Origin of the sequence: Variovorax sp. J2P1-31 (assembly GCF_030317215.1) — a bacterium.
In the GTDB taxonomy this organism is placed as follows: Bacteria; Pseudomonadota; Gammaproteobacteria; order Burkholderiales; family Burkholderiaceae_C; genus Variovorax.
In genome coordinates, this window is record NZ_JASZYA010000001.1 from 1,569,303 (window position 1) to 1,680,467 (window position 111,165).

The window sequence follows — 111,165 nt, forward strand, 5'->3', positions numbered from 1 at the left end:
GCGGGACCGTGACCGCAAAGGGTTCCGTGGAGCGTGTCCTGTTGATAGAGGAGCATGAAACCAAGGGCCGTGTGAAACTGTATTGCACGCTGCAGGGCTCAGTCACGTCGCCACTTCTGAAACTGCTTCGTCCGGATCTCCCTGCATCGGCGCACCGTTTAAAGTGAATGAAGTGTGCTCTGGCGCATTCAAGTCACGACGAACACAGACCGTCGCACCGTCGAGGTGCTTGACCGAGCGAATGGATCAGGCTCGGCAGTTCACGTGTGCACTGTCTCCGCAACCTCTAGAGCTTCCGCATCGCCGAGGCCCAGCTGCGCCTGGCGGTAGGCCCGCGGGGTGGTGCCGAATTCGGCGCGGAAGCTGCGACTGAAGTGGGCCGGGTCGCTGAAGCCCCAGCGGAAGCAGATGTCGGAGATCGACAGGTGGCGGTGCAGCGTGCTTTGCAGGTCGGAGCGGCAGCGCTCGAGCCGGCGCTGGCGCAGGTAGTGGCCGAAGCTGTGGCCGGCGGCTTCGAACAGCTTCTGCACGTAGCGCAGCGAGGCATGCTGCTCGGCGGCGATCTTGCCGACCGTGAGCTCGGGGTCGCCCAGCTGGTTCTCGATCGACTGGCAGATGCGCTGGTAGTGCACCAGCCGCGCCGCGCTGCCGAAGGTCTGCAGCGCGGTGCTGCCGGCCAGGCTCACCACCACGAATTCGGTCAGCGCCAGCTCGATCGGTCGCAGCTCGGCGGCGTCGAGCGCCTCCATGTTGTCGGCCACCGAGGTCAGCATGCCCGCGAAGATGCGGTTGATGGCCTTGTGCCCCGACAAGGTGCCGGTGCGCAGCGAGCCCAGGTTGACCAGCCGCGGGTGCAGCATCAGCTGCGGGATCTTCACGTAGAGCATGCGGAAGTCGCTCTTGAGCGTGAGCGTGGAATCGACCCCGGTCGGGCCGTAGATGATGTCGCCAGGCATCAGGTCGATGACCGGCTCGCCCCGGCTGCCGCCGAAGGCGAAGCGGCCTTCCATCAGGATCGACAGCCAGACCGAGAAGGGCTGGTCGGCCGAGCGGCCCGAGATGGTCTGGGGCGAGGCGCTCATGCGCGCGAACTCGATGCCCTGCGGCGACACCAGGCTGGCCACGTCGCCATGGAAGGCCGAGTGGGTGCCGAGCGGGTCGACGGCGGGCAGGTGCAGGCGGGTCAGCGCCTGTTGCCAGATGCGCGAGCGTTCGCCCTGCGTGTAGGTATGGGTGGAAACATTCCATGCATTCACGGTGGACCTCCGGTGGCTGGTTCTGAACGGTGCGGATGCCGCCGTTCTTCGACTTGCGTCGAGGTCCTGAGCAAGTTTCCGGCCAGCCGGCGCGGCGCGGCGCGGCGCGGCGCGGATCGTCAAGTCGCCGTGCGTTTTCCGGCGGGTGGGCCGCGGCCTCAGAAGCCCTTGGGCGGAAAGATGTTGCGCGGGATGCGCACGTGCGCGCCCTGGGTCGCGTCGACCACCTGGGTCACGCCGAAGTCGGCCGCCACGCTCATCAGCGAATAGCTGTCGTTGCGCGACAGGCCGTGGTGCTCGTTGAGCAGCCTGAGCATGTCGAGCGCGGCATTGCGCGTCGCCACGTTGAGGTCCGGGTCGAAGCCGTGGACGATGAAGCAGTCCTCGGTCTCGAGCAGCGGCGAGGGGAAGAAGAAGTCCTTGCGCAGGATGATCTGCATCGTCACGTTGAGCGAGCTCTCGATGGCCGTGCCGCTGATCTCGCCGTCGCCCTGCGACACGTGCGGGTCGCCGATGGAGAACAGCGCGCCGTCGACCTGCACCGGGTAGTACATCGTGGCGCCCGCGCCGATGCGCCAGTTGTCGATGTTGCCGCCGTGCAGCCCGGGCGGGATGGTGCTCACGCGGCCATGCACGTCGGGCGCCACACCGGCCGTGCCCAGATGGGGGCGCACCGGCACCCGCACGCCCTTGAGCGCCTCCTGCCGGTCGCACACCGGGCATTCGGTGACCGTGCCGGGCACCAGGTACTTGCCGGGGAAGTCGTAGGCGTACATCGCGCGCGCGTTGTTCGAGTTCGGGTCGAGCTCGTAGATGGTCACGCGCTCCTTCTCGTCGAATTCCTTGTAGAGGTAGCCCCAGTTGGCCGCCAGGTTGGACCCATAGTTGTTGCGCGGCGTCATGCGGTGGTAGCGCACCTCCAGCATGTCGCCTGGTTTCGCGCCTTCGACGTGAATCGGGCCGGTCATGATGTGCACGCCGGGGTTGCGGTCCTCCTCGGGGATCTCCTTGAAGATCTTCCAGATGGCGTCGTCCATCATCAGTTCGGGCGCATCGCCGGCATGGTGCGTGATGGCCTCGGCATGCACCAGGTCGCCGCTCCGGACCTTCAGCGAGGGCGCCTTCGCAGGATCGAAGTAGCCCCAGTGCACGTTCTGGGGCGTGGCACGCAGGATGTGCAGCGCGCCGGGTTCGACGGGGGTGCGGCGTTGGTTGTGTTCGCAGATCAGGGCCATCGGGGTGCTCTTGGCGGTGGTGGAGGAAAACGGGGTGGGGGAGGGCGGGCGCTCAGAGGTCCAGGACCAGCAAGGGCGTCTTCGAGCGCGAGCAGCAGGGCGTGAACTCGGTGTTGGCGGCCTGCTCCTCGGCGCTCAGCAGCAGGTCGCGGTGCTCGGGCACGCCCGCCAGCACGCGCGTGCGGCAGCTGCCGCAGACACCGACCTCGCAGGACATGGAAATCTGCACGCCGGCCGCGGCCAGGGCCTGCGCCACGCTCTGGTCGGCCGCGACGGGGATGCGGCGGCCGGTGGAGGCGATCTCGACCTCGAAGGCCTCGCATCCGCCCTCGGCCGGCGCCGGCGCAGGCGCACCGAAGCGCTCGAAGTGGATGTGGTCGCCGGCCCAGCCCTGTTCGCGCGCGATGCGCTCGGCCGCATCGATCATGCCGCCGGGCCCGCACACGTAGAGATGGCGGCCGGGCCGCCCGCGGCCCAGCAGGGTCGGCAGGTCCACGGGGGCCACGCCCTTGCCATCGTCGGCATACAGGTGCACGCGGTGGCCGAACAGGCCCGAGCGCAGCAGGGGCAGGAAGGCCATGTGTTCGAGCGAACGCCCGCTGAAGTGCAGCTCGAAATCGGTACCAGCCGCCGTCAGTGCCAGCGCCATGCTCAGCACCGGCGTCACGCCGATGCCGCCGGCCAGCAGCAGCGGCGGCTGTTCGATGGGCTCGTGCAGGGCGAAGTGATTGAAGGGGCCGCGCACCGCCAGCATGTCGCCCGCCGCGGCGGTGTCGCACAGCTGCACCGAGCCGCCGCGACCGCCGGGTTCGCGCTGCACCGCGATCCGGTAGTGCGCGCGATCGTCCGGCGCGCCGCACAGCGAGTAGTGCCGGATCAGCCCCGCGATCTTCACTTCGAGGTGGGCGCCGGCGGTGAAGGGTGGCAGCGGGGCGCCGTCGGCGCGCGCCAGGTCGAACACCATGATGTCACGTGTCTCGTGGCGCCGGGCCACGACCTGCAGCGCGAGCCAGGGGTTCGGATCGAGAGGGGACGCGGGGGGCGCGAAGGACATGCGGTGGAGGGGCTGGAAGGTCGCTGGGATCACGGTGAACCGATGCTAGGGACGCCGCTTCGGGGTGTCTTGCGCGTGGGTGCACGGGGGCTTGTTGCGATGCTTCGGTGGTCGATACCGTGCCGCGGCTGACCGGCCTCGAGAGCCTTGGCGCGGACCGGTGCGCCAGCAGGGGCGGACGGCGTCAGGACCTGTGGCGGCAGCGGACATGTGGCCCCGCGCTATGGCACGATCGCCCGATGCCAGAACCCTCTAGACGCGTCCCCTACCGCACCTGGCCGGGCGCGCTTCTCGTCCTGCTCGCCATCGGCCTCTATGTCGGCGGCCTCGGCTACTGGGACCGTCACACACCCGGTGCTCAGCCCCTGCCCGACGGCGAGACCGTCGAGGTCGGCCAAGCCCGCTTCGTGCCGGCCGAAGGATGGGAGATGGACGTCGCCCGTTCCCGGGCCGGCCGTTCGCTGATGCTGTTCAAGGGGGGCCACCGCTTCCAGGTGACGACACTGCCCTGGGCCGGCGGGCCCGAGGGGCCGATGGCGCGCCAGCAGCGGCTCATGGAACTGGGGCAGGGCCTGCGGCTGGAAGGCGACGTGGCCGACTTCGTCACCTCCTGGGGCCTGCAGGGCGTGACCTTCGCCTATGACGGGCCCAACCTGTCGGGCCGCTTCTGGCAGGTGGTCGACCTCGACCGGCGCTCGCTGGTGCAGGTCAATTTCTACGGCAGCAACGACGGCCTCCACGAGGCCCTGGCCGAGGCGCGCCGCATGCTCGACTCGATGGACCTGGAGGCCTCGATTTGAGCGCGCCGCTGTTCGACCCGGACGCCAACCCCTGGCCCGTGGGCACCGATTCCTTCTTCCAGCCGCGCCGCGCGGCCTTCTGGCTGCTGGCCGCGCTGATCGTCAACGGGCTGTTCTACACCTGCCAGATGTTCGCGATGGGCTTTCGCGTGGTGCCGGTCACGGCCCTGCTCGGCGCCTTCGTCTGGGGCCTCTACACGCTCGCCTTCCTCCTCGTGTTCCGCACGCTGGACCTGCTCGAGCAGCACCCGCCCGAGGCCTACCTGCTGGCCTTCGCCTGGGGCGGACTGGGCGCGGTGTACTTCGCGGCGCCGGCCAACATCGCGATCCAGAGCCTGTGCGCGAAGCTGGTCTCGCCGGAGTTCGCGGCCGTCTGGGGCGCGGCGGTCGCGGGGCCGATCACCGAGGAGTTCCTCAAGCTTGCGGGCGTGGTCCTGCTGATCCTCGTGGCGCGCAACCAGTTCCAGACCTACCTGTCGGTGCTGATCGTCGGGGCGATGGCGGGCCTGGGTTTCCAGGTGGTGGAGAACCTGAGCTACACCGTCAACGCCTCCATCTCCTTCCCGCTCGAGAACCAGGTGTCGCCGGTGCTGCTCAACCTGCTCACGCGCGGCCTGCTGAGCGGGCTCTGGAGCCATGCGGCCTACACCACCATCGCGTCCTTCGGCGTCGCCTGGTACCTGCTGCATCCCGCGCGGCCGATGGCGGCGCGGCTCGGCGTCGTGCTGCTGTGCTTCGCGCTCGCCTGGGGCATGCACTTCGCCTGGAACTCGCCGCTGCTGGAGAACGTGCTGAATGACGGCTACGGCGAGCTGGCGCTGCTGCTCGCGATCAAGGGCATTCCGGCCATGGTGGCGGCGGCCCTGTTCTGGCGCGTCGCGGCGCAGGAGAACGGCGCCTACCTGCATGCGCTCGCGAGCTGGTTCGTGCCCGAGCGCGAACTGATCCGCGACGACGAATGGGTGCGGCTGGGCGCGCCGCTGCAGCGCTACCGGATCCGCCGCGAGACGGGCCGCGACTTCGGCCTGCGCGCCCGGCTCGTGCGGGCCCGCCTGCAGCGCGAGCAGCTGCGCTTGATCCGCAAGGCGGCGGTTTACGGGCGCGGCGCGCAGACGCGGCGGCACGAGGTGGCGATCCGGCGGCTGCGCATGCGGCTGGCCTTGCTGACGCAGCCGCAGGCAGCGGCCATCGGTTGAGTTCCTGCGTCGCCTCTGCCGGCCGCCGCACGGCGCTCAGACCTTGATGCCGTTCTTCCGGATCAACTGCCCGAAGTATTCGTGGTCCCGTTGCATGGCGCGCTCGAAATCGGGCGCGTCGAGGTAGGCCAGGCCCAGGTTGAGCTTGGCCAGGCTGTCCTTGAAACCCTGGTCCTCGACCGCCTGGCGCGCGGTGGCGCGCAGCATGTCGATCACGGGCCTGGGTGTGCCCCTGGGCGCGGCCAGCCCGCGCCAGGTGCCCAGCGCCAGGTCGATCTTGCGTTCCTTGAAGGTCGGCACGCTGCCGAAGGCCGGGATGCGCTCGTCGGCCATGATGCCCAGCATCTTGAGCTTGCCGCCCTGCACATGGGTGCCGACCTCGGCCGGGCTCACGTCGAGGGCGTCGATGTGGCCGCCCAGCAGCGCGATCACGGCCGGCGCGGCGCCGGAGTAGGGCACGTGGTTGAACTTCACGCCGGCCTGGTCCTCGAGCCCGATGGCCGACAGGTGGTAGACCGAGCCGGTGCCCGCATTGCCCAGCTTGACGTCGCCGGGCTGCTTGCGCGCCGCGGCCAGGAATTCCTCCAGCGTGTTCCACGGCGCGTCGGCGCGTACGGTGATCGCCGCCGGGTCGGCGTTGAGGCGCGCGATGGGCTCGAACTTCGTGTAGTCGAACTTGGCCAGGCCCAGGTTGGGCAGCGTCGTGACCTCGGCGATCACCATGCACAGCTTGTAGCCGTCGGCGCGGCCGGCCAGCACGTCGTTCATGCCGATCGCGCCGCTGGCGCCGGGGCGGTTGTTGACCACGATGGGCTGCGGGAAGAGCTTGCGGGTCGCTTCGGCGAAGGCGCGCGCCAGTGCATCGGTGCCGCCGCCGGCCGAAGCCGGCACCACGAGTTCGACCGGCTTGCCCGGGTAGGTCTCGGCCAGCGCCGGCCAGGAAAGGGGCAGGGCGGCGGCCGCGCCCAGGCATTGCATCAACCGACGGCGGCGCCGGTCGTGCGTTGGCGGTTCGGCGATCGATGCCGTGGCATGCGGGGTCTGGTTCCTGGCGCTCATCTTGTCTCGTCCTGTTTGTTTTGAATGGAAGGGGCGGGGGGAAAGGATGGCCGTGCGCGCGCGGCCTTCAGGCGAAGTTGCGCTGGTAGGTGTCCTCGAGCAGCTTCGTGGCGGCCCGGGCCGCGGCCTCGGGCTTGCGTTGCTCGATCGCGCGCAGGATCGCGGCATGCATCGCCATCGAGTGGCCCATGCCGCCGAATTCCTCGAAGGTCTTGGGCACGCTGACCTCCAGCGCCGCGCGGATCACCGAGGCCACCGGCATCAGGAAGCGGTTGTGGGCCGCGGCGATCACCTGCAGGTGGAAGTCGATGTCGGCTTCCATGGCGCGCTCCGCGCCCTGGCGCTCGTCGCCCATGGCCTGCAGCGCCGTGCGGATGCGCGCCAGGTCATCGGGCGTCGCGCGCTCTGCCGCGAGCCGCGCGGCCATGGGCTCGATCGCGAGCCGGATCTCGAACAGCTCCTGCGCCAGCGCGCCCGGTGCACCGGTCTCGGCGTGCCAGCCCATGACCGTCGGGTCGAGCGTGTTCCAGTGCGCCCGCGCGCGCACCCGCGTGCCGATGCGCTGCTTCGCTTCGATGAAGCCGTTGCTGGCCAGCACCGCCAGGGCCTCGCGCAGCGTGGTGCGGCTGACCTGCAGTTCGGCCAGCAGTTCGAGTTCCTTGGGCAGGGTGTCGCCGGGCTGGAGGTCGCCCTGCAGGATGCGGCGGCCGATCCGGCCCGCGATCTGTGCCGGCAGGCCGCGCTCCAGCTCGCGTGTGCCGTCCTCGCCCGGGAGCTTCATGCCGCCTCCGATCGGCGATCGCGCAGCGGGCCGAGCGCCGCGGCGAAGCGCGCGACCATGGCCTCGCCCGCCGGCACGGGCCGTTGCGCGGGGGCGCGGTCATGCACCGCGAGGCCCGCACGCGCGCCGAACAGTCGCTTGCCGTAGCAGAGGAAATTCTCGATGCCCTGCATCACGAACACCGCGGCCGGCAGCATGGCCTGGTAGGCGCGTTCGGCGGCAGGCTCGTCGCCGCGGCGAAAGGCTTCATAGGCCGCCACCGCGTGGTCGATGCCATCGGGCGCGAGGATCATGCCGCGGCAGCCCGCGCGCAGGTTGTCGACCAGTTCCAGCCCGCCGCGGCCGTTGAAGACGGGGACTCGCCCCTCGGTTCGTTCCAGCAGTCCGGCGATCTCGACCACCGAGCCTTCGCCCTTGATCAGCCGGATGTTCGGATGCTGCGTGACCAGCTCCCGGATCTCGTCGGCGCTGAGCCCGCGCCCGAAGAAGGCCGGCGCGTTCTGGATGGCCACGGGGAGGCTCGTGCCCTCGGCGACGCGGCCGAAGAAGCGGATGTATTCGGAGGCGGCGAAGGCACCGGCCGCGGGCGGCTGCAGGATCACCCAATCCGCGCCCACCGACTCGGCATGGCGCACCTGCGCGAGCTGCTCCGCCACCGACGAACCGAAGATGGTGAGCGCCAGCGGCACGGCGCCGGCGGTGTCTTCCGCGACCCAGTCCATCACCGTGCGGCGCTCGCCCTCGGTCAACTTCGCCACCTCGGTCGCGAGCCCCAGCGCCGCCATGCCATGCACGCCGCAGGCCAGGCAGGCCTGGACCTGGCGGCGCATCGCCGCCCGGTCGAGCTGCTCGTCGGCGTCGTAGAGCGCATAGAGGATGGCGTGGATGCCGTGGAAGCTTTCGGGGGTGAATGTCGGCATGAGGGGCCCGGTTCGGATCGTCGTTCTGTGTTCGGATAAATAATATTATCGGAGTTATTGGTCAAAAGGAAGAGGACGGGGTGTGCAGCTCACCGTGCGCCGGCCACATGCAGGCCCCGGTGGGTCCTGCTTTCTCGCGCGTGCCCGACATGCCGCCGGGCGTGGCCGCTACCTCGCCACCGGCCCCCAGCCGATCTCCTGGTCGATCAGCCGCGCGACCTGGCGGGCCGACATCTCGAGCCGCTTGAGCGCCGTCGGGTGCAGCGAGGGCTTCGGCTCGAAACTCAGGCAGCACAGCGTTCCGTACAGCTGGCCGGTCTTGAGCAGCACCGGCACCGCCATGTAGGCGCCGATCGGAACCGGCGACACGGGCAGGTCGTGCGTCTGCGCGAGCGCCGGCATCGACGGGATCAGCGCGGGCAGGCGGCCGTCGAGCACCCGCTGGCAGAAGCTCTCGAGCGGGGTCTGGATGCGCCCCTGAATCTGGTCGAAGGGTGCGTCGGCATCGACCCATTGGAAGTGAATCTGGTCGTCCAGGTATTGCGTGACGAAGGCGATGTCCATCGCCAGCTCGGCCCGCATGAGGCGCAGGATCTCCGCGATGCTGGCATGGAGGAAGTCGCTTCCACCGGCCGCCAGCCCGGCCAGGCGCTTGCGATGGGCGTGGGTCATGTGCGTTGGCGGCGACGCTTCAGCGCGGCAGGGTCCATTGCACGAGCAGGCGCGGGATCTGGTCGAGCATGGCCACGCAGTCGGGATGGTCGGCCTCCACCGCGTGCGAAGGCGCGCGCGATTCCACCGCATCGACCGGGCTTTGCACGATGCCCATGCCGCCATGGCGTTCGATGGCTTTCAGGCCTTCGGTGCCGTCGGTGTTGTCGCCGCTGAGCACCACACCGATCACCCGCGGCCCGAAGGCCGTGGCAGCGGAGGAGAGCAGCGCATCCACGCGGCCGGCCAGTCCCTTGGCGTCGATCGTGCTCAGCGTGATCGAGCCGTCCGGGGCGATCCAGCCATGGGCATCGGGCGGCAACAGCAGGACCGTCCCGACGGTCAGCTTCGTGCCGTCGCTTGCAAAGTGCCAGGGCAGACGCGTCTGCAGCCCGGCCAGCTTCTGCGGCCGCGACGCCTCATTGACCGCCAAGGGCGCATCGACGCACGCGACGACGGCCGCGGGAAAGTTTTCGGGCAAGGCCGAAAGAATGCGTGCCAACGCCTGCGCACTTCCCGCGGACCCACCCAACACGACGATGTCCCTCACCGAGGCGCTCTTCTTGTTCATTCCCCATCAGGCGCGTGCGCGACGCGCCGGTTCAAGGCCGAGGCGCCGACTGCACGTCATCCAATGCGCCGGTGGCTGTCGTCGCCGGTCGGCACGCTTTCCAGCGTCATGGACTACAGCCGCCCGTCAACGGCGATGACGCCTCGGGTCCCGGCGCAGCGCGATGGTTCGGTCATGCGCTTTCGAAAAAGCGCTTCCCTTCAACAACCCCGCCTCCGGGCGCAAAGGAAAATCTATGGCTGAAAACAATGCAGTGGTGAGCGTTCTCAACGACCTGCTGGAAAATGCCCGCGACGGCGAGTATGGCTTCAAGACCTGTGCCGAACAGGTCGAGACCTCCAACATCAAGACCCTGTTCGCCAGCCGCTCGGCCGGCTGCGCCGAGGCGGCGCGCGAGCTCGAAGGCCTGATCATCCAGTACGGCGGCGAGCCCGCATCGGGTGGCACGGCGGCCGGTGCGCTGCACCGCGGCTGGGTGCAGGTCAAGGGCGCGGTCGGCGCCGACAGCGAGCTGTCGATCCTCGAATCCTGCGAGAAGGGCGAAGACGCCGCGATCGCACGCTACCGCAAGGCGCTCAAGGAAGAGCTGCCGGCCGACGTGCGCGCGGTGGTGGAACGCCAGGCCGCCGGTGCCCAGAAGAACCACGACCAGATCCGCGACCTGCGCAACGTGGCACGCGCGCAGAACTGATCTGTCGCGGCTTCGAGAGAAAGGCCCTTCGGGGCCTTTTTTTCGGACCGGCCGGCGCTGGCGCATGGATTCGTCGCTTCGGACGATGCCCGCCCACAGCCCGCGTCCCTAAACTTTTTCCCAGGGCCGGCGTGTCGCCGGCCATGAGGAGATTCTCTTGTTCCAAGGCGAAAGCATCAGCGTCCTGCCGCTGACCGAAGGGGGGCTGGTCGAGCTGCGTTTCGACCGCCGCGGCGAGGCGATCAACAAGCTGGACGCACGCACCGTCGACGAGTTCCGCCAGGCCACCGCGGTGATCGCGGCGGCGCCCGAGGTGCGCGGCGTGCTGGTCACGAGCGCCAAGGACGTGTTCATCGTGGGCGCCGACATCACCGAGTTCGGCGCCACCTTCCAGCAGGCCGAGGCCGACATCGCCGCCGGCGTGCGCGCCAGCAACGAACTGTTCAACGCCTTCGAGGACCTGTCGGTGCCCAGCGTGGTCGCGATCAACGGCTTTGCCCTGGGCGGCGGACTCGAGCTCGCGCTGCTGGCGCCGCTGCGCGTGATGTCCGACACGGCCCAGGTCGGCGTGCCCGAGGTCAAGCTGGGCCTGTTCCCCGGCTTCGGCGGCACGGTGCGGCTGTCGCGCGTGGCCGGCCTGGCCACGGCCATCGACTGGGTCGCGAGCGGCAAGCCCGCCAAGGCCGCCGCCGCGCTGGCCGCGGGCGTGGTCGACGCGCTGGCCAGCCCCGACGCGCTGCGCGCCGAGGCCCTGGCGCTGCTGCAGCGCGCGGTGCGCGGCGAGATCGACTGGCAGGCCGCGCAGCAGCGCAAGCGCGTGAAGCTCGCGATGCGCTCGCAGGAGGCCGAGGGGCTGGTCGAGACCGCGCGCACCGCGCTGCTGGCGCGCGGCCCCAAGCATCAGCCCGCGGCCGTGATCGCGCTGGAGATGATGGCCCAGGCCGCGGGCCAGGACCGCTCGGGCGCGCTCGACCTGGAAGCCGCAGCCTTCGGCCGCGTCGCCAAGACCCAGGCCGCGTCCTCGCTGGTGCAGGCCTTCCTCAACGACCAGGCTTTGAAGAAGCGCTACAAGGCCCATGCGCGCGAAGGCCGCCAGGTCGCGCAGGCGGCGGTGCTGGGCGCGGGCATCATGGGCGGCGGCATCGCCTACACCAGCGCACTGCGCGGCACGCCGGTGCGCATGAAGGACATCGCGCAGCCGCAACTCGACCTGGGCATCGCCGAGGCGAGCAAGCAGCTGGCCAAACAGGTCAAGAGCGGCCGGCTCGCGCAGGCGCGCGCCGACGCGGTGCTGGCATCGATCCGGCCGCAGCTCGACGAGGCCGGTTTCGACGCGGTCGATTGCGTGATCGAGGCCGTGGTCGAGAACCTCGCCGTCAAGCGCCAGGTGCTGGCCGCGCTCGAAGCGGCGGTCCGGCCCGGCACGGTGATCGCGTCGAACACCTCGAGCCTGCGCATCGACGACATCGCGCAGCCGCTCGCGCGGCCCGAGGACTTCGTCGGCATGCATTTCTTCAACCCGGTGCCGGTGATGCAGTTGGTCGAGGTGATCCAGGGTTCGCGCACGCGGGCGTCGGCGGTGTCCACGGCCGTGGGCTATGCGGTGGCCATGGGCAAGACGCCGATCGTGGTCAAGGACTGCCCGGGCTTCCTGGTCAACCGCATCCTCACGCCCTACATCACGGCCTTCACCCAGCTGGTGGCCGACGGCGCCGACTTCGAGCACATCGACCGCGTGATGGAAGCCTTCGGCTGGCCCATGGGCCCGGCCTACCTGCAGGACGTGGTGGGCATGGACGTGGGCGCGCACGTGGGCGACGTGATCTCGGCCGGCTATCCGCAGCGCATGCGCCCCACGCGGCGCGACGCGGTCAAGCTCATGGTGGCGAACCAGCGCTTCGGCCAGAAGAACGGCGCCGGTTTCTACCGCTACGAGAACGATCCCACCGGCCGGCCGCGCAAGTTCTCCGCGCCCGAGGCGCATGCGCTGGTGGCCACGCTGCAGCCCGAGGGGCGGCGCGACTTCTCCGATGCCGACATCGTCGAACGCATGATGCTGCCGCTGATCGTCGAGGCCGCCCATGCGCTCGAGGAGGGCGTGGTCGCGACGCCGGCCGAACTCGACATGGCCCTGCTGCTGGGCATCGGCTTCCCGGCCTATGCGGGCGGCGCGCTCAAGTACGCCGACTGGCTGGGCCTGGACCGCGTGGTCGCGCTGAGCGAACGCCATGCGGCGCTGGGCCCGCAGTACGCCGCCACGCCGCGCATGCGCGAGATGGCCGCCAGCGGCGCGCGCTACTACCCGGTCTGAGCTCTTCTTCCTTCTTCCTTCTTTCTTCCCCAGATCCATCCCTCAAGGACTCTCGATGCAACTCGATTCCAGCATTGCCGCCGTCGTCACCGGCGGCGCCTCGGGCCTCGGCGCGGCCACCGCGCGGCGCCTGGCCAGCCACGGCGTGAAGGTCGCGCTGTTCGACCTCAACGAAGCGCAGGGCGAAGCCCTGGCGGCCGAGCTCGGCGGCGTGTTCTGCAAGGTCGACGTGACCTCCGACGAACAGGTCGACGCGGCCTTCGCCAAGGCGCGCGCGGCCCACGGCCAGGAACGCGTGCTGGTCAACTGCGCCGGCACCGGCAACGCGGTCAAGACCGCGAGCCGCGACAAGGCCTCGGGCGAGGTCAAGCACTTCCCGCTGGCCAACTTCGACCGCATCATCCAGATCAACCTGGTGGGCACCTTCCGCTGCATCGCCAAGTCGGCCGCCGGCATGCTCTCGCTGGCGCCGGGCGTGGACGGCGAGCGCGGCGCCATCGTCAACACCGCTTCGGTGGCGGCGCAGGACGGCCAGATGGGCCAGGCCGCCTACACCGCGTCGAAGGCCGGCATCGTCGGCATGACCCTGCCCATCGCGCGCGACCTGATGGGCGAGGGCATCCGCGTCAACACCATCCTGCCGGGCATCTTCAACACGCCCCTGCTGCAGGGCGCGCCCGACAACGTGAAGGAAGCGCTGGCCGCCTCGGTGCCTTTCCCCAAGCGCCTGGGCGACCCGGCCGAGTACGCGACGCTGGCCGAGCTGATGATCACCAACGGCTACTTCAACGGCGAGAGCGTGCGCCTGGACGGCGCGATCCGCATGGCGCCGCGCTGAGTCCTCAGCCGGCCTGCTGCCGCCCGCGCGCGCTCACGGACGCGCGGCGGGCCTCCAGCGCCTCGGGCTTCAGCTGCTCGGCCCAGCGCGCGCTGGCCTGCTGCTCCAGCCGCATGGCATCGTCGAAGGGCAGGCCGTAGCCCTCGTCGATCAGCCGCTTGTAGGGCGCGACGATCTCGGGCAGCGCGCCCGCGATGTCGGCCGCCAGGGCCAGCGCCTGCGCCATCAGGTCTTCCGGTGCCACGACCCGGTTGACCAGGCCCCAGCGCTCGGCCTGCTCGGCGCCGATGAAGTTGCCGCTGAAGGACAGCTCCTTGGCGCGGCCGATGCCGATCAGCCGGCTGAGCTTCTGCGACAGGCCCCAGCCCGGGATCACGCCCACGCGGCCGTGCGTGTCGGCGAAGCGGGCCGCGCTCGAGGCGATCAGCATGTCGCAGGCCAGGGCCAGCTCGAAACCGCCGGTGATGGCCGCGCCGTTGATCGCACCGATCACCGGGCGCGGAAAACGCGCCAGCGCCGTGACCGGGTCGTTGGCCGGCGAGGCGATGTCCAGCGCCTGCTGGCCCAGTTCGCGCAGGTCGAGCCCCGCGCAGAAGGCCTTGCCGGCGCCGGTGAGCACCAGCACGCGCACGCTCTCGTCCCGTGCCAGTTCGTCGAGCGTTCGCACCAGCGCCAGGCGCAGCGGGGTCGACAGCGCGTTCATCGCCTCGGGCCGGTTCAGCACGAGGCAGGCGCAGCCGGGTTGCGGCCGCGTGAGTTGCAGCAGCGCGCTCATGTGCCGTCGCCGATCGGTTCGCCCACCGGCACCCACTTGGCGCCGTCGAACTTCTGCAGCTGCATGCGACGGAAGCCGGTGTAGTCGTCGGGCTTGAAGCTCAGCGTCACGCCGGGCACCAGCATCGGCGCGGCGTAGTCGCGAAGGTTGGTCAGGCGCTTGAGCACTTCCTCGCGCGTGGGGTTCGGGCCGGCGGCGCGCAGCACGTGGACCATGGTGCTGTTGGCCACGTAGGCGTAGACGTTGCTCATGTTGCTGAGGTCGCCCTTGGGGTAGTACTTCTTCATCCAGGCCAGCCACTCGAGGTAGTCGGCGTCCTGGTGCCAGCGCGTGTCGGTCGGGTCCTTGATCACGGTGGCGGTCAGGATGCCCACCGACTTCTCGAGCCCGGCGTTGACCAGCGTGGGCGAGACGGCCGCCGAGATGTAGCTCAGGTAGATGGTGGGCTTCCAGCCCAGGTCGTGGATCTTGCGGATCGCCTGGCTGGTCTGCTTCGACAGCGAGCCCATCACCAGCGTGTCGACGCCCGCGGCGCGCAGCGCGACGATCTGCGAGTCGACCGTCGGGTCGGTGAGCTCGTAGCTCTGCTCCGCCACCATCAGTTTGGTGGCCTGCGCGCCCAGGCCGGCCTTGATGCCGCGCAGGTAGTCCTTGCCGAAGTCGTCGTTCTGGAACAGCACGCCGACCTTGGCGTTGGGCGTGTTGCGCAGGATGTGCGTGGCGTAGGCGCGCGACTCGGCGTAGTACGAGAGCAGGCCGGGCACGGTCCAGGGCGTCTTGTCGGGCGTCTGGAAAACGTGCGAGCCCGACATCACGAACAGCTGCGGCACCTTCTTGGCGTTGAGGTACTTCTGCACCGAGGCATTGGCCGCCGTGCCCTGCGAGGCGAACATCAGGAAGACCTGGTCCTGCTCGACCAGCTTGCGCGTCTGCTCGACGGTCTTCGAGGGCGTGAAGGCGTCGTCGAGCGCCATCAGCTTGAGCTTGCGGCCATGGATGCCGCCCTCGTCGTTGACCTTGGCGAAGTAGCCTTCGGTCGCGAAGCCCACGCTGCCGTAGGCCGAGGCCGGGCCGCTGAAGGGTTGGGTCGAGCCGATCAGGATCTCGGTCGCGGTGATGCCGGGCTCGGCCGCGTGCAGCGACGAACAGGCGAAGGCCGTGCCCGCCAGGGCAGCGATGAAATGGCGTCTGAAGTGCATGGGATCTGTCTCCGTCGTCCCGTCGAATGCGGGGCGTCGGCCAGTGTTCGCGCCGCGCGCCCGGGCGCGCATCGTCCAAAGCGACGAAATCAGCGCGGCTTGCGCGGGCGTGCCGGCGCCTTCGCGGCCGGGGTTCCCAGGGCCGCGCGCGTGGCGGCCGAGGCCGGTTCGCGCAGCAGGCCCTCGATGCTGTCGATGAAGTTCTCCTCGCTCGCCGGATGCGCCCAGAGCCGGTACCAGGTGCTGCCTTCGCCGGTCTGCTCGCGCGCCGACACGGCCGTGAACAGGTACAGCATCATCAGCCGCAGCCGCTGGTTGAACAGCTCGGTGGGCATGTCGGGCAGCAGCGCGCGCAGGTGGGCGATGCAGCGCCTGAAGCCCACATCGTGGCCGTCCACGCCTTCGAGGAAGACCGCGTGGTGCCGCACCAGCAGCGAGTTCATGAAGGGGATGTAGCCGGCGTCGTCGTCGGCGTCGGCCGGCGCATCGCCGCGCGGCCCCATGGGTTCGGCCAGCAGCTTCACGATGTCGCGCAGCGTGGGCGGCGTCGCCAGCGCCTCCAGCGCGTCGAGGCGCTGCAGCCGCCAGGCGTCGATGCGTTGCGCGCCGTCGGCCACCAGCTCCTGCACCAGCGCTTCCTTGCTGCCGAAGTGGTAGTGCAGCGAACCGCCGTTCTTCTGTCCGGCCGCGACCAGGATGTCGCGGACCGAGACGTTGTCGATGCCCTGGGCTGCGAACAGCTGCAGGGCGATCTGCTTGATGTGGGTGCGTGTGTCGATGCCGCGCATGGTGTGGATGGGATGAGTGTCGCCTGTCGCCCAGGTGGCAGCCGGCGCGCACACCCCGCATTGTCCGCGTTGACCGGGCCGGGCCGCGACGCTACATTGAAGCAATTAGGCCAGTGTTTTAATTTCACCGGAGACACCGACATGACGGAACAAGCAGCGCCCGCACCGGCGCCCCTGCGCTATGCGAGCGCGCTCGACTTCGGCGGCAAGACCGTGCTGGTGGTCGGCGGCTCGAGCGGCATCGGCAACGGCATCGCGCAGGCCTTCCGCGCGCTCGGTGCGCAGGTCCATGCCTGGGGCACGCGCGCGTCGGCCGCCGACTACGCGGACGAGGAGGGCAGCGATCTGGAAGGCCTGCACTACACGCCGCTCGACCTGGCCGACCAGGCCGCGATCGACGCCCACGTGCCGGCCTTCGAGCGGCTCGACGTGCTGGTGCTCGCGCAGGGCATCGTGGCCTACCGGCGCGCCGAGTTCGAGATGCCGGGCTTCGACCGCGTGCTGCGTGTGAACCTCGGCAGCCTCATGGGCTGCGCGCTCAAGTTCCACCCGATGCTGCGCGCGGCCGGCGGCGCGCTGATCACCGTGAGCTCGACCGCGGGCTTCCGATCGACGCGCGGCAACCCCGCGTACGCGGCCTCCAAGGCCGGCGCGGTGGGGCTCACGCGCACGCTGGGCGAGGCCTGGGCGGGCGAGGGCATCCGGGTCAACGGCATCGCGCCGGGACTGGTCGACACCAAGCTCACCAAGGTCACGACGGCCGTGCCCGCGCGGCGCGACGCGATGCTCTCGCGCATCCCGGCCGGCCGCTTCGGCCTGCCGCAGGACATGGCCGGCGCGGCGCTGTTCCTCGCCTCGCCGCTCGCGGCCTACATGACCGGCCAGACCCTCATCGTCGACGGCGGCCTCACGCTCGCCTGATACCGCACACACCCCACAGGAGACAAGAACATGGCATGGGATTTCGAGACCGACCCCGACTTCCAGCAGCAGCTGGACTGGATGAACGAATTCGTGCGCGCGCGCGTCGAGCCGCTGGCCGAGGTGCTGGGCAGCCCCTACGACGTGACCAACCCGCGCAATGTGCGGCTGGTGCGGCCGCTGCAGGCGGAGGTCAGGGCGCGCGGCCTCTGGGCCTGCCACCTCGGGCCCGAGCTGGGCGGCCAGGGCTTCGGCCAGGTCAAGCTGGGGCTGATGAACGAGATCCTGGGCCGCTCGATCTTCGCGCCCACGGTGTTCGGCACCCAGGCGCCCGACACCGGCAACGGCGAGATCCTCGCGCACTTCGGCACGCCCGAACAGAAGAAGCGCTGGCTCGAGCCGCTGCTGGCCAACGAGATCGTCTCCTGCTTCGCCATGACCGAGCCGCAGGGCGGCGCCGACCCGATGGTCTTCACCACGCGCGGCGTGCGCGACGCCGAAGGCTGGGTGCTCAACGGCGAGAAGTGGTTCGCCTCCAACGCGCGCTACGCGAGCTTCTTCATCGTGATGGCCGTCACCGATCCGGACGCGCCGCTGATCTCGCGCCAGTCGATGTTCATCGTGCCGGCCGGCACGCCCGGCGTGGAGATCGTGCGCGACGCGGGCATCGCCTCGGAAAAGATCCCCACCCACGCCTACCTGCGCTTCACCGATGTGCGGGTGCCGGCCGACCATGTGCTGGGCGGCGTCGGCCAGGCCTTCGTGGTGGCGCAGACCCGGCTGGGCGGCGGCCGCATCCACCATGCGATGCGTACCCTGGGCGAGGCCCGCATGCTGTTCGAGATGGCCTGCGAGCGCGTGGTGTCGCGCCAGACCAAGGGCGAGCCGCTGGCGAACAAGCAGATGGTGCAGGAGAAGATCGCCGACTGCTGGATCGAGCTCGAGCAGTTCCGCCTGCTGGTGCTGCGCACGGCCTGGCTGATCGACAAGCACAAGGACTACAAGCGCGTGCAGAAGGACATCGCGGCGGTCAAGGCCGCCATGCCCCGGCTGCTGCACGACATCGCCTCGCGGGCGCTGCACCTGCACGGCTCCATCGGCGTCTCCAGCGAGATGCCCTTCGTCAACAGCGTGGTCAATTCCTACTTCCTCGGCCTGGCCGACGGGCCGACCGAGGTGCACAAGGTGACGGTGGCGCGCCAGGTGCTGCGCGAGTTCACGCCCACGGACCAGCTGTTTCCGCACTACCACCTGCCGCGCGCCCACGAACGCGCATTGGCGCTGTACGGCGACGCGCTCGAAGACCTGCAGGGTGTGGTGTGAGCGAGACCTGGGAAGCGCTGGTGGACCTGCCGCGGCTCGCGCGGTGGATGGACGCGCAGGGCCTGGGCGAGGGCGCCATCGAGGCGCCGACGGTGCTGGCCGGCGGCACGCAGAACCTGCTGCTGCGCTTCGGCCGTGGCGGCCGCGACTACGTGCTGCGTCGGCCGCCGCTGCATCCGCGCGTCGACGGCAACGCCACCATGCGGCGCGAGATCCGCGTGCTGGGCGCGCTGGCCGGCAGCGAGGTGCCGCATCCGCCGCTGATCGCGGGCTGCACCGACACCGGGGTACTGGGCGCGGCCTTCTACCTGATGGAACCGGTCGCGGGCTTCAACGCCTGCGCCGGCCTGCCCGCGCCGCATGCGGGCGATCCCGCGCTGCGCCATGCGATGGGCCTGGCGATCGCCGACGGCGCGGCCGCGCTGGGCCGCGTCGTGCCCGCGGCCATCGGCCTGTCGGACCTGGGCCGGCTCGACGGCTTCCTCGAGCGCCAGGTGCCGCGCTGGCGGGCGCAGCTCACGGGCTATGCCGAGTTCGAGGGCTGGTCCGGCGCCGCGTCGCTGGGCGATGTCGATGCCGTGGGCCGCTGGCTCGAGGCGCACCGGCCCGCGTCCTTCGTGCCCGGCCTGATGCACGGCGACTACCACCTCGCGAACGTGATGTACCGCCACGACGGCCCGCAGCTGGCCGCCATCGTCGACTGGGAGCTGGCGGTGCAGGGCGATCCGCTGCTGGACCTGGGCTGGCTGCTCGCCACCTGGCCCGGTGCCGATGGCGGAGCCGTCGGGCCCGACGTGCCCCGGCCCTGGGCGGGTTTCCCGAAGGCCGACGAGCTGATCGAACGCTACGCGCAAGGCTCGCAACGCGACCTGTCGCAGCTGCACTGGTATGCGGTGCTGGCCTGCTACAAGCTCGCGATCCTGCTCGAAGGCAGCCATGCGCGCGCCTGCGCGGGCAAGGCCGACCGCGCGACCGGCGACCGGCTGCATGCGATGGCCCGCAAGCTCTTCGAGCGCGCGGCCGGATGGATCGATGCGCGCGCGCCGCGCTGAAGGAACAGAAGATGACAGACACACACAACGACCCGCGCAGCGTGCGCGATCGCGCCGTGCTCGTGACCGGCGCGGCCGGCGGCATGGGCGAGGCGGCGGCGCGCCTGTTCGCGCAGCAGGGCGCGCGCGTGGCGCTGGCCGACATCCGCGGCGAGGCGGTGGAGGCCGTGGCCGCATCGATCCGCGACCAGGGCGGACAGGCCCGGGCCTTCGTGCTCGATGTGGCCGACGGCGCGGCGGTCGCGCGCGTGGTCGAAGCTGCGGCACAACACTGGGGCGCGCTCGACATCCTGGTGAGCAACGCCGGCATCTCGGTGCAGTGCGCGCTCGACGACCCCGGCTACGACCTGCGCTGGCTGCGCGGATTGGACGTGCTGCTGACCTCGCAGCAGCGCATCGTGCGCGCCGCGCTGCCCTGGCTGCGCCGTTCCGACGCGCCGCGCATCGTGACCGTGGCCTCGACCGAGGCGCTGGGCGCGAGCGCGGGCCACAGCGCCTACGCGGCCGCCAAGTCCGGCGTGGCCGGCTTCACGCGCGCGCTGGCGGTGGAGTTGGGCCGCGAGGGCATCACGGTCAACTGCATCTGCCCGGGCCCGATCGAGACCGGCATGACGGCCGGCATCGCCGACGCGCACAAGCGCACCTTCGCGCGCCGCCGCACCGCGCTGGGTCGCTATGGCCGGCCCGAAGAGGTGGCGCACATGATGCTGAGCCTGTGCCTGCCCGCGGCGTCGTACCTCACGGGGGCGGTGATTCCGGTCGACGGCGGCCTGATGGCGCGCAACGCATGACGAAAGTGCAGTTCCGGTCGCGTTGGTGACCGGAATTGCGAGGCGCATGCCGACAATCGGATGCACTCTGGTGGCCCTTCGGGCCGCCCCCTCTGATCGAACACACGACAACGAAAACGAAGACCGAATGGATTTCAGCCTGTCTCCCGCGCAGTTGGATCTGCAGCAGCGCACCCGCCGCTTCATCGCCGATGAAGTGATCCCCCTGGAGTCGGACCCGCGCCAGGGTTCGCACGGCCCCAGCGAAGAATTGCGCAACGAACTCGTCGCGCGCGCCCGCCGCCACGGCCTGCTCACGCCGCACGCCTCGAAGGCGCACGGCGGGCTCGGCCTGTCGCACGTCGACAAGGCCATCGTGTTCGAGGAAGCCGGCTACTCGCCGCTGGGCCCGGTCGCGCTCAACATCCACGCGCCCGACGAGGGCAACGTGCACCTGATGGAGGAGGTCGCGACCGCCGCGCAGAAGGCGCGCTGGCTGCAGCCGCTGATCGACGGCCATGTGCGCTCCTGCTTCTGCATGACCGAGCCGCCGCCGGGCGCGGGTTCCGACCCGTCGATGATGCAGACGCTGGCCGTGCGCGATGGCGAGCACTACGTCATCACCGGCCGCAAGTGGTTCATCACCGGCGCCACCGGCGCGGGCTTCGCGATCATCATGGCGCGCATGGAGGATGGCTCGTCGACCATGTTCCTGGCCGACATGGACCAGCCCGAGATCGTGATCGAGCGCCAGATCGACGCGCTCGACAGCTGCTTCACCGGCGGCCATGGCGTGGTGCGCTTCGACGGCCTGCGCGTGCCGGCCGAGGACGTGCTGGGCACGATCGGCGAGGGCTTCCGCTACGCGCAGGTGCGGCTCGCGCCCGCGCGCCTCACCCACTGCATGCGCTGGCTGGGCCAGGCGCGCCGCGCGCACGAGGTGGCCAGCGACTACGCGCGCAAGCGCCAGGCCTTCGGCCAGCCGCTGATCGAGCACGAGGGCGTGGGCTTCATGCTGGCCGACAACGAGATGGACCTGCACAGTGCGCGCCTGGCCATCTGGCATTGCGCCTGGGTGCTCGACCAGGGCCAGAAGGGCCGCCACGAATCCAGCCTCACCAAGGTGCTGTGCTCCGAGGCCGAATGGCGCGTGGTCGACCGCTCGGTGCAGATCCTGGGCGCCAGCGGCGTGTCCGACGAGACCATCGTGGCGCGCATCTTCAAGGACATCCGCGCCTTCCGGATCTACGACGGCCCGTCGGAAGTGCACCGCTGGAGCATGGCGAAGCGGATCTCGCGGCTCTGAGCGGCCGGGGGGCTTGGGCCTGTGCGGAGGCGGCACACCACGCGGGAGGCCGCCTGACCAGGCAGGGCTCGGCGAACCCACAAGCCTCTTCACGCTCCCGCTTCGCCAGCCACATGCAGGTTCCTGCCCGCCAGCATGCCGATGAAGGCGGCGGCCAGGGCCAAGCCGGCGCAGAGCAGCAGCGGCACGCGCCAGCCGCCCAGCACGTCGTGCAGAAAGCCCATCGCCATCGGCCCCGTCGCGGCCAGCACATAGCCCACGCTCTGCGCCATGCCCGAGAGGGACGCCGTCTCCTGGGGGTGCCGGGTGCGCAAGCCGATGAACGCGAGGCCCAGGATGAAATGGGCGCCGGCGCCGAGCCCGAAGAGCATGGCCCAGACGAAGGCGTAGTCGGGCGCGGCCTGGATGCCGATCAGCGCGATGCCGGAAAGCGCGGCCACCGAGGCCGCGGCGAGTCGCTGATCGCGCATGCGACGCAGCACCGGCGCGAGCAGCACTCCGGGCACGGCGCTGGCCAGTTGCATCACGCCATGCAGCGAGCCGGCCTGCGCGGGCGACAACCCAGCATCGGCGAGGATGGTCGGAAGCCAGCCGATGACCACGTAGTAGATGGTCGAGTTCAGGCCCAGGTAGAGGGTCACCTGCCAGGCCAATGCGGAGTGCCACACCGCACCGCCATGGGGAGGTGTCGCGGTGCCGGCCGCAGGCCGGGTGCGCGCCGCGAGCTGCGGCAGCCAGACCGCCAGCGCGGCCAGGGGCAGCACCAGGAAGGCCAGCAGCGCGGATTTCCAGCCCCAGGCCGCTGCGAGCGGCGCGACCACGGCGGATGCCAGCGCCGCCACGATGCCCATCGCCAGGGCGAAGGCCCCGGTGACCGTGGCGATGCCGTGCGGGAAGTCGCGCTTCACCAGGCTGGGCAGCAGCACATTGCCCACGGCAATGCCCATGCCGATGACCCACGTACCGACATAGAGCGCCCACGCGGTGCCGCTCGACCGGAGGGCGATGCCGATGGCAACGATGGCCATGGCGCCGAAAAGGGCGCGCTCCAGCCCGTACTCCCGGGCGAAGCCGGCGCTGAACGGGGAGAGCAACGCGAAGGCCAGCAGCGGCAGGGTGGTCAGCGCGCCAGCGGCCGTGGTGCCCAGGCCCAGGTCGGCGCGAATGAAGCCCAGGATGGGGGGCAGGCCGGTCACCGGCGCGCGCAGGTTGGCAGCGATCAAAAGGATGCCGATGAAGAGCGCTGTGCGCGTCATCGTCCGGCGGTCGGTCAGTGTCGTCATGTCTTTCCTCAGGTTGAGCGACAAATTTAGGAGGGAGTCGTTCGGACCTGATAGAGAAGGAAAGACAATGTGTCGCTAAAACATGCCACACCTTGGTCCGCTCTCCCTTGCCCTGCGCGGCCGCGATCCCGATACGGACGCGCGGCCGGTGGCGGCGCTGCACCTGGCGCTCGACGAGCGCGACGTGGAGCAGCCGGTGCATTTCCACCGCAAGGGGCAACTGGTGCTGGCCCTGCACGGCGGCGTGACGTGCGAGGTGCCGAAGGCCATGTGGATGGTGCCGCCGCACCACGCGGTGTGGATTCCGGGCGGTGTGCCGCACAGCAACCGGGCCACCAGCAACGCCGAGATCTATTTCCTCTTCGTCGAGCCCGGCGCGGCGGACATGCCGACGGCGTGCTGCACGCTGGCGATCAGCCCGCTGGTACGGGAGCTCATCAAGCACCTGGCCATGCTGGGGCCGGACTACCCTGACGACGGACCCACCGCGCGCCTGGTGGCGGTCCTGCTGGAGCACCTGGTGCTCGCTCCCGTCGAGCAGCTCCATCTGCCCGTCTCGGGGCATCCGAAACTGCGTCGTATCGCAGATGCCTTGGCGCAGGACCCTGCCGACAGAAGGACCTTGGCCGACTGGGCAGGCCGGCTGGCGGTGAGCGAAAGGACACTGGCCCGCCTGGTGCTTCGCGAGACGGGACTGAGCTTCGGGCGATGGCGCCAGCAGTTCCACCTGATCGTGGCCCTGCGGCAGCTCTCCGAGGGCGCCAGCGTGCAACAGGTCGCGGGCAGCCTCGGCTACGAGTCGGTGACCGCCTTCATCACGATGTTCAGGAAAGCGCTGGGCGAGCCGCCGGCTCGGTACTTCTCGAAGCTTCGCTGAGACGCCACCCGGCGGCGCATCACGCCGCCGCTTCTTCCGCGCCGCCCTGCGCGTTGTCCACCCGCTGCATGTTCTCCAGGATCTTCAGCAGGTAGTGCAGGGTATGGGTGACGTCGTTCACCGAAAACCCCTCGAGCACCTCGTCGTAGTAGGCGTAGATCTTCGGCTGCGCCTCGACCACCCACACATGCTGTCCCGACGCGGTCATCGTGACCAGGCGTGAGCGCCGGTCGCGGCTGTCGGGGGCGGTCTTCACATGGCCGTCGCGCTCCATGCGGCTGACCAGGCCCGACAGGTTCTGGCGGCTGACCTTCAGGTAGCGCGCCAGGTCCCCCACGCTCATTCCCCCCTCGGCCTCGTCCCTCGACAGGGCGCCGAGCACCGCCCATTGCTGTGTCGTCAGGCCCTCGGCTTCGACCGCGCGGCTGCCGGTTTTGTGCAACATGTTTGCGCATTGATACAGACGGAAGAACACCCGGTTGGCCAGCGCCATGCGCGCTGCATCGGTGTTTTCACTAGGTTTGACCATTATTTCTCTTTCGGAAAGGCTTGCGCGGTGCTTCGTTGGATCAGCATAATGCGTCAATGTATTGACATAAATATCCAGGGCGAGACGCCGAGTCGCCCAACGATATCGCAAGCCCCGTATCCAAGGAGAACCTGATGCAACGATTCCAAGACAAGACAGTCCTCGTCACCGGCGGTGGCGGCGGCATCGGCGGTGCCACCTGCCGCCGCTTCGCCCGCGAAGGCGCCCGCGTGGCGGTGTTCGACATGAACCTCGAGGCCGCCGAGACCGTGGCCGCGCAGGTCCGCGCCGACGGCGGCCAGGCGCAGGCCTTCCGCTGCGACATCACCGACCGCGTCGCCGTGGATGCGGCCGTGGCGGATGTGCAGTCGCGCTTCGGCCCCATCGACGTGCTGGTCAACAACGCCGGCTGGGACGTGTTCAAGCCCTTCACCAAGACCGAGCCCGCGCAATGGGACAAGCTCATCGCGATCAACCTGACAGGCGCGCTGCACATGCACCACGCGGTGCTGCCCGGCATGGCCGCGCGCAAGGCCGGGCGCATCGTGAACATCGCATCGGACGCGGCGCGCGTCGGCTCTTCCGGCGAAGCGGTGTATGCGGCCTGCAAGGGCGGGCTGGTGGCGTTCTCCAAGACCATCGCGCGCGAGCATGCGCGCCACGGCATCACCGTGAACGTGGTGTGCCCGGGGCCGACCGACACCGCGCTGTTCGCGGACTACAAGCAGGGCGCGGGCAACCCCGAGAAGCTGATGGAAGCCTTCACGCGTTCCATCCCGCTGGGCCGCATCGGCCAGCCCGACGACCTGCCGGGCGCCATTCTTTTCTTCGCCAGCGACGACGCGGCCTTCGTGACCGGGCAGGTGCTCAGCGTCTCGGGCGGCCTGACGATGAACGGCTGACATCCCTTCGACACACCCCAGGAGACACCCATGGCATCCACCGAATTCGAAGACATCCTCTACGACGTGCGCAACGGCGTGGCCTGGATCACCATCAACCGCCCCGAGAAGATGAACGCCTTCCGAGGCCAGACTTGCGACGAGCTCATCCGCGCGCTGAACCGCGCGGGCTACGACCGCGCGGTGGGCGCCATCGTTCTGGCCGGCGCGGGCGAGAAGGCTTTCTGCACCGGCGGCGACCAGTCCGCGCACGACGGCAACTACGACGGCCGCGGCACCATCGGCCTGCCGATGGAGGAACTGCACGACGCCATCCGCAACGTGCCCAAGCCGGTCATCGCACGGGTGCAGGGCTTCGCCATCGGCGGCGGCAACGTGCTGTGCACCATCTGCGACCTGACCATCGCGTCCGAGAAGGCCATCTTCGGCCAGGTCGGCCCGAAGATGGGCTCGGTCGATCCGGGCTACGGCACGGCCTTCCTGGCGCGCGTGGTGGGCGAGAAGAAGGCGCGCGAGATCTGGTACCTCAACCGCCGCTACAGCGGCGCCGAGGCCGTGGCCATGGGCCTGGCCAACGCGGTGGTGCCGCACGAGCAGCTCGACGCCGAGGTGCAGAAGTGGGCCGAGGAGATCTGCGAGCGCAGCCCGACGGCCATCGCCATCGCCAAGCGCAGCTTCAACGCCGACACCGCGCACCAGGCCGGCATCGCGGGCCTGGGCATGTACGCGCTCAAGCTGTACTACGACACCGAGGAATCGCGCGAAGGCGTGAAGGCCTTGCAGGAACGGCGCAAGCCCGAGTTCCGCAAGTACGCCAAGTAGCCGCGCGCGAAGGAGCAACGCGATGAACCCCTACATCGACGACGACCTCGCCACGTTGGCCGAGCATGCGCGCCGCTTCGCCACCGGCCGTGTGGCGCCCGGTTTCCTGGAGCGCGACGACACCCGCGTGCTCGACCGCACGCTGATGCGCGAGATGGGCGAGATGGGTTTCATCGCGCCGGAGCTGGCGGAAGCACACGGCGGGCAGGGCATGGGCTGCCTCGCGGCGGGCGTGATCCACGAGGAAATCGCGCGGGCCGACCTGAGCCTGAGCTACATCAATTTGCTGGCCTCGCTCAACGGGCAGATCCTGGCAGCGCACGGAAGACCCGAGGTCGTCGCGCCATGGCTGAAGAAGCTCACGCGCGGCGAGGCGCTGCTCGCCATCGCGCTGACCGAACCGCGCGGCGGCTCGGACGCGGCCAACCTGCGGCTGCGCGTCGAGCGCATCGGCGACGCGTACGTCATCAACGGCGAGAAGACCTCCATCTCCGCGGCCGACCAGGCCGATGCGGTGGTGGTCTTCGGCCGCACCGGCTCGGTGGAGTCGCAGGCGCACGGCGTGACCGCGCTGCTGGTGCCCACCGATGTGCCCGGCCTCACGCGCAACCGCTTCGACTGCCATGGCCAGCGCGCCATCGGCCGGGGCTCGCTGTTCTTCGAGAACGTGCGCGTGCCCGTCGACCACCGCCTGGGTGACGAAAACAAGGGCTTCGTGCAGGTGATGCAGGGCTTCGACTTCTCGCGCGCGCTCATCGGCCTGCAGGTGCTGGCGGTGGCAGGCGTGGCACTGGAGGAAGCCTGGGACTACGTGGCGCAGCGCGAGGCCTTCGGCAAGCCGCTGTCGGCCTTCCAGGGCGTGTCGCATCCGCTCGCGGAGTTCGCCACCCAGATCGAGGCCGCGCGACTGCTGTGCCTGCAGACCCTGTGGCTCAAGGACCGCGGCGCACCGCACACGGCCGAGGCCGCCATGTGCAAGTGGTGGGCGCCCAAGCTGGCCTACGACGCCATCCACCAGTGCCTGCTGATGTTCGGCCATGGCGGCTACGACCGCGGGCCGATGGAGCAGCGCCTGCGCGACGTGCTGGGCTTCCAGATCGGCGACGGCACGGCCCAGATCATGAAGACCATCGTCGCGCGCACACGGGCCGGGCGCGAGGCGGTGCCTGCCTGAGTTTTGCTGTCGGCCGGTTCACACAACAAGAGGAGACAAGACATCATGGAATTCGACGCTGTACTGCTGCCCCCGCGCCGCGCGCGCATGGTGGCCCAGGGGCTGTGGCACGACCGCACCATCAACGATGCGCTGGACGCGTGCATCGCGTGCAGCCCCGACAAGCTGGCGCTCACGGCCTTGCGGCTGGAGGAGGGCAGCACCACGCGCTTCACCTACCGCGAACTGGGCCGCATGGCGGATCGCATCGCCGTCGGCCTCGCACGCCTGGGTGTCGGCCGCAACGACGTGGTGGCCTGCCAGCTGCCCAACTGGTGGCAGTTCACGTTGACCTACCTGGCGTGCTCGCGCATCGGCGCGGTGATGAACCCGCTGATGCACATCTTCCGCGAGCGCGAGCTGTCCTTCATGCTCAGGCATGGTGCGGCCAAGGTGCTGATCGTGCCGTCACGCTTTCGCGGCTTCGACTTCGAGCAGATGGCCAATGGCCTGAAGGCCGACCTGCCCGAGCTGGCGCAGGTGGTGGTGGTCGGTGGCGGCGGCGCCAACAGTTTCGATGCGCTGCTGAGCGGTCCCGAATGGGAACGCGAAGCCGACGCGGCGTCGATCCTGCATCGCAGCCGCCCCGGCCCGGACGATGTCACCCAGCTGATCTACACCTCCGGCACCACCGGCGAGCCCAAGGGCGTGATGCACTCGGCCAACACCACCCTGGCCAACATCGTGCCGTATGCTCAGCGGCTCGGCCTGGGCGCCGACGCCGTGGTGCTCATGGCCTCGCCCATGGCGCACCAGACCGGCTTCATGTACGGCCTGATGATGCCCATCATCCTCGGCGCGTCGACCGTGCTGCAGGACATCTGGGAGCCGCGGCAGGCCATTGCCGCCATCAACGCCGAGGGCGTGAGCTTCACCATGGCGTCCACGCCCTTCCTCTCCGACCTGGCGAAGACCGTGGCCGAGTCGGGCGCTGCCGTGCCCACGCTGCGCGTGTTCCTCTGCGCGGGCGCGCCCATTCCCGGCCCGCTGGTCGAGCAGGCCCGCCAGGCGCTGGGCGCCAAGATCGTCTCGGCCTGGGGCATGAGCGAGAACGGCGCGGTCACGCTCACGCAACTCGGCGACGACGACGAGCGCTCCATCCAGACCGACGGCTGCCCGCTGCCCGGCGTGGAGATCCGGGTGGTCGATGTCGACGGCCACACGCTGCCCGCGGGCGAGGTCGGCAAGCTGATGCTGCGCGCCTGCTCCAATTTCGGCGGCTACCTGAAGCGCCCGCATCTGAACGCCACCGACGCGGACGACTGGTTCGACACCGGCGACCTCGCGCGCATCGACGCGCGCGGCTACGTGCGCATCGCGGGCCGCACCAAGGACGTGATCATCCGCGGCGGCGAGAACATTCCGGTGGTCGAGATCGAGTCGCTGCTGTACCGCCACCCCGACATCGCCATGGCGGCCATCGTGGCCTACCCCGACGAGCGGCTGGGCGAGCGCGCCTGCGCGGTGGTCGTGCCCAAGCCGGGGCGCAGTGTCGACCTGCCGTCGATCTTCGACTTCCTCAAGGCGCAGAAGGTGGCCGTGCAGTACATCCCGGAGCGCCTGATCGTGCGCGAGTCGATGCCCTCGACGCCCTCCGGAAAGATCCAGAAATTCAAGCTGCGCGACCTGCTGCGCGCGGATGAATCGGGCGGCGCGGGCTCGGCCTGAAGTCGCCTGGGTGTTTCGACGAACAACGACAACGGAGACAGAGACATGCCTTTGAAGACTTCATTCGTGCGCCTGCGCACGCTGGCCCTCGCAGGTGGCGCAGCCTTGGCTGTGGCGGCCGGCGCGCAGACCGCCGCACCGGCACCATCGGTTTCGGCCGGCGCGTGGCCCGCCAAGCCCATCCGCGTGGTGGTCGGCTTCGCGCCCGGTGGCAGCACCGACGTGATGGCGCGCATCCTCGCGCAGTCGCTCTCGGAGTCGCTGGGCCAGACGGTGCTGATCGACAACAAGCCCGGCGCCAGCGGGAACATCTCGGCCGCCGAGGTGGCGCGGGCAGTGCCCGACGGCCACACCTTCCTGATCGCGCCGACCTCGGTGGAAACCGCCAATCCCTCGCTCTTCAAGTCGACGCTGCTGCCCTCGCGCGACCTCACGCCGGTGGCCACCGTCGGTCGCACCCAGATGTACCTGGTCGCCAAGCCGCAGTTGCCCGCCAGGGACGTGCGCGAACTGGTCGCGTTGACCCAGGGCAAGCCCGGTTCCTTCTCCTATGCCTCGGCCGGCACGGGCACGCCGCCGCACCTGGCCTGCGAACTGTTCAAGCAGGCCACGGGCGCCGATGTGCAACACGTGCCGTACCGCGGTGCCGCGCCCGCGCTGCAGGACGTGCTCTCGGGCCAGGCCGACTTCGTGTGCGACCCCGGCATCGCCTTTCCGCACATCCGCACCGGCAAGGCCAGGCTGCTGGGCATCGTGAGCGCCAAGCGCTCGCCCTTCTTCCCGGACGTGCCCACCGTGGCGGAGCAGGGCTTTCCCGGCGCCAACCTCGACATCTGGTTCGGCCTGTGGGCGCCCAACGGAACGCCGCCCGAAGTGCTGGCGCGCATGAACGGCGAGCTGGCCAAGGCGCTGGCGCTGCCGTCGGTGAAGTCGCGCTACGCCGACCTGGGCGCGGAGCCGGTGGCGATGAGCACGCCCGAATTCCGCAAGCTGCTGGCCGAAGAAGGGGCGGTGCTGTCGGCGCTGATCGCGAAGCAGAAGATCGTGGTCGATTGAGCGTGCGCGGGGAGGGCGCCCCCCGGGCCCGGTGGCCGAAAATCGTCCGTTCCGACGACGCTCCGTATCGGCGTGGCGCCAACAATTCTCCGAACCCCTGACACCACCGGAGAACCCCTCATGCCCGAAGCCTATATCGTCGCCGCCGCCCGCACCGCCGGTGGCCGCCGCAACGGCCGCCTTGCCGGCTGGCATCCCGCCGACCTGGCCGCCCAGGTGCTCGATGCGCTGATCGCGCGCGCCGACGCCGATCCGGCGCTGATCGAGGACGTGATCATGGGCTGCGTCGGCCAGGCCGGCGAGCAGTCCAACAACATCGCGCGCAACGCGGTCATGGCGTCGCGCCTGCCCGAGTCGGTGCCGGCCACCTCGGTCGACCGCCAGTGCGGCTCCTCCCAGCAGGCGCTGCACTTCGCGGCCCAGGCCGTGATGTCGGGCGCGATGGACATCGTGATCGCGGCCGGCGTGGAAAGCATGACCCGCGTGCCCATGGGCACGCCCAGCATCCTGCCCTACAAGAACGGCCTCGGCAGCTATGTGAGCCCTGGCATGGCGGCGCGCTACCCCGGCGTGGAATTCAGCCAGTTCACCGGCGCCGAGCAGATCGCCGTCAAGTACGGCCTGTCGAAGGAGCAGCTCGACGCCTACGCGCTGCACAGCCACCGGAACGCCATCGCCGCCACCCGCGGCGGGCATTTCACCGACGAGATCGTGCCGGTCGCGGTGCGCCTGGCCGACGGCAGCGAGACCGGCGAGATGCACACCACCGACGAAGGCATCCGCTACGAAGCGACGCTGGAGAGCATCGCGGGCGTCAAGCTGATCGCCGAGGGCGGCCGCTGCACCGCGGCCACCGCCAGCCAGATCTGCGACGGCGCGGCCGGCCTGCTGGTGGTCAACGAGCGCGGCCTGAAGACGCTGGGCGTCAAGCCGCTGGCGCGCGTGCACCACATGACCGTGATCGGCCACGACCCGGTGATCATGCTCGAGGCGCCGATCCCCGCCACGCAGCGCGCGCTGCAGAAGGCCGGCATGAAGATCGACGACATCGACCTCTACGAGGTCAACGAGGCCTTCGCCCCGGTGCCGCTGGCCTGGCTGCAGACGCTGGGCGCCGACCCGGCCCGCCTCAACGTGCACGGCGGCGCGATCGCGCTGGGCCACCCGCTGGGCGGCTCGGGCGCCAAGCTCATGACCACGCTGGTCCATGCGCTGGGCCAGCGCGGCAAGCGCTACGGGCTGCAGACGATGTGCGAGGGCGGCGGGCTGGCGAACGTCACGATTCTCGAGCGGCTCTAATCCGCGGCGCCCGCCAGGCGGGCGGCTTCTGGCGACCGCGTGGGCGGCGCCTTTCATCCCATAAAAAAGAGATCGAAGCATGACCCATGACAACGATCGCGGAGACAAGGCCCTGCTGCACATCGACGGCGTCTCGGTGCGCTTCGGCGGCATCGTGGCGCTCGACGGCGTGTCCTTCGACGTGCAGCGCGGGCAGATCTGCGGACTGATCGGCCCCAACGGCGCCGGCAAGAGCACGCTGTTCAACTGCCTGTCGCGTCTCTACGAATGCAACACCGGCCGCATCACCTTCGACGGCCATCCGCTGTCGACGATGCCGCGCCACCGCATGGCGGGCATCGGCATCGGCCGCACCTTCCAGAACCTGGCGCTGTTCCGCACCATGACCGTGCGCGAGAACGCGCTGGTGGGCTGCCACAGCCAGCACCACGCGGGTTTCCTGCGCAACGCCTTCCGGCTGCCGGGCGCGGCGCGCATCGAGGCCGAGGCGCGTGCGCGCGCCCAGGCGCTGATCGATTTCCTCGACCTGGGCAGCGTGGCCGAGCGCACCGTGGCCGACCTGCCTTTCGGCACGCAGAAGCGCGTCGAACTGGCCCGCGCGCTCGCGGCCCAGCCGAAGCTGCTGCTGCTGGACGAGCCCGCGGCCGGCCTCAACCACGAGGAGCTCGAGAGCCTGGGCGCGCTGATCCGCGACATCCGCGACCGCCTGCAGGTCACGGTGCTGCTGGTCGAGCACCACATGGGGCTGGTGATGGGCGTCTCCGACAAGGTGGTGGCGCTCAACTTCGGCAAGAAGATCGCCGAGGGCACGCCGGCCGAAGTGCGTGCGCATCCGGAAGTGATCCGCGCCTACCTGGGCGCGGACGAGGAGGTCGCGGCATGAGTTCCATCCTTGAAGTGCGCGGCCTGCGCGCGGCCTACGGTGCCACGCGCGTGCTGCAGGGCATCGACCTCGACATCGCCGACGGCGAGATCGTCGCGCTGCTGGGCGCCAACGGCGCGGGCAAGACCACCACGCTGCGCGCGCTGTGCCAGGCCATGGTCTCGACCGAAGGCAGCATCACCCTGGTGGGCCAGCGCATCGACGGCCGCTCGACCGAGCAGATCGCGAAGCTGGGCGTGGGCCATGTGCCCGACGGCCGCGGCACCTTCCTGGGCCTGACGGCCGAGGAGAACCTGCGGCTGGGTGCCTACGCGCGGCCCAGCCGGGCCGGCGCCGAGGCCGACATGCAGCGCATCTACGGCTACTTCCCGCGCCTGAAGGAGCGCCGCGCCCAGCAGGCCGGCACCCTGTCGGGCGGCGAGCAGCAGATGCTGGCCATCGGCCGCGCGCTCATGGGCAAGCCCAAGCTGCTGCTGCTCGACGAGCCCTCGTTCGGCCTCGCGCCGCTGATCGTCAAGGACATCTTCGCGATCATGCGGCGCATCAACCAGGAGGAGCGCGTGTCGATCCTGCTGGTGGAGCAGAACGCCAAGCTCGCGCTCGACCTGGCCGACCGCGCCTACCTGCTGGAGACCGGGCGCATCGTGCTGTCCGGCCCCTCGAACGACATCCGTCGCGACGACGCAGTCCGTCGCGCCTATCTGGGCGAATAACGCATGAACGCTTTCCTGCACCAACTGCTCGCCGGGCTCGCGTCCGGCGGCATCTACGCCAGCGTCGCGCTGGCCCTGGTGATGATCTACCAGGCCACGCACCACATCAACTTCGCCCAGGGCGAGATGGCGATGTTCTCGACCTTCATCGCCTGGATGCTGATCCAGGCCGGGCTGCCGTACTGGCTGGCCTTCGTCGCGACCGTGGTGCTGTCCTTCGTGCTGGCGGCGGTGGTGGAGTTCACCGTGATCCGGCCGATGCACGACAAGCCCGCGCTCTCGGTGGTGGTGGTGTTCATCGGCCTGCTGGTGATCTTCCACAGCCTTGCGGGCTGGCTGTTCGGCTACACGATCAAGCAGTTCCCGAGCCCGTTCCCGTCCGATGCCTGGTACGGCAGCGCCATGATGTCGGCCCACGAGGTGGGCGCGATCGTGGTCACGCTGGTGGTGGTGGTCGCGCTGTTCTCCTTCTTCCGCTTCACGCCGCTGGGCCTGGCGATGCGCGCCGCGGCGCAGAACGCGGCCTCGTCGCGGCTGGTCGGCATCAACGTCGGCCGCATGCTGATGCTGGGCTGGGGCCTGGCCGGCGCGATCGGCGCGGTGGCCGGGATGATGGTCGCGCCGGTGGTCTTCCTCGACCCCCACATGATGACCGGCGTGCTGCTCTACGCCTTCGCCGGCGCGCTGATCGGCGGCATCGACAGCCCCATCGGCGCGGTGCTCGGCGGCTTCCTCGTGGGCGTGCTGGAGAACCTGATCGGCACCTACGTCGTGGGCACCGAACTCAAGCTGTCCGTCGCGCTGGTGCTCATCGTCGGCGTGCTCATCGTGCGCCCGGCGGGCCTGCTCGGCCGCACCGTCGTCACCCGCGTCTGACCAAGGATTCCTCGACATGAACTCTCTCGACGCCACGTCCCGCGCGCCCATCGTTGCCGCTGCGCCATCGACGCCCAAGCCCGTACGCCGAGGCGGCTTCGCCCCCGGCTGGATCGGCACGCTGGCGGTGCTGGCCCTGCTCGCCATCGGCCTGGCCTTCGTGGCCAAGGGCTTCCAGCTGTTCCAGGCCACGATGGTGCTGTCGTACGCGATCGCGCTGCTGGGGCTGAACATCCTGACCGGCTACAACGGCCAGATCTCGCTGGGCCACGGCGCCTTCTACGCCATCGGCGCGTACACCACGGCCATCCTCATGGAGCATGCCGGTACGCCGTACTGGGCCACGGTGCCGGCCGCTGCCGTGGTCTGCCTGGTGGTGGGCTATGCCTTCGGCCGGCCTGCGCTCAAGCTCGAGGGGCTGTACCTCGCGCTCGCCACCTTCGCGCTGGGCGTGGCCATGCCGCAGCTGCTGAAATACAAGCACCTCGAGGCCTGGACCGGCGGCGTGCAGGGCATCGTGCTGATGAAGCCCGACGCGCCCTTCGGCCTGCCGCTCACGCCCGACCAGTGGCTCTATCTGTTCGCGCTCTTCGTCACGGTCGTCATGTTCGTGATCGCGCACAACCTGCTGCAGAGCGGCACCGGCCGCGCGATGCGCGCCATCCGCGACCATGCGATGGCGGCCGAGGCCATGGGCGTGGACAACAGCCACTACAAGTCGATGACCTTCGGCGTGTCGGCCGCCTACACCGGCGTGGGCGGGGCGCTGTCGGCCATCGCGGTGCAGTTCGTGGCGCCCGATTCGTTCACGCTCTTCCTGTCGATCTCGCTGCTGGTGGGCATCGTGATCGGCGGCGTGGGCACGCTGTGGGGCGCGATCTTCGGCGCCATCTTCATCATGTTCGTGCCCTCGTTGGCGGAGAAGGTGTCGAAGGCCGCACCCTGGGCCATCTACGGCGTGGTGCTGATCGCGATCATGTTCGCGATGCCCGGCGGCGTGGTGGGCCTGCTGCGCAAGATCCAGGCGCGCTTCAAAGCCCATGGATGAACCCGAGGCGATCGCCGCCGCGTTGCAGGCGATCGCCGCGCGCCTGGCCCCCGGCGGGCGCACGGTCGACGGGCTGCGCCGGCTCTCGGGCGGTGCCAGCCAGCAGACCTGGGCCTTCGAGCTGGGCACCGCGGAGGAGGGCGCGCTGCCGCTGATCCTGCGGCGTGCCCCCGGTGTGCAGGGCCCGCGCGACCACGGCTCGGCCGGCCTCGCGACCGAAGCCGCGCTGATCGATGCGGCCCGCGCACTGGGCGTGCCGGCGCCCGCCGTGTGCCATGTGCTGCAACCCTCCGACGGTCTGGGCGAAGGCTTCGTGATGGCGCGCATCGAGGGCGAGACGCTGGGCCGCCGCATCGTGCGCGATGCGCGCTTCGCGCCGGCCCGTCGCGTGCTCGCGCGGCAATGCGGCCAGGCGCTCGCGAAGATCCACCGCGTGCCGCTCGCCGGCCTGCCGCCGCTGCGCCGTTCGGGCGCGCGCGCCGAGCTCGACTTCCAGCTCGCGCTGCACCGCGGCCACGGCACGGCAAGGCCGGTGTTCGAGGCCGCCTTCCAGTGGCTGCGCCGGTATTCGCCAGCCACCGAGGCCGCGCCGGTGCTGGTGCACGGCGACTTCCGCAACGGCAACCTGATCGTCGGAGAGGAGGGGTTGCGCGCCGTGCTCGACTGGGAGCTGGCCCACATCGGCGACCCGATGGAAGACCTGGGCTGGCTCTGCGTCAACGCGTGGCGCTTCGGCCATGACGATTTGCCCGTGGGCGGCTTCGGCACGCTGGCCGAGCTGATCGAGGGCTACACCGCCGAGGGCGGCACGGTGGATACCGAGCGCCTGCGTTACTGGCAGGTGCTGGGCACGCTCAAGTGGGGCATCGTCTGCGAGGCCATGGCGCATGCCTGGCTCAGCGGCAGCGAACGCGAGCTCGAGAAGGCCGTGATCGGCCGCCGCGCCTCCGAGGCGGAGATCGACCTGTTGGCGCTGATCGCGCCCCAAGGAGGCGCCTGATGCAGGACCGTCCCACGCCCACCGAACTGCTCGAAGCCGTGGCCGCCTTCCTGCGCGAGCAGGTGGTGCCGGCCGTGGACGGCACCCTGGCCTTCCATGCGCGCGTGGCCGCCAATGCACTCGACATCGCGCGCCGCGAGCTGCTGGCCGATGCCGATGCGCAGCAGGCGGACGGCGAACGTGCCGCGCTGCAGGCCCTGCTCGACAGCACCGAGCCCGACCTCGACGCGCTGCAGCGCACGCTGTGCCGGCGCATCGCCGACGGCGCCCTCGACCTGGCCACGCCCGGTCTGGCCGATCACCTGTGGCGCAGCACGCGCGCCAAGCTGGCCGTGGACCAGCCCGGCTATGGCAGCTACCGGCGCAGCCTCGACCCCACATCCGCCGGAACACCGACGCCATGAACTTCGATCTCCCGCCCGAACTGGTCGCCTACCTGGGCGAACTCGACGCCTTCATCGAACGCGAGATCGTGCCGCTGCAGGCGCAGGACGACAACGAGCGTTTCTTCGACCACCGGCGCGAATGGGCGCGCACCGATTTCGACAACGGCGGCCTGCCGCGCCCCGAGTGGGAGGCGCTGCTGGGCGAGGCGCGCCGGCGAGCCGACAAAGCCGGCCACCTGCGCTTCGCGCTGCCGAGCGAATTCGGCGGCCGCGACGGCGGCAACCTCTGGATGGCCGTGATCCGCGAACATTTCGCGGCGCGCGGGCTGGGCCTGCACAACGATCTGCAGAACGAGCACTCGATCGTTGCCAACAACCCCTTCGTGCTCGCGATCCGCGACTTCGGCACGCCCGCGCAGCGCCAGGAATTCATCGCCGGCATGCTCGACGAAAGCCTGCACCTGGCCTTCGGCCTGACCGAGCCCCAGCACGGCTCGGACGCCACCCACATGGAGACCCGCGCCGTGCCCGAGGCCCGCGGCGGCCGCGCCGGCTGGCGCATCGACGGCGAGAAGATGTGGACCACCGGCATGCATGTGGCGACGCACTGCGTGGTGTTCGCGCGCACCAGCGGCGAGGACGGCGCCGCGCGCGGCATCAGCGCGCTGCTGGTGCCGGCGCAGGCCGAGGGCGTGAAGATCGAGGAGTACCTCTGGACCTTCAACATGCCCACCGACCATCCGCGCGTGAGCTTCACCAACGTGTGGGTGCCCGAGGACGCGCTGCTGGGCCCGCTCGATGGCGGCCTCGCGGTGGCGCAGCATTTCGTGCACGAGAACCGGATCCGCCAGGCCGCCTCGAGCCTGGGCGCGGCCGACTACTGCGTGCGCGAGAGCGTCCGGTACGCCCGCGAGCGCAAGCCCTTCGGCGAGGAACTGGCGCGCAACCAGGGCATCCAGTTCCCGCTGGTCGAGCTGGCCACGCAGGTCGAGATGCTGCGCCTGCTGATCCGCAAGACCGCCTGGGAGATGGACCGCATGCCCAAGCCCGAGGTCGAGCGGCGCCTCTCGGACAAGGTCTCGATGTGCAACTTCTGGGCCAACCGGCTGTGCTGTGAGGCGGCCGACCGCGCGATGCAGGTGCACGGCGGCATCGGCTATTCGCGCCACAAGCCCTTCGAGCACATCTACCGCCACCACCGGCGCTACCGCATCACCGAGGGCTCCGAAGAGATCCAGATGCGCAAGGTCGCGGGCTACCTGTTCGGCTACATGGGCCCGAAGAAAAACCAAGGAGACAAGGCATGAACTCAGGCTTTCCACCGGCGCGCCGGCGCACGCTCGCGGCCCTGGCCGCAGTCACCCTGGCGGTGGCACTGCCCGCCGCGGCCCAGAAGAAGTACGACCCCGGCGTGTCCGACACCGAGATCAAGCTGGGCATGCCGATGCCGCTGTCGGGCCCGGTCTCGGGATACTCGGTGGTGGGCAAGGTCGCGCAGGCCTATTTCAGGAAGCTCAACGAGGCCGGCGGCATCGGCGGGCGCAAGGTCAGCCTGCTGATCTACGACGACCAGTACTCGCCGCCCAAGACGGTCGAGGTGGTGCGGCGCATGGTCGAGGAAGACCAGGTGCTGGCCGTCTTCGGCAACCTGGGCACCGCGCCCAACACCGCGATCCAGCGCTACATGAACGCGAAGAAGGTGCCGCAGCTGTTCATCCAGAGCGGCGCGGCCCAGTTCGACGATGCCGCGAAGTCACCCTGGACCGTGCCCTTCCTCGGCAGCTATCAGGGCGAGGGCAGGGCCTTCGCGCGCCACATCCTGGCCAACCGGCCCGAGGCCAAGGTGGCGGTGCTGATGCAGAACGACGACCTGGGCCGCGAAGTGCTCAAGGGCCTGCAGCAGGGCCTGGCCGGGCAGGCCAAGGCGAAGGTCGTGGGGCAGGCCACCTTCGAGGTCACCGACCCGACGGTCGATTCGCAGGTCGTGCAGCTCAAGAACTCCGGCGCCGACGTGCTGGTGATGGCGGCCACCGCCCGCACCGCCGCCCAGGCCATCCGCAAGACCGCCGACCTGGGCTGGCAGCCCGACCGCTACCTCAACTTCGCCGCGGCCTCGGTCAAGATGGCCTTCGAGCCCGCGGGCGCCGAGAAGTCGAAGGGCGTGGTCTCGCTGGCCGTCTACAAGGAGCCGATGAGCCAGCGCTGGGGCCGCGACCCGGAGGTGCTGGCCTACCTCGACCTGCTCAAGACCCATGCGCCCGATGTCGACGCGAGCAACGGCAGCGGCGTCTCGGGCTACCTGGTGGCCGCGCTGATGGCGCACGTGCTGCAGGCCGCGGGCGACGACCTCTCGCGCGACAACCTGCGCCGCGTGGCCAGCAACCTCAAGGACGTGCGCCTGCCGATGCTGCTGCCCGGCGTGCTGATGGCCAACTCGGCCAGCGACCTGCATGCCTATGCCACCATGCAGCCGGTGCGCTTCAACGGCGTCGAACTCGATCCGCTCGGGCCGGTGCTGCAGATGAAGTGAGGGCGACCGGTGTCGGCTGTCTCGCATCGGTCTGTGTTTCGGTACGTTCCACAGCAGAATCCGCATGGATCGACTCGTCCAGGCCGATGCGCTGCGCACCTGACGTGATCGAGTCCGATGAAGGCCGCCGGGCCGTCCCCGTGTTCCCAACCATCAGAGAGGCAGACATGAGCGAAAACACAACCGATTCATCCCTTTTGTATGAGCGCGAGGGCGACGTCGCGATCCTGAGCCTGCATGTGCCGACCCGGCTCAACCCGCTGACGCTCGATATCCAGCGCGGCCTGCGCGACCGCCTGGCGCGGCTGTGCGACGAGGGCACGACGCGCGCGCTGGTGATCACCGGCGCGGGCAAGGCCTTCTGCGTGGGCGCCGACCTGTCGAGCATGGGGCCGAACGAAGGCGGCGGCAGCCTGGGCCAGCGCACGGCCGACACCATGGCCGAGCTGTCGAACCGGCTGATCGCCGACATCCGCGCCTTGCCCTTTCCGGTGGTGAGCGCGGTCAACGGCCCGGCCGCGGGTGCGGGCGTGGGCCTGGCGCTGGCGGCCGACGTGGTGCTGGCGGCGCGCTCGGCCTATTTCTACCTGCCCTTCATGCCCCGGCTGGGCATCGTGCCCGACCTGGGCACCACCTGGTTCCTCGAGCGCTCGATCGGCCGCGCGCGCGCGGTCGCGCTGACCTTGCTGGGCGACCGGCTGAGCGCCGAGCAGGCCGCGCAGTGGGGCCTGATCTGGTCCTGCGTCGACGACGCGGCGCTGCGCCAGGAGGCGCTGGCCACCGCGCAGCGGCTGGCGCGCCTGCCCGCGCATGCGGCGCGCGAGATCCGCAACGCCTACGAATCGGCGGGCAGCGTGCCGCTGGAGGCGCAGATGCACTACGAGGCCGAGCGCCAGCGCGAACTCATCGACCGGCCCGAGTTCGCCGAGGGCGTGAAGGCCTTCGGCGAGAAGCGCGATCCGGTCTTCGGGCGCAACTGAGCCATGGCGAGCGAGAACCACACCGCGGCCACCGTGCCTGAATTCGACGCCGAACGCCTGGCCAGCCACCTGCGCGCCCAGATCCCGGGCCTGAGCGGCCCCATGCGCCTGGCACGCATCGGCGGCGGCCAGTCGAACCCGACCTTCTTCGTCGATTTCGACAACCGCGCGCTGGTGCTGCGCAAGCAGCCGCCGGGCGAACTGCTGCCCTCGGCCCACGCGGTCGACCGCGAGTACCGCGTGCTGCGCGCGCTGGCTGGCACCGACGTGCCGGTGCCGAACGCGGTGCTGTACTGCGAGGACCGCAGCGTGGTCGGCACGCCCTTCTACGTGATGGACAAGCTCGAAGGCCGCGTGTTCCCGCACTACACGCTGCCCGAGCTTCGGCCGGCCGAGCGCCGCGCGTATTACTTCGCCATGGCCGAGACGCTGGCGCGCCTGCATGCGGTCGACTGGGCCGCCGCGGGCCTGGGCGACTACGGCCGGCCCGGCAACTTCTTCCAGCGCCAGGTCACGCGCTGGACGCGGCAATGGGAAGCCTCGCGCACCCGCGAAGACGCGAACATCGACCGGCTCATCGCCTGGCTGCCGGCGAACATCCCGGCCGGCGACCACACCACCATCGCGCACGGCGACTTCCGCTTCGGCAACCTGATGTTCCACCCGACCGAGCCGCGCGTGATCGCGGTGCTCGACTGGGAGCTGTCGACCCTGGGCCATCCGCTGGCCGACGTGGCCTACAGCTGCATGGCCTGGCACACGGGCGCCGACGAGTTCGAAGGCATCCGCGACGTCGACCTGGCGGCCGAGGGCATCCCGACCCAGGCCGAGTACGCCGCGCACTACCGCCAGGCCGGGGGCCATGCGGAGCCGGTGACGAACTTCCACCTGGCCTTCTCGCTGTTCCGCTTCGCGGTCATTCTCGAAGGCATCGCTGCGCGCGCGCGCAGCGGCATCGCGGCCGCCAGCGATGCGCAGCAGGTGGGCGCCCAGGCCGCGGGCTTCGCGCGACGGGCCGCGGCGCTGATCGACTGAAGGGGCGCGCGGGGAGAGGTGGGAAAATCCCGCTTCTCCATGACCGACGCTCTGCTCCTCGATTCCCCCACGCCGCTGCTCGACCGCCTGCAGACCCTGGCCGACTGCCCGCGCGCCGAGGGCTATGCCTGCATCACGGCGCGGCGCGAGCATGGCGCGAGCTCGGTCACCATCGACGGGCCGACGCTGGCCATCGTGCTGTCGGGTCAGAAGTGGCTGCGCGGCGCGGGCATCGACCTCACGATCGAACCCGGCCAGCTGTTTCTGGTCACGCGCAGCTGCCGCATCGACGTGATGAACCGGCCCGATGCGCGCAACGGCCTCTACCTCACGCTGACCATCCCGCTGTGCGCCGAGGTGCTCGACGCGGCGCGGCTGCTGTGGTCGGTGCCGGTGGTGCAGGGCGGCGACAGCATCGTCGTCATGCCCGCGGCCCGGCTCGAGGCCGACCTCATGGCCTGGAGCGGCGCGCTGCAGGCCGCGCGCTACGGCGAGGCGCGGCTGGCGCTCGCGGCCATGCTGGTACGCCTGTGCGGCTGGGGCCATACCGCCATGCTGGCACCGCCACCGCCCAGCCTGGCGGCGCAGGTGCAGGCCCTGGTGGCCGCGCAGCCCGAGCGCGACTGGCGCTCGGTGGATTTCGAGGCCGCGCTGGGCATGAGCGGCGCCACCTTGCGCCGGCGCCTGGCGGCCGAGCACACCTCGCTGAGCGACGCGATCACCGAGGCCCGCTTGTCGCGGGCGATGACGCTGCTGTACACCACGCGCTGGCCGGTGAAGACGGTGGCCGGCCGGGTGGGCTACCGCTCGAGCGCGAGCTTCGTGCGGCGCTTCGTCGAGCGCTACGGCCTGCAGCCCGGCGACATCGGCAACGCCGAGGGCTGAGCACGGCGCGAGCGTTTCACGCACGAAGTTGAGCGCCTCGCAAGGCGCGTCGCACCGAGGATGAGGCTCCCTTGTCCCTGGACCTTTTTCATGCCGCTTCATGCTTCTTCCCGCCTGCGCCTGCTCATCGCCGCCGCGGCCACGACCTTGGCGCTCGCCGCGCCGGCCCAGCCGAGCGCGCAGGTGCCCGGCTACTACCGCCAGGCCATCGGCGACCTGCGCGTGACCGCGCTGTTCGATGGCGTGGTGCCGCTGCCACGCGCCCAGCTCACCGGCATCGCGCCCGCGCAGGTCGATGCGCTGCTGGCCGACCGCCATGTGCCCGAGGGCGAGAAGGGCCTGCAGACGGCGGTCAACGCCTACCTGGTGGAGCGCGGCGGCCTGCGGGTGCTGGTCGATGCGGGCACGGCGCAATGTTTCGGCGAAGGCCTGGGCCAGGTGCTGGCCAACCTGCGCGCGGCCGGCTTCCGGCCCGAGAACGTCGATGCGGTGCTGATGACCCATGCCCACCCCGACCACCTCTGCGGCGTGCTCGATGCGCAGGGCGCGGTGGCCTACCCCAACGCCACGCTGTGGCTCGCGCGCGAAGAGGCGGCCTATTGGGAAGACCCGGCTTCGGAGGCCGCGACGCCCGACGCACTGCGCTTCCTGTTCGGCATGGCCCGGCGCGCGATCGCGCCCTATGCGGCGGCTGGCAGGCTGCGCCGCTTCGGCCCCGGCGATGCGCTGCCGGCCGGCTTCACGGCGCTGGCCTCGCATGGCCACACGCCGGGCCACACCTCCTTCCTGGCCGACGGCGGCAAGGACGGTGCGCAGAAGCTGCTGGTCTGGGGCGACGTGCTGCACTACCACGCGGTGCAGTTCGCGCGGCCCGAAGCCTCCTTCGAGGCCGACACCGACCGCCCGCAGGCCATCGCCTCGCGCCGCGGCCTGCTCGAACGCGCGACCCGCGAAGGCTGGTGGGTGGCGGGCGCGCACCTGCCGTTCCCGGGGCTGGGCCATGTGCGGCGCGAAGGGCCGGCCTTCGCCTGGGTGCCGGCCGAGTTCTCGCCGCTGCCGGCGGGGCGCTGACCGCGCCGTTCAGCCCACCTTGCGCTCGCGGCCGGCCCAGTGCGGCTCGCGCAGCTTGTACTTGAGGATCTTGCCCGCCGGCGACAGCGGCAGTTCGCTCGCGAAAGCCACGCTGCGCGGGCACTTGTAGCCCGCGATCAGCGTGCGGCAGTGCGCGATCAGCGCCTCGGCCGTGAGCGCCTGGCCTTCGCGCAGCACCACCACCGCGTGCACGCGCTCGCCCCAATGTGCGTCGGGCACACCGACCACCGCGCACATCGACACCTGCGGCAGCTGGGTGATCGCGTTCTCGACCTCGGCCGAGTAGACGTTCTCGCCGCCGGTCACGACCATGTCCTTGAGGCGGTCGACGATGTAGAGGAAGCCGTCGTCGTCCATGCGGCCGCCGTCGCCGGTGTGCATCCAGCCGTCGCGCAGCGCCTCGGCGGTCTGCGCGGCCTTGTTCCAGTAGCCGGCCATCACCATCGGGCCGCGCGCCGCGATCTCGCCCACCGTGCCGTGGGGGACCGGCAGGCCTTCGGCATCGACGATGCGCACTTCGGCGATCGGCACCGGCCGGCCGGCCGAGCGGCGGCGGTGCGCCGGCTGCTCGGGGTGGTGGCACCAGGCGGGCAGCACGGTCACCACGGGCGAGAGTTCGGTCATGCCGTAGAGCTGGCAGAAGCCGGCTTGGGGCAGCTTCTCGATGGCCTGCATCAGCAGCGCGTCGTCGATGGGCGCCGCGCCGTACAGCACCAGCTGCAGGCTCGAGGTGTCGTAGTCGGCGAAGCGCGGATGCTCGATCAGCCGCTTGACCATGGTGGGCACCATGAAGGTCTCGCTGGCGCGCTCGTTCTGGATCGCCTCCAGCACCTGGACCTCGTCGAAGGCCGGCATCACGATCTGGGTGCAGAGCCGCAGCATGAGCTGCAGCGTCAGGCCCACGCCGCCCACATGGAACAGCGGCGCCATGTTCAGGCCCACCGCGTCGACCGGGCGCGTGGCCGCCATGTTGGCCGAGAGCTGGCCCGCATAGAGATTGGCGTGCGTCAGCATCACGCCCTTGGGCTGGCCGGTGGTGCCGCCGGTGTACATCACGGCCGCGAGGTCGGCGCCGCCACGGCGCGCATCGGCCGCGGGCACGGCCTGCGCCATCAGCGCCTCGGCATCGTGCAGGCCCTCGGGTGCGGGGCCGTCGTCGAACCAGACCAGCGTCTGCAGCGAGCGTGACAGGCCGTGCTGCTGGGCGCCCAGCGCCGCATGCTTCGCATCCACCAGCAGCAGCCGCGTGTCGCAGTCGTCGAGCGAGTAGGCCACCTCTCGCGCGCTCCAGCGGATGTTGACCGGGTTGACCACCGCGCCAGCCCACCAGGCCGCGTAGAAGAACTCCACATAGCGGTCGGAGTTGAGCGCCATCATGCCGACCCGGTCGCCGGGCTGCACGCCCTGCGCCTGCAGCACCGCGGCCAGCCGCGCCACGCGGTCGACGAAGACGGCGAAGCTGCTGCGGCGCGCGCCGCAGACCAGGGCCGTGGCCTGGGGTTTTTCCTGCAGGGCCTTGTGCAGGGGCTGGGTGAGTTCCATGAAAAGCGGTCTCCGGGAGGGCGTGAAAGGGCGGGGCGCGTGAGGGTCCCGCCCGGCCTCGATTCTTGTGCGCGGGCCGCGCCTTGGCTGTCGTCCGAATCGACGATTCGGCGCGCGGCGTTCGATGGCCTGCCGCGGTAGGTCGCGCCAAATTCGTCCCTTTGGACGAGCGTTCGCCGCGATGCAGCGGCCGAGAATTCTCCGGGGCCGCAGCACGCGGCCTGCGACACACCGGAGACAAGACAATGCCCCAACCACCCGCCACCCGCGCCGCCGATCTCTGCAGGCGCGGCTTTTGCCGCGGCGCCATGGCCGCTGCCGCGGCCGTGCTCTCGCTCTCGTTCCACGCGCAGGGGCAGGCACAGTCGGCCGCGCCGTTTCCGTCGAAGCCGATCACGCTGCTGCTGCCCTTCACCGCGGGCGGCGCTACCGACGTGCAGATCCGCGCGCTCGCGCAGGCCGCCTCGCAGACGCTGCGCCAGCCGGTGGTGGTGGTCAACCAGCCGGGCGTGGCCGGCACCATGGCGCCGGCCGCGATGGCACGCAGCGCCGCGCCCGACGGCTACACGATCTAGATGATCCCCTCGACGCTGTTCCGCCTGCCGCATGTGCAGAAGGTCAACTACGACCCGGTCGCCGACTTCACCTACATCATCGGCGTGACCAGCTACAGCTTCGGCATTGTGGTGGCCGCCGACGCGCCCTGGAAGACGCTGCCCGAACTCATCGCCGCGGCCAAGGCCACGCCCGACAAGATCTCCTTCGGCGCGATCGGGCAGGGCAGCTCGGGCCACATCGGCATCTCGCGGCTGTCGCGGGCCGCGGGCTTCCCGCTCAACTACATCCCGTTCAAGGGCGCCTCCGAAGTGGTGCAGGCCACCATGGGCGGCCACATCCAGGTCATGACCGAGGCCGGCTGGGGCAGCATGGTGGAAGCCGGCAAGCTGCGCCTGCTGGCCGTGATGGACGAGCAGCGCTCGCCGCGCTGGCCGCAGGTGCCGACGTTGAAGGAACTGGGCTACGACATCGCGGTGCGCTCGCCGGTCGGCCTGGCCGGCCCCAAGGGCATGAGCCCGCAGGTCGTGAAGACGCTGCACGACGCCTTCCTGGCCGCCAGTTCCGACCCGCAATTCCTCAAGGCGCTCGAAGTGCAGGGCCAGCCCGCGGTCCACATGGACAGCGACCAGTACCGCCGCTTCGCCATCGCGCAGACGGCCAGCGACAAGCGCTTCGTCGAGGAACTCGGCTTCAAGCTCAACGAATGACAACGCAATGAATCAAGCATCCTCCTCACTGCACCGTTTCCTGCACCCGCGCTCGATCGCCTTTGTCGGTGCGACCGAGCGATCGGTCTGGTCGAACGCCGCGCACGCCACGCTGCAGAAGCTCGGCTACGACGGCCGCCTGTACCCGGTGAACCGCCGCGGCGGCGAGGTCTACGGCCGCCACGCCGCCACCTCGGCCAAGGCCATCGGCGAGCCGGTGGACATGGCGCTGCTGATGATCCCCGCCGAGGCGCTGGACGAAGCGCTGGACGACCTGCACGCGGCCGGCATCGGCAACGCGGTGCTGCTGAGCTCGGGCTTCGCCGAGGCCGGTGCCGAGGGGCGCGCACGCCAGCAGCGCCTGAGCGCCATGGCGCGCGAGCGCGGCCTGCGCATCCTCGGGCCCAACTGCCTGGGCTTCATCAACTACGTCGACCGCTCGGCGGTCTGGACCGCCTCCATCCGCGACCCGCTGCCGGCCGGCACGCTGGGCATCGTGTCGCAGAGCGGCGCGCTCGCGGGCCAGCTGTCGTTCATGGCGCAGGTGCACGGCATCGGCCTGAGCCGGCTGGTGTCCACCGGCAACGAGTCGGACATCCACATCGCCGAGGTCATCGACTACCTGGTCGACGACCCGCACACGCAGTCGATCGCGGTCTTCGCCGAGACCGTGCGCGACCCCGCGCGCTTCGCCGCCGCGGCCGAGCGCGCACTGGCCGCGGCCAAGCCGATCGTGGTGCTCAAGATGGGCAGCAGCGAGATCACCGCCCAGGCCGCGCAGGCCCACACCGGTTCGCTGGTGGGCGACGACCGCGTGTTCGACGCGGTCTGCCAGCGCCTGGGCCTGATGCGCGTGCGCGGCATCGAGGACCTGGTCTTCACCGCCGCCTTCGCCAGCCACACCGGCGTGCTGCCGGCCGGCGGCGTGGCCGCTGTCTCGATGTCGGGCGGCATGTGCGAGATCATGGCCGAGCGCGCCGACGAGGAAGGGCTGGCGCTGCCCGCGCTGGCGCCCGCCACCGTGGCCGCGCTGGGCGAGGTGCTGCCGGGCTACGGCACGGCCCACAACCCGCTGGACGTGACCGGCGCCGCCATGCTGAATCCCGAGCTCTTCGGCGACGCGCTCGCCGCGCTGGTGCGCGACCCGGGCATCGGCCTGGCGGTGGTGGTGGCCGACGTGCCCAACGCGCCGGTCAACGACACGCCGCTGACCGGCGCCGTGTTGAAGGAAGTGGCGCGCGGCCTGGCGCAGAGCCCCGTGCCCGCCATCGTCTGCAGCCACTACGTGATGCAGGTCACCGAGCGCTCGCGCGCACTGATCGAAGAAAGCGGCGTGCGCCACATCGCCTGCGGCATCCACCACGCGATGAGCGCGGCCGGTGCGGTGCGGCGCTGGTCCGACGCGGTGCACCGTCATCGCCAGGCACAGGCATCCATCGCTGCCACAGCACCTTCGGCCGACCGCCCGGCCTCCGAGCGCGAGACCCTGGCCTGGCTGGCCGCGCGCGGCGTGCCGGTGGTGCCCATGCAGCTGTCGCGCGACGTCGACGAGGCCGTGCGTTTCGCGCGCGGGCTCGAGGCGCCGGTGGTGCTGAAGATCGCCTCGGCCCAGATCCCGCACAAGACCGAGGTCGGCGGCGTGGCGCTGAACCTGCAGGGCGACGCCGCCGTGGCCGAAGCCTGGAGCGCGATGCACGCCCGCGTGCGCGCGGCCCGGCCCGATGCGCAGATCGACGGCATCCTGGTTGCACCGATGCGCCGCGACGGCCTGGAGCTTTTCGTCGGCACGCTGCGCGACCCGCAATGGGGGGCGGTGCTGGCCGTGGGCCTGGGCGGCATCTGGGTCGAGGTACTGCAGGACACCAGCCTGCGCGTGCTGCCCGTGACCCCGGCCGACGTGAAGGACATGCTGGCCGAGCTGCGCGGCAGCCGCCTGCTCGACGGCTGGCGCGGCGCCCCCGCGGCCGACCGCGACGCGATCGCCGAGGCCGTGGCCGCGATCGGCAATGCCGCGCTGGCCCTGGGCCCCGACTTGGTATCGCTCGAGGTCAACCCGTTGCGTGTGCAGGGAAGCACGGTCGAGGCGCTCGATGCGCTGGCCGTGTGGGGCCCCGTCGGCTGACGCGCCGCATCCATCGAAAAACCACAGGAGACAGACCCCATGCTGCAACGACGACGATTCGCCCAATGGGGCGCCAGCGGGCTGCTCGCACCCGCACTCGGCGCGCTGCCCGCACGCGCGGCCACGGCCTACCCGACCCAGCCCATCAAGGTGATCGTGTCCTCGGCGGCCGGCGGGCTGGTCGACGGCATCGCGCGCACGATCGCCGAACGCATCGCCAAGCCACTGGGCCAGCCGGTGCTGGTCGACCCGAAGCCGGGCGCCAACGGTGCCATCGCCGCGTCCTTCGTTGCCAAGGCCCCGGCCGACGGCTACACGCTGCTGTTCGCGGTCAATTCCTTCGTGCTCGCGCCGCTGCTCATGGCCAAGCCGGGCTACGACGTGTTCAAGGATTTCGCCCCGGTCTCGCTGTCGAACTACGGCCTGCTGGTGTTCACCGTGGGCGCATCGGTGCCCGCCAACAACATGCGCGAGTTCATCGCCATGGCCAAGGCCCAGCCGGGCAAGCTGAGCTTCGGCTCGGCCGGGCAGGGCTCGTCGGGCCATCTCTACGGCGAGAAACTGATGCGCGACGAAGGCCTGGAGATGACGCACGTGCCCTACAAGGGCGGCGCGCCGCTGATGGTCGACATCCTGGGTGGCCAGGTGCAGGGCGGCTTCGTCACCATGGGCGAGGCGCTGCCCCACGCCAAGTCGGGCCGCGCCAAGCTGCTGGGCGTGTTCGGCACCCGCCGCATGCCGCTCGCGCCGCAGATCCCGACCTTCACCGAGCAGGGCTTCAAGGGCTACGAACATGGCGGATTCTGGGGCTTCTTCGCACCCACGGGCACGCCGCAGCCGGCCATCGACAAGGTTGCCGCGGCGGTGCGGCAGGCCGTGGCGCAGCCGGACCTTCAGGAACGGATGATCGGGCTGGGACTGGAGCCCTCGGGCGAAGGGCCGGGCGAGTTGATGGCGGCGGTGCGGCGGGAGAACCTGCTGTGGTCGCGGCTGATCAAGGATTTGAATCTGCGGGTGGAGTGAGGCGCTTGCGCCGGTGGACCGCGATGGTTGCGCGGCCTCAGGGCCGGGCCTCCGGCTGCGGCCGCTTCACACACACCACCTGCCGCGCCACCCCGGTCTTCTGGTTGCCCCCGGTGATCTTCTTGATCTCGCCCGCCGGGCAGCGGCCATCGTCGACGTAGACCACATCACCCTGGCGCACGCTGCCATTCGGCGGCATTTCCTTGAGCACTTCGATCGGCGCCGATGCGGCCCAAGAGGCGCCGATGGCGAAGAGGAGGAGAGCGGCCGCAACCTTGAGGGCACCACGATGATCGACGTGCCGGACCTTGCACTGCTGTTCGTTCACGGTGTGCTCCTTCGAGGCTTTGCTCGTGGTCGGATTCTGCAATGAAGCCGGCGCCACGTGTGCGCCGTCCTTTCAACGCATTACTCCGCAAAGTTCTCGGTGTAGCCCAGCAGCAAGGTCTTGCACCCTGTCAGCAGCGACGCGAGCGAGTTCCAGGCCTCGGCCGCTGCCGCCGCGTCGTCGGAGGGATAGACCCGCGCGAGATCGTCCACCAGGCGGCGCGCTTGTGCTTCGTCCGGCGCCTGCGGGCGCACGAAGCCCAGCCAGGAGGCGCCGATGCCGAAGAAGCGGTAGCCGTGCGTGGTGGCGAGGTGGCGGATGAGCGTGTGGTTCTGGAACACGTCCCAGTCGGCACTGAAGTAGCCGTTGGGCAGGCCGGCGATGAGCAGGTCGTCGCGCGCCACCGGCACGCGTTGCACATAGACCACGTCGTCGTGGGCCAGCAGCTGGTCAGGGTCGCGGTTCATCGTGAGCAATGCGTCCACGTCGTCCTGCGAGCTCAGCCTTGCCTGGGCCAACGTGCCCCAGTCCTGTTGCAGCGCGGGGGCGTCGAGCTGGGCCGCCACATGCGCGAGCTGCCGCGCTTCGTGGCCGTGCAGCGCGACCGGGTCGTCGTAATCCAGGTCCTCGTCCGCGCCATCATCGTCGGGCGTGAGTCGCGCATCTTCGCGGGCGTGCATGCTGGTGTAGCAGCACTGGTCGATGTCATCGAGCGTGCAGAGGAATCGCTGCGCCGGTTGGCGCTTGCGCAGCGCGTCCAGGCAGGCCAGCACCTCGGCGAGCGAGCGCACCTCGCTCAAGCGCAGGTGGCTGAAGGTGTTGACCGGCCTGAACGGCGAGGTGTTGCGGAAGTCGATGGCGTCTTCTTGCATGGCGGTTCTCCTGAGGGGCCGGTGGGCCCCGACAGACCGAGCGTAGCGGAGCAGGAAGACGCTCCGCGCGACGACCACGGTTGCCATGCTTTCAGTTGGCTTTCGAATGGCCGCCGCTTCAGCCATGCGGCGCATCCGCAAGCCTCTTTCCTACATCGGCCGGCCGCAGGCGACTTCATCATCGCGTTTCGCAATCACAACAAGCGGTCTCAGGGGCCGCACACAACGCGATGAAAGACGAGTCCTTTGCCGACCGGCGCAGCTTCTTGCGCCGGTCCATCGCCATCGTGCCGGCCGCCACGGCCTTCGGTGCCGGTGGCCTCACCGGTGCCACGCTGGCCCAGACATCCACGGCCAACGCGCCGCCCCCGGCTGTCACGGCAGGCCCCCCTTACACACCGGTCTACTTCAACGCCACGGAATGGACCTTCGTCCAGGCCGCCGTCGCGCGCCTGATTCCATCGGACGATGCCGGCCCCGGCGCCATCGAAGCCGGCGTGCCCGAGTTCATCGACCGCCAGATGGAAGGGTCCTTCGGCCATGCCGCCACCTGGTACATGCAGGGCCCCTTCGTCGAGGTGTCGCCGCTCTTCGGCTACCAGAAGAAGATGCCGCCGCGCGAGGTGTACCGCGCGGGCATCGCCGCCACCGATGCCTACTGCCGCAAGCAGTACGCCGACAAGGGCTTCGCGCAGCTCACGGCCGCGCAGCAGGACGAAGTGCTCACGGGCCTCGAGGCCGGCACCGTCACGCTCGAGGGCGTGGGTGCCAAGGACTTCTTCGGCTTCCTGCTGCAGAACACGAAAGAGGGCTACTTCAGCGACCCCATCCACGGCGGCAACAAGAACGCCGCGGGCTGGAAGATGATCGGTTTTCCGGGGGCGCGCGCCGACTATGCCGACTGGGTCGACCGCCCCGGCGTGAAGTACAACCTGCCGCCGGTCAGCATCAGCGGCCCGCAAGGCTGAAGGACGACACATGGCCAACATCAAGAAGCCCCGTGTCGATGCGGTGCTGGTCGGCTTCGGCTGGACCGGCGCGATCATGGGCATGGAACTCACGTCCGCCGGCCTCCAGGTGCTGGCGCTGGAGCGCGGCGAGAACCGCGACACCCAACCCGACTTCGCCTACCCGCGCATCACCGACGAGCTCAGCTACGGCATCCGCGGCAAGCTGTTCCAGAACCTCTCGCGCGAGACCGTGACCATCCGCCACACGCCGGCCGAGATCGCCGTGCCGTACCGGCAGCTCGCGTCCTTCCTGCCCGGCGACGGCGTGGGCGGCGCGGGCGTGCACTGGAACGGCCACCACTGGCGCCCGCTGCCCAGCGACCTGCGCATCCGCAGCACCTACGAAGAGCGCTACGGCAAGAAGTTCATCCCCGAGGGCATGACCATCCAGGACTTCGGCGTGAGTTATGAAGAGCTGGAACCGCACTTCGACCAGTTCGAGAAGATCTGCGGCACCTCGGGCAAGGCCGGCAACATCGGCGGCAAGATCCAGGCCGGCGGCAACCCCTTCGAGGGCGCCCGTGCCAACGAGTTTCCGCTGCCGCCGCTGGCCTCGGTCAACAGCGCCAAGCTGTTCGAGAAGGCCGCGCGCGAACTCGGCTACCACCCGTTCCCGCAGGCCGCGGCCAACGCCTCGCGCGCCTACACCAACCCGCATGGCGCACAGCTCGGGCCGTGCAACTTCTGCGGCTTCTGCGAGCGCTACGGGTGCTACATGTACTCCAAGGCCTCGCCGCAGACCACGCTGCTGCCGGTGCTGATGAAGCGGCCCAACTTCGAGCTGCGCACCAGGTCGCATGTGCTGCGCGTGAACATGTCGCCCGATGGCAAGCGCGCCACCGGCGTGACCTACGTCGACGCCGAAGGCAACGAGGTCGAGCAGCCCGCCGACCTGGTGGTGCTGTGCGCCTACCAGTTCCACAACGTGCGGCTGCTGATGCTGTCGAACATCGGCAAGCGCTACGACCCCGCCACCGGCGAAGGCGTGATCGGCCGCAACTACGCCTACCAGCTCAACGGCGGCGCCAGCCTGTTCTTCGACAAGGAGCAGCCGATGAACCCCTTCGTCGGCGCGGGCGCCAGCGGCTCTGTCATCGACGACTTCGACGGCGACAACTTCGACCACGGCCCGCTGGGCTTCATCGGCGGCGCGACCATCAACAGCATCAACACCGGCGGGCGGCCGATCCAGCAGATGAGCCTGCCGCCCGGCGCGCCCAACTGGGGCGCGGGCTGGAAGAAGGCCGTGAAGGAGAACTACCTCTACATGGCCAGCGTGGGCAGCCAGGGCTCGGTGATGGCCTACCGCGACAACTACCTCGACCTGGACCCGACCTACAAGGACGTGCACGGCCAGCCGCTGCTGCGCATGACCTTCGACTGGAAGGCCAACGACCTCGCGATGACCCAGTTCATCGGCACCAAGGTCGAGCAGATCGCCAAGGCCATGGGCCCGAAGCAGATGAAGATGAACTTCCAGAAGCCCGACGCCCACTACGACGTGCGCTTCTACCAGTCGACCCACAACACCGGCGGCGCGCCCATGGGCACGGACCCCAAGACCAGCGCCGTCAACCGCTTCCTGCAGGTGTGGGACGTGCCCAACGTGTTCGTGATGGGCGCGAGCGCCTTCCCGCAGAACTTCGGCTACAACCCGACGGGCATGGTGGGCGCGCTGGCCTACTGGTCGGCCAAGGCCATCCGCGAGCAGTACCTGAAGAACCCGGGAGCGCTGGCATGAACGCGCGTCGTGTGTACGGCGGCATCGCCGCGGCCGTGGTGCTGATGGGGGCGGGGGCCTGGGCGATGGCGCAGAAGAGCGATGGGCCTGTCGCCGCAACACCGGCGGCGCCTGCCGCTGTGTCCACCGCTGCAGGCGACCCCGTGTTCGAGCGCGGCCGCTACCTCGCCCGCGTGGGCGACTGCGTCAGCTGCCACACCGCGCCGGGCAAGCCGGCCTTCGGTGGCGGCCTGCCGATGAAAACGCCCTTCGGCACCATCGTCTCGACCAACATCTCGCCCGACCCGCAGGCGGGCATCGGCGCCTACAGCGAGGCCGAGTTCGCCCGCGCGTTGCGCGAAGGCGTCGCCAAGGACGGCCACCGGCTGTACCCCGCCATGCCGTACCCCTCGTTCGCCCGCGTGAACGACGAGGACATGCACGCGCTCTTCACTTTTTTCCGCAACGGCGTGCAGCCGGTGGCGCAGAAGCCGCCGCCCACCGACCTGCCATGGCCCTTCAGCATGCGCAGCCTGATGATCGGCTGGAACTGGCTCTACCTCGACAAAGGCGCCTACCAGCCCGACAACGCACGCAGCGCCGAATGGAACCGCGGCGCCTATCTGGTGCAGGGCCTGGGCCATTGCGGCGACTGCCACACGCCGCGCAGCGTGCTCGGCGGCGTCAAGGCCGCCAGCGACCGCAAGGGCGAGCTGTACCTGTCCGGGGCGATCATCGACGGCTGGTACGCCCAACCCTTGCGCCACACCGACCGGCCGACGATGGCGCAATGGTCGTCCGAAGACATCGTGCAGTACCTGCAGACCGGCCGCACAGGCCAGACCGCCGCTTTCGGTGCCATGGTCGCAGTGGTGCAGAACAGCACGCAGCACATGTCGACGGCGGACCTGCAGGCGATCGCGGTGTACCTGCAATCGCTGGGCGCCAAGTCCGGAGGGCCGGCCGTGCCGACGCAGGCCGTATTGGTCGCCGCGGCGCCGCAGCACCCGACGGCGCAGGCATTGCGCAACGGCACGGTCGAGGCCAACAGCGGGGCGATGGTCTACCTCAACAACTGCAACGCCTGCCACCGCTCGGACGGCACGGGCGCCAACAAGACCTTTCCCGCGCTCGCGGGCAACAGCGTGGTGAATGCCAAGGACCCGACCTCGCTGATCCGCTTGGTGCTCGCGGGTTCGGCCATGCCGAGTACCGCGCAGGCACCGTCGCCTATCGCGATGCCCGACTTCGGTTGGCGTTTGAACGATGCGGACGTGGCCAGTGTGTTGAGCTTTGCGCGCTCGAGTTGGGGGAATCAGGGGAATGCCGTCACAGCAGGGCAGGTGGCGAAGGTGCGGGAGTCGCTTAAGACGGTGACTGCGGCGAAGGGGCCGTGAGAGGCTTTGCGTGATTGGTGTGGGGCTCTCTCCGGGGCGCGTGCACAGGGCATCGGGTACTCCCCTCCGCGAATGTCCCCTGTCTTCTGTTCCTCCTTTATTTCGCTGCGGGGGAGCATCCGGTGCCCTGTGCGCGGGGGCACGCCACTGGTGCGCGGGCGATCAAAGACCCCGGTCAATCCTGGACACGGCAATGGGATGCGTCGTAAGGGGGCGCCGTTAATTTTCGAGACCCTGGCGGCCAACTGCAGGCCGTCGCCACCACGGATTCCCACAAGTTGCGGGACTTATCCCAGAAAAGGTGAAGGCAGCAGGCCAACTGAGTGTGTGGATACCTTCGATCGCTGAAACGATCTAGATACCACTCAAGTGTGCAGTCGTTTATAGCCCTATTTCTAGTAGCCAACGCCGACCGAACACTGAAAAAACTTCTTTTTAAGGAAGCTCGTTGCAGCCGCCAGTTACCCTTGAGCTGAGGAGAGGTCTGCCGCCTTCAGGTCGAATCCTACCACTAGTAAGCTTGTTTGAGCTCTTTTTTCTCTAGTGAGTTAAGGAGGTCTACGTCTGACCAATCTACCTGCGTATGAAGTGCGAGAGTTGAAGAAAGATAAGTGCTGATGTCACTAGCACTGGGTTGCGCCCTGCCTAAGGCTTGGTGTAGCGAGATGATCCAACCCGCTTTCTTTTTGTTAGGGACAAATGGGCAGGTCAGCAGATCTAAAAATAAGTATGCATTCTCACTGTTGGTTAGAATGTCGGAGAGATTTCCCATTTTGCTGGAGGCGGCTTTAATCAGCGATCGTCTAATTGCTTTGTATTGTGGGTCGTTGCGAACATAAAATAAGCAGGCTACGATGGTGAAGTAGCCCAAACGCTTTTCCTTGATAAATAGTTCGTATAAAACTCGTTCTGGCAAGAGATGAAATTCACCAAGTTCGCGCATTGATAGAACGATATTTAAGTATTCGAGATTCACAAACCCATCGATACTCTCTGCAGATGGTCTATTGCACTGATCAAATAGAAGGGTTTCGGCTAGACCGTACAGATACTGAGAAATAGTGTGCACGGCTCCGGGTAGATTTGACTTGGCGAAGCGATGAACCAAAATCAAAGATGTGCTCAATTTGTAAGAGGCGCCTACGGAAGGGGCAACACTGTAAAGGAAGAACATAACCTCCATCAAGACTTCTATTGCTGCTTCAAAAGCTTTCGGGTCTTGACTGGCATCTTCTTTAAGATCGTTATTGACTAGTTTTTTTATCCGCTCGGTTATTACGGAAATGAGGAAAGAGGCTACGGCATCGTAGTCTGCATTATTGTGAGAGCAAAGGGCCTTGACTGAGTCGATATAGCTTTTTGAGATTCTCCAGCGTGAAAATATTCGCTTAGGCTTCAGGCTCTCTGAGTCGACGGCCTCCAGGAATTTCTCAAAAAATGTATTTGCCTGCAATCCAGCCTCATATATAAGCCTTGATTTCTCTGTAATAAATGGACGATGAATTGTTGAGGATTTTGCAGAGTTTGCATGCAAATTGAAGGAAACCAAGATGTCGGCATAGGCGTCGTATACCTCTTTTGCCTTGTCTTCATTGAGGGTAAAAATAAAAACATCGTCAACGTAGCGGCGAAAGGTATAGTCACGCCCAAACTTGAGGTGCGCTAGGCGCTGAATAACTCTTCTGTCAATCTCTTGGAATATTATCTCGGAAAATATTCGGCTAGCCTCTGGGCCGATTGGAATTCCGTTTGTCTCGTTATAGTTTCCATGTCGAATTGCCTCGTCAAACTCCTGAGCAAATGTTGAGGAAACTGAGACTGAAGCTTTGGTAAATGCCTTGTCTTTGACTGCCCAAGAAAGACTATGGGTATAAATGCTATCAAAGCACTTGGCAACGTCTAAAGTTCTCAGCACTGAGAACTGCTTCTCAAGGGAGAAATAATCGCGCGAGTTGAAAAACTTGTAAAGCCGGTCGTGTCCCGCGTAAGAGAAGTACGAGGGTGTGTGCTTTGCGTACCTATCTGATTCCGTGCTTGATACCGAATTATTTTTGTATTTATTTATGTTTTCCCAAGAGCTCTTGCTGTAAAAGCTACCCGCAATTTTTCTCGGTGCACGAATGGATGTTGGGCTTATGTTGCAATAGTGAAGAATCAAGTGCTCGTACTTTTCGTAGAACCCCTTCAGTTGCCATTGGGAAATGGGGTGCAGCAAACCAAGGCGCCGAAATTCAGTAGAGTTTTTTCTGATTTTGTAGGTGTACGGGTTGGTTGCGTTAGGCCCTTTTGACCGGCCTTCGCCGAATACAAGCGATTTAATGATTAGCTGCTGGGTAGCGCTGGCGGAGTCAAGGTCGGCAATCTGGTCATAGAGCCCGGTGTTTGAGAAGATAATTGGCGTTTCAAATGGAAGAGTCTCTGTGATTAGGACGCGATTGTAGTCGTTGCGTTTGATTTTGTTTATTTTCTTCACGACAAGCCCTAGTGTGCCCAGCACTTTTGAATTTCTTTGAGTCTTATGCCTGAAAAGTAGACGAATCGCTTTTCGCTATGCCCTTTGACGAAACTGCAGGCCATCAATTCTTGGCGCCTCTGTGCGGACAGCATTGGCGCACTAGAACTGTTGAGTCGACCGGTTTTGGAGAGGATGGCATTTCGAAGAAAGTCGTCGAGATGTTTCAGTCCTGGCGCGTCATTCGATACTAATGGGTAGCTGTGGTAGATTCCAGCTAACTTCTTCCCGCCGGCTTTTGCGTTATAAATGCCAAAATTCATTGTCAAAAATTTAATTCGATCCCTTAAGAGAATGAAGTTATTCGTCCGCGAAAATTCATGGAATGATCGCGAAATCCTCGTTTTAATTCTCTGAATTTTCTTGGATGCGATATCAGTCGTTACGTCGCGAAAAAGAGACCCATCCTTCTTGCTTCTTGATTTTACGGGCTCGTATGCAATAAATTCGTAACCTAAATAACTGAATTTAAATAGGCATACTTTCGCGTCTGCGCTGCCTCTTGGCGACACTGGTGATCGAACTTCAATAATCTCTTTTTTGCTGGGATTAAGACGCAATCCTCGCGGCAAGTTCTTTTCGGTTTGCCGAATATGGGCCACAGGATCCTCTCGGCATGAAGTCAGCATGATGATGTCGTCAACATACCGAGCATAAAAGAAAACCTCAGCACTATTTTTCATGCTATGGTCAAAATCACGCATCATGAGGTTCGATAGTGCAGCGCTTACCGAAAGTCCTCGTGGGACACCACTGCCACCAAGCGAAGTGTGCGCCTCAAGAAGTTCGCGCATTAATATCTTGCTATGCGGACTTAAGCGGTGTAAAGAGTCCACCATTCCCATGATGTCCGCCTTCATAAAAGACTCATAAAAGCTCGATATGTCGAGCCTGTAAACACGAAAAGGAACGCCCTCTTTCAATAGCAGGCGTAGGCTGGAGACAATTTCGGAGCGCCCCTTCGTAGGTATTCGATTTGTTTTTTTTATGTTCTCGCAGAGCTTTCGTGCAACAATCTCATGCTCAAGCGCCAAAAAATGAAATATTGTTTTTCCCTTTAGGGGAAATTGTCCTAGTAGAGGAGTTGCTGTTTCAAATTTTGTCTGCGCGGAAATTTCGGCCGCTGCTAATATTGTGCTTTTGAATGAGGCATGATTTGCCGAACTAATGCCAGAGAGATCTCTTTTTTCAAATGATGTCTCAAGAGACCTTTTGGAAAATGACAAGTCGTACATTGAGTGTCTTCCATGTGACTGGGTTGTTGCGACATGTTACATCTTTCGTGTGCGCAGTTTGTTGAATATTTCCGATCCAACGTCTACGGGCTGAGATCGGGTCGTGTGCCTGTGTCGCACTGCGCAAATGTTCTTGGGGGGAAGTTGAGGCTCCCGGTCTAGAGATGGCTCGTTTTTCGGGCGGGAGTGTCTAGGCAAATCGAAGTCTTAATGACGGGTGGATCGGCAGCAGTAACCGGCCGGTCTCGCTAGCTGAAATCGATTCGGATATGTGCCTAAGGCCGCTGGCGCTGCCGGCGAGATATTTATGAAGCTGTGCGAAGCGTTGCGCTTAGCCATCTACAGGGCACTACGGGCGTCCCTCGATTCGCCGGACGCCTTGCTAAACCCTAGGCGCTACGGTCCGTCTTGGCTCGAAGCGGGCCTGTGTGCCGACTGGAGGCCTGCAACGGTCTCAAGCAGTCCTTCAACTCGACCGTGTCTTTGGGTCGATAGCCGTCATGGGCAATCGGCCATCTGCCACGAACTCTTGTTCTGCCCGCAGTCGCGCATGAGCCCCTTACATAGGTGACGAGCAGAGAATTGCACCTTTATAAAGTACGGCTTCGGTGAGGAAGAATTGGCAAGCGAAGTAGCGGCCCTGCTACTGTGGCTGCTACCGCGCCGAACTGGTACTGCCGGCTGAACATAAACGCCAATCGATGTTGAGGTTCGGGGCGCCTTGAGACCCACCATTCCCATCACTCTTCAACCCGAATCCCCGTCCCCTCAATCACCCGCCTCCAAGTCCCCGCATCCTCCCGCAACACGACCGAAAACTCCGCCGCCGTGCTCCCCACCGGCTCGATGTTCATCTCCCGCATCTTCTTCTGCATCTCCGGCGTGGCGATGATCGCGGCGACCGTGGTCGACATCTTGTCGATGCGGGCTTGCGGTGTGCCGGCGGGCAGGAAGAGACCGATCCAGGCATAGGGCTCGAAGCCCGCGTAGCCGGCCTGCTGGAAGGTGGGCACCTGGGGCAGGGCTTCGGAGCGCCGCGTGCCCAAAGCCGCGAGGGCGCGCAGCTTGCCGCTTTGCAGGTAGGGCAGCGCGGTGCCGGTGTCGAGTACCGCGACGCGGATGTGGCCGCCGAGCAGGTCGGTGACCATGGGCGCCGCGCCCTTGTAGGGCACGTGCGGCATGTCGACGCCGGCTTCCTTCTTGAACAGCTCGCCGTAGATGTGCGAGGTGGTCGCGACGCCGGTCGAGCCGTAGGCGTACTTGCCGGGATCGGCCTTGAGGACGGTGACCAGTTCCTTCAACGTGGTCGCGGGGAAGTCGGGCGTCACGACCAGGGCCGAGGTCGACATGCCGATCTGCGAGACGGCCGCGAAATCCTTCACCGCGTCGTAGGGCAGGGCGCGCCGCAGCGCCGGCATCTGCACGTGCGTGGTGATGGTGAAGAGGGCCGTGTGGCCGTCCTTGGGGGCGCGGGCCACGGCTGCGGCGCCGATGGTGCCGCTGGCGCCCACGCGGTTGTCGACCACCACGGGCTTGCCCCAGGCCGTGGCCATTTCCTGGGCGACCAGGCGGGCGATGTTGTCGGTGATACCGCCGGCGGGGAAGGGCACGAGCAGCGTGACGGTCTGCGTGGGGTAGTCGGTGGCTGTGGCTTGCGCCGCGGCGGGGAGTGTGGTCAGTGCGCCAAGGGCCAGTCCCAGGGCCAGGGTGAGCGAGCGGTGTGCCATCGGGTGCCTCTCGCGTTTCTTCATTCGAGCCGGATGTTCTTCGCCTGGATCACCCCGCGCCACCGCTCGTGGTCCGCGCGCATGGTCGCGGTCAGCTGCGCGGGCGTGCTGCCGACCGGGATGATGCCCATCGCATCGATGCGGGCGGCGGCGTCCGCGCCCTGCACGACGGTCGCGACCTCGGTCGACAGGCGCTTCGTGATCTCCGGTGCGGCACCCGCGGGCAGGTAGAGGCCGAACCAGCCGACCGAGTCCATGCCGGCGAAGCCCAGTTCCTTGAAGGTCGGCACCGTGGTGGCCAGCGGCGCGCGCGCGGTGCCGACGACCGCCAGCGAGCGGGCCTTGCCGGCCGCCACGTGCTGGCCCACGCCCTTGGCCGAGACGAAGACCGCATCGACGTTGCCACCCAGCAGGTCGGTGATGGCCGGTGTCTCGCCCTTGTACGGCACATGCAGCAGCCGGATGCCGGCCGCGTCCTGCAGCACCTCGGCATAGAGGTGCGCGCTCGAGCCGTTGCCGTACGAGCCGTAGGAATACTTGCCCGGCGATGCCTTGGCGAGCTTGATGAAGCCCTCGAGGGTGTCGACGCCGAGCTTGTTGCTCACGGTGAAGACGATGGGCTGGCGGCCGACTTCGGACACCGGCACGAAGTCCTTGAAGGGGTCGAAGCCCACGTTGGGGTAGAGCAGCGGGTTCTGGATGATCGAGGTCAGCGAGAACAGCAGCGTGTAGCCGTCGGCGGGCGCGCGCTGCACCGCCGTGATGCCGATCATGCCGTTGCCGCCCGGCCGGTTGTCGACGATCACGCTCTGGCCCAGTCGCTGGCCCAGGCCGTCGGCCACGATCCGTGCGAAGACGTCGGTGCCGCCGCCCGCGGCATAGGGCACGATCATGCGGATCGGCTTGTTGGGCCAGGCCGCGGGCTGGGCCATCGAGGGCAGGGCGGTGCCGGCCGTGAGGGCGCCGCCCAGCAGGGCGAGCGCGTGGCGGCGCGAAAGGCGGGTGTCTTCGTTCATGGGTTGTCTCCGGGTTGTTCTTCTGGCTTGGGGCGCGGCGATTCAGGCCGGCAGGCTCACGACCACGCCCCCCGGCCCGACCGAGACACCGTGCCGGTTCTCGCTCCAGACCTGGAGTTCGAGCCGGTGCCGCTGCGCCGCGTCGGCGCCCTCGTCGATCCACTTGCGCTCGACACGGCCCTGCACCACCACCGTGTCGCCCGCGGTGTTGAAGGACTTCATGCGAAAGCCGCGGATGGCATGCAGCGTGCCGGCCAGGCCGATGTACTCGCGCACCGTGCGCTCCCACATGCCCTGCAGGAACATCACGTTGGCGTACATCTCGGGCGCGCCGGTGGACTGCGCATGTTCGGTGTTGTGGTGGATCGCGTTGAAGTCGCGGTTCGCGCCCGCGGCCATCACCATGCGGTAGACCGTGAGCGGAAAGCGCAGCGGGGGCAGCGTGTCGCCGACTGCGACCTCGCTCCAGGTGCGTTGCTGGCCCCAGTCGATGACGGGGTTCTGTTCATGGCTCATGCACTTCATGCGGCGGCGTGGGGGTTGTAGTGGTACATGCTGAAGCGGCAGCGCGCGACGACCTCGGCGTGCTGGTCGACGATCTCGTATTCCCAGGTGGTGAAGGCGCCGCGGCCGACCTGGGTGGCCTTGGGCTGGCAGCGCACCAGGCGGTTGCCGCGCCGCGCGAGCCGGTCGCCCACCTGCACCGGCCGCAGGTAGTCGACCTCGTAGTCGGTCGCCATGTAGGCGCTGGTCGGTGGCATGCCGGGCGGGCGCACGCCCTTGAGCGGGCTGCGCTCGGGCTCGGCGTCGCGGGCGTCGCTGGTGAAAATCGGCGGCTGGCCGGGCGACCACATGGGCGGCAGGGTCCAGGTCATGAGGCTGGTCGAGGGCACGGTGGGTGCCGCATGGCCGTGCTTCTGTGCCACGGCCGCGTCGGTGTGCAGCGGGCAGTCGAACTCCAGCACCTCGAGGTAGCGGCGCACCGCGCTCGGGTCGATGACGTCGGCGCCGTGGAAGGTTTCGGCGCTGCCGAAGTCCTCGCCCACGCGGGCGACCAGGGGCTGCCAGGCGGCTTGCCAGTCGGTGTCGGGTGCGGCCATGGCTAGATTCCGATGAACTCGGCGACTTCGGCCAGCGGCGCGCGCTCGGTCATGAAGCCTTCGAGCGCATGGTCCGGGTCCGCGTAGCCGATCGACATGCCGGTGAACAGCATGCGCTCGGCCGGCAGCGCGAGAAAGCTGCCGATCGTCTTCGGGTAGATCGCCCAGCATTCCTGCGCGCAGCTGTCCAGGCCCTCGCCGCGCAGCAGCAGCATCACGTTCTGCAGCAGCATGCCCAGGTCCGACCATTGGGGCGGGCCCATGCGGCGGTCGACGCTGCAGAACAGCGCGAGCGGCGCGCCGAAGAACTGGTAGTTGCGCGCGAACCATTGCAGCCGCGCGGCCTTGTTCTCGCGCGGGATGTCCAGCCGCGCGTACATCTGCTCGCCCACCGCATAGCGCCGGTCGCGGTAGGGCGACACCAGCTCGCGCGGGTAGATGTCGTACTCGCTGCCTTCGCCGGTGGGTGCCTGCTGCACGCGCTCGCGCATCACCGCTTTGAGTTCGGCCAGCCGCTCGCCGCCCACGAGGTGCAGGTGCCAGGGCTGCAGGTTGCCGCCCGAAGGGGCGCGCAGCGCCTGTTCGAGCACGCGCCGGAGGGTGTCGGCCGGCACGGGCCGGTCGAGGAAGTGGCGCACCGAGCGGCGGCTGGCGATCGCGTCCTGGATGTTCATGGGATGTCCGATGGTGGAAGAGGGGAGCTCAGTGTGCGTCGCGCTTCGGCATCACGACGCCCAGTTCGGCCGCGACCTCGGCGCTGTGCTGGCCCGAGGCGGCCGCATGGCCCAGCTCGGCGTAGTCGAAGGCCGAGAACTGCACCGGCGGGCGCACCTCGAGGTACTCGCCCTCGGTGGGATGGGTGCGCTGGCGGAACAGGCCGGTGGCCTGCAGGTGCGGGTCGGTGGGCAGGTCGTCGATGTCGTTGACGCGCATGGCCGGGATGTTGGCCAGGCGCAGGATCTCCAGCCACTCGTCGGTGCCGCGCTCGGGCAGGATCGCGGCCGCGGCCTCGTACATGCGGCTGGTGTTCTTGCGGCGCAGCGCCTTGTCGGCGAACTGCGGCTGCTGCAGCACCTCGGGATGGCCGGTGGCCTCGAAGAAGCGCACCCAGCGCTCGTCGAGGTAGGGCGCGAGCGCGAGGTAGCCGTCGCGGGTCTTCATCGGCTGGCGCGTGGGGTCGACCTGGCGCGGGTAGCACGAGGGGCCGGTGGGCGGCACGAAGGTCATGTCGCACAGATGCTCGACCAGGTTGAAGCTGGTGACCGACTCGAACATCGGCACCTCCACCTTCTGGCCCTCGCCGGTGCGCAGCCGGTGGATCACCGCGGCCAGCACCGCATAGGCCGCGTGCAGGCCCGAGACCTTGTCGGCCATGGTCATCGGCACGTAGCGCGGCTGCGGGTTGCCGTCGACACGCGGCGGCAGCGAGGCCACGCCCGAGGCGGCCTGGATGATGTCGTCGTAGGCCTGCAGCTTGGCGTAGGGGCCGCGCTGGTCGAAGCCGGTGCAGTGCACGTAGATCACGTCGGGCCGGATCGCGCGCACCTCCTCGTACGACAGGCCGGCGCGCGCGATCGCGTCGCTGCGCACGTTGTGGATGAAGATGTCGCTGGTCTCGATCAGCCGGTGCATGGCGGCGCGGCCGGCCTCGCTCTTCAAGTCCCAGTCGACCGAGCGCTTGCCGCGGTTGAGCCGCAGGTGCACCGGGCTCATGAGCGGCGTGTGCGGCGGCGTGCCGATGATGCGGATGCTGTCGCCCTCGGGCGGCTCGACCTTGATCACCTCGGCGCCGAGGTCGGCCAGGATCTGCGTGCAGTAGGGGCCGAAGATCACCGTCGTGAGGTCGGTGACGCGCAGGCCTTCGAGCATGCGGGGCGATGTCATGTTGTTTCCTTCCTTGCTTCGAAATCTTGGAGTTGCGCGGCGTGCTGCCGCAGGCGCTCGGGGCCGCCCAGGACCTGCCGGTTGAAGCCGATGCGCTTGAACCAGAAGTGCAGGCCCAGCAGGTCGGTGATGCCCATGCCGCCATGCACCTCGGTGGCGGTGCGCGCGACGAAGGTGCCGGTCTCCGACAGGTGGGCCTTGGCATGTGCCGACAGCAGCTCGGCCTCGTCGGGCAGCGCGTCGAAGGCATGGGCCGCGTACCAGACCAGCGCGCGGCCGGGCTCCAGGCCCGCGGCCATCTCGGCGCACAGGTGCTTCACCGCCTGGAAGGAGCCGATCACGCGGCCGAACTGGCGGCGCTCCTTCGCATAGGCGACGGCCTGGTCGATCATGGCCCAGCCCGCCCCCAGCGTGTCGGCCGCGAGCAGGGCCCAGGCGGCGCTGCGCAGCCGCGCCAGCGTGGCGGGTGTGGCGCCGGGCAGGGCCTGCGCGGGCACGTTGTCGAACACCAGCGCGCCCAGCGGGCGGGTCGCGTCGATGCTGCGCAGGGCTGCGCGTTGCAAACCCGGTGCATCGGCGGCGACCAGGTGCAGGGCGCCGCTGCGGTCGGCCACCATGAAGACATCGGCCTGCGCCGCGTCGAGCACGAACAGCGCGCTGCCGTTCAGCCGGCCAGCGTCGGCCCGCACGCCCGCGCCGTCGCGCGCACCGGCCACGCGCTCGGCCATGGCCACGCCGGCGATGCAGTCGCCGCGGGCCAGGCGCGGCAGCCATTGGGCCTGCTGCGCCGCGCTGCCGGCCTCGCGCAGGGCCAGCGGCGCGAGCACCGCGCTGCCGAGGAAGGGCACGGGCGCCACATGGCGACCCAGTTCTTCGGCCACCAATGCGGCGTCGAGCAGCGACAGGCCCAGGCCGCCGTGCGCCTCGGGCACCAGCAGTGCGGGCACGCCGATCTCGCAGAGGGTCTGCCAGACCGCGCGGTCCAAGGGTTCGTCGGTGGCGGCCACGGCGCGCACGCGCTCGAGCGGGCAGGCGCGTTCGAGGCTGCGGCGCACGCTGTCCTGCAGGGCGCGCTGGTCGGGGGAGAGGGCGAATTCCATGAGGGGGGGCTCCGTGCGCGTCAGGCGGCCAGGCGCGGCTCGCGCGGCATGTCGAGGCCGCGCTCCGCGATGATGTTTTTCTGGATCTGCGCGGTGCCGCCGCCGATGATCAGTCCGAGGTCGAACATGTAGCGCTCCTGCCAGATCGCCTGCGCGCGCAGGTGCGGGCTGCCGTGCATCAGCAGGCCGAGCTCGCCCAGCGCGTCGATGGCCAGCCCGGCCAGCTGGTGGCGCAGCTCGCAGCCCTGCAGCTTCACGACCAACGCCGCCAGGCCCAGGTCCTCGCCCGCGGCGGCCGCGGTGAGCAGGCGCAGGCCGTGGCACTTCTGCGCCAGCACATGGCCCTGCAGCCGCATCAGACGGTCGCGCAGCACCGGCAGGTCGATCAGCCGCGTGCCGTCGACGGTCTCGGCCTGCATCAGCTCGACCAGCTCCTGGTAGCGCTGGGTCGTGACCGCGGCATTGCCCAGCGAGCCGCGCTCGTGCTTGAGCGTGGCGTTGGCCACCTTCCAGCCTTCGCCGCGCCCGCCCACGATCTGGTGTTGCGGCACGCGCACGTCGGTGAAGAAGACCTCGTTGAACTCGGCATGGCCGGTCATGGTCTGCAGCGGGCGCACCGCGATGCCGGGCGTCTGCATCGAGAACAGCAGGTAGCTGATGCCTGCGTGCTTGGCCGCGCCGGGCTCGGTGCGCACCAGGCAGAAGATCATGTCGGCCACGTGCGCGGTCGAGGTCCAGATCTTCTGGCCGTTGACCAGGAAATCCTCGCCGTCCTCGGTGGCGCGGGTCTGCAGCGCCGCCAGGTCGGAGCCGGCGCCGGGCTCGGAGTAGCCCTGGCACCAGAGCACCTCGCCGCGCAAGGTGGGCGCGATCCATTCGCGCCGCTGCGCCTCGGTGCCCAGTTCGAGCAGCGTGGGCACCAGCATCGAGATGCCCTGGTTGCCCAGGGGCGGCGCGGCGCCGGCGCGGGTGAATTCCTCGGTGATCAGGTAGGCCTCCATCACGTCGGGCGCGGCGCCGTGGCCGCCGTACTCGCGCGGCACCGTGCGGCCCGCGTAGCCGTGCTCGAGCAGCAGGCGCTGCCAGGCCAGCGCGGCCGCGGGCGGGCGTTGCGCGGTCGGGGCGGTGGCCGAGCGGTGGCCGTGGGTCCGGAGGAAGGCGCGGATCTCCTGGCGGAAGGCTTCGTAGCGCGGGGTCGAACTGAGGTTCATCGGCTGTGGCTGCCGGCAGGCGCGGGCCTGCGGCTTGTCTCCGGTCTGGCTGTTGTGCGGCCCATGCTAGGACCAAGGCCCGGGCCTCTCAATCGTCTCTTCCGACGATGCCGCCGGCCGGAGCGGCTGCCTACGATCCGTCCCGACGCCGACCGTGGCGCAACAGAAAAAACCAGGAGACCGTCATGCCCGTATTCCCCTCCCGCCCGTCGAAGGGCTTCCTGCGCACCGGTGCCGCGCTGCTGCTCGGCGCAGCCGCGGTGTTCACCGCGCACGCACAGAAGCGCTACGACACCGGCGCCACCGACACCACGATCAAGATCGGCCACATCGTCCCGTACTCGGGCCCGGTCTCGGCCTACGGCACGATCGGCAAGACCGCGAGCGCCTGGTTCGCCAAGATCAATGCCGAAGGCGGCATCAACGGCCGCAAGGTCGAGTTCATCTCGCTCGACGACGCCTACACGCCCTCGAAGACCGTCGAGCAGGCGCGCAAGCTGGTCGAGCAGGACGAGGTGCTGGTGCTCTTCGGCCCGCTGGGCACGGCGCACAACATGGCGATCCGCCGCTACATGAACGCCAAGAAGGTGCCGCAGCTCTTCGTGGCCACCGGCGCCACGCGCTTCGGCGACCCCAAGGACTTCCCCTGGACCATGGGCTGGCAGCCGACCTACCAGACCGAAGGCCTGATCTACGCCGAGCACATCCTGAAAACCAAGCCCGACGCGAAGATCGCGATCCTGATGCAGAACGACGATTTCGGGAAGGACTTCCTCAAGGGCTTCATGGACGGGCTGGGCGACAAGGCCAAGCGCATGGTGGTGGCGCAGTCGACCTACGAGGTGACCGACCCGACCATCGACAGCCAGATGGTCAACCTCAAGGCCTCGGGCGCCGACACCTTCTTCAGCATCACCACGCCCAAGTTCGCCGCGCAGGCGATACGCAAGGCGGCCGACATCGGCTGGAAGCCCACGCAGTACCTGTCGAGCGTGTCGGTGTCGGTCTCGGCGGTGATCAAGCCGGCCGGCTACGAGAACGCCCAGGGCGTGATCTCGGCCACCTACCTGCGTGACCCGGCCGACGATCGCTGGAAGAACACCAAGGAATTCGACGACTACAAGGCCTTCATGGCCAAGTACTACCCGGGCGGCGACATGACGGATTCGCTCAACGTGCTGGGCTACTCCTCGGCCCAGACGCTGGAATACGTGCTGCGCAAGGCGGGTGACAACCTCACGCGCGAGAACATCATGAAGATCTCGGCCAACCTGCAACTCACGCTGCCCATGCTCTACCCGGGCATCGACGTGAAGACCGCCGCCGACGACTTCTACCCGATCGAGCGCATGCAGCTGCTGCGCTTCACCGGCACGCACTACGAGCCCTTCGGCCCGGTGATGGGCCGTTGAGCCCGGAGCACGACATGACGCAACAGAACCACACCCTCCCTCGGCGCACCGCGCTGCTGCTGGCCGGCGCGGCCCTTCTGCTGGGCAGCAGCATGGCGCTCGCCCAGAAGAAGTACGACACCGGCGCCTCCGACACCGAGATCAAGCTCGGCATGGCCATGCCCTACAGCGGCCCGGTCTCGTCGTACGGCATCGTCGGCAAGGTCAACGAGGCCTACTTCAAGATGATCAACGACAAGGGCGGCATCAACGGCCGCAAGGTCACGCTGATCAGCTACGACGACCAGTACACCCCACCGCGCACCACCGAGGTGGTGCGCAAGCTGGTCGAGCAGGACGAGGTGCTCGCCGTCTACGGCAACCTCGGCTCGGCCTCCAACGCGGCCATCATGCGGTACATGAACGCCAAGAAGGTGCCGCACCTGCTGCTGGGCGTGGGCGCCGACCGCTTCAACGACCCGAAGAACAACCCCTGGACCACGCCCTACATGCCCAGCTACGAGGGCGAGGGCAGTCTCTACGCGAAGAACATCCTGAAGACGATGCCCGGCGCGAAGATCGCCGTGCTCTACCAGAACGACGATTTCGGCAAGGACCTGCTCAAGGGCCTGAAGAAGGGGCTGGGCGACAAGGCGGCTTCGATGATCGTGGGCGAGGCCTCGTTCGAGATCGCCGACCCGACCGTCGACTCGCAGATCATCAAGCTGCAGGCCTCGGGCGCCGACGTGTTCGTCAACTTCGCCACCGCGCGCTTCGCGGCGCAGGCCATCCGCAAGGTCTACGACATCGGCTGGCGCCCCAAGCAGCAGTACCTGACCTATGTGTCGGCCTACGTGAAGATGACACTGGAGCCGGCCGGCCTGGACAAGTCCAACGGCATCATGGCCATGGCCTTCTTCAAGGACGCGACCCAGCCGCGCTGGGCCGACGATCCGGCGACCAAGGAGTTCCTGGCCTTCATGAAGAAGTACGCCCCCGACCAGGACGTGACCAACGCCGCCGGCGTGTACGGCTACGGCGTGGCGCAGGCGATGGAGCAGGTGCTGCGGGCCTCGGGCGACAACCTGACGCGCGAGAACCTGCTGAAGCAGGCCACCAGCCTCAAGGCGGTGAGCACGGGCATGCTGCTGCCCGGCGTGGCGCTCAACACCTCAAGCACCGACTACTGGCCCTTCAGCACGCTGCAGCTGGTGCGCTTCAACGGCAAGGAATTCGAGCCCATGGGCCAGTCCATTGCCGTCAAATGAGCGCCATTTCCAAAGAACCACCGGAGACACAAGAATGCTCGGACTGATGCAGGACCGCCCGCTGATGATCTCGTCGCTGATCGATCACGCGGCCACCTTCCACCCGGAGACCGAGATCGTCGCGCGCACCGTCGAGGGCCCGGTGCACCGCACCAACTACCGCGAGGTGCAGCGCCGCGCCAAGCGCGTGGCCAACGCGATGCAGGCGCTGGGCATCGCGCCCGGCCAGCGCGTGGGCACGCTGGCCTGGAACACGCACCGCCACCTCGAGCTCTACTACGGCGTCTCGGGCACGGGCGCGGTGCTGCACACGGTGAACCCGCGGCTGTTCCCGGAGCAGATCGACTACATCGTCAACCATGCCGAAGACCAGGTGCTGTTCTTCGACATCTCCTTCGCCGCGCTGGTGGCGCAGCTCGCGCCTTCGCTCAAGACCGTGCACACCTTCGTGGCCATGACCGACCGCGCGCACATGCCCGCGATCGATGTGCCGAAGCTGCTGTGCTACGAGGAGCTGATCGCCGCGCAGAGCGAGGACTACACCTGGCCCGAGTTCGACGAGCGCACCGCCTCGTCGCTCTGCTACACCTCGGGCACCACCGGCAACCCCAAGGGCGTGCTGTATTCGCACCGCTCGACCGTGCTGCATTCGCTGATGGAATGCGCGCCCGACACCTTCAACGTCAACTCGGGCATGACGCTGCTGCTGGCCGTGCCCATGTTCCACGCCAACGCCTGGGGCATGCCGTACTCGGCCGCGATGGCGGGCGCCAAGCTGGTGATGCCCGGGCCCAAGCTCGACGGCCAGAGCCTCTACGAACTCATGCGCGACGAGAAGGTCACCTTCTCGCAGGCCGTGCCCACGGTCTGGTTGATGCAGTTCCAGTACTTCGATGCGCATCCCGAGATCGACACGCTGGCCCTGGGCCTGAAGCGCATCGGCGTGGGCGGCGCGGCCACCCCGCGCAGCATGATCGAGCGCTTCGAGCGCGACTTCGGTGCCGATTTCGTGCAGGGCTGGGGCATGACCGAGACCAGCCCCATCGGCGTGATCGGCAACCTGCTGCCCAAGCACCGCGGCCTGTCGAAGGACGAGCAGACGACGGTCAAGATGAAGCAGGGCCGCGGCGTCTGGGGCGTGGAGCTCAAGATCGTCGACGAGGCGGGCCAGCGCCTGCCGCACGACGGCCAGGCCTTCGGCCACCTGCATGTGCGCGGCCCGTGGATCGCGAGCGGCTATTTCAAGAGCGAGGGCGGCCCGGTGCTCGACGCCGAAGGCTACTTCCCGACCGGCGACGTCGCGACCGTCGACACCGACGGCTACGTGCAGCTGGTGGACCGCGCCAAGGACGTGATCAAGTCGGGCGGCGAGTGGATCTCGTCGATCGACCTCGAGAACGCGGCCAACGCGCATCCGGCGGTGGCCGAGGCGGCGGTGATCGGCATCCCGCATCCCAAATGGCAGGAGCGGCCGCTGCTGGTGATCGTCAGGCGCGCGGGCGCCGAGGTCACGGGCGCCGAGCTGCAGGCCTTCCTCGCGCAGAAGGTCGCGAAGTGGTGGCTGCCCGACCACGTGACCTTCGTCGATGCGCTGCCGCACACCGCGACCGGCAAGCTGCTCAAGACCAAGCTGCGCGAGCAGTTCAAGGACCGGGTGTTCGACGCCGCGTGAGCGGGCCGCCCGCCGGTCCGGCAGGGCCGGCGCGCGGTGCGCCCGCGTCTCTATAGAATCGTTCATCGTCCAGTCCGCAAGGGCTTCCCACTGGATGCCCGAATGCAAACGATGTCTCCGCTGGCGGGGTTGCCGATGTATCGTGGCACCACCGGACGTTTTTCGGAGAACACACGATGATGAGCACTGTCAGTCGGCGCGCCTTTCTTGCGGGATCTTCCGCCCTGGCGCTCGGCATCGCGGGCCCATCGTTTGCCGGGGCGCCGATCCTGCTGGTCCGCGGCGCCATCGAGGGCGCCGATGCCGCCGGCAACCGGCGCTTCGACCTCGAGGCGCTGCAGGCCATGCCGCAGACCGCCTTCAAGACCGCCACCCCCTGGAACAAGACGCCGGTCACCTACAGCGGCGTGGCGGTGGGCACCTTCCTCTCGTCGCTCAAGGCCAAGGGCAGCCGGGTGCGGCTGATCGCGCTCAACGACTACGCGGTGGTCGCCGACATCGAGGACCTGGCCAGCAACGGCGCGATCCTGGCCATCGCCAAGGACGGCGTCGCCTTGCCGATCTCGGACAAGGGGCCGATCTTCGTGGTCTTCCCCTTCGACCGCGACTCCAAGCTGCGCTCCGACAGCTTCTACCTCTACGCGGTCTGGCAGCTGTGCCAGATCGACGTGCTCTAGGCGCGTGCCCATGATGCGGCTGCGTGCTCCGGCCCTGCCTGCGCGATCTCCAGGACGGCGGCGCCGGGCGCCGGTGGCCACGCCACGTTCGCGACGCGATGCCCGCGCGTGCCAGTCGGGGTGCCGATCTTGAAACCCCTGCGCCGCTTTCGAACCGTGCTGATGGCGGTGGTGGCGCTGGTGGTGGCAGGCATCGCGGTGACGGTCACGCTGGCCAACTACCTGATGTGGAGCTCGCAATCGACGCGCTTCAACATCACGATCGAGAGCGGCCAGCTGTCGGCCGAGCTGTTCCGCTTCGAGCTGGCGGTGGCCGAACGCTTCCTGCCGGGCTCGCAGACCACCCAGGCCGAGGTGGAGCTGCGCTACCAGATCCTGCTCAATCGCCTCGAGATCATCCACAACAGCGAGACCTTCGCCGCGCTGACCCAGCTGCCGGAAGGCGCCGCCGAGTACGCCCATGCGACGGAGGCGATCCGCCGCGTGGAGCAACGGCTGCCCGAGCTGGGCGAGCCGGCGGCGGCGCGCGAGGTGCTGGGCGAACTGCTGCCGCTGAACGGCCGCATCCTGCGGCTGGCCTCGAGCGCGCAGACCGTGCTGACCGACAACATCGCGCGCAAGCAGGAGAGCCTGGGCCGGGTCATCGCCGGCGTGTCGGTCATCGTGGTGGTGTTGGTGCTCGTCGGCCTGGCGCTGATGGGCTTCGTGCTGCGGCTCAAGCGCCGGTCGGACCGCGACGCGCGGCACGACGCCCTGACGGGCGTGCTGAACCGGCACGGCTTCAACCTCGCGCTGGCCGGCCAGCCGCCCGGCGGGGCCTGCGCGATCGTGCTGCTCGACATCGACCATTTCAAGGACATCAACGACCGCTTCGGCCATGACGCCGGCGACGTCTTCCTGATCCAGTTCGCGGCCCGGCTGGCCGAGGTGGTCGACGGTGCGCATCTGGTGGCGCGGCTGGGCGGCGACGAGTTCGCGATCGTCTTCCTGGGCCCCCAGGCGGGCGAGGAGGCCGAGGCCTGCTGCGAGCGCATCGCGCGCGCGCTGGCGGCGCCCTTCGACGTGGGCGAGGCGCACCTGACGGCCACGGCCAGCATGGGCATCGCCTTCAAGGCCTCGGGACAGCTCGACAACGCGGTGGCCCTGATGAAGAGCGCCGACATCGCGCTCTACGCGGCCAAGGGCGCGGGCCGCGCGCGCCACCTGGTCTTCGACCCCGCGATGCGCGATCGGGCGCTGCGCGAGCAGCGGCTGCGCCAGGGGCTGGCCGAGGCCGAGAAGCGGGCGGAATTCCACCTGCGCTTCCAGCCCATCGTCGACATCGACGGCGGCCGCACCGTCGGCTTCGAGGCGCTGCTGCGCTGGACCCACCCCGAACTGGGCCATGTGTCGCCGGCCGACTTCATCCCGGTGGCCGAGCGCAGCGGCCAGATCGTCTCCATCGGCCGCTGGGTGGTGGAGGAGGCCTTCCGCGACGCCGCCACCTGGCCCGACGACGTCTTCATCTCGATCAACCTCTCGGCCCGGCAGTTCACCGACGCCACCTTCTGCGTGTTCGTGGAGCGCGCGCTGCTGCGCTTCGCCATCCGGCCCGAACGGGTGATCTTCGAGATCACCGAGAGCGTGCTGCTGCACAACAACGCGGCCGGCATCATCAGCCGCTTCCGGCGCCTGGGGGTGCAGGTGGCGCTCGACGATTTCGGCACCGGCTTCGCCTCGCTGAGCTACCTGCGGCGTTTCGAGCTCGACAAGATCAAGATCGACCAGTCCTTCATGCAGGCCGGCCACACCGATCCGCGCAACGCGGTGATCGTGCGCGCCATCTGCAGGTTGGCCGAGGAGCTCGACCTGGAGATCATCGCGGAGGGCGTCGAGACGGCCGAGCACCTGGCCTTCGTCCGCTCCATCGGCTGCCGCCTTGTGCAGGGCTACTACTTCAGCCGCCCGCTGCTGGCCGAGGATTGCGCGGCCCGGTGGCAGGCCGCGCCGGCGGCCTGAGCAAAAAAGGCGCCGGCGATCTGGCAAAAGCTTGATCCAGCGCAAGACATGGCCCGAAAGGCGAGCGGGCCGGGTGCGCACGGCCGGCTTTGCCCGGACACTCGGCGACCTGTTCACGAGGAGATGTCATGCAATTCGTCGTTCACAACGGCTCGGGGAATCAATGGTTCTGGGAGCTTCGGTCGAAGCGCGACAACGCGCTCTACGCGCGCAGTTCGCAAGGCTTCGCCGACCACGACGCCGCCATCGCCTCGGTGCTGGCCGTGCGGGCGGCCGCGGGCATGGCGCCGACCCTCGACGACCTGGGCCTCCCGCTGGCGCTGCCGGCCGGCGACCCGGGGCAGGCAGCCAACTGAGGGGGCGCCGCGACCTTCCATCCCTGGTTTCCTCGCCCCCCGCCCTTGCGGGTGCATTCCTGATGGAAAAGAGAACTAAAGTTTCTTGAAAAACGCGGGATTTGTCACTGATTGCGGGGTCGGACCGCCCTGGGGCCCGTGCATTCCAGGCGAAAGAACGGCTTAATCGGGGTGCCGGCGAGGTTTGTCACAGATTGTTAAGTGAGAACAAAATGCCTCACGCAATCGGGCCCTCGCCGACGCTCGCCATTCCTCGTGTTCAAGCTGGAAAAAGACATGACGACCGATCTCCGCCGCATTGCACTGACCGTCGACGAGCCGTGGCCCGGCATGTACTTCTGGGTGCTCCAGGAGGAGAACGACGACGCCGGCATCTACGAGCCCATCGATTCGGCGGAGTCGCCCGCCAGCAGCTACCACTCGGCGCTGGCCGCCGGCTACATCGCCCTGCAGGCGGTGTGCGGCCTGACCGGTCCGCGCCGGGGCGGCGCGGTGGCGCCCCTGTTCATCAGCCCTTCGATCGACCTGCAGCACACCACCTTGCAGTGACCCGGCGGCGCGCCAGGCGCCGCACCGCCAACGAAAAAGGCCGATCCGCCCGCGAGGGGGATCGGCCTTTGCACGTCCGCCGGGGCGGGAACGGCCGTCAGGCGTTGCGGGACGTGGGCGTGCGCGCGTCGGTGGGCTGGCGAACCGACACGGAGAGTTCGCCCGCCGCCGACACCTCGCCCGTCGAGGTCTGGGCGAAGGCCCGCTGCTGGTACATGGTCTGGCGCCGCGCGCGCGTGTTGCGCACCGCGATGCTCTGGCGCCGGACCATCTCGCGCACCGCGTCCTCGGCCGCGATCAAGGCGTTGCGCGCCTTGAGCATCTGGCCCACGCGGTCCGGTTCGGGCCACATCCAGGTCGGCAACAGCGCCCAGGACGCCTTCAGCGGGTCGCGCAGATCGTCATAGGCGCGCTGGTCGGCCTTGTAGGCCGCTTCCAGCGCTGCGACGGCTTCTGCAAATTCCAATTCCCACTGACTCATAAGATCTCCGGTTGACGCACCAGTATGATTGCGTCGAACTGTTACCCAATGTTAACTTCTTCACGGCGACCGGCTTTGTTCGCCGGGCGCGGACCGGTTTTTTCGGCGCATTGCAGCCCGGCCGGGACGGGGCGGGAGAGGGTGGGGAGGGCGGCCGGAGAACGATGAGTTCTTTGGTATTCATCGCTCGCAGAGACGCGCCGAAGAAGGCCGCCAAGGGCTGCACTTTGCCTCGGCGGCGCGGGATTCGTGGGGGGCCGCGGCCTGGCGCGCCACGCGGCGGCACGATACTCGACGGGTGTCATTCCAACTGCTGCACCAACTCGCCCAATCCCGCCTGCCGGTCACCGTCTTTGCTGGAAAGGACGTCGATGGCCTGCGCGTGCTCCAGCTCGCGGGCCACATCAAGGCGGACATTCCATTGCCGGTGCGGACCCTGACCGGCCACGACCAACCGCCGGCGACGGTGACCGCCGTGACGCCGCTCGGGCGGCAGATGGTCAAGCGATTTCCGCCGTTGCGCCCGCGCTGAGCGCCGGCGCCAGGCGGCTAGGTCGACGAGCCTTCGCGCAGGCTCGATGTGTTTTCCTGGAGGGTGGCGATCGACCGCCGCACGCGCCGGGCCAGCGCATCGGTCAGCAGCCCGTTCGGACGGGCGAAGGCGATCACCGCGCCGAGCCCCGCCACGGCCAGCGCGAACCAGAGGGCCAGAAACTCCGCATTCGACAGTGTTTGCATGATTGTGTCCTCGAATGGCGCCCGGCGGGGGCTTGGGAGCGCAGTCTGCGCCGCGCGGCCCCGGGCTTCAATACGCCGTTTGGCTAGGGCCTGTCGGCCTATCCCGGACAGGGCGGCTCAGCGCCGCACCAGCGCGATCAGGTACTTGCAGACCTGCTGGCCGGGATTGAAGAAGCTGCATTCGGCCGGCGGACCCAGTTGCAGGCAGTCGCCCACGTTGAGCCGGTGCACCGTGGTGCCTTCCTGGAACTCCAGCAGCCCCTGGGTCACGAGGATCTGCTGGTGCTGGAAGGCGAAGGCGGTGGCCGGGTAGGGCACGCGCACGTTGGCCGGCAACTCGATCTCCAGCAATTCGAGCATGCCGTGGTCGGGCGGGGACAGCGCGCGCCGCAGGTAGCCGGTCTCGGGATCGCGCCAGACCGGCTGCGTCGCCCGCACGCTGATCCGCTCCCCCTGTTTCTCGGCCAGTGCCAGCAGCGCCGACAGCGCCATCCCGAACGCCCCCGAGAGCTTGCCGAGCACCGTGGCCGTGGGGCTGGCCTCGCCGCGCTCGATCTTGCTGATCATGGCCTTGGAGACGCCGGAGCGCTCCGACAGGTCGGCCAGTGACAGGCCGCGCGCCACCCGTTCTTTCTTGATGGAAGCCGAGATGGCGTCGGTGGGGTCGTCGTTCATGTCCGGGCTATTGGATCAAAAAAAAATCTTTCAAAGTAGTTGATCGTCTACTATGATGGACGCACCGAACACCATCGCTCCTTGATCCAGCGCAAGGAACCGTCGCGATGCACTGCAACAAGGAGAGAGACATGCGCCGTGAAATCCATCTGAACGCCTTCGACATGAACTGCGTGGGCCACATCCAGCAAGGCCTGTGGACGCACCCGCGCGACCAGTCGGCGCGCTACCTCGACATCCACTACTGGACCGACTATGCCCGCCGCCTCGAGGCCGGCCTGTTCGACGGCATCTTCTTCGCCGACGTGGTGGGGGTCTACGACGTGCTCGGCGGCAACGCCGACGCGGCCCTGCGCGGCGCGGTCCAGGTGCCGGTCAACGACCCGACCCTGCTGATCCCGGCCATGGCCGCCGCCACCCGGCACCTGGGCTTCGGCGTCACGGCCAACCTGACCTACGAGACGCCGTACCTCTTCGCGCGCCGCATGTCCACGCTCGACCACCTGACGGGCGGGCGCATCGGCTGGAACATCGTCACCGGCTACCTGGACAGCGCCGCGCGCGCCGTCGGCCTCACCGGCCAGACCGCGCACGACGACCGCTACGACCTGGCCGACGAGTACATGGCGCTGGTCTACAAGCTCTGGGAAGGCAGCTGGGAAGACGGCGCCGTGCTCGCCGACAAGGCCCGCGGCCTCTACGCCGATCCGGCCCGGGTGCACGCGGTGCATCACCAGGGCCCGCAGTACAAGGTCGATGCCATGCACCTGAGCGAACCCTCGCCGCAGCGCACGCCGGTGCTCTACCAGGCCGGCTCCTCGGCCCGCGGCTCGCGCTTTGCCGCCACCCATGCCGAATGCGTGTTCGTCAACGGCCAGAGCAAGCCCGGGGTGAAGAAGATCGTCGACGACATCCGCCAGCAGGCGGTGCAGCGCGGGCGTGCCGGCGCCGACATCAAGGTCTTCCTCGGCGCCACCGTGGTGACCGGGCGGACCGAGGCCGAAGCGCAGGAGAAGTACGCCGAGTACCGGCGCTACGTGAGCTCCGAGGCGGCGCTGGCCCATGCCGCGGCGTCGATGGGGATCGACTTCGCCAAGTACGACATCGACGAGCCGATCGAGACGGGCAAGAGCCAGGCCATCGTGTCCAACGTCGAGGCCATGACGCGCAGCGCCGGCCCGCAATGGACCCGCCGCAAGCTGCTCGAGCAGATGGTGCTGGGCAGCCGCCAGCAGCCGATGGTCGGCTCGGCCGAACAGATCGCCGATGCCCTGGTGGCCTGGACCACCGAGGCCGACGTCGACGGTTTCAACCTCTCGCGCACCGTGGTGCCAGAGTGCTTCGACGACTTCATCGCGCTGGTGGTGCCGCTGCTGCAGGAACGCGGCGTCTACAAGACGCGCTATGCCGAAGGCTCGCTGCGCGGCAAGTTGTTCGGCCGCGACCGGCTGCCGGCCAGCCACCCGGTGGCCCAGCACCGCCGGCCGGCCGCGGCCTGAGCGCCGGCCCCTTTTCATTGGCAGGAGACGACATGCTCGACAAGCAAAGCTACAAGGAAGCGATGGCCAACCTCGGCGCCGCCGTGAACGTCATCACCGGCCACGCCGCCGAGGGGCGCGTGGGCTGCACGGTCTCGGCCGTCTGCAGCGTGACCGACGAGCCGCCGACGCTGCTGGTCTGCATCAACCGCAGCAGCCAGAACAACGCGGCCTTCAAGGCGGCCGGCGCGCTGTGCGTCAACGTGCTCTCGGCCGACCAGCGCGGCATCGCGGAGCGCTTCGCCACCAAGAACATCAGCGCCGACGAGCGCTTCGGCCTGGCGCAATGGGATGTGCTGGCCACCGGCGCGCCGGCGCTGCGCGATGCGCTGGCCTCGCTCGATTGCGAGATCGTCTCGGCGATGGAGGTCGGCACGCACACGGTGTTCTCCTGCACCGTGAAGGCGGTGCGCACCGCCGAGCGCGGCGACGGCCTGGTCTATTTCGGGCGCGGCTACCACCGGCTCAACCAGGCCACCTCGGCCCTGCGCTGAACCCCGCCACCGAGCCGATGCCCATGGTCGACCCCTACCGCCACAAGGCCCGCTCGCTGGCCATCCTGCTGCTGTGCGAGGTCGGCGCCATGACGGTCTGGTTCTCCTCGGCCTCGGTGGTGGCGACGGTCAAGCAGAGCCAGGCCGTGAGCGCGCAGGCCGCGGCGCTGCTGACCAGTTCGCTGCAGGCCGGCTTCGTCATCGGCACCATCCTGAGCGCGCTGTTCTCGCTGGCCGACCGCTTCGATCCGCGCCGGCTGTTCATGGGCTCGGCCCTGGTGGCCGCGGCCGCGACCGCCTGGCTGGTGTTCCTGCCGCCCACCGGCGCGCTGGTCTATGCGCTGCGCTTTCTCACCGGGATGTGCATGGCCGGCGTCTACCCGGTCGGCATGCGCCTGGCCGCCACCTGGGCGCGCGGCGACCTGGGCCTGCTGATCGGCCTGCTGGTCGGCGCGCTGACCCTGGGCTCGGCCAGCCCGCACCTGCTGGCGGCCAGCGGCGGCCTCGACTGGCGCTGGGTCTACGCCGTCGCCGCGGCCTGCGCCGCGCTGTCGGGGCTGGCGGTGCTGGCCTGCAAACTCGGGCCGCACATGAAGCGGGCCGCGCGGCTGGACCTGTCGGCCTTCACCCAGGCCTGGCGCGATCCGGCCGTGCGGCTGTCCAACCTGGGCTACCTCGGCCACATGTGGGAGCTCTATGCGATGTGGGCCTGGCTCGCGGTGTTCCTGCAGGCCAGCTTCAGCCTCAACGGCATGGCCGACGCCGGCCACAGCGCCAGCCTCTGGACCTTCGCCACCGTGGCGGCGGGCGTGCTCGGCGCCTGGGGCGGCGGGGTGCTGGCCGACCGCATCGGCCGCACCGCCGTCACCATCGCCGCGATGGCCACCAGCGCCGCCTGCGCGCTGCTGATGGGCTGGTTGCTGGGCGCCTCGCCCTGGGTGGTGATCCCGGTGGCGCTCGTCTGGGGCGTGAGCGTGATCGCCGATTCCGCGCAGTTCTCGGCCAGCATCGCCGAGCTGGCCGAGCCGTCCTCGGTCGGCACCCTGCTGACGGTGCAGACCTGCGCCGGCTTCCTGCTGACCCTGGTCAGCATCCACCTGGTGCCGCATGTCGTCGCCCTCGCGGGCTGGCCGGGCGCCTTCGGCATGCTGGCCCTCGGGCCCTTGCTCGGCTGCGTGGCGATGTTCCGCCTGCGGCAGCGGCCCCAGGCCCTGCGGCTGGCCCACGGCCGGCGCTAGCCGCGCCGCCTCGATTTCCTTCCTTTCTCCGACCTCCACGCGACGCGAATCATGAGTGCCTATCCCGAAATCCGCCTGCTGATCGACAACCAATGGCGGCGCTGCGCCGACAGCCGCCCCGTGCTCAACCCTTCGGACGAGGCCGAGATCGGCCGGGTGCCGGTGGCCGGCCCCGACGACATCGATGCCGCGCTCGCCTCGGCCGCGCGCGGCCTGGCCGTGTGGCGCCGCACCGCACCGCAGCAGCGCGCCCGCGTCATGCTGCAGGCGGCGGCCCTGATGCGCGAGCGGGCCGAGACCATCGCCCTGGCGATTACGCTGGAGCAGGGCAAGCCGCTGGCGCAGGCCCGGGCGGAGGTGCTGCGCGGTTGCGACCTGATCGCCTGGGACGCGGAGGAGGGCCGCCGGCTCTACGGCCGCGTGATCCCGGCCGAGCCCGGCATGCGCCACACCGTGGTGCGCGAGCCCGCGGGCGTGGTGGCGGCCTTCACGCCCTGGAACTTCCCGATGAGTTCGCCCGCGCGGAAGGTCGGCGGCGCGCTGGCCGCGGGCTGTTCGATCATCCTCAAGGCGGCCGAGGAAACGCCCGCGGGCGCGGTGCTGCTGGCCCAGGCCTTCGTCGATGCGGGACTGCCGCCCGGCGTGCTCAACCTGGTGTTCGGCGATCCGGCCGCGATCTCGTCGCGGCTCATCGCCGACCCAGTGGTGCGCCTGGTCACCTTCACCGGCTCGACCGCCGTCGGCAAGCACCTGGCCGAGCTGGCGGGCCGCCACATGAAGCCGGTGATCATGGAGCTCGGCGGCCATGCGCCGGTGATCGTCTGCGAGGACGCCGACCCGGTCGCGGCCGCGATCGCCTGCGTCAAGGGCAAGCTCAACAACGCGGGTCAGGTCTGCGTTGCGCCGACCCGCTTCTATGTGCACGCCGCGGTCTACGAGCCCTTCGTCGCGGCCTTCAAGGCCGAGGCCGACGCGGTCCGTGTGGGCCCCGGCACTGCCGCCGGCAGCGACATCGGCCCGGTCACCAACGCCCGTCGGCTCGAGGCGCTGCAGGCCATGGTCGACGATGCGGTGGCGCGCGGCGCGCGCCTGGTCTCGGGTGGCCATCGCATCGGCCGCACGGGCTACCACTTCCCGCTGACGGTGCTGGCCGAGGTGCCGGACGATGCGCTGGCGATGCGCGAGGAACCCTTCGGCCCGCTGTGCCTGATCGCGCGCGTGGCGAACCTCGGCGAGGCGATCGCCAAGGCCAACAGCCTGCCCTTCGGGCTCGCGGGCTATGCCTTCACCGAATCGGCGCGGAACGCGCACGCGCTGGGCGAAGGCCTCGAACTCGGCAACCTGGCCATCAACCACCTGGTGTCGGCCGTCAGCGAGACCCCTTTCGGCGGCGTCAAGGACAGCGGCTACGGCCGCGAAGGCGGCACCGAGGGCCTCGAGTGCTACACGCACGCGAAGTCGATCTCGCACAAGGTGCACTGAGCACCCGCCGCTAAGTTCCTCGAAGGACACATCGGGAGCCGCGAGGCATCCCGCGGCCTTCGCACGCCACCCCTTTTCAACCAAGGAGACAAAAATGAGTTGGTTTCGTTCTCTGGCCCTGCTGCCCGTCGCATCGGTGCTGCTGGGTCCCTTCGTCGGCAACCGCGTCGCACCGCTGGTGCTGGGCATGCCCTTCCTGCTGGCCTGGATGTCGCTGACCCTGGTGCTCACCTCGGTCGTGATGGCCATCGTCTACCGCCTCGATCCGGCCAACGCCGGCCCCGAACACGCCGTGGGAGAAGGCGAATGAACATCTCCATCGTCCTGATCTTCTTCACCATCGCGCTGGTGCTCTGGCTGGGCCTGCGGGCGCAGCGCGGCAAGGACATGAACCTCGAGCAGTGGACCGTGGGCGGCCGCGGTTTCGGCACCGCCATCGTGTTCCTGCTGATGGCCGGCGAGATCTACACCACCTTCGTCTTCCTCGGCGGCAGCGGCTACGCCTACGGGCACGGCGGGCCGGCCTACTACATGCTGGGCTACGGCAGCCTGTGCTTCATCCTCTCGTACTGGCTGCTGCCGCCGATCTGGCGCTACGCGCAGCAGCGCAAGCTGGTCTCGCAGCCGGACTTCTTCGCCGCCAAGTACGACAGCCCGGCACTCGGCATCCTGGTCGCGGTGGTGGGCGCGGTGGCGCTGATTCCCTACCTGGTGCTGCAGCTGCGCGGCCTGGGCATCATCGTGAGCGTCGCCTCCTACTCGGTGATCAGCTCCACGCAGGGCACGGTGATCGGCGCGCTGGTCATCACGGCCTATGTCATGGTCTCGGGCATCCACGGCTCGGCCTGGACCTCGGTGCTCAAGGACATCCTCGTGATGGGCGTCGCGATCTTCCTCGGCCTCTACCTGCCGTTCCACTACTACGGCGGCATCGGCCACATGTTCGAGGCCATCGAGCAGGCCAAGCCCGGCTTCCTGGCCCTGCCGGCCAAGGGCGAGAGCGCGGTCTGGATGGTCTCGACCATCCTGCTGAGCACCCTGGGCTTCTACATGTGGCCGCACATGTTCATGGCTTCGTTCTCGGCCAAGGGCGAGCGCGGCCTGCGCAAGAACGCCTTCGTGCTGCCGATCTACCAGCTGATGCTGCTGTTCATCTTCTTCGTCGGCTTCGCGGCGGTGCTGCAGGTGCCCGGGCTCAAGGGCGCCGACATCGACCTGGCGCTGTTCAAGATCTCGATGGCCACCTTCGACCCCTGGGTGGTGGGCCTGATCGGCGCGGCCGGCGTGCTGACCGCGATCGTGCCGGGCTCGATGATCCTGATGGCGGCCGCCACGCTGGTGGCGAACAACATCTACGGCCCGCTGCGCGCCCGCTCCAGCCAGGTCCGGATCATCAGTGTGGCGCGGCTGATGGCCCCGGCCGTGATGGGCGTCGCGCTGTGGTTCACGCTGCAGGGCGGGCAGACCATCGTGGCGCTGCTGCTGATGGCCTACAGCCTGGTGACGCAGCTGTTCCCGGTGCTGCTCGCCAGCCTGCTGCGCGTCAACCCCGTGACCAAGGTCGCGGCCTTCGCCAGCATCCTGGTCGGCGAAGCCACCGTGGCCGTGCTGTCGCTGAACAAGCTGTCGGTCGCCACGCTGTTCCCCTTCCTGCCCGACGCGCTGAAGGACCTGAACGTGGGCATGGTCGCCTTGACGCTCAACGTGCTCACGCTGATCGTGGTGTCCGCGCTGACCCGGGCGCCGCGCCACGCCGGCCCGCGCCTGCAGCAGCAACAAGGATGAACGCCATGCAACCCGCAGTGCCCTTCCTGCTCGACGCGCCGGATCTGGACGGCTGGCGCGCCGGCAACACCGGTGTCGAAGGCGTCTGGCAGTTCGATTCGGGCCTCGCCGGGCGCCATGTGCTGATCACGGCGCTGGTGCACGGCAACGAACTCTGCGGCGCCTGGGCGCTCAAGGGCCTGCTCGACGCAGGGCTGCGCCTGCGGCGCGGCCGCCTGACGCTGGCCTTCTGCAACCTCGCGGCCTTCGACCGCTTCGACCCTGCCGATCCGGATGCCGCGCGCTTCGTCGAGGAAGACCTCAACCGGCAGTGGTCGCCCGAGCGCCTGCGCCAGCCGACCAGCCTCGAACGGCGCCGCGCCGCCGAGCTCGCGCCCTTCGTCGAGGCCGCCGACTGGCTGCTCGACCTGCATTCGATGCACGAGCCCGGGCTGCCGCTGACGCTCACCGGCCTGGCGCCAGCGAACATCGCGTTGGCCGCCGCGATGGCCTCGCCGGAGCACATCGTGGTCGATGCGGGCCACAAGGACGGCGTGAGGATGCGCGACTTCGGCCGCTTCGGCACGCCCGAGGGCATTGCCGCCGGCGCGCGCTCGCTGCTGGTGGAGTGCGGCTTCCACGGCGATCCGCACAGCCGGCGCGTCGCGCAGGACCAGTGCGCGCGCTTCCTGCTGGCTGCGGGCAGCATCGATGCGCCGGATGGCGCGGCCTGGCTGCCCGGCTGGCGGCTGCCCGATGCCGACGGCCAGTGGGTCCTCGAGGTGGCGGGCGGCGTGGTGGCGCGCGACGAGACGGTGCGCTTCTCGCAAGCTTTCCAGGGCCTGGAGGTGATTCCTGCCGCGGGCACGGTCATCGGTTTCAATGGCGAGCCGATCGTGACACCCTTCGACGACTGCGTGCTGGTCATGCCCTCGCTGCGCCAGGCACGCGCGGGCGTCACGGTGGTGCGCTTCGCACGCCGCCGGCGCGCACGGCCTGTTTCAACCGAGGAGCTTGCATGAACACCGCCACCCCCGACGCCGGCATTCGCCTGATCGACTGCACCGAGGCCGAACACGCGGGCGCCATCCTGGCGATCCTGAACGACGCCATCGTGCATTCGACCGCGCTGTACGACTACGTGCCGCGGCCGCCGGAGGCCATGGCCGCCTGGTTCGCGACCAAGCGGGCCCACGGCTTTCCGGTGATCGGTGCGGTCGACGCGGACGGTCGGCTGGCCGGCTTCGCCAGCTGGGGCACCTTCCGGGCCTTTCCGGCCTACAAGTACACCGTGGAACACAGCGTCTACCTGCATCCCGCGCAGCGGGGGCGGGGCCTGGGCCGGGTGCTGATGGAGGCGCTGATCGAGCGGGCGCGGGCGGCCGAGGTGCATGTGCTGGTGGGATGCATCGACGCCAGCAACGGCGCGAGCATCGGCTTGCACCAGCGGCTGGGCTTCAGCCACTGCGGGACCTTCCGCCAGGTCGGCTTCAAGTTTGGGCGCTGGCTGGACGCGGCCTTCTACCAGCTCGAACTGGAGACGCCGGCGCAGCCGGTGGACGGCTGACCGGTTGCGCGGGCCGCCAGGCTTCAGCTGTCCTTGTCGTCGTCGACGCTGGCGCTCCAGCGCGAGCCCCAGCTGCGCGAGGCGTCGTCGAGGTGGCGCCGGTCCTTCTTGGTCGGGCGGCCCTGCTCGATGCTCAGCGCCGGCTCGCTGCCCATGCGGCGCTGCTCGCGCGCCGCGGCCTGCGCCGCCAGGCTCTCGGGCGTTTCCTCGTAGAGCTGCTGCGCCACCGGCGCCGGCCCGCGCTGGCCGCTGATGCCGAGCACCCGCACCGTGCGCTGGGCCGGGCCCTGGCGGAAGGCCACGGTGTCGCCGGCCTTGACCTCGCGCGAGGCCTTGGCCACGTCGCCGTTGACCTGCACCCGGTTCTTGCCGATCTCCTCGGCCGCCAGCGAGCGGGTCTTGTAGAAGCGCGCGGCCCAGAGCCATTTGTCGATGCGCAGACGGTCCATTCCTGTCCTTATCCTTTGTCCAGCGGCAGATGCACGATGGCATCGAGCCCGACGACGCGGCCGTCGCTGACCCGATTGTCCAGTGTGATCCTGCCGCCCAGCGCATGCACGATTTCCCGACAGATCGTCAGGCCCAATCCCGAGCCGCTGGCCATGTCGCCGGCCGCGAAGGGCGCGAACAGGCGCTGGCGCAGTTCCGAGGAGATGCCGGGGCCGGCATCGCGCACCCGCAGCACGGCGTGCTCGCCGTCGGCGCGCACCTGCACCGAGAGCTCGCCGCCGGCCGGGCTGTGCTTGATGGCGTTGTGCAGCAGGTTGCGCGCGAGCTCCTGCAGCATCCATCGGTGCGCGTGCACCGGCACGGCCATGGCGTCGAGGTCGAAGTCGAGCGAGCGGTCGGCGATCAGCGGCGAGATGTCGAGCGCCACCTGGCGCACCATCTCGCCGAAATCCAGGGTGCTCGATTCGGGCTGTTGGCGCAGCTGCTCCACCTTGGCCAGCGACAGCATCTGGTTGGCCAGCAGGGTGGCGCGCGTCACCGTGTCGGCGATCTCGCCCAGGGCCTGGTCGGCCGGCACGTCGCCGCGGCGGGCCGACTGCACCTGGGCCGTGAGCACCGCCAGCGGCGTGCGCAGCTGGTGGGCGCTGTCGCGCACGAAGCGCTTCTGGTGGTCGAGCAGCGCCTGCAGCCGCCCCATCACGCGGGTGGTGGCCTCGACCAGCGGGCGAAGCTCGCGCGGCGCGCCGGCCGCATCGATGGGCGACAGGTCGTCGGCCGGGCGCGCCTCGATGGCCTCGCCCAGCGTGCGCACCGCGCGCGTGGCGCGTTGCACCACCAGCGCGGTCACGGCGGCGATCACGCCCATCAGCACGGCCTGGCGCCACAGGGTGTCGAGCAGCAGCTTGCGCGCCAGCGTCTCGCGCAGCTCCAGGGTCTCGGCCACCTGCACCACGGCCATGCCGCGGCCGGTCGAGCTCGCCACCGGCTGCAGCAGCACCGCCACGCGCACCGGGTGCGCGCGGAACTCGGCGTCGTAGAAATCGACCAGCGAGGCATAGGGCGGCCGGATCGGCAACTGGCCGCGCCAGAAGGGCAGTTCGTCGAAACCCGAGATCATCTCGCCGCGCATGCTCGAGACGCGGTAGTACATGCGGCTCTGGTTGTCGGCCTCGAAGGCCTCGAGCGCGGAGTAGGGCACCACCGCGCGCAGCACCGCGGCATCGTCGTAGCCCACCACGTCGAGCTGCTCGCCGATGGTCTTGGCCGAGGCCAGCAGCGTGCGGTCGTAGGCCAGCGTGGCGGCCGCCAGGCTCTGGCGATAGAGGCTCACGCTGTTGATCGCGATCACGACCGCCACCGGCACCAGGATGCCGAGCAGCAGGCGCGCGCGCAGCGAGGACGCGCGTTCGGCCATCAGGACTTCTCTTCGCGCAGCAGGTAGCCCAGGCCGCGCAGCGTCATGAGCGCGGCGCCGGTGCCGGCGAGCTTCTTGCGCAGGCGGTAGACCACCACTTCCACGGCCTCGTACTGCACGTCGGCCTCGCCCGGGAACACCAGTTCGAACAGCCGTTCCTTCGCCACGGCGTGGCCCGGGTTCGTCATCAGCGCCTTGAGCAGCGCGAGCTCGCGCGGCGTGAGTTCCAGCACTTCGGCGCGGTGGTAGATGGCGCCGCTGTCGGCCTCGTAGCGCAGCCCGCCCACCGGCCGCGGGCCGTCGGGCGGCGCGCCCGCCTCGGCGCCCTGGTGGCGCCGGCGCAGGGCGCGCAGCCGCGCCTCCAGCTCGTCGAGGTCGAAGGGCTTGGGCAGGTAGTCGTCGGCACCCGCGTTGAGGCCGACGATGCGGTCGCCCACGGTGCCGCGCGCGGTCAGCAGCAGCACCGGCGTGCGCAGGCCGGCGGCGCGCGCCCGCGCCAGCACCTGCAGGCCGTCGAGGTTGGGCAGGTTGAGGTCGAGCGCCACCACGTCGGGCTCCAGCGCCTGCCACTGCGCGAGCGCGAGCGCACCGTCGCCGCAGACGCGCACGTCGATGCGGCGGCGGCCCAGCGTGCGTTGCAGCGTGGTTTGCATCGTGGGGTCGTCTTCGACCAGCAGCAGCTTCATGGGGGAGGGGGGTTCGGTGTTTACCCCAGTGTGCCGGACAGCCAACTGACAGCAGGGCGGCGCATCATAGCGGCGTTCAGGTTCTACTCAGCTTTCACCGCACAAGGAGACACTCGATGCGTCGCGATACCTTTCTGAAGTCATTGGCCGCCCTGGCCGCCGTGGGCGGCTTGCCCCTGTCGGCGCACGCCGCCGCCAACGTCAAGATGATGATCCCGGCCAACCCGGGTGGCGGCTGGGACACCACCGGCCGGGCGCTGGGCAAGGCCCTGACCGATTCCAAGGCCGCCGACACCGTGACCTACGACAACAAGGGCGGCGCCGCCGGCGCGCTGGGCCTGGCGCAGTTCGTCAACGGTTCCAAGGGCGATCCGAATGCGCTGATGGTCATGGGCTCGGTCATGCTGGGCGGCATCATCACCGGCAAGCCGCCGGTCAAGCTCGAGCAGGCCACGCCGCTCGCGCGCATCACCACCGAGTACAACGTGTTCGTGCTGCCGGCCAACTCGCCGCTGAAGACCATGAAGGACGTGGTCGAGCAGCTCAAGAAGGACCCGGGCAGCGTCAAGTGGGGCGGCGGTTCGCGCGGCTCCACCGAGCACATCGCCGCGGCCATGATCGCGCAGAAGGTCGGCGCCGACCCGTCGAAGATCAACTACGTGGCCTTCCGTGGCGGCGGCGAGGCCACCGCGGCCATCCTGGGCGGCAACGTCACGGTGGGCGGCAGCGGCTACAGCGAATTCGCCGAGTACATCGCGACCGGGAAGATGCGCGCCATCGCCGTCACCTCGGCGCAGCGCCTGCCGGGCATCAACGTGCCCACGCTCAAGGAACTGGGCATCGACGTCGAGATCGGCAACTGGCGCGGCGTCTACGGCGCGCCGGGCCTGACGGCCGAACAGCGCAAGGCGGCCATCGACATGCTGCAGACGGCGCTCAAGAGCACGGCCTGGGCCGAGGCGCTGAAGAAGAACGACTGGACCTCGTCGGTGCTGACCGGCGACGCGTTCGCCAAGTTCGTCGACGACGACTTCGCGAGCCTGCGGGCGATCATGGCCAAGTCCGGGATGATCTGACTCGCCCCCGAGGGGGCGCGCACTTCGTGTCGCTTCCCTTCCCCCATCCGGGGGCGACACCGGCGGCCCGGCAGAGCCGGTTCCGCGGTGTCCCTGGTGTTCTTCGGGCTCGCGCACTTCGTGCGCATTGCCTTGGCTCTTGAGCGGGGCCTTTCTATTTTTTCCACGACTGTGGGAGCAAAAAATGACAACTCCAGAATCCTCGGTCGCGTCGCCCCCTGCGGCGCTGTGGCCGCAGACGCTGGTCGGCGCGGGTGTGCTGCTGACCGGCATGGCGCTGGCCTTCGGGGCCATCGACATTTCTTCCGAGGCCGGCTACGGCGGCGTCGGGCCCAACTTCCTGCCCTGGCTGGTGTCGATCGTGCTGATGCTGTGCGGCGCCTGGATCCTCTGGGAAGCGCGCACCGGCGGCTTCCGCGAGCTCGATGCGCCCACGGGGGCCGAGGGCGCCTACTGGCCCGGCTTCGTCTGGGTGTCGGCGGGGCTCCTGCTCAACGCGGCGCTGATCACCTCGCTGGGCTTCATCCTGAGCTGCACGCTGTGCTACGTGATGGCGGTGCAGGGACTGCGCCGCGCGAGCGGGCAGCCGGGCGTGAACGCGCCGCGCACCTGGGTCATCGACGCCGTCACCGGCGTGCTGATCGCGGCGCCCGTGTTCTGGACCTTCACGAAATTCCTGGCCATCAACCTGCCGGGCCTGACTTCCACCGGGTGGCTCTGACATGGACATCTTCAACGCCCTGATGGCGGGCTTCGCCACCGCCATCACCCCCATCAACCTGCTCTGGTGCCTGGTCGGCTGCGCGCTGGGCACGGCCGTCGGCGTGCTGCCCGGCATCGGCCCGGCCGTGGCCGTGGCGATGCTGCTGCCGATCACCGGCAAGGTCGACATCACGGCCTCGATGATCTTCTTCTCGGGCATCTACTACGGCGCCATGTACGGCGGCTCGACCACCTCGATCCTGCTCAACACGCCCGGCGAAACCGCCAGCATGGTGACGGCGATGGAGGGCAACAAGATGGCCAAGAGCGGCCGCGCGGGCGCCGCGCTCGCCACCGCGGCCATCGGTTCCTTCGTGGCCGGCACCATCGCCACCGTGATCGTCACGCTGTTCGCGCCCTTCGTGGCCGAGTTCGCCGTCAAGCTGGGTCCGCCCGAATATTTCCTGCTGATGCTGCTGGCCTTCACCACGGTGAGCGCGGTGCTGGGCAAGAGCACGCTGCGCGGCATGACGGCGCTGTTCATCGGGCTGGCCGCGGGCTGCGTCGGCCTCGACCAGATCTCGGGCCAGGGCCGCTACACCGGCGGCGTGCCCGAACTGCTCGACGGCATAGAGATCGTGCTGGTCGCGGTCGGCCTGTTCGCGGTGGCCGAGGTGCTCTACGCCGTGCTGTACGAAGGCAAGGTGGTCGAGGGCCAGAACAAGCTGAGCCGCGTGCACATGAGCAAGCGCGACTGGAAGCGTTCGGTCCCGGCCTGGCTGCGCGGCACCGCCATCGGCACGCCCTTCGGCTGCATCCCGGCCGGCGGCACCGAGATCCCGACCTTCCTGAGCTATGCGATGGAGAAGAAGCTGGTCAAGAACCCCGAGGACAAGGCGGAGTTCGGCACCAAGGGCGCGATCGAAGGCGTGGCCGGCCCCGAGGCCGCCAACAACGCGACCGTGACCGCGGCCCTGATCCCGCTGCTCACGCTGGGCATCCCGACCAGCAACACCACCGCCATCCTGCTGGGCGCGTTCCAGAACTACGGCATCCAGCCCGGCCCGCAGCTGTTCACCACCTCGGCCGCCTTGGTCTGGGCGCTGATCGCTTCGCTCTACATCGGCAACGTGATGCTGCTGGTGCTGAACCTGCCGATGGTGGGCCTGTGGGTCAAGCTGCTGAAGATCCCCAAGCCCCAGCTCTACGCCGGCATCCTGATCTTCGCCACGGTCGGCGCCTACGGCATGCGCCAGAGCGCCTTCGACCTGTTCCTGCTGTATGCCATCGGCGTGCTGGGCGTGATCATGCGGCGCTTCGATTTCCCGACCGCGCCGGTGGTGGTCGGCATGATCCTGGGCCCGCTGGCCGAGGCGCAGCTGCGCAACGCGATGTCGATCGGCGAGGGCAGTGCGATGGTCTTCTTCCAGCGCCCGATGTCGATCACGCTGGTGGTGGTGATCCTGGCCGTGCTGACGCTGCCGCGCATCGCGAAGGCGATGGCGATGCGCAAGGAGCGCGCGCAGCTCGCCTGAGCTGCAGCGCCGCCCGATCTCAGCGCCCCGCGCCGGGTTGCGCCGCAGCAGCGGCCACCGGCTCGGCCGGGAGCGTCGGCCGTCCCCTGGGGCCGGGCGTGAACTGCATGAACACCTGCGCGGTCGCGTACGACAGCCAGAGCTTGCGCCAACGCAGGAAGTCCAGGCCCAGCAGCATCTCGGCCTGCTTGTCCGAGGGGTCCTGCACCAGGACCGGCGCGCGCGCGAACGTGGCTCGCCCCACACGCATGCTCGCAAAGCGGTGGCGATGCGCCGCGACCGACAGGCCGTTCATGCCCGTCAATGCACCCATCGGTTCTTGCGCGAGCACCACCGGGTCGACGCCGGCGGCAATTGCCGCGTCGTGGCTCACCAGGCTGCGCTGTGCCCCGGTATCCACCAAGGCCAGTACCGGATGGCGGTTCAGGACCACGGGAATCAGCAACGCATTCTCCGCGCTGTGCACCGCGTCGATGCGGTCGTGGGCTTCCCGCCACGGCACGAAGTCCCCGGCGCAATCGGAGAGCGCATTGACCGGGTAGAGCGTCATCGTCTGCTTCGGAAAGTCGAGCTCGACGTCATAGGACGCAAGGAGGTCGGCGCCCAGCAAACCCGCGGGAGCCTGCGGATCGCCGTCGTCCCCCGCGCGCGCGATCTCGGCCACCGTCAGGTCGTAGCCCAGCCGTTGCGAGCTGCCGAACGTCAGGTGCGAGGCAGTGACCGCCGGCGTGGATTGCGAGAGACCTCCCACACCACGGACCCGGACCCGGTGGCGCTCATTGGGCTCCAGTCCGAGGGCTTGCGCCATGGCCGGTGTGATGGTGCTGTGCTGCGCGCCGCTGTCGACCATCATGGGCAGCGAACGGCCATCGATGCCGATCTCGACCAGAAAACGTCCTTGGTAGAGCCGCATCGGCAACACCGCACTGGCGACAGGATGGCAGGTGGCGACGGCGGACAACGACGCCAACGGTGGCGCGTCGACCGCCGGGGGCGCTGGCATCGGCGAGGCTGCTTGCGCAGCGATGCCGTGCACGCACATCGCCAATGCCATCGACAGCGGTGCAGAGTGCCGAACATTTCTCTTCGTGCCTCGTGGATTTCTCAGGGTCATCGAGAGCCTCTCAACCGTCGTTGGCGTTTCTCAAGTACGTCGTTCCGAGCCGCCCCGCCGCGGCAACCACACGCAAGCTGGCCGAACGCCACTCCGACAGGCAGCGGATGCGCTCCTGCTGCGCTTCGGCCAGCGCCTTCTGCGTGCCCAGGATCTCCAGCACGTCGGCCGCGCCCTTGTCGTATCTCCGTTGCGAACTCTCCAGCGAGGACTTCGGTCAAGGATTGAGCCGATGCGCTGGCATCAGCCCCACTGGCCGAAACTGGTCAAGAAGCGCTTGAAGCTCTTGGCTGATCTGCGCTGATTCACTCATGATTTGCTCCTGGAATGATATTGAATGGATTCCCCAAGGGAAATCTCCGGTCGTTATAGATGCCGAATTCCTCTATGCAAGTGACTGGCCCTTGGGTCGCGAAAGTCAAGATGGCCTTTCCAAATTTTTCTTTCGAATAGCGCTTGAAAGATCCCAGTAGTCCTTGTTGAATAGGCGGGGCTTCCTCGAGAATCCACCCCGATTTCGCCAACGCGGTCGACATCATCTTTTCCGAAAGGCAGGCGCTGGAATCTTCGATTCCTGATCTTCCCATCTGCAATGAAAATATGGAAAGGGATTTTTCGCCGATCCCTTCTATGACGCCAACAGAGAAATACCAGTCTGCGCCTGCCTTTGCAAGATAATGAACTCCCGGCTGCCTCGGCTCGTTGAATACTCCTCTTTCTTTTGGGATTTTTATTCCAAAGGCTGTTTCGGCTTGTTCTCTCGTGACATGCCCTTCTGGTAGTATCAACACCCGAAGAAGTTTGCTCAATAGCTCGTCTGAAGTGAATGGATAGGGGGGGTGGAATTTATTTTCCTGACCAGCAATGCCGTTCGCGCTCTGTGGATTGCCATGTCTGGGCTGCGCCAACGTGTTTTGATACAGAAAGACGAAAAAAAGAATGAGAATTCTTAGAAGAGGGTTGGCAAAAGGCTGACAAGCTCCGTGCCTGCATCTTTTGCGTGAGAATATTTTCGGATAACATTTTGATACACTTATCATCATCGATCTCCGGAAATGCTCAATATTTGGGAAAATTTTTACTGTTTGATCATGTATTCAGTTTGAGATGGCGCTCGATCCATGAGGGCTCTCTTTTTTTCTGCTGAAGATCGCAATACTCTCCAGGCACGTTGCAGTGGTGGTTGCAAAAAATAGAATGGCGTCGCCTGAGTGCCCCTTGATATATCTCTTGAACGACCCCGCCATTCCTTGCGGGATAAAAAGGATCTTCCTTCAGGATCCACCCTGATTGCGCCAAAATCGCCAAACTCTTCTTCGGAAAGCAAGAGTTGGAGAATTGAAGGCCGGACTCTTCGAATCCGAGAGTGAATATCGATGCATCTTGCTCGTCCGTCCTGCCACCAACTTCAACCGAAAAACACCAATCCACTTCATTTCTGGCAGGATACTGAATACCTGGTGTCCCTGGTCCAGCGAATGATCTCTTGTTCATGGGAGTTTTTATCCCAAACGCCGCTTCGGCTTGCTCCCTCGTGATGCGCCCTTCAGGCTGTATAACGGGAATGATCTATTTGGATGGGCGTTGGTTGTCGGTCATAATTGAAATACTATTCAAGCAGGTCGCCGGGCCGTTTGTGGCAAAAAGCAGAATGGCTTTGCCTAGCGCCCCTTTGGTGTAAATTTTGAAAGGCCCGATTCCCCATTGTGGTGTGGGTGGTGCTTCCTTGAAAACCCATCCTCCTTGCGACAACGCCTCAGATGTCATTTTTTCGGAAATACAAACGTTCGGATAGCGAAGCCCCATCCCTACAATTTCAAGTGAAAATGTGGAGCTGCTTTTCGTCAACGATCCGTCGATGACGCTGACGGGAAAATACCAGTCGACGCCCTCCATGGCGAGGTAATGGATGCCTGGCTGCCGCGGCCCACTAATTGCTCTTTCATCTTCTGGGATTTTTATTCCAAAGGCTGCTTCGGCTTTATCTCTCGTGATATGTCCTTCAGGCAGCATCAAAACGCGACGAAGCTTGCTTAAGAGCTCGTCTTGCAAAAATGGGTAGGGAGGCTGAAACCGGATGCTTTGAGGTTTATTTTCATTTTCCTGGTGCGAATTCTCTTGCCCGGATTGAGCCCAAATGGTTGGAGAAGAAAGGCTCGCAAGGAGCACAAACAATCCAACGATGCAAAGAAGAACTGCTTTGGGCAAAGTGATTATTTGATCGCCGATTTGGCGAGAGCAATAGCTGCAAGGCTTCAAGAAGTGCCTCGCTTTGGATTCGAGTTTCCGTTGCATTCGGTATTGAATCTCGCATGGAGGCGCAGCGCTTTTCTGTTGGGGGCAAATGTCGGGCTGCGTTTTCTTCCTCGCAGGCGTGCCCGCCATGCAACCGACGCATGGTCGACGAAATGTGAAACCAAAACGGTACGGCGCCCGAGGCCATTGCGCGCGGCCGCTGCAGGGAAGTGCCTGCGTTTGCAATTCGCCATATCACATCCCTGTCACTTGTTCTCGTTGTCTGCGAATGCTCGACGCAATGCACTGACCCAGGACTGACTTAAATGTGAAGATTGTTGTCAGCGACGTTTTGCATGGGACGTCGTCTCTGCTGACAATGAATGGCGTTTGATTTGATGCCTCGACCGATGGATGGGCGCGAGCGGCGCGGCGATGGGAGTAGGCTGCCCCGATCGGCAAGGCGTGGCTTCGGGCGCCTCGCCGCCGGCAGCGCAAGAACTCGCCCTTAACCGATCGCCGCAGACGCAGGGATAGGCATGCGCGGGCGCTCCGGCGCGCTCCGAAGCTTGCAGCGCGCCGATGCTCATCGGTCGTTGCACAAAGCGTGTGTTGCTTGTCGGAGCAACGGCGATCGTCTCCCTGGCCGCCTTCGAACAAGGTCACCTAAGGCTACGCGCCAACGGGTCCCAGCGACGTCGCTCGCTGCGACCCCTCAAGAAAAGGTCGCGCCGAGATCGACGCGACCTCCGAACTCAGAACACGTAGCTCCCGCTCAACAACACCGCCCGCGGCGCGCCCGGCATCGAAGTGGCGCGCCAGTAGCGCTTGTCGCTCAGGTTGGTGACGGCCAGGGTCACGGTCCAGGGCATGGCGCGCCAGCCGACCGAGGCGTCCCAGCGGGTGTAGCCGGAGCGTTCGCTGAGGTTGTCGATGGCGTTGTAGATCGGGCCGCGGTAGGTCACGCCGAGTTCGCCGTACCAGGGGCTCTCGGGTGCGTAGCGCACGAAGACGCTGCCGTTCTTGCGCGCGACGTTGGGCTTGAACTTGCCGACGTTGGCCGGCGTCGTGAGGTCCTGCGTGACCTTGGCCTGCTGCAGCCCCACGCCGCCGCGCACGTACCAGCTCTTCGCGAGTCGGCCGGTCATGCTGGCTTCGAGGCCGCGCGAGCGCTCGGCGCCGCGCACCGCCCAGCGGAAGGGATCCTTGTCGGGGTCGGGCCGGTAGCGGATGTTGAGCAACTCCAGGCTGTAGAGCGACACCTGGGTCGAGAGCCGGCCGCCGAGCCAGTCGCTCTTGGTGCCGATCTCGAACTGGCGCGAGACCTGCGGTTCCTCGTCGTAGACCGCGTTGTCCTCCACCGCCACGCTGATCATGCCGCGCCCGCCGTAGGGCGAGAAGTTCTTGGAATACGAGGCGTAGAAGCTGTGCGCGGGCAGGGGTTGCCACACCACGCCGACGCGCGGGCTCAGGTGGCTGCCGTCGTAGCTGCGCTCCTTGTCGATGAGCACGTTGCGGCTCGCGAAGTCGAAGCTTTCCTGGCGGGCGCCGACCAGCAGCTTCCATTGCTCGCTCAGGCCGATCAGGTCCTGCACGTACAGCGCGCGCGATTCGGCGCGGTGTTGGTTCACGGTGCGGGCCGGACCGTGCGGCAGCTTGGGCACCCCCCAGACGGGGTTGTATGGATCGACCGACGCGGTGTACGTCATGGCCGGGTCGGTGATCGAGGTCGACAGGCTGGGGTTGCGCTTCTCGGTGGCCAGCTCGAAGCCCAGCAGCAGGTCGTGCGTGATGGCGCCGGTCTTGAACTTGCCCGTCAGGTCCAGCGCGTTGGTGAAGGTGCGGTTGTCCGTCTGCTGCCAGGCGCGGGTGAAGGTCATGCGGCCGGGCGTGGTGCAGCGGCGGCCGTTGCTCAGCAGGGTGCCGTTTGGGCGGCAGTAGCTGCCGCCGTAGAGATGGTCGAAGTCCTGGCTGGCCTCGTGCAGCACGCTGGTCCACTTGAGCGACCAGTCGCTCGTGAAGTCGTAGCTCAGCACCGAGCGCCACATCTTCATCCTGTCCTCGATGAAGTCGTCCGGATGCGCATAGGCGGTGCGGATCGACACGTCGGCCGGCAGGCTGTCGTAGGCGGGCGCGCGGTCGGGGCGGCGCCACACCGTGTCCTGCGTGTACTGGCCGAGCCAGCGCAGGCCGCGATGGTTGTCGTACAGGATGCTGGGCGACACCATCGTGTTCTCGTTCTGGATGCCGCTGCGGAAGCTGTCGGCCTGTTCGCGGTCCAGCGTCAGGCGCACCACGGTGTTGGGGTTGATCTCGCGGTTGAGGTCGATGGTGGCGCCCCGGTTGTTCCACGAGCCGGCCCGCAGCCCGATGCTGCTGACCGCGTCGAAGCTGGCCTGCTTGCTCACCAGGTTGACGATGCCGCCGCCGCTGCCGCGGCCGTACAGCACCGAGGCCGGGCCTTTCAGGATCTCGATGCGCTCGACGTTGGCCGTGCTGCGCCGGATCTGCCCGCCGGCGCGCACGCCGTCGCGGTAGATGTCGCCCGAGCTGGCGTCGAAGCCGCGGATGGTGATGCCGTCGCCGCGCGTGTCGTAGGTGGTGTCGATGCCCGGCGTGCCGTCGAGCATCACGCTCAGGTCGTTGATGCCGTAGGTCTTGAACTTGCTCACCTCGATCACGTCGACCGTCTGCGGAATGTCCTTCAGGGGCAGGGCGGTCTTGGTGGCGGTCGAGACGCCGCCGCGCGGGCGGGCGTCGTCCGGGTCCAGCGCGTCGGCCGTGACCGTGACCGTGTCGAGGGCGCGCGCACCCGCGGGGTGCAGGGCGTCAGGGCCCTGTTGGGCATGGGCCGCCCAGACGGACGCCATGGCGGCGAAGCCGGCCGCGACCTGGCCGAAGGGGGGAGTGATGAAAGATCTGTAGCGCAACGAAAAGCCCTCCTCGTGTTTTTAGGAGGGGCGAGTCTACAGATAAAAACGATTCCCATTTAGATTCGATGGAAACCTTGGGGCGCGCCGTCGTTGCATCGTCATTGCGACATGCAGGCCGCTGCCCCATCCGAAGCGGGCGGCGAAGAGGGCGGTCTCGACCCCCTCGCCGCCGCGTCTCACTTGCCCAGGGGAATCGCGTCCACCGGCACGACGGCGGGGACCGCCTGCTTCTTGTTCATGGCGCGCCGGAGGAAGGCGACCACCTGCCACACGATCACGATGCCGATCACGCTGAGCAGCGTGGCGCTGATCGGGCGGGTCACGAAGGCGCTGAAGCTGCCGCGGCTCAGCAGCATCGCGCGGCGGAAGTTCTCTTCCAGCATCGGGCCCAGGATGAAGCCCAGCATCAGCGGGGCCGCCTCCATGTCCAGCCGCAGGAAGAGGTAGCCGATCAGGCCGAACACGGCCGTCGTGTAGATGTCGTCGAGGCTGTTGTTGATGCTGTAGGTACCGATGCAGCAGAAGAACAGGATCGCGGGGAACAGCACGGTGTACGGGATCTTGAACACCGACAGCCAGTAGCGCACCAGTGGCACGTTGAGCACCACCAGGAAGCAGTTGCCGACCCACATGCTGGCCACCAGGCCCCAGAACAGGTCCGGGTGCGTGGCGATCATGTTGGGACCCGGCTGGATGCCCTTGACGATGAAGGCCGCCATCATCAGGGCCATCACGGCGTTCTCGGGGATGCCGATGGCCATCAGCGGAATGAAGCTGGTGCGGGCGGCAGCCTCGTCGGCGGCGGCCTGGCCGGCCACGCCTTCGATGCAGCCGGTGCCGATCTCGTGCTTGTACTTGCTGAACTTCTTGTCGGCCGCATAGGCCGCGAACTGGGCGATGGTCGGGCCGCCGCCGGGCAGGATGCCCAGCACCGAGCCGATCACGCTGCCGCGCAGCGCGCTCGGGATGATGCGCTTGAACTCGGGCCAGGTCGGCATGAGCTTGATCTTGCCGTTGAAGGGCGTGAGCACGTTCTTGTTGTCGAGGTTCTTCACCACCTCGGCGATGCCGAAGCAGCCCAGCGCGATGCTGATGAGCCCGATGCCGTCCTGCAGGAAGGCCAGGTTCATGGTGTAGCGCGCCACGCCGCTGTTGACGTCGGTGCCGACCATGCCCAACAGCACGCCGATCATGGCCATCGCCAGGCCGTTGAGCAGGCTGCCGCTGCTGACGAAGCTCACGCAGAAGAAGCCCAGCAGCATCAGCGCGCAGTAGTCGGCCGGGCCGAACAGGAAGCCGACCTCGCCGAGCGCCGGCGCCATCGTCGACAGCACTACGATCGCCACGGTGCCGCCGATGAAGCTGGAGATGCCCGCGGTGAACAGCGCCAACCCGGTCTTTCCCTTGAGCGTCATCTGGTAGCCGTCGATGCAGGCCACGATGCTGCTGGCGTGCGGGATCTTCATGGTGATCGCACTCACGCTGTCGCCGTACTGCGCACCGTAGTAGATGCCGGCCAGCATGATGAGGGCGCCGCCGGTGGGGATGGAGTAGGTCAGCGGCAGCAGCAGGCTGATGGTCGAGAGCGGACCGAGGCCGGGCAGCAGGCCGACCAGCGTGCCGACGGTACAGCCGAGCGCGCAGTAGAGCAGGTTCTGGATGGTCAGCGCATGGCTGAATCCGAACGCGAGGTTGTTGAGGACTTCCATCAGTAGAGCGGCAGGTTCAGGCCGAGAAAATTCTTGAAGGCGAACGCGACGAGGACCAGGCCGATCGAGATCTTGATGTTGCGCACCACCGAGTACGAGGTGCCCGCGAAGGTCGAGCAGAACACCAGGAAGATGATCCCGAGGATCATGTTGATGTACTCGGAGATCACCGCGAAGCCGATCAGGCTCAGCAGGATCAGCACGATGTTCTTCACGCCGTAGTCCACCGGCAGGCGCTCGACGAAGAAGGAGCGGGCCGCGGTGATCAGACCGATCACGAACAGGAAGCCGCTCACCATGAGCGGGAACAGGCCGGGGCCGGAGCGGGCCAGGTTGCCCAGGCTGTACGAGAACGCGACGCCGCCGAAGAGCAGCGCGATGGCCATGATGACCACCCCTCTCACGAAGTTGCGGTTGTTCATGGCGTCCCTCCCGCGGGCGAAGGGATGAGGGGTCGGTGGCGTGGCATGCAAAGGTCTCCTTGTGGTTCACGCCTGGCCATCGGGGCTCTCTGTGAGCAATGGTGGACAGGCGGCGAATCGTAGAAAACGATGCTTCCAATCGGCTTTCGTTTTGCCTGCCGCGCCCCAAAATACGTGTTATCACTGACCTGCCGCTAAGGGCATTCACTGCGGTGACACGCTGATGCCGTAGCCCCGTCGGTCGGCCTGTCGCGTGGCCGGTGGCAGCTGCAGGATGGCGCGCAGGCCGGTGCCGCCATCGGCCTCGGCCAGCACGATGTCGCCGCCGTTGCGCTGCGCATAGGCGCGCGCGATGGCCAGGCCCAGGCCGGCGCCGCCGGCGCGGTCGCCGGCCTGGCGGAAGCGCTCGAAGACCTCCGCGCGCCGCGCGGCTGCGATGCCCGGGCCGTCGTCGCTGACCTCGGCGCAGGCCATGCCGTCGACCCTGCCGGCCTTGACCGTGATGCGGCCGCCCACGGGCGTGTAGACGATCGCGTTGTGCACGAGGTTGGCCAGCGCCTCGTGCAGCTCGGCCGCGTCGGCCTGCACGGGCACGGCGGGGCTCGGCGCGGCGCCGGCCGGGGCGTCCTCGCGCGCGTCGACCCAGCCCAGGTCCTGCTCCTTCTCGTGCGCCAGCGTCAGGTACTGCAGCACCACGTCCTTGGTGATGGCGTTGAGGTCCGCGACTTCGGCCGCCTGCGGCGACGCGGCGTCGCTCGCATGGGCCAGCGAGAGCAGCTGTTCGCACAGGCGCCGGCTGCGCGCGATCTGCGTGACCATGGCGCGCAGCGTGGCGTGCAGCTGCGTGCTGTCTTTCTCGCGCAGCGCCACGCCGGCCTGGGTCAGCATGATGGCCAGCGGCGTGCGCAGCTGGTGCGAGGCGTCGGCCAGGAACTGCGACTGCTGGTCGAGCAGGCCGCGGTAGCTGGCGACGTTGTGGTTCACCGCCTCGACCAGCGGCGCCACCTCGTGCGGCACCCCGCTCGCATCGAGCGGCTCCGGCACCAGGCCCTTGCGCCGGACCACCGAGCGCCGCAGCCGCTCGAGCGGGCGCAGCGACCAGGTCACGCCCAGCCAGACCAGCAGCACCACGATCAGCACCATGCGCGCATCGCGGAACAGCTGCTGGCGCAGCGAGGCCGCTTCGGCCCGATCGCGCGGCTCGGTGCCCTCGGCCGTCTGCACCCGCAGCTCGTAGGCCTGGCCGCGGCCGTCGAGCACCGTGCTGCGCAGCGCCACCATGCGCACGGCACGGCCTTGGTAATGGCCGTCGAACCAGACCGGCGAGGCGCTGTCGCCGCTGCGGGGCGGCGGCGGCAGATCGGCATCGCCCAGCAGCAGCCGGCCCGCGGCCGCGTCCGCGCCCTGCGGCCGGATCTCGACGCGCAGGTGCCCGGTCTTGCGGCTGGCCGCATCGAACATGCGCTGCACCTGGGCGGCGCTGGCGTCGAGCTGCAGCGCGCCGTCGGGCCCGGGCGAGACGCTGCGGCGCAAGGCATCGGCCGCGTCGAGCATCACGCTGTCGTAGGCGCCCTGGACCAGGTCGCGCAGCGCGCGGTAGTCGTTCCAGCTGTCGAGCGCGAGCAGGCCCAGGATGCAGGGCAGCAGCAGCGCGAGCAGGCGCGCGCGGATGCCGAAGCGGCTGCGGGCTTCAGTCGCCGGCGGCGTCATGCCCGGTGCTCTCCAGCATGTAGCCCAGGCCGCGCACGGTGACGATGCGCACGTCGCCGCCGGCCAGCTTGCGCCGCAGCCGGTGCAGCACCAGTTCGATGGCGTCGGGGCCGGCATCGCTGTCGGCCGGGAAGACCTTGGCCGAGAGCTGCGACTTCTCGACCGGCGAGCCGGCGCGCGTGAGCAGCACCGCCAGCGCGGCGCTCTCGCGCGGCGTGAGCTGCAGCAGCGTGTCGCCCAGCATGAAGGCGCGGCTGCCGTGGGCGCGCGAGAGCGAGCCGCAGCGCAGCGCGGCATGCGGGCTGCCGCGCGCGCGGCGCGCCAGGGCTTCGAGACGGGCCTCGAGTTCCTCGATCGCGAAGGGCTTGCTCAGGAAATCGTCCGCGCCGGTGTTCAGGCCCTTGACCCGGTCCTTGACCGAGCCCTGGGCCGTGAGGATCAGCACCGGCGTGCGGTTGCCCGCGGCGCGCAGGTCGGCCAGCACCGACAGGCCGTGCCGGTCCGGCAGCTGCAGGTCGAGCACGATCACGTCGTGGTCGCCCGAAGCGAGCAGCGAGGCGGCCATGGCCGCATCGGGCGCATGGTCGGTCACGTACCCGCTTTGCTTGAAGGCACGCAGGAGCCAGGAAGCCATTTCGGCTTCGTCTTCGACCAGGAGCAGACGCATGCGCCGATCCTAGCGCGGCAGGGCGGGCTTCAGGTCCTCGTCGATGTGCGGATCGGCGGGCTGGCCGCGCAGCCGGCGTACGGTGCGCCGGATCCAGTGCTCGATGTCGTCGATGTAGGTGAACACGGCCGGCACCACCAGCAGGCTCAGCACGGTGGAGGTGATCAGCCCGCCGATCACGGCCATCGCCATCGGCGAGCGGAAGCTCGCGTCGGCCGCGCCCCAGCCGAAGGCGATCGGCATCATGCCCGCGCCCATCGCGATGGTGGTCATGATGATCGGGCGCGCGCGCTTGTGGCAGGCGTCGCGCAGCGCGTCCCAGCGGCTCATGCCCTGGTCGCGGCGCGCCACGATCGCGTACTCGACCAGCAGGATCGAGTTCTTGGTCGCCACGCCCATCAGCATGATCAGCCCGATCAGCGAAGGCATCGACAAGGCCTTCTGGCCGATCAGCAGCCCGACGAAGGCGCCGCCCAGTGCCAGCGGCAGCGCGCACAGGATGGTCACCGGATGCAGGAAGTCCTTGAACAGCAGGACCAGCACGATGTAGATGCACAGCACGCCGGTCAGCATCGCCAGGCCGAAGCTGCCGAACAGCTCGGTCATGACCTCGGCGTCGCCGATCTCGGCCACGCGCACGCCCGGCGGCAGGCTGCGCATCGAGGGCAGGGCGGCGACCATGGTCTTGGCATCGCCCAGGCCCACCTTCGACAGCTCGATCTCGAAGTTGACGTTGCGCGAGCGGTCGTAGCGGTCGATCACGGCCGGGCCGCCCTCGACCGTGATCTTCGCGACCTGGCCCAGCATCACCGGGCCGCGCGTGCCGGGCACGGTCAGCCGTTCGAGCAGCGCCTGGTCCTGGCGCGCGCTGTCCTCGAGCTTGACCACGATCGGCACCTGGCGCTGCGCGAGGTTGAGCTTGGGCAGCGACTGGTCGTAGTCGCCCAGCGTGGCCACGCGCAGGGTCTCGGCGATGGCGGTGCTGGTCACGCCCAGGTCGGCGGCGCGCGCGAAGTCCGGGCGCACCGCGATCTCGGGCCGCACCAGGCTGGCGGTGGAGGTGATGTTGCCCAGGCCGGGCACGGTGCGCAGGTCGCGTTCGACCGCGCGGGCCGCGGCCGTGAGCGCGACCGGGTCTTCGCCCGACAGCGCCAGGATGTACTTCTCGCCCGAGCCGCCCAGGCCCACGGTGCTGCGCACGCCGGGCAGTGACTCGAGCGCGGCGCGCATCTGGTCCTCGATCAGCTGCTTGCGCGGGCGTTCGCCGCGCGGGTCGAGCTGGATGGTCAGCGTGGCCTTGCGCGTCTCGGGCGTGCCCAGGCCGGCGAAGGGATCGCCGCCCGCGCTGCCGCCCGCCACCGTGGTGTAGACGCTCTTCACATGCGCGATCTTCATCACGCGCAGCCGCGCCTCCTCGGCCGTGGCCGTGGTCTGCGACAGCGTGGCGCCGGGCGCGAGCGAGAGGTAGACCTGGGTCTGCGAGCCGTCGTCCGGCGGGATGAAGCCGGTCTTGAGCAGCGGGATCATCGCGATCGAGCCGAAGAAGAACAGCGTGGCCATCACCATGGTGGCGAAGCGGTGCGTCATGCACCACTCGGCCGCGCGCATGTAGAGCTTGAGCCAGCCGGCTTCCTTCTCCTGCGTGACGATGGGCTTCAGGATGTAGGCCGCCATCATGGGCGTGAGCACCCGTGCCACCACCAGCGAGGCGAAGACCGCGAGCGAGGCGGTCCAGCCGAACTGCTTGAAGAACTTGCCGGCCACGCCGCTCATGAAGGCCGTCGGCAGGAACACCGCGATCAGCGTGAAGGTGGTGGCGATCACCGCCAGCCCGATCTCGTCGGCCGCCTCCATCGCCGCCTCGTAGGGCGTCTTGCCCATGCGCAGGTGGCGCACGATGTTCTCGACCTCCACGATCGCATCGTCGACCAGGATGCCGACCACCAGCGACAGCGCGAGCAGCGAGATGATGTTGATCGAGAAGCCCAGCAGGTGCATGCCGATGAAGGCCGGGATCACCGACATCGGCAGCGCGATGGCCGAGACGAAGGTGGCGCGCCAGTCGCGCAGGAACAGCCAGACCACGATCACGGCCAGGATCGCGCCTTCGTAGAGCAGGTGCAGCGAGCCGTCGTATTCCTCCTGCACCGGCTTGACGAAGTTGAAGGCCTCGTTGAGCTGGATGTCGGGGTGCTGGGTGCGCATCTCGGCGAGTGCGCCCTGGATCAGCTTGCCCACGGCCACTTCGCTCTCGCCGCGGCTGCGCGCGACCTCGAAGCCGACCACGGTCTTGCCGTCGAGCAGCGCGGTGGCGCGCGGTTCGGCGATGGTGTCGCTGATGCGCGCCACCTGGTCGAGCCGGATGCGGCGGCCGTCGGACAGCGGGATCTGGATGTCGCGCAGTTCGTCGGCCGACTGCACCGTGGCCAGCGTGCGCACCGGCTGCTCGCTGCCCGAGAGGTCGAAGCGGCCGCCCGCGCTCTCGGTCTGCACCAGCCGCAGCTGGCGCGAGATGTCGGCCGCGCTGGCGCCCAGCGCCTGCAATTTGGCCGGGTCGAGGTCGACGTGCACCTGGCGCGTCACGCCGCCCACGCGGTTGACCGCGCCCACGCCGGGCAGGCTCAGTAGCTTCTTGGTCACGTCGTTGTCGACGAACCAGCTCAGGCCTTCGGCGTCCATCTTGGTCGAGGAGATGGTGTAGGCCAGCACCGGCTGCGCCGCGAAGTCGAGCTTGGTGACGACCGGGTCGCGCACGTCGGCCGGCAGGTCGGCGCGCACGCGCTGCACCGCGGAGCGCACGTCGTCGACCGCCTCCTGCACCGGCTTCTCGAGCCGGAACTCGACGATCAGCGTGGCCGCGCCGTCCTGCACCTTGGTCGTGATGTGCTTGAGGCCCTGGATGGTGGCGATCGCGTTCTCGAGCTTGCGCGCGACGTCGGTCTCGAGCTGAGAAGGCGCGGCGCCGGGCAGCGCCGCCGTGACGGTGACGGTCGGCAGGTCGATGTCCGGGAAGTTCTGCACCTTCATCGCGTTGAAGGACAGCAGCCCGCCGAAGGTGAGCAGCACGAACAGCATCACCGCGGGAATCGGGTTGCGTATGGACCAGGCGGAAACGTTCATGGTGAGCGAAGCTCCTTACTTGGCCGCGGCCGAGGCGGCCGATGCAGGGGCGCCGGCCGCGGGCGTGTCGACCACGCGCACCAGGTCGCCGTCGTTGAGGAAGCCCGCGCCTTGCACCACCACGCGCGCATCGGCTGGCAGTTTGGTCAGCACCTCCACGCGGTCGCCGACGCGGCGGCCGGTCTGGATCTTCAGCTGCGACACACGCTGGTCGGGCTGCAGCACCAGCAGGTGGTTGAAGCCGTCGCGCGGCACGATGGCGGCCTGCGGCACGGTGAGTGCATTGCTGCGACCGAGCTGGAACTCGCCATTCGCGAACATCCCCGCCTTGATTCCAGTGTTCTGCAGCACGTTGGGGATGTCGACATAGACCAGCGCATTGCGCGTCTGCGGGTCGACGGTCGGGGCGATGCTGCGCACCGTGCCCTTGACCTCGGCGCCGCTCGCGCTGACCACGGTGGCCGGCGTGCCGACCGCCACGCGGCCCAGTTCGGCCGAGGTGACTTCGGCACGCCATTCGAGCCGGCCCTTGCGGATCAGCTTGAACAGCTCGGTGCCGGCGGCGACCACGCTGCCCACGGTGGCGGTGCGGGCCGAGATCACGCCGTCGTCGGGCGCCAGCACCTGCGTGTTGCGGCCGCGCACCTGCTGCGCGGCCAGCACCGCCTCGGCCGCCTCGACGCGCGCCTTGGCGGTCTGCTCGGTGGTCTGGTACTGGTTGATCTGCTGCTGGCTCAGCGCGCCGGTCTGGGCCAGCGTGCGGGCGCGGGCCGCGTTGCCGGCGGCATCGGCTGCGGTCGCCTTGGCCTCGGCCAGCGAGGCGCGGGCCTGGGCCACGTCGGCGTTGATGGTCTCGGGCGAGAACACGGCCAGCACCTGACCCTTCTTCACCACGTCGCCGACGTTCACCCGCACCTCGGCCAGCCGCAGGCCGTTGGATTCGGAGCCGATGCTGGCCTCCTGCCAGGCCGCCACGTTGCCGTTGGCCGTGAGCGTGACGTTCAGTTCGCTGGGCTCGGCGCGTGCGACCGAGACGGTCAGCGCCGGGCGCGCGGCGCCCTCCTTGGCGGCGGCGGGCTGCGTTGCCGGGGTCTTGTCGGCCGGCTTGCGCAACAGCCAGAAGCCGAGCACGGCGACGACCACGACGGCCAGCAGCACGGCGATGAGGGTGGAGCGGTTGAGTCTTTTCATGGCGTCGTCGAGGAAAGGGAGGAGGTGTTCTGCGCGAGCGCGGCATCGGGCCGCGTCCAGCCGCCGCCGGTCGAGCGGTAGAGCGCGACCCAGGCTTCGGCCCGTTCGCGCTGCAGCGCCACGCGGGCGGTCTGCGCCGCGAACAGCGTGCGGCGCGCGTCTTCGAGTTCGAACAGGCTGGCGAGCCCGCTCTCGTAACGGGCCTGCGTCGCGTTGAACGAGGCCTGGTAGTTCTGCACCGCGATGTCGGCGTTGCCGGTGCGCTCGTCGGTGGCCTGCAGGTTGACCAGCGCCTCCTCGACCTCGCGCACCGCGGTGCGCACGTTCCCGCGGTACAGCGACACGGCTTCGTCGTAGCGGGCCTTGGCCGAGGCGGCGTTGGCCGCGCGCGTGCCGCCATCGAAGATCGGCAGCGTGAGCGCCAGCGGGCCGATGGTCCAGGTCTGCAGGTCCTGGCTGGCGCCGCCGCTGCGCAGCTGCAGCGCCGCGACCGAACCCTGCAGCGTGAGCCGCGGATAGCGGTCGGCTTCGGCCGCGCCCACGTCGGCACTGGCCGCGGCCACCGCGAGCTCGGCCGCGAACACGTCGGGCCGCTGCGCCAGCATCTGCGCCGGCACGCTGGCGACCGCGTGCACCAGGGGCAGCGCGCGGTCGGCCGGCACGGTGGCCAGTTGCTGGTCGAGCGCGCGCGCGTCGAGCCCGCTCAGCGCGACCAGGCCCTTGCGCAGCACCGCGCACTGGGCGCCCTGCTGGGTGAGCCGGCCCGCGGCGTCGGCGGCGCTGGCGCGCGCCAAGGCCGCATCGGCCGGTGCGGTGAAGCCGGCCTTGGCCGACAGGTCGGTGAGCCTCGCGGTCTCGCCGCGCGAGCGCGCGTCGGACTCGGCCACCGCCAGCTGCCGCTGGCAGGCGCGCTCGGCGAAGTACTGGTTGGCCGTCTCGGCCGCCACCGACACGCGGGCGTCGTGCCACTTGGCGCTGGCGCCCTGCAGTCGCGATTGGGCGGCGTCGCGGCTGGCGCGGCGGCCGCCGAACAGGTCGATCTCCCAGCTCGACTGCAGGCCGGCCTGCAGCGTGGTCACGCCCGGCAGCGAGGTGCTGGACTCGCTCGCGCCGCCGCCCGTGCCGCTCATTGGCGAGTTGCTGCGCTGGGCCGACAGCGTGCCGTCGAGGGTGGGCAGCAGCGCCGCGCCCGACTGCACGCGCGTGGCGCGCGCCTCGACGATGCGGGCCGAGGCACTGGCCACGGTCGGGCTCACGGCCTGCGCCGATTCGATCAGCGCGAGCAGCACCGGGTCGTCGAGCTGGCGCCACCAGTCGCTCAGGCCGGGCAGCGAGCCGGCGTGGGGCAGGGCGGCCGCGGCCGTCGCCTTCGGCAGCGGCGCGTTCCATTGCGGGGGGACCGGCGCATCGGCGACCGCGGGCGGGCGCGTGAGGCCGCAGGCGGCCAGGGCCAGCGGCAGGCACAGCAGGGCCAGGCGGCGGGAGGCCGGGCCGAAGGTCGGGGAGGTCATCGGCAGGCGCAGGTTCATGGGCTTTTCTTCCTGGAAGTCTTGGGCGTGGCTGGCTTCGAGGCTGGCGTGGTGGGGGTGGTGGAAACGGGTGCCGCGGTCGCGGCCCGGCGGGCCGCCTCGGCCTCGAGCATGGCCATCGCGTAGAGGTGCAGGCGCTCGGCCCAGGTGTCGATGCTCTGGGCCGACTTGAGCAGCGAGGGGCGCAGCGTGTCGACCAGGTCCTGCATCACGAACAGCTGCATCGCCAGGCCGCTCACGGCCAGCGCCAGCCGGTGCACATCGTCGTCGGCCTTCTTGACGCCGAGGTGACGGCACAGGATGCCCACCAGCGCCTCGTGCGGGCCGCGCACGTCGCGCTCGATCTCCTCGGCCCACTGGCTGGTCGGCTCGACCATCTCGCGCATGTGCAGGCGCATGCACTGGCGCACGATCTCGCCGCGCTTGAGGGGCTCGACATAGGCGTTCATGCACAGGCGCAGGGCCTCGCGGGTCGGCAGCGCCGGGTCCTCGAACAGCTTCACCAGGTCGTTGGCGCTGCCGCCCATGGGCTCGTTGAAGGTGGCCGCATAGAGGCCGGCCTTGTCGCCGAAGTAGTAGCTGATGGCGGCGATGTTCACGCCCGCGGCCTTGGCGATCTCGCGGGTCGAGGTCTTGGCGAAGCCGCCCTCGGCGAACAGGCGCAGCGCGGTGTAGAGGATGCGCGAGCGCGCCTCGACGCCGTCGCTGCGGGGGCCGCGGGAGGGCGGCGGTGGGGCTGTGGGCGTGGTCATGCGGCGCCCATTACAGCATGGAGATCAATCGATTGATTGACTTATTTTGTTTCGACGGCTGAAACATTCGTCGACGGCTGGCCGGCCATTCGGGCTCAGGCGCCATGCCGCCCGGCCAGCGGCAGGCATGGCGCCGGCACTCAGGGCGAGGGCTGGATGAAGTCGACAAAGGCGCGCAGCGGCGCCGGCAGCAGGCGCCGGCCCGGGTAGTACAGGAACGGGCCCGAGAAGCGCGGCCACCACGGTTCGAGGATCGGCTCGAGCGCGCCGCTGTCCAGGTAAGGGCGCAACCAGTCTTCGAACAGGTAGATCACGCCGGCACCGGCCACCGCCGCGTCCACCGCCAGGTCGGTCGTGGCGCCGAGCCGCACGATCAGCTGTCCCGCCACGTCCACGCGCAGCGACTCGCCGTCGCGTTCGAACTCCCATGGCGGCATCGATCCGCTGGCGAAGCGCCCGCGCAGGCATTCGTGGCCGAGCAGGTCGCGCGGGTGTTCGGGGCGACCCCGGCGCGCCAGGTAGGCGGGCGAGGCCGCGGCCGCAAAGCGCTGGGTGCGCGGGCCGATGGGCACGGCGATCATGTCCTGCTCCAACCGCTCGTCGTAGCGGATGCCGGCGTCGCAGCCCGCGGCCAGGACGTCGACGAAGCCGTCCTCGGCAATCACTTCGAGCGCGATGTCGGGGTAGGCGGCCAGGAAGCGCGGCACGATGGAGGGCAGCACCAGCCGCGCCGCGCTGATCGGCACGTTCAGCCTGAGCGTGCCGGCCGGCCGGTCGCGAAAGCCGTTCACCACATCGAGCGCGGCCTCGACCTCAGTGAGCGCAGGCCGCAGCCGCTCCAGCAGCCGCTGTCCGGCCTCCGTGGGCACCACGCTGCGCGTCGTGCGGTGCAGCAGCCGTACGCCGAGACGCGTTTCCAACCGGCGCACCGCCTCGCTGAGGCTCGAAGCGCTCACGCCGCTCAGGCGCGCGCCATCGCGGAAGCCCTTGGCTCCCGCCACCGCCACGAAGGCGTTCAGATCACCAAGGTCGACGTTCATTGTCTGGAATTCCGCACAGCCTGTGCCGATTGTGCAGGCTTATCAAGCAGCGATGCGCTGCCTAGACTGGCCTTGTCCCTTCAAACCCGCAGCAAAGAACACCATGTCCAGCCCACAAACTCCTGCCTCGTTCGCCCTCGGCGATCACACCGTCAAGCGCCTCGGCTATGGCGCCATGCAACTCGCCGGCCCGGGCGTCTTCGGCCCGCCCAGGGACCGGGCCGCGGCGCTGGCCGTGCTGCGCGCAGCGGTGGAAAGCGGCGTCGACCACATCGACACCAGCGACTTCTACGGCCCGCACGTCACCAACCAGCTGATCCGCGAGGCGCTGGCGCCGTATCGCCAAGACCTGGCCATCGTGACCAAGATCGGCGCGCGACGCGACGACAAGGGCGGCTGGTTGCCCGCGTTCTCCGCGCAGGCGCTGGCACAGGCCGTTGACGACAACCGGCGCAACCTGGGCCTGGACGTGCTGGAAGTCGTGAACCTGCGCATCATGTTCGACACCCACGGCCCGGCCGAAGGATCGATCGAGGCGCCGCTCACGGCGCTGGCCGAACTGCAACGCCAGGGCCTCGTGCGCCACATCGGCCTGAGCAACGTGACCCCCGCGCAGGTCGCGCAAGGGCGCGCCATCTGCCGCATCGCCTGTGTGCAGAACCACTACAACCTGGTGCATCGCCAGGACGACGCGCTCATCGACCAGTTGGCGCGCGATGGCATCCCCTATGTGCCCTTCTTCCCGCTGGGTGGCTTCAGCCCGCTGCAGTCTTCCGCGCTCTCCGGCATCGCAGAGCGTCTCGGTGCGACGCCCATGCAGGTGGCGCTGGCCTGGCTGCTGCGCCGCTCGCCGAACATCCTGTTGATTCCCGGCACCTCGTCGGTGGGACATTTGCGCGAGAACCTGGCGGCCGGCGCACTCGACCTGCCGCCCGATGCGATGGTTGCGCTGGATGGCGTGGCCGCGTCGAAGGCGGTCGACCGCTGAGTCGCGGTGGGCGGCCCGCCCTCGTGGATTCGACTTCGGTTCTCGGCCGGGAGCAGCCCTCCCGCACTGCTCATTCAGCCGTTCACTGGCCCGTCCCGATGATGGAATTTACCCGGGTGTTATTGACCAGGTAATTTAACCCGGGTAAAATTCAGGGCATGGATCAGGCGGTGCATGGCCGCTACCACCGTGACAAGGAAAAAAATGGACTCTTCCGCCAACCAGGCCCTGCGCTCGGCGCGGCGGGCCGCCGCGCGCCAGGCGCGTGACGCCTTCCCGCCCATGGGCATCTACGCCATCCGCGACAGCGCGAGCGGTCACCTGCTGCTCGGCGCGAGCCGCAACGTGCACGCGTCTCTCAATCGCGCTCGCTTTGAACTGCGCATGGGCAAGCACGCAGACCGGGTGTTGCAAGCCGAGTGGAACCGCAGCGGCGCGGACGGACTCCGCTTCGAAGTGCTGGAGCTCGTGAAGGAACGCAAGGATGCAGACTTCGACTACGCGGGCGAGCTGAAAGCGCTCGCGCAGGTCTACCGCGAACTGGAGGGGCTGAGGCCATGAGCGAGGAGGCCCTGCAAGCCTGCGTGGAGCGGCACCTGGCGCACGCGGCCCTGGTGGCTGTGCTCGACAATGAACTCGGCACCCATCACGGCCTGTCGTGGGCCGATTTCGTGCTGCTGACGGTGCTGGATGCCGCCGACGGCGCTGCGCCTGCAATGGCGCTCGCGCGCACCTTGCGCACGCCGGCCTCGCACCTGCTGCTGCGGCTGCTGCCGCTGGAAAAGACCGGGCTGGTGGCGCGCGTGTCAGACGGCGACGGCAAGCGCCGGGTCACGCTTCGCCCGCAAGGCAGGCGGCGGCTGCACGAGGCGCGGTACACGGCTGCAAACGCCTGTGCGCCCTGACGCCTTGTCGAAGCGCCGCTGCGGTGAAGAGAGCCGACCTGGGTCATGCGGCATAGGGGCCCCGCGACACAGGCAAGGGATGTCAGCTTGGGGCCGTCGGCTGCCTGCTCATTCGTCGTTCGACGCGCTTTGCTGAGGCCACCAGTTCACGCGGAGAGGTGCGACCGAAGGAAACGCGGCACCGGCCGGCCCTGCGAAGCCAGGAACCGCATCATCGGCCCGACCACCTGGCGCACCGCCATGCGCTGGCCGACGCGTTCGCGCCAGGCGACGAGGCGCGGCGTGGCATCGGTCATGCCGGCGCCTTTGCGGTCCGCGAACACGTGGGCCATGTACAGGGCGATGTCGGCGTAGGAGTAGCCGCCCGCGAGGTGCTCCTGCTCGGCGAGCAGCCCCTCCATCGCCTCGTAGTGCCGCGCGCAAGCCGCACAGGCTGCGATGGCGGGGGCGCTCTGCATCGCTTCCTGCAGGCCGAACAGCTGGACCACATTTGGAAAGAAGACCTCGTCGGCCAGGTGCTCGAGCTTGCGTGCCTGTGCACGCGCCGCCGCGTCGCTGGGCCAGAGGGCAGGGTGCGGCTGGAGGTCCTCGAAGTACTCGAAGATCTGCGTCGAGTCGAAGATCTCGACGGCCCCGTGGATCAGCACCGGCACCTGCTGCTTGGGATTGATGCGCAGCACCTCGGGGTGGCGTGGCGCGTAGCGGTCGTCACGGTCGAAGGGCACCATCACGCGCTCGAAGGCCAGCCCTTTCTCGAGCGCCGCGATCTCGGCCTTGGCGCCGAACATGCTGAGCGGGCCGGTGAACAATCGCATGGGGTCGGAGGTCATCGCGTCGTCGCGCCGTGAGGCAAGGAAAGCGTGTCGGCAGGATCGTATCCGAGCACCGGCCATCGGCCGAGTGCCGTCGAAGGGAGACGGGCGCCGCGGGGGCTTGCGCCGTGATGCGCCTCAGCGCTGCGAACACCCGTTGTGCCGTGGTGTCGCCGGGGGGCCTCGCGCGGAATGGCATCACGCGGTCGTCGAGCCCTCGGAATGCCTCCGAGACGCCGGGCGTCGGGGAAGGCAGCGTCTGCTTGCTGCGCGTCCCGATTCATGGCACAAGCTGACGTGTGACCTGACCTGACCTGACCTGAACTTGATGAGGAAAACCAACCATGTGTGATCTGGACGACCGGGAAGAGCTCAAGAAGTACACCCGCCGCGACTTCGGTACCTTGGCCGCGTCCGCCGGCCTGCTGACCGCGTTGCCCGGCGTGGCCAACGCGGTGGCGGTGGCCGAGCGCGAGGTGAGCATCACCACGGCCGATGGCGTCTGCGACGCGTACTTCGTCGCCCCCACCTCGGGCCCGGCACCCGGCGTGCTGGTGTGGCCCGACGTGTTCGGGCTTCGCCCGGCCTT

General features: G+C 68.6%; 106 protein-coding genes and 1 pseudogene (2 of these 107 running past the window's edge). 59 read left to right on the plus strand and 48 right to left on the minus strand.

Going from position 1 to position 111,165, the window contains the following annotated elements; all coding sequences use genetic code 11:
• Positions 1 to 167, plus strand: the end of a protein-coding gene (locus QTI20_RS07190) for a hypothetical protein (protein WP_286548899.1). Its footprint begins 544 nt before the window's first position; the window shows 167 of its 711 coding nt (coding positions 545-711); its start codon lies beyond the left edge, outside the window; its stop codon occupies positions 165 to 167.
• 93 nt (positions 168 to 260) lie between these two features.
• Here QTI20_RS07190 and QTI20_RS07195 read toward each other — a convergent pair whose 3' ends face one another.
• The 3 genes from QTI20_RS07195 to QTI20_RS07205 all read right to left on the minus strand — a co-directional run bounded on the left by QTI20_RS07195 (position 261) and on the right by QTI20_RS07205 (position 3,545).
• Positions 261 to 1,256 (minus strand): AraC family transcriptional regulator, encoded by a 996-nt coding sequence (locus QTI20_RS07195; RefSeq protein WP_286548897.1) that lies wholly within the window; start codon positions 1,254 to 1,256, stop codon positions 261 to 263.
• Between the two features lie 158 nt (positions 1,257 to 1,414).
• Positions 1,415 to 2,491 carry an acetamidase/formamidase family protein gene (locus tag QTI20_RS07200; protein WP_286548894.1) on the minus strand — a complete coding sequence of 359 codons (1,077 nt, stop codon included), beginning with the start codon at positions 2,489 to 2,491 and terminating at the stop codon, positions 1,415 to 1,417.
• A gap of 52 nt (positions 2,492 to 2,543) precedes the next feature.
• A complete protein-coding gene (locus QTI20_RS07205; RefSeq protein WP_286548892.1) occupies positions 2,544 to 3,545 on the minus strand; it encodes a PDR/VanB family oxidoreductase in 1,002 nt (333 codons plus the stop codon).
• Positions 3,546 to 3,784: 239 nt separating this feature from the next.
• Here QTI20_RS07205 and QTI20_RS07210 point away from each other — a divergent pair, with 239 nt between their 5' ends.
• Both QTI20_RS07210 and QTI20_RS07215 read left to right on the plus strand, forming a co-directional pair.
• Entirely contained in the window at positions 3,785 to 4,345 is a 561-nt protein-coding gene (locus QTI20_RS07210) for a hypothetical protein (protein ID WP_286548889.1), read from the plus strand.
• Positions 4,342 to 5,541, plus strand: a complete 1,200-nt coding sequence (locus QTI20_RS07215; RefSeq protein ID WP_286548888.1) for a PrsW family intramembrane metalloprotease — start codon at positions 4,342 to 4,344, stop codon at positions 5,539 to 5,541. The genes QTI20_RS07210 and QTI20_RS07215 overlap by 4 nt, the downstream gene beginning before the upstream one ends.
• A 36-nt stretch (positions 5,542 to 5,577) precedes the next feature.
• On the opposite strand, the gene QTI20_RS07220 is transcribed toward QTI20_RS07215, so the two are convergent.
• From QTI20_RS07220 to QTI20_RS07240, 5 genes are all read right to left on the minus strand, one after another.
• The gene (locus QTI20_RS07220) at positions 5,578 to 6,600 is read right to left on the minus strand and encodes a Bug family tripartite tricarboxylate transporter substrate binding protein (protein WP_286548886.1); all 1,023 of its coding nucleotides are present in this window, start codon (positions 6,598 to 6,600) and stop codon (positions 5,578 to 5,580) included.
• A gap of 67 nt (positions 6,601 to 6,667) precedes the next feature.
• Positions 6,668 to 7,381, minus strand: coding sequence for a FadR/GntR family transcriptional regulator (locus tag QTI20_RS07225; RefSeq protein ID WP_286548883.1), 714 nt, complete (start codon positions 7,379 to 7,381; stop codon positions 6,668 to 6,670).
• A complete protein-coding gene (locus QTI20_RS07230; protein WP_286548881.1) occupies positions 7,378 to 8,301 on the minus strand; it encodes a dihydrodipicolinate synthase family protein in 924 nt (307 codons plus the stop codon). The genes QTI20_RS07225 and QTI20_RS07230 overlap by 4 nt, the downstream gene beginning before the upstream one ends.
• A gap of 168 nt (positions 8,302 to 8,469) precedes the next feature.
• Positions 8,470 to 8,973 carry a GAF domain-containing protein gene (locus QTI20_RS07235; RefSeq protein ID WP_286548879.1) on the minus strand — a complete coding sequence of 168 codons (504 nt, stop codon included), beginning with the start codon at positions 8,971 to 8,973 and terminating at the stop codon, positions 8,470 to 8,472.
• 19 nt (positions 8,974 to 8,992) lie between these two features.
• Entirely contained in the window at positions 8,993 to 9,583 is a 591-nt protein-coding gene (locus QTI20_RS07240) for a chemotaxis protein CheB (RefSeq protein ID WP_286548878.1), read from the minus strand.
• A 256-nt stretch (positions 9,584 to 9,839) separates the two neighbouring features.
• Here QTI20_RS07240 and QTI20_RS07245 point away from each other — a divergent pair, with 256 nt between their 5' ends.
• The 3 genes from QTI20_RS07245 (at position 9,840) to QTI20_RS07255 (ending at position 13,423) form a co-directional block, all read left to right on the plus strand.
• Positions 9,840 to 10,274: a ferritin-like domain-containing protein gene (locus QTI20_RS07245; RefSeq protein WP_286548876.1), complete on the plus strand. Its 435-nt coding sequence runs from the start codon at positions 9,840 to 9,842 to the stop codon at positions 10,272 to 10,274.
• 157 nt (positions 10,275 to 10,431) lie between these two features.
• Positions 10,432 to 12,585, plus strand: a complete 2,154-nt coding sequence (gene fadB, locus QTI20_RS07250) for a fatty acid oxidation complex subunit alpha FadB (RefSeq protein WP_286548875.1) — start codon at positions 10,432 to 10,434, stop codon at positions 12,583 to 12,585.
• A 55-nt stretch (positions 12,586 to 12,640) separates the two neighbouring features.
• Positions 12,641 to 13,423: an SDR family NAD(P)-dependent oxidoreductase gene (locus QTI20_RS07255; protein WP_219217146.1), complete on the plus strand. Its 783-nt coding sequence runs from the start codon at positions 12,641 to 12,643 to the stop codon at positions 13,421 to 13,423.
• A gap of 4 nt (positions 13,424 to 13,427) precedes the next feature.
• Here QTI20_RS07255 and QTI20_RS07260 read toward each other — a convergent pair whose 3' ends face one another.
• The 3 genes from QTI20_RS07260 to QTI20_RS07270 form a co-directional block, all read right to left on the minus strand.
• The gene (locus QTI20_RS07260; RefSeq protein WP_286548872.1) at positions 13,428 to 14,198 is read right to left on the minus strand and encodes an enoyl-CoA hydratase; all 771 of its coding nucleotides are present in this window, start codon (positions 14,196 to 14,198) and stop codon (positions 13,428 to 13,430) included.
• Positions 14,195 to 15,397, minus strand: coding sequence for an ABC transporter substrate-binding protein (locus tag QTI20_RS07265; RefSeq protein ID WP_286548871.1), 1,203 nt, complete (start codon positions 15,395 to 15,397; stop codon positions 14,195 to 14,197). Before QTI20_RS07265 ends, QTI20_RS07260 begins: the two co-directional genes overlap by 4 nt.
• 89 nt (positions 15,398 to 15,486) lie before the next feature.
• A complete protein-coding gene (locus tag QTI20_RS07270; RefSeq protein ID WP_286548869.1) occupies positions 15,487 to 16,185 on the minus strand; it encodes a TetR/AcrR family transcriptional regulator in 699 nt (232 codons plus the stop codon).
• Between the two features lie 141 nt (positions 16,186 to 16,326).
• Between QTI20_RS07270 and QTI20_RS07275 the strand changes: the two genes are divergently transcribed.
• From QTI20_RS07275 to QTI20_RS07295, 5 genes are all read left to right on the plus strand, one after another.
• Positions 16,327 to 17,106, plus strand: coding sequence for an SDR family NAD(P)-dependent oxidoreductase (locus tag QTI20_RS07275; RefSeq protein ID WP_286548858.1), 780 nt, complete (start codon positions 16,327 to 16,329; stop codon positions 17,104 to 17,106).
• Between the two features lie 30 nt (positions 17,107 to 17,136).
• The gene (locus QTI20_RS07280; protein ID WP_286548856.1) at positions 17,137 to 18,429 is read left to right on the plus strand and encodes an acyl-CoA dehydrogenase family protein; all 1,293 of its coding nucleotides are present in this window, start codon (positions 17,137 to 17,139) and stop codon (positions 18,427 to 18,429) included.
• Complete coding sequence (locus tag QTI20_RS07285; protein ID WP_286548854.1) at positions 18,426 to 19,481, plus strand: phosphotransferase family protein; 1,056 nt, start codon at positions 18,426 to 18,428, stop codon at positions 19,479 to 19,481. The genes QTI20_RS07280 and QTI20_RS07285 overlap by 4 nt, the downstream gene beginning before the upstream one ends.
• Positions 19,482 to 19,492: 11 nt before the next feature.
• Positions 19,493 to 20,272, plus strand: a complete 780-nt coding sequence (locus tag QTI20_RS07290) for an SDR family NAD(P)-dependent oxidoreductase (RefSeq protein ID WP_286548851.1) — start codon at positions 19,493 to 19,495, stop codon at positions 20,270 to 20,272.
• Positions 20,273 to 20,399: 127 nt separating this feature from the next.
• Positions 20,400 to 21,557 (plus strand): acyl-CoA dehydrogenase family protein, encoded by a 1,158-nt coding sequence (locus tag QTI20_RS07295; RefSeq protein ID WP_286548849.1) that lies wholly within the window; start codon positions 20,400 to 20,402, stop codon positions 21,555 to 21,557.
• An 89-nt stretch (positions 21,558 to 21,646) separates the two neighbouring features.
• Here the strand turns inward: QTI20_RS07295 and QTI20_RS07300 are convergent, their stop codons facing one another.
• Positions 21,647 to 22,840 (minus strand): MFS transporter, encoded by a 1,194-nt coding sequence (locus QTI20_RS07300; RefSeq protein ID WP_286548848.1) that lies wholly within the window; start codon positions 22,838 to 22,840, stop codon positions 21,647 to 21,649.
• A gap of 82 nt (positions 22,841 to 22,922) precedes the next feature.
• Between QTI20_RS07300 and QTI20_RS07305 the strand changes: the two genes are divergently transcribed.
• Positions 22,923 to 23,717, plus strand: a complete 795-nt coding sequence (locus QTI20_RS07305; RefSeq protein WP_286548846.1) for an AraC family transcriptional regulator — start codon at positions 22,923 to 22,925, stop codon at positions 23,715 to 23,717.
• Positions 23,718 to 23,736: 19 nt separating this feature from the next.
• On the opposite strand, the gene QTI20_RS07310 is transcribed toward QTI20_RS07305, so the two are convergent.
• Positions 23,737 to 24,246: a MarR family winged helix-turn-helix transcriptional regulator gene (locus tag QTI20_RS07310; RefSeq protein ID WP_286548844.1), complete on the minus strand. Its 510-nt coding sequence runs from the start codon at positions 24,244 to 24,246 to the stop codon at positions 23,737 to 23,739.
• 134 nt (positions 24,247 to 24,380) lie between these two features.
• Between QTI20_RS07310 and badH the strand changes: the two genes are divergently transcribed.
• From badH to QTI20_RS07400, 18 genes are all read left to right on the plus strand, one after another.
• Entirely contained in the window at positions 24,381 to 25,148 is a 768-nt protein-coding gene (badH, locus tag QTI20_RS07315; protein ID WP_286548843.1) for a 2-hydroxycyclohexanecarboxyl-CoA dehydrogenase, read from the plus strand.
• Between the two features lie 30 nt (positions 25,149 to 25,178).
• Positions 25,179 to 25,970 carry a 2-ketocyclohexanecarboxyl-CoA hydrolase gene (badI, locus tag QTI20_RS07320; protein WP_286548841.1) on the plus strand — a complete coding sequence of 264 codons (792 nt, stop codon included), beginning with the start codon at positions 25,179 to 25,181 and terminating at the stop codon, positions 25,968 to 25,970.
• A 22-nt stretch (positions 25,971 to 25,992) separates the two neighbouring features.
• Positions 25,993 to 27,144 (plus strand): cyclohexanecarboxyl-CoA dehydrogenase, encoded by a 1,152-nt coding sequence (aliB, locus tag QTI20_RS07325; RefSeq protein ID WP_286548840.1) that lies wholly within the window; start codon positions 25,993 to 25,995, stop codon positions 27,142 to 27,144.
• 45 nt (positions 27,145 to 27,189) lie between these two features.
• Complete coding sequence (gene aliA, locus QTI20_RS07330) at positions 27,190 to 28,851, plus strand: cyclohexanecarboxylate-CoA ligase (RefSeq protein WP_286548839.1); 1,662 nt, start codon at positions 27,190 to 27,192, stop codon at positions 28,849 to 28,851.
• A 45-nt stretch (positions 28,852 to 28,896) separates the two neighbouring features.
• The gene (locus QTI20_RS07335; RefSeq protein ID WP_286548837.1) at positions 28,897 to 29,907 is read left to right on the plus strand and encodes a Bug family tripartite tricarboxylate transporter substrate binding protein; all 1,011 of its coding nucleotides are present in this window, start codon (positions 28,897 to 28,899) and stop codon (positions 29,905 to 29,907) included.
• Between the two features lie 120 nt (positions 29,908 to 30,027).
• On the plus strand, positions 30,028 to 31,206 hold the full coding sequence (locus QTI20_RS07340) for an acetyl-CoA C-acetyltransferase (protein ID WP_286548836.1): 1,179 nt from the start codon (positions 30,028 to 30,030) through the stop codon (positions 31,204 to 31,206).
• Positions 31,207 to 31,285: 79 nt separating this feature from the next.
• Positions 31,286 to 32,089 carry an ABC transporter ATP-binding protein gene (locus tag QTI20_RS07345; RefSeq protein ID WP_219217179.1) on the plus strand — a complete coding sequence of 268 codons (804 nt, stop codon included), beginning with the start codon at positions 31,286 to 31,288 and terminating at the stop codon, positions 32,087 to 32,089.
• Complete coding sequence (locus tag QTI20_RS07350) at positions 32,086 to 32,802, plus strand: ABC transporter ATP-binding protein (protein WP_286548832.1); 717 nt, start codon at positions 32,086 to 32,088, stop codon at positions 32,800 to 32,802. The genes QTI20_RS07345 and QTI20_RS07350 overlap by 4 nt, the downstream gene beginning before the upstream one ends.
• Positions 32,803 to 32,805: 3 nt before the next feature.
• The gene (locus tag QTI20_RS07355; protein ID WP_219217183.1) at positions 32,806 to 33,678 is read left to right on the plus strand and encodes a branched-chain amino acid ABC transporter permease; all 873 of its coding nucleotides are present in this window, start codon (positions 32,806 to 32,808) and stop codon (positions 33,676 to 33,678) included.
• Between the two features lie 16 nt (positions 33,679 to 33,694).
• Positions 33,695 to 34,726, plus strand: coding sequence for a branched-chain amino acid ABC transporter permease (locus QTI20_RS07360; protein ID WP_286548829.1), 1,032 nt, complete (start codon positions 33,695 to 33,697; stop codon positions 34,724 to 34,726).
• On the plus strand, positions 34,719 to 35,726 hold the full coding sequence (locus QTI20_RS07365; RefSeq protein WP_286548826.1) for a phosphotransferase family protein: 1,008 nt from the start codon (positions 34,719 to 34,721) through the stop codon (positions 35,724 to 35,726). The genes QTI20_RS07360 and QTI20_RS07365 overlap by 8 nt, the downstream gene beginning before the upstream one ends.
• Complete coding sequence (locus tag QTI20_RS07370) at positions 35,726 to 36,130, plus strand: DUF6285 domain-containing protein (protein ID WP_286548824.1); 405 nt, start codon at positions 35,726 to 35,728, stop codon at positions 36,128 to 36,130. The genes QTI20_RS07365 and QTI20_RS07370 overlap by 1 nt, the downstream gene beginning before the upstream one ends.
• Positions 36,127 to 37,419: an acyl-CoA dehydrogenase family protein gene (locus QTI20_RS07375; protein ID WP_286548822.1), complete on the plus strand. Its 1,293-nt coding sequence runs from the start codon at positions 36,127 to 36,129 to the stop codon at positions 37,417 to 37,419. The genes QTI20_RS07370 and QTI20_RS07375 overlap by 4 nt, the downstream gene beginning before the upstream one ends.
• Positions 37,416 to 38,642 carry an ABC transporter substrate-binding protein gene (locus QTI20_RS07380; RefSeq protein WP_286548821.1) on the plus strand — a complete coding sequence of 409 codons (1,227 nt, stop codon included), beginning with the start codon at positions 37,416 to 37,418 and terminating at the stop codon, positions 38,640 to 38,642. Before QTI20_RS07375 ends, QTI20_RS07380 begins: the two co-directional genes overlap by 4 nt.
• A gap of 167 nt (positions 38,643 to 38,809) precedes the next feature.
• Positions 38,810 to 39,622, plus strand: coding sequence for an enoyl-CoA hydratase-related protein (locus QTI20_RS07385; RefSeq protein WP_286548819.1), 813 nt, complete (start codon positions 38,810 to 38,812; stop codon positions 39,620 to 39,622).
• A gap of 3 nt (positions 39,623 to 39,625) precedes the next feature.
• Entirely contained in the window at positions 39,626 to 40,657 is a 1,032-nt protein-coding gene (locus tag QTI20_RS07390; RefSeq protein WP_286548818.1) for a phosphotransferase family protein, read from the plus strand.
• Positions 40,658 to 40,696: 39 nt separating this feature from the next.
• Positions 40,697 to 41,542, plus strand: a complete 846-nt coding sequence (locus QTI20_RS07395; RefSeq protein ID WP_286548816.1) for a helix-turn-helix transcriptional regulator — start codon at positions 40,697 to 40,699, stop codon at positions 41,540 to 41,542.
• A 90-nt stretch (positions 41,543 to 41,632) separates the two neighbouring features.
• Positions 41,633 to 42,613 carry an MBL fold metallo-hydrolase gene (locus QTI20_RS07400; protein WP_286548814.1) on the plus strand — a complete coding sequence of 327 codons (981 nt, stop codon included), beginning with the start codon at positions 41,633 to 41,635 and terminating at the stop codon, positions 42,611 to 42,613.
• A gap of 9 nt (positions 42,614 to 42,622) precedes the next feature.
• Here QTI20_RS07400 and QTI20_RS07405 read toward each other — a convergent pair whose 3' ends face one another.
• The gene (locus QTI20_RS07405) at positions 42,623 to 44,176 is read right to left on the minus strand and encodes an acyl-CoA synthetase (RefSeq protein WP_286548812.1); all 1,554 of its coding nucleotides are present in this window, start codon (positions 44,174 to 44,176) and stop codon (positions 42,623 to 42,625) included.
• 308 nt (positions 44,177 to 44,484) lie between these two features.
• Between QTI20_RS07405 and QTI20_RS07410 the strand changes: the two are divergent.
• From QTI20_RS07410 to QTI20_RS07420, 3 genes and pseudogenes are all read left to right on the plus strand, one after another.
• Positions 44,485 to 45,441, plus strand: a pseudogene (locus QTI20_RS07410) (tripartite tricarboxylate transporter substrate binding protein).
• 7 nt (positions 45,442 to 45,448) lie between these two features.
• On the plus strand, positions 45,449 to 47,563 hold the full coding sequence (locus QTI20_RS07415) for an acetate--CoA ligase family protein (RefSeq protein WP_286548811.1): 2,115 nt from the start codon (positions 45,449 to 45,451) through the stop codon (positions 47,561 to 47,563).
• Between the two features lie 39 nt (positions 47,564 to 47,602).
• A complete protein-coding gene (locus tag QTI20_RS07420; RefSeq protein ID WP_286548807.1) occupies positions 47,603 to 48,586 on the plus strand; it encodes a Bug family tripartite tricarboxylate transporter substrate binding protein in 984 nt (327 codons plus the stop codon).
• A gap of 37 nt (positions 48,587 to 48,623) precedes the next feature.
• On the opposite strand, the gene QTI20_RS07425 is transcribed toward QTI20_RS07420, so the two are convergent.
• Both QTI20_RS07425 and QTI20_RS07430 read right to left on the minus strand, forming a co-directional pair.
• Positions 48,624 to 48,914, minus strand: coding sequence for a DUF6719 family protein (locus tag QTI20_RS07425; RefSeq protein ID WP_286548804.1), 291 nt, complete (start codon positions 48,912 to 48,914; stop codon positions 48,624 to 48,626).
• A gap of 80 nt (positions 48,915 to 48,994) precedes the next feature.
• Entirely contained in the window at positions 48,995 to 49,786 is a 792-nt protein-coding gene (locus tag QTI20_RS07430; protein ID WP_286548801.1) for a hypothetical protein, read from the minus strand.
• A 230-nt stretch (positions 49,787 to 50,016) separates the two neighbouring features.
• Here QTI20_RS07430 and QTI20_RS07435 point away from each other — a divergent pair, with 230 nt between their 5' ends.
• Genes QTI20_RS07435 through QTI20_RS07445 form a run of 3 tightly spaced genes read left to right on the plus strand, consistent with a single transcriptional unit; the run spans position 50,017 to position 53,913 of the window.
• The gene (locus tag QTI20_RS07435; RefSeq protein WP_286548797.1) at positions 50,017 to 50,754 is read left to right on the plus strand and encodes a gluconate 2-dehydrogenase subunit 3 family protein; all 738 of its coding nucleotides are present in this window, start codon (positions 50,017 to 50,019) and stop codon (positions 50,752 to 50,754) included.
• 10 nt (positions 50,755 to 50,764) lie between these two features.
• Positions 50,765 to 52,537, plus strand: a complete 1,773-nt coding sequence (locus QTI20_RS07440; RefSeq protein WP_286548794.1) for a GMC family oxidoreductase — start codon at positions 50,765 to 50,767, stop codon at positions 52,535 to 52,537.
• Entirely contained in the window at positions 52,534 to 53,913 is a 1,380-nt protein-coding gene (locus QTI20_RS07445) for a cytochrome c (RefSeq protein WP_286548792.1), read from the plus strand. The genes QTI20_RS07440 and QTI20_RS07445 overlap by 4 nt, the downstream gene beginning before the upstream one ends.
• Positions 53,914 to 54,424: 511 nt before the next feature.
• Here QTI20_RS07445 and drt3b read toward each other — a convergent pair.
• From drt3b to QTI20_RS07495, 10 genes are all read right to left on the minus strand, one after another.
• Positions 54,425 to 56,410 (minus strand): antiviral reverse transcriptase Drt3b, encoded by a 1,986-nt coding sequence (gene drt3b / locus QTI20_RS07450; protein ID WP_286548789.1) that lies wholly within the window; start codon positions 56,408 to 56,410, stop codon positions 54,425 to 54,427.
• A complete protein-coding gene (gene drt3a, locus QTI20_RS07455; protein WP_286548787.1) occupies positions 56,395 to 57,660 on the minus strand; it encodes an antiviral reverse transcriptase Drt3a in 1,266 nt (421 codons plus the stop codon). Before drt3a ends, drt3b begins: the two co-directional genes overlap by 16 nt.
• A gap of 740 nt (positions 57,661 to 58,400) precedes the next feature.
• A complete protein-coding gene (locus tag QTI20_RS07460; RefSeq protein WP_286574170.1) occupies positions 58,401 to 59,387 on the minus strand; it encodes a Bug family tripartite tricarboxylate transporter substrate binding protein in 987 nt (328 codons plus the stop codon).
• A 20-nt stretch (positions 59,388 to 59,407) separates the two neighbouring features.
• Positions 59,408 to 60,403: a Bug family tripartite tricarboxylate transporter substrate binding protein gene (locus QTI20_RS07465; RefSeq protein WP_286548784.1), complete on the minus strand. Its 996-nt coding sequence runs from the start codon at positions 60,401 to 60,403 to the stop codon at positions 59,408 to 59,410.
• A gap of 42 nt (positions 60,404 to 60,445) precedes the next feature.
• Entirely contained in the window at positions 60,446 to 60,919 is a 474-nt protein-coding gene (locus QTI20_RS07470; RefSeq protein ID WP_286548783.1) for a hotdog family protein, read from the minus strand.
• A gap of 5 nt (positions 60,920 to 60,924) precedes the next feature.
• Positions 60,925 to 61,503, minus strand: coding sequence for an FAS1-like dehydratase domain-containing protein (locus tag QTI20_RS07475; RefSeq protein ID WP_286548782.1), 579 nt, complete (start codon positions 61,501 to 61,503; stop codon positions 60,925 to 60,927).
• 2 nt (positions 61,504 to 61,505) lie between these two features.
• Positions 61,506 to 62,177, minus strand: coding sequence for a nitroreductase (locus tag QTI20_RS07480; RefSeq protein WP_286548781.1), 672 nt, complete (start codon positions 62,175 to 62,177; stop codon positions 61,506 to 61,508).
• A gap of 28 nt (positions 62,178 to 62,205) precedes the next feature.
• Positions 62,206 to 63,387, minus strand: coding sequence for a CaiB/BaiF CoA transferase family protein (locus QTI20_RS07485; protein WP_219217236.1), 1,182 nt, complete (start codon positions 63,385 to 63,387; stop codon positions 62,206 to 62,208).
• Positions 63,384 to 64,487 (minus strand): acyl-CoA dehydrogenase family protein, encoded by a 1,104-nt coding sequence (locus tag QTI20_RS07490; protein ID WP_286548777.1) that lies wholly within the window; start codon positions 64,485 to 64,487, stop codon positions 63,384 to 63,386. Before QTI20_RS07490 ends, QTI20_RS07485 begins: the two co-directional genes overlap by 4 nt.
• 20 nt (positions 64,488 to 64,507) lie before the next feature.
• A complete protein-coding gene (locus QTI20_RS07495) occupies positions 64,508 to 65,698 on the minus strand; it encodes an acyl-CoA dehydrogenase family protein (RefSeq protein WP_286548774.1) in 1,191 nt (396 codons plus the stop codon).
• Between the two features lie 185 nt (positions 65,699 to 65,883).
• Between QTI20_RS07495 and QTI20_RS07500 the strand changes: the two genes are divergently transcribed.
• From QTI20_RS07500 to QTI20_RS07530, 7 genes are all read left to right on the plus strand, one after another.
• A complete protein-coding gene (locus QTI20_RS07500) occupies positions 65,884 to 67,110 on the plus strand; it encodes an ABC transporter substrate-binding protein (RefSeq protein WP_286548772.1) in 1,227 nt (408 codons plus the stop codon).
• A 14-nt stretch (positions 67,111 to 67,124) separates the two neighbouring features.
• Positions 67,125 to 68,357 (plus strand): ABC transporter substrate-binding protein, encoded by a 1,233-nt coding sequence (locus QTI20_RS07505; RefSeq protein WP_286548770.1) that lies wholly within the window; start codon positions 67,125 to 67,127, stop codon positions 68,355 to 68,357.
• A gap of 34 nt (positions 68,358 to 68,391) precedes the next feature.
• Positions 68,392 to 70,029, plus strand: coding sequence for a 3-(methylthio)propionyl-CoA ligase (locus tag QTI20_RS07510; protein ID WP_286548767.1), 1,638 nt, complete (start codon positions 68,392 to 68,394; stop codon positions 70,027 to 70,029).
• A 179-nt stretch (positions 70,030 to 70,208) separates the two neighbouring features.
• On the plus strand, positions 70,209 to 70,706 hold the full coding sequence (locus tag QTI20_RS07515; RefSeq protein WP_286548765.1) for a putative pterin-binding protein: 498 nt from the start codon (positions 70,209 to 70,211) through the stop codon (positions 70,704 to 70,706).
• Positions 70,707 to 70,835: 129 nt separating this feature from the next.
• On the plus strand, positions 70,836 to 72,704 hold the full coding sequence (locus tag QTI20_RS07520; RefSeq protein WP_286548764.1) for a putative bifunctional diguanylate cyclase/phosphodiesterase: 1,869 nt from the start codon (positions 70,836 to 70,838) through the stop codon (positions 72,702 to 72,704).
• Between the two features lie 128 nt (positions 72,705 to 72,832).
• Positions 72,833 to 73,060 carry a YegP family protein gene (locus QTI20_RS07525; protein WP_286548763.1) on the plus strand — a complete coding sequence of 76 codons (228 nt, stop codon included), beginning with the start codon at positions 72,833 to 72,835 and terminating at the stop codon, positions 73,058 to 73,060.
• A gap of 276 nt (positions 73,061 to 73,336) precedes the next feature.
• Positions 73,337 to 73,609 (plus strand): hypothetical protein, encoded by a 273-nt coding sequence (locus tag QTI20_RS07530; protein WP_286548761.1) that lies wholly within the window; start codon positions 73,337 to 73,339, stop codon positions 73,607 to 73,609.
• Positions 73,610 to 73,706: 97 nt separating this feature from the next.
• Here QTI20_RS07530 and QTI20_RS07535 read toward each other — a convergent pair whose 3' ends face one another.
• On the minus strand, positions 73,707 to 74,090 hold the full coding sequence (locus QTI20_RS07535) for a hypothetical protein (RefSeq protein WP_286548759.1): 384 nt from the start codon (positions 74,088 to 74,090) through the stop codon (positions 73,707 to 73,709).
• A 298-nt stretch (positions 74,091 to 74,388) separates the two neighbouring features.
• Between QTI20_RS07535 and QTI20_RS07540 the strand changes: the two genes are divergently transcribed.
• Positions 74,389 to 74,622, plus strand: a complete 234-nt coding sequence (locus QTI20_RS07540) for a hypothetical protein (protein ID WP_286548758.1) — start codon at positions 74,389 to 74,391, stop codon at positions 74,620 to 74,622.
• A 17-nt stretch (positions 74,623 to 74,639) separates the two neighbouring features.
• Here the strand turns inward: QTI20_RS07540 and QTI20_RS07545 are convergent, their stop codons facing one another.
• Positions 74,640 to 74,828, minus strand: coding sequence for a hypothetical protein (locus QTI20_RS07545; protein ID WP_286548756.1), 189 nt, complete (start codon positions 74,826 to 74,828; stop codon positions 74,640 to 74,642).
• A gap of 117 nt (positions 74,829 to 74,945) precedes the next feature.
• On the minus strand, positions 74,946 to 75,503 hold the full coding sequence (locus tag QTI20_RS07550; RefSeq protein WP_286548755.1) for a helix-turn-helix domain-containing protein: 558 nt from the start codon (positions 75,501 to 75,503) through the stop codon (positions 74,946 to 74,948).
• Between the two features lie 131 nt (positions 75,504 to 75,634).
• Between QTI20_RS07550 and QTI20_RS07555 the strand changes: the two genes are divergently transcribed.
• The 8 genes from QTI20_RS07555 to QTI20_RS07590 all read left to right on the plus strand — a co-directional run bounded on the left by QTI20_RS07555 (position 75,635) and on the right by QTI20_RS07590 (position 83,586).
• Entirely contained in the window at positions 75,635 to 77,002 is a 1,368-nt protein-coding gene (locus tag QTI20_RS07555) for an LLM class flavin-dependent oxidoreductase (RefSeq protein ID WP_286548752.1), read from the plus strand.
• A gap of 32 nt (positions 77,003 to 77,034) precedes the next feature.
• A complete protein-coding gene (locus QTI20_RS07560) occupies positions 77,035 to 77,535 on the plus strand; it encodes a flavin reductase (protein ID WP_183025918.1) in 501 nt (166 codons plus the stop codon).
• Positions 77,536 to 77,558: 23 nt separating this feature from the next.
• Positions 77,559 to 78,773 carry an MFS transporter gene (locus QTI20_RS07565; RefSeq protein ID WP_286548749.1) on the plus strand — a complete coding sequence of 405 codons (1,215 nt, stop codon included), beginning with the start codon at positions 77,559 to 77,561 and terminating at the stop codon, positions 78,771 to 78,773.
• A gap of 51 nt (positions 78,774 to 78,824) precedes the next feature.
• Positions 78,825 to 80,255 carry an NAD-dependent succinate-semialdehyde dehydrogenase gene (locus QTI20_RS07570; protein ID WP_286548747.1) on the plus strand — a complete coding sequence of 477 codons (1,431 nt, stop codon included), beginning with the start codon at positions 78,825 to 78,827 and terminating at the stop codon, positions 80,253 to 80,255.
• Positions 80,256 to 80,349: 94 nt separating this feature from the next.
• Positions 80,350 to 80,565, plus strand: coding sequence for a DUF3311 domain-containing protein (locus tag QTI20_RS07575; protein ID WP_183025920.1), 216 nt, complete (start codon positions 80,350 to 80,352; stop codon positions 80,563 to 80,565).
• Positions 80,562 to 82,040 carry a sodium:solute symporter family protein gene (locus QTI20_RS07580; protein ID WP_286548744.1) on the plus strand — a complete coding sequence of 493 codons (1,479 nt, stop codon included), beginning with the start codon at positions 80,562 to 80,564 and terminating at the stop codon, positions 82,038 to 82,040. The genes QTI20_RS07575 and QTI20_RS07580 overlap by 4 nt, the downstream gene beginning before the upstream one ends.
• A gap of 5 nt (positions 82,041 to 82,045) precedes the next feature.
• Positions 82,046 to 83,041 (plus strand): M14 family metallopeptidase, encoded by a 996-nt coding sequence (locus tag QTI20_RS07585; RefSeq protein ID WP_286548742.1) that lies wholly within the window; start codon positions 82,046 to 82,048, stop codon positions 83,039 to 83,041.
• Complete coding sequence (locus QTI20_RS07590; protein WP_286548740.1) at positions 83,038 to 83,586, plus strand: GNAT family N-acetyltransferase; 549 nt, start codon at positions 83,038 to 83,040, stop codon at positions 83,584 to 83,586. Before QTI20_RS07585 ends, QTI20_RS07590 begins: the two co-directional genes overlap by 4 nt.
• A 23-nt stretch (positions 83,587 to 83,609) precedes the next feature.
• Here the strand turns inward: QTI20_RS07590 and QTI20_RS07595 are convergent, their stop codons facing one another.
• From QTI20_RS07595 to QTI20_RS07605, 3 genes are read right to left on the minus strand one after another with little or no spacing between them, the layout of a single operon-like run.
• Positions 83,610 to 84,035 (minus strand): RNA-binding S4 domain-containing protein, encoded by a 426-nt coding sequence (locus QTI20_RS07595; RefSeq protein ID WP_286548739.1) that lies wholly within the window; start codon positions 84,033 to 84,035, stop codon positions 83,610 to 83,612.
• Positions 84,036 to 84,043: 8 nt separating this feature from the next.
• Complete coding sequence (locus tag QTI20_RS07600; RefSeq protein ID WP_286548737.1) at positions 84,044 to 85,450, minus strand: sensor histidine kinase; 1,407 nt, start codon at positions 85,448 to 85,450, stop codon at positions 84,044 to 84,046.
• Positions 85,450 to 86,136 (minus strand): response regulator transcription factor, encoded by a 687-nt coding sequence (locus tag QTI20_RS07605; RefSeq protein ID WP_286548735.1) that lies wholly within the window; start codon positions 86,134 to 86,136, stop codon positions 85,450 to 85,452. Before QTI20_RS07605 ends, QTI20_RS07600 begins: the two co-directional genes overlap by 1 nt.
• A gap of 116 nt (positions 86,137 to 86,252) precedes the next feature.
• Between QTI20_RS07605 and QTI20_RS07610 the strand changes: the two genes are divergently transcribed.
• The 3 genes from QTI20_RS07610 to QTI20_RS07620 all read left to right on the plus strand — a co-directional run bounded on the left by QTI20_RS07610 (position 86,253) and on the right by QTI20_RS07620 (position 89,449).
• On the plus strand, positions 86,253 to 87,212 hold the full coding sequence (locus tag QTI20_RS07610; protein ID WP_286548733.1) for a Bug family tripartite tricarboxylate transporter substrate binding protein: 960 nt from the start codon (positions 86,253 to 86,255) through the stop codon (positions 87,210 to 87,212).
• Between the two features lie 184 nt (positions 87,213 to 87,396).
• Positions 87,397 to 87,933: a tripartite tricarboxylate transporter TctB family protein gene (locus QTI20_RS07615; RefSeq protein WP_286548728.1), complete on the plus strand. Its 537-nt coding sequence runs from the start codon at positions 87,397 to 87,399 to the stop codon at positions 87,931 to 87,933.
• A 1-nt stretch (position 87,934) separates the two neighbouring features.
• Complete coding sequence (locus tag QTI20_RS07620) at positions 87,935 to 89,449, plus strand: tripartite tricarboxylate transporter permease (protein WP_286548725.1); 1,515 nt, start codon at positions 87,935 to 87,937, stop codon at positions 89,447 to 89,449.
• A 19-nt stretch (positions 89,450 to 89,468) separates the two neighbouring features.
• On the opposite strand, the gene QTI20_RS07625 is transcribed toward QTI20_RS07620, so the two are convergent.
• The 15 genes from QTI20_RS07625 to QTI20_RS07695 form a co-directional block, all read right to left on the minus strand.
• Positions 89,469 to 90,503 carry a retroviral-like aspartic protease family protein gene (locus QTI20_RS07625; RefSeq protein WP_286548723.1) on the minus strand — a complete coding sequence of 345 codons (1,035 nt, stop codon included), beginning with the start codon at positions 90,501 to 90,503 and terminating at the stop codon, positions 89,469 to 89,471.
• Between the two features lie 70 nt (positions 90,504 to 90,573).
• Positions 90,574 to 90,726 (minus strand): hypothetical protein, encoded by a 153-nt coding sequence (locus tag QTI20_RS07630; RefSeq protein WP_353507256.1) that lies wholly within the window; start codon positions 90,724 to 90,726, stop codon positions 90,574 to 90,576.
• Between the two features lie 142 nt (positions 90,727 to 90,868).
• Positions 90,869 to 91,471, minus strand: coding sequence for a hypothetical protein (locus tag QTI20_RS07635; protein WP_286548720.1), 603 nt, complete (start codon positions 91,469 to 91,471; stop codon positions 90,869 to 90,871).
• A gap of 181 nt (positions 91,472 to 91,652) precedes the next feature.
• Positions 91,653 to 92,057 (minus strand): hypothetical protein, encoded by a 405-nt coding sequence (locus QTI20_RS07640; RefSeq protein WP_286548719.1) that lies wholly within the window; start codon positions 92,055 to 92,057, stop codon positions 91,653 to 91,655.
• 75 nt (positions 92,058 to 92,132) lie between these two features.
• A complete protein-coding gene (locus tag QTI20_RS07645; protein WP_286548717.1) occupies positions 92,133 to 92,858 on the minus strand; it encodes a hypothetical protein in 726 nt (241 codons plus the stop codon).
• A gap of 695 nt (positions 92,859 to 93,553) precedes the next feature.
• A complete protein-coding gene (locus QTI20_RS07650; protein ID WP_286548716.1) occupies positions 93,554 to 95,728 on the minus strand; it encodes a TonB-dependent receptor in 2,175 nt (724 codons plus the stop codon).
• A gap of 179 nt (positions 95,729 to 95,907) precedes the next feature.
• Complete coding sequence (locus QTI20_RS07655; RefSeq protein WP_286548715.1) at positions 95,908 to 97,440, minus strand: tripartite tricarboxylate transporter permease; 1,533 nt, start codon at positions 97,438 to 97,440, stop codon at positions 95,908 to 95,910.
• Positions 97,440 to 97,862 (minus strand): tripartite tricarboxylate transporter TctB family protein, encoded by a 423-nt coding sequence (locus tag QTI20_RS07660; RefSeq protein ID WP_286548714.1) that lies wholly within the window; start codon positions 97,860 to 97,862, stop codon positions 97,440 to 97,442. The genes QTI20_RS07655 and QTI20_RS07660 overlap by 1 nt, the downstream gene beginning before the upstream one ends.
• A 204-nt stretch (positions 97,863 to 98,066) precedes the next feature.
• On the minus strand, positions 98,067 to 99,572 hold the full coding sequence (locus QTI20_RS07665) for a sensor histidine kinase (RefSeq protein ID WP_286548713.1): 1,506 nt from the start codon (positions 99,570 to 99,572) through the stop codon (positions 98,067 to 98,069).
• Complete coding sequence (locus QTI20_RS07670; RefSeq protein WP_183025976.1) at positions 99,553 to 100,239, minus strand: response regulator; 687 nt, start codon at positions 100,237 to 100,239, stop codon at positions 99,553 to 99,555. The genes QTI20_RS07665 and QTI20_RS07670 overlap by 20 nt, the downstream gene beginning before the upstream one ends.
• Before the next feature lie 9 nt (positions 100,240 to 100,248).
• A complete protein-coding gene (locus tag QTI20_RS07675; protein WP_286548710.1) occupies positions 100,249 to 103,359 on the minus strand; it encodes an efflux RND transporter permease subunit in 3,111 nt (1,036 codons plus the stop codon).
• A 15-nt stretch (positions 103,360 to 103,374) separates the two neighbouring features.
• Positions 103,375 to 104,550 carry an efflux RND transporter periplasmic adaptor subunit gene (locus QTI20_RS07680; RefSeq protein WP_286548708.1) on the minus strand — a complete coding sequence of 392 codons (1,176 nt, stop codon included), beginning with the start codon at positions 104,548 to 104,550 and terminating at the stop codon, positions 103,375 to 103,377.
• On the minus strand, positions 104,547 to 106,061 hold the full coding sequence (locus tag QTI20_RS07685; RefSeq protein WP_503011383.1) for an efflux transporter outer membrane subunit: 1,515 nt from the start codon (positions 106,059 to 106,061) through the stop codon (positions 104,547 to 104,549). The genes QTI20_RS07680 and QTI20_RS07685 overlap by 4 nt, the downstream gene beginning before the upstream one ends.
• 14 nt (positions 106,062 to 106,075) lie before the next feature.
• Complete coding sequence (locus QTI20_RS07690; protein WP_286548705.1) at positions 106,076 to 106,831, minus strand: TetR/AcrR family transcriptional regulator; 756 nt, start codon at positions 106,829 to 106,831, stop codon at positions 106,076 to 106,078.
• Between the two features lie 140 nt (positions 106,832 to 106,971).
• Entirely contained in the window at positions 106,972 to 107,871 is a 900-nt protein-coding gene (locus QTI20_RS07695; RefSeq protein ID WP_286548703.1) for a LysR family transcriptional regulator, read from the minus strand.
• Positions 107,872 to 107,974: 103 nt separating this feature from the next.
• On the opposite strand from QTI20_RS07695, the gene QTI20_RS07700 reads away from it, so the two are divergent.
• The 3 genes from QTI20_RS07700 (at position 107,975) to QTI20_RS07710 (ending at position 109,764) form a co-directional block, all read left to right on the plus strand.
• The gene (locus tag QTI20_RS07700; protein ID WP_286548701.1) at positions 107,975 to 108,859 is read left to right on the plus strand and encodes an aldo/keto reductase family oxidoreductase; all 885 of its coding nucleotides are present in this window, start codon (positions 107,975 to 107,977) and stop codon (positions 108,857 to 108,859) included.
• Positions 108,860 to 109,063: 204 nt separating this feature from the next.
• A complete protein-coding gene (locus QTI20_RS07705; RefSeq protein WP_286548699.1) occupies positions 109,064 to 109,420 on the plus strand; it encodes a GIY-YIG nuclease family protein in 357 nt (118 codons plus the stop codon).
• Entirely contained in the window at positions 109,417 to 109,764 is a 348-nt protein-coding gene (locus tag QTI20_RS07710; RefSeq protein ID WP_286548698.1) for a hypothetical protein, read from the plus strand. Before QTI20_RS07705 ends, QTI20_RS07710 begins: the two co-directional genes overlap by 4 nt.
• Before the next feature lie 146 nt (positions 109,765 to 109,910).
• Here QTI20_RS07710 and QTI20_RS07715 read toward each other — a convergent pair whose 3' ends face one another.
• Positions 109,911 to 110,579: a glutathione S-transferase family protein gene (locus QTI20_RS07715; protein WP_286574172.1), complete on the minus strand. Its 669-nt coding sequence runs from the start codon at positions 110,577 to 110,579 to the stop codon at positions 109,911 to 109,913.
• 341 nt (positions 110,580 to 110,920) lie between these two features.
• On the opposite strand from QTI20_RS07715, the gene QTI20_RS07720 reads away from it, so the two are divergent.
• On the plus strand, positions 110,921 to 111,165 hold the beginning of the coding sequence (locus tag QTI20_RS07720) for a dienelactone hydrolase family protein (RefSeq protein ID WP_286548695.1). 598 nt of this gene lie beyond the right edge of the window; only the first 245 of its 843 coding nucleotides appear in the window; the start codon lies at positions 110,921 to 110,923; its stop codon lies beyond the right edge, outside the window.

Bases quoted from the DNA above. Each gene is read 5' to 3' on its own strand.
- QTI20_RS07200 (WP_286548894.1), bottom strand. From the start codon at position 2,491: ATGGCCCTGATCTGCGAACACAACCAACGCCGCACCCCCGTCGAACCC.
- QTI20_RS07205 (WP_286548892.1), bottom strand. From the start codon at position 3,545: ATGTCCTTCGCGCCCCCCGCGTCCCCTCTCGATCCGAACCCCTGGCTC.
- QTI20_RS07210 (WP_286548889.1), top strand. From the start codon at position 3,785: ATGCCAGAACCCTCTAGACGCGTCCCCTACCGCACCTGGCCGGGCGCG.
- QTI20_RS07220 (WP_286548886.1), bottom strand. From the start codon at position 6,600: ATGAGCGCCAGGAACCAGACCCCGCATGCCACGGCATCGATCGCCGAA.
- QTI20_RS07225 (WP_286548883.1), bottom strand. From the start codon at position 7,381: ATGAAGCTCCCGGGCGAGGACGGCACACGCGAGCTGGAGCGCGGCCTG.
- QTI20_RS07230 (WP_286548881.1), bottom strand. From the start codon at position 8,301: ATGCCGACATTCACCCCCGAAAGCTTCCACGGCATCCACGCCATCCTC.
- QTI20_RS07235 (WP_286548879.1), bottom strand. From the start codon at position 8,973: ATGACCCACGCCCATCGCAAGCGCCTGGCCGGGCTGGCGGCCGGTGGA.
- QTI20_RS07240 (WP_286548878.1), bottom strand. From the start codon at position 9,583: ATGAACAAGAAGAGCGCCTCGGTGAGGGACATCGTCGTGTTGGGTGGG.
- QTI20_RS07255 (WP_219217146.1), top strand. From the start codon at position 12,641: ATGCAACTCGATTCCAGCATTGCCGCCGTCGTCACCGGCGGCGCCTCG.
- QTI20_RS07260 (WP_286548872.1), bottom strand. From the start codon at position 14,198: ATGAGCGCGCTGCTGCAACTCACGCGGCCGCAACCCGGCTGCGCCTGC.
- QTI20_RS07265 (WP_286548871.1), bottom strand. From the start codon at position 15,397: ATGCACTTCAGACGCCATTTCATCGCTGCCCTGGCGGGCACGGCCTTC.
- QTI20_RS07270 (WP_286548869.1), bottom strand. From the start codon at position 16,185: ATGCGCGGCATCGACACACGCACCCACATCAAGCAGATCGCCCTGCAG.
- QTI20_RS07275 (WP_286548858.1), top strand. From the start codon at position 16,327: ATGACGGAACAAGCAGCGCCCGCACCGGCGCCCCTGCGCTATGCGAGC.
- QTI20_RS07280 (WP_286548856.1), top strand. From the start codon at position 17,137: ATGGCATGGGATTTCGAGACCGACCCCGACTTCCAGCAGCAGCTGGAC.
- QTI20_RS07290 (WP_286548851.1), top strand. From the start codon at position 19,493: ATGACAGACACACACAACGACCCGCGCAGCGTGCGCGATCGCGCCGTG.
- QTI20_RS07295 (WP_286548849.1), top strand. From the start codon at position 20,400: ATGGATTTCAGCCTGTCTCCCGCGCAGTTGGATCTGCAGCAGCGCACC.
- QTI20_RS07300 (WP_286548848.1), bottom strand. From the start codon at position 22,840: ATGACGACACTGACCGACCGCCGGACGATGACGCGCACAGCGCTCTTC.
- QTI20_RS07305 (WP_286548846.1), top strand. From the start codon at position 22,923: ATGCCACACCTTGGTCCGCTCTCCCTTGCCCTGCGCGGCCGCGATCCC.
- QTI20_RS07310 (WP_286548844.1), bottom strand. From the start codon at position 24,246: ATGGTCAAACCTAGTGAAAACACCGATGCAGCGCGCATGGCGCTGGCC.
- badH (WP_286548843.1), top strand. From the start codon at position 24,381: ATGCAACGATTCCAAGACAAGACAGTCCTCGTCACCGGCGGTGGCGGC.
- badI (WP_286548841.1), top strand. From the start codon at position 25,179: ATGGCATCCACCGAATTCGAAGACATCCTCTACGACGTGCGCAACGGC.
- aliB (WP_286548840.1), top strand. From the start codon at position 25,993: ATGAACCCCTACATCGACGACGACCTCGCCACGTTGGCCGAGCATGCG.
- aliA (WP_286548839.1), top strand. From the start codon at position 27,190: ATGGAATTCGACGCTGTACTGCTGCCCCCGCGCCGCGCGCGCATGGTG.
- QTI20_RS07335 (WP_286548837.1), top strand. From the start codon at position 28,897: ATGCCTTTGAAGACTTCATTCGTGCGCCTGCGCACGCTGGCCCTCGCA.
- QTI20_RS07340 (WP_286548836.1), top strand. From the start codon at position 30,028: ATGCCCGAAGCCTATATCGTCGCCGCCGCCCGCACCGCCGGTGGCCGC.
- QTI20_RS07345 (WP_219217179.1), top strand. From the start codon at position 31,286: ATGACCCATGACAACGATCGCGGAGACAAGGCCCTGCTGCACATCGAC.
- QTI20_RS07350 (WP_286548832.1), top strand. From the start codon at position 32,086: ATGAGTTCCATCCTTGAAGTGCGCGGCCTGCGCGCGGCCTACGGTGCC.
- QTI20_RS07355 (WP_219217183.1), top strand. From the start codon at position 32,806: ATGAACGCTTTCCTGCACCAACTGCTCGCCGGGCTCGCGTCCGGCGGC.
- QTI20_RS07360 (WP_286548829.1), top strand. From the start codon at position 33,695: ATGAACTCTCTCGACGCCACGTCCCGCGCGCCCATCGTTGCCGCTGCG.
- QTI20_RS07365 (WP_286548826.1), top strand. From the start codon at position 34,719: ATGGATGAACCCGAGGCGATCGCCGCCGCGTTGCAGGCGATCGCCGCG.
- QTI20_RS07370 (WP_286548824.1), top strand. From the start codon at position 35,726: ATGCAGGACCGTCCCACGCCCACCGAACTGCTCGAAGCCGTGGCCGCC.
- QTI20_RS07375 (WP_286548822.1), top strand. From the start codon at position 36,127: ATGAACTTCGATCTCCCGCCCGAACTGGTCGCCTACCTGGGCGAACTC.
- QTI20_RS07380 (WP_286548821.1), top strand. From the start codon at position 37,416: ATGAACTCAGGCTTTCCACCGGCGCGCCGGCGCACGCTCGCGGCCCTG.
- QTI20_RS07385 (WP_286548819.1), top strand. From the start codon at position 38,810: ATGAGCGAAAACACAACCGATTCATCCCTTTTGTATGAGCGCGAGGGC.
- QTI20_RS07390 (WP_286548818.1), top strand. From the start codon at position 39,626: ATGGCGAGCGAGAACCACACCGCGGCCACCGTGCCTGAATTCGACGCC.
- QTI20_RS07395 (WP_286548816.1), top strand. From the start codon at position 40,697: ATGACCGACGCTCTGCTCCTCGATTCCCCCACGCCGCTGCTCGACCGC.
- QTI20_RS07400 (WP_286548814.1), top strand. From the start codon at position 41,633: ATGCCGCTTCATGCTTCTTCCCGCCTGCGCCTGCTCATCGCCGCCGCG.
- QTI20_RS07405 (WP_286548812.1), bottom strand. From the start codon at position 44,176: ATGGAACTCACCCAGCCCCTGCACAAGGCCCTGCAGGAAAAACCCCAG.
- QTI20_RS07415 (WP_286548811.1), top strand. From the start codon at position 45,449: ATGAATCAAGCATCCTCCTCACTGCACCGTTTCCTGCACCCGCGCTCG.
- QTI20_RS07420 (WP_286548807.1), top strand. From the start codon at position 47,603: ATGCTGCAACGACGACGATTCGCCCAATGGGGCGCCAGCGGGCTGCTC.
- QTI20_RS07430 (WP_286548801.1), bottom strand. From the start codon at position 49,786: ATGCAAGAAGACGCCATCGACTTCCGCAACACCTCGCCGTTCAGGCCG.
- QTI20_RS07435 (WP_286548797.1), top strand. From the start codon at position 50,017: ATGAAAGACGAGTCCTTTGCCGACCGGCGCAGCTTCTTGCGCCGGTCC.
- QTI20_RS07440 (WP_286548794.1), top strand. From the start codon at position 50,765: ATGGCCAACATCAAGAAGCCCCGTGTCGATGCGGTGCTGGTCGGCTTC.
- QTI20_RS07445 (WP_286548792.1), top strand. From the start codon at position 52,534: ATGAACGCGCGTCGTGTGTACGGCGGCATCGCCGCGGCCGTGGTGCTG.
- drt3a (WP_286548787.1), bottom strand. From the start codon at position 57,660: ATGTACGACTTGTCATTTTCCAAAAGGTCTCTTGAGACATCATTTGAA.
- QTI20_RS07460 (WP_286574170.1), bottom strand. From the start codon at position 59,387: ATGGCACACCGCTCGCTCACCCTGGCCCTGGGACTGGCCCTTGGCGCA.
- QTI20_RS07465 (WP_286548784.1), bottom strand. From the start codon at position 60,403: ATGAACGAAGACACCCGCCTTTCGCGCCGCCACGCGCTCGCCCTGCTG.
- QTI20_RS07470 (WP_286548783.1), bottom strand. From the start codon at position 60,919: ATGAGCCATGAACAGAACCCCGTCATCGACTGGGGCCAGCAACGCACC.
- QTI20_RS07475 (WP_286548782.1), bottom strand. From the start codon at position 61,503: ATGGCCGCACCCGACACCGACTGGCAAGCCGCCTGGCAGCCCCTGGTC.
- QTI20_RS07480 (WP_286548781.1), bottom strand. From the start codon at position 62,177: ATGAACATCCAGGACGCGATCGCCAGCCGCCGCTCGGTGCGCCACTTC.
- QTI20_RS07485 (WP_219217236.1), bottom strand. From the start codon at position 63,387: ATGACATCGCCCCGCATGCTCGAAGGCCTGCGCGTCACCGACCTCACG.
- QTI20_RS07490 (WP_286548777.1), bottom strand. From the start codon at position 64,487: ATGGAATTCGCCCTCTCCCCCGACCAGCGCGCCCTGCAGGACAGCGTG.
- QTI20_RS07495 (WP_286548774.1), bottom strand. From the start codon at position 65,698: ATGAACCTCAGTTCGACCCCGCGCTACGAAGCCTTCCGCCAGGAGATC.
- QTI20_RS07500 (WP_286548772.1), top strand. From the start codon at position 65,884: ATGCCCGTATTCCCCTCCCGCCCGTCGAAGGGCTTCCTGCGCACCGGT.
- QTI20_RS07505 (WP_286548770.1), top strand. From the start codon at position 67,125: ATGACGCAACAGAACCACACCCTCCCTCGGCGCACCGCGCTGCTGCTG.
- QTI20_RS07510 (WP_286548767.1), top strand. From the start codon at position 68,392: ATGCTCGGACTGATGCAGGACCGCCCGCTGATGATCTCGTCGCTGATC.
- QTI20_RS07515 (WP_286548765.1), top strand. From the start codon at position 70,209: ATGAGCACTGTCAGTCGGCGCGCCTTTCTTGCGGGATCTTCCGCCCTG.
- QTI20_RS07525 (WP_286548763.1), top strand. From the start codon at position 72,833: ATGCAATTCGTCGTTCACAACGGCTCGGGGAATCAATGGTTCTGGGAG.
- QTI20_RS07530 (WP_286548761.1), top strand. From the start codon at position 73,337: ATGACGACCGATCTCCGCCGCATTGCACTGACCGTCGACGAGCCGTGG.
- QTI20_RS07535 (WP_286548759.1), bottom strand. From the start codon at position 74,090: ATGAGTCAGTGGGAATTGGAATTTGCAGAAGCCGTCGCAGCGCTGGAA.
- QTI20_RS07545 (WP_286548756.1), bottom strand. From the start codon at position 74,828: ATGCAAACACTGTCGAATGCGGAGTTTCTGGCCCTCTGGTTCGCGCTG.
- QTI20_RS07550 (WP_286548755.1), bottom strand. From the start codon at position 75,503: ATGAACGACGACCCCACCGACGCCATCTCGGCTTCCATCAAGAAAGAA.
- QTI20_RS07555 (WP_286548752.1), top strand. From the start codon at position 75,635: ATGCGCCGTGAAATCCATCTGAACGCCTTCGACATGAACTGCGTGGGC.
- QTI20_RS07560 (WP_183025918.1), top strand. From the start codon at position 77,035: ATGCTCGACAAGCAAAGCTACAAGGAAGCGATGGCCAACCTCGGCGCC.
- QTI20_RS07565 (WP_286548749.1), top strand. From the start codon at position 77,559: ATGGTCGACCCCTACCGCCACAAGGCCCGCTCGCTGGCCATCCTGCTG.
- QTI20_RS07570 (WP_286548747.1), top strand. From the start codon at position 78,825: ATGAGTGCCTATCCCGAAATCCGCCTGCTGATCGACAACCAATGGCGG.
- QTI20_RS07575 (WP_183025920.1), top strand. From the start codon at position 80,350: ATGAGTTGGTTTCGTTCTCTGGCCCTGCTGCCCGTCGCATCGGTGCTG.
- QTI20_RS07580 (WP_286548744.1), top strand. From the start codon at position 80,562: ATGAACATCTCCATCGTCCTGATCTTCTTCACCATCGCGCTGGTGCTC.
- QTI20_RS07585 (WP_286548742.1), top strand. From the start codon at position 82,046: ATGCAACCCGCAGTGCCCTTCCTGCTCGACGCGCCGGATCTGGACGGC.
- QTI20_RS07590 (WP_286548740.1), top strand. From the start codon at position 83,038: ATGAACACCGCCACCCCCGACGCCGGCATTCGCCTGATCGACTGCACC.
- QTI20_RS07595 (WP_286548739.1), bottom strand. From the start codon at position 84,035: ATGGACCGTCTGCGCATCGACAAATGGCTCTGGGCCGCGCGCTTCTAC.
- QTI20_RS07600 (WP_286548737.1), bottom strand. From the start codon at position 85,450: ATGGCCGAACGCGCGTCCTCGCTGCGCGCGCGCCTGCTGCTCGGCATC.
- QTI20_RS07605 (WP_286548735.1), bottom strand. From the start codon at position 86,136: ATGAAGCTGCTGCTGGTCGAAGACGACCCCACGATGCAAACCACGCTG.
- QTI20_RS07610 (WP_286548733.1), top strand. From the start codon at position 86,253: ATGCGTCGCGATACCTTTCTGAAGTCATTGGCCGCCCTGGCCGCCGTG.
- QTI20_RS07615 (WP_286548728.1), top strand. From the start codon at position 87,397: ATGACAACTCCAGAATCCTCGGTCGCGTCGCCCCCTGCGGCGCTGTGG.
- QTI20_RS07620 (WP_286548725.1), top strand. From the start codon at position 87,935: ATGGACATCTTCAACGCCCTGATGGCGGGCTTCGCCACCGCCATCACC.
- QTI20_RS07625 (WP_286548723.1), bottom strand. From the start codon at position 90,503: ATGGCATTGGCGATGTGCGTGCACGGCATCGCTGCGCAAGCAGCCTCG.
- QTI20_RS07640 (WP_286548719.1), bottom strand. From the start codon at position 92,057: ATGAACAAGAGATCATTCGCTGGACCAGGGACACCAGGTATTCAGTAT.
- QTI20_RS07645 (WP_286548717.1), bottom strand. From the start codon at position 92,858: ATGCAACGGAAACTCGAATCCAAAGCGAGGCACTTCTTGAAGCCTTGC.
- QTI20_RS07655 (WP_286548715.1), bottom strand. From the start codon at position 97,440: ATGGAAGTCCTCAACAACCTCGCGTTCGGATTCAGCCATGCGCTGACC.
- QTI20_RS07660 (WP_286548714.1), bottom strand. From the start codon at position 97,862: ATGAACAACCGCAACTTCGTGAGAGGGGTGGTCATCATGGCCATCGCG.
- QTI20_RS07665 (WP_286548713.1), bottom strand. From the start codon at position 99,572: ATGACGCCGCCGGCGACTGAAGCCCGCAGCCGCTTCGGCATCCGCGCG.
- QTI20_RS07670 (WP_183025976.1), bottom strand. From the start codon at position 100,239: ATGCGTCTGCTCCTGGTCGAAGACGAAGCCGAAATGGCTTCCTGGCTC.
- QTI20_RS07675 (WP_286548710.1), bottom strand. From the start codon at position 103,359: ATGAACGTTTCCGCCTGGTCCATACGCAACCCGATTCCCGCGGTGATG.
- QTI20_RS07680 (WP_286548708.1), bottom strand. From the start codon at position 104,550: ATGAAAAGACTCAACCGCTCCACCCTCATCGCCGTGCTGCTGGCCGTC.
- QTI20_RS07685 (WP_503011383.1), bottom strand. From the start codon at position 106,061: ATGACCTCCCCGACCTTCGGCCCGGCCTCCCGCCGCCTGGCCCTGCTG.
- QTI20_RS07690 (WP_286548705.1), bottom strand. From the start codon at position 106,831: ATGACCACGCCCACAGCCCCACCGCCGCCCTCCCGCGGCCCCCGCAGC.
- QTI20_RS07695 (WP_286548703.1), bottom strand. From the start codon at position 107,871: ATGAACGTCGACCTTGGTGATCTGAACGCCTTCGTGGCGGTGGCGGGA.
- QTI20_RS07700 (WP_286548701.1), top strand. From the start codon at position 107,975: ATGTCCAGCCCACAAACTCCTGCCTCGTTCGCCCTCGGCGATCACACC.
- QTI20_RS07705 (WP_286548699.1), top strand. From the start codon at position 109,064: ATGGACTCTTCCGCCAACCAGGCCCTGCGCTCGGCGCGGCGGGCCGCC.
- QTI20_RS07710 (WP_286548698.1), top strand. From the start codon at position 109,417: ATGAGCGAGGAGGCCCTGCAAGCCTGCGTGGAGCGGCACCTGGCGCAC.
- QTI20_RS07715 (WP_286574172.1), bottom strand. From the start codon at position 110,579: ATGCGATTGTTCACCGGCCCGCTCAGCATGTTCGGCGCCAAGGCCGAG.